This window comes from Pseudomonas sp. P4_D7, from assembly GCF_056401755.1.
Map to the genome: position 1 here is coordinate 115,343 of NZ_JBFUIR010000014.1, position 81,187 is coordinate 196,529.

77 protein-coding genes (1 of these 77 only partly in view) are annotated in these 81,187 nt (G+C 59.9%); 38 read left to right on the top strand and 39 right to left on the bottom strand.

All coding sequences use genetic code 11. The annotated features are described in order from the left end of the window. The 4 genes in view from dnaA to gyrB are tightly spaced (at most 39 nt apart) and all read left to right on the top strand, a layout consistent with a single transcriptional unit that may run on beyond the window. On the top strand, positions 1 to 1,472 hold the 3' portion of the coding sequence (gene dnaA, locus AC1DVF_RS11760; RefSeq protein ID WP_093429550.1) for a chromosomal replication initiator protein DnaA. Its footprint begins 55 nt before the window's first position; the window shows 1,472 of its 1,527 coding nt (coding positions 56–1,527); its start codon lies off the left edge, out of view; it ends in the stop codon at positions 1,470 to 1,472. 39 nt (positions 1,473 to 1,511) lie between these two features. Continuing rightward, positions 1,512 to 2,615, top strand: a complete 1,104-nt coding sequence (gene dnaN / locus AC1DVF_RS11765; RefSeq protein WP_007911887.1) for a DNA polymerase III subunit beta — start codon at positions 1,512 to 1,514, stop codon at positions 2,613 to 2,615. Positions 2,616 to 2,629: 14 nt separating this feature from the next. Then, complete coding sequence (recF, locus tag AC1DVF_RS11770) at positions 2,630 to 3,733, top strand: DNA replication/repair protein RecF (RefSeq protein WP_038359568.1); 1,104 nt, start codon at positions 2,630 to 2,632, stop codon at positions 3,731 to 3,733. 5 nt (positions 3,734 to 3,738) lie between these two features. Further along, positions 3,739 to 6,156 carry a DNA topoisomerase (ATP-hydrolyzing) subunit B gene (gene gyrB / locus AC1DVF_RS11775; protein WP_477782487.1) on the top strand — a complete coding sequence of 806 codons (2,418 nt, stop codon included), beginning with the start codon at positions 3,739 to 3,741 and terminating at the stop codon, positions 6,154 to 6,156. A 101-nt stretch (positions 6,157 to 6,257) separates the two neighbouring features. Here gyrB and AC1DVF_RS11780 read toward each other — a convergent pair whose 3' ends face one another. After that, positions 6,258 to 6,977: a response regulator transcription factor gene (locus AC1DVF_RS11780; protein ID WP_186620320.1), complete on the bottom strand. Its 720-nt coding sequence runs from the start codon at positions 6,975 to 6,977 to the stop codon at positions 6,258 to 6,260. Between the two features lie 169 nt (positions 6,978 to 7,146). Between AC1DVF_RS11780 and AC1DVF_RS11785 the strand changes: the two genes are divergently transcribed. Further along, positions 7,147 to 8,679, top strand: coding sequence for a sensor histidine kinase (locus AC1DVF_RS11785; protein ID WP_460089362.1), 1,533 nt, complete (start codon positions 7,147 to 7,149; stop codon positions 8,677 to 8,679). Positions 8,680 to 8,847: 168 nt separating this feature from the next. Here AC1DVF_RS11785 and AC1DVF_RS11790 read toward each other — a convergent pair whose 3' ends face one another. The 4 genes from AC1DVF_RS11790 to glyQ form a co-directional block, all read right to left on the bottom strand. Then, positions 8,848 to 9,627 carry a lysophospholipid acyltransferase family protein gene (locus AC1DVF_RS11790; protein ID WP_093429546.1) on the bottom strand — a complete coding sequence of 260 codons (780 nt, stop codon included), beginning with the start codon at positions 9,625 to 9,627 and terminating at the stop codon, positions 8,848 to 8,850. A gap of 83 nt (positions 9,628 to 9,710) precedes the next feature. After that, on the bottom strand, positions 9,711 to 10,250 hold the full coding sequence (gene gmhB / locus AC1DVF_RS11795) for a D-glycero-beta-D-manno-heptose 1,7-bisphosphate 7-phosphatase (RefSeq protein ID WP_286079738.1): 540 nt from the start codon (positions 10,248 to 10,250) through the stop codon (positions 9,711 to 9,713). A gap of 4 nt (positions 10,251 to 10,254) precedes the next feature. Beyond that, positions 10,255 to 12,309 carry a glycine--tRNA ligase subunit beta gene (gene glyS / locus AC1DVF_RS11800; protein WP_320336085.1) on the bottom strand — a complete coding sequence of 685 codons (2,055 nt, stop codon included), beginning with the start codon at positions 12,307 to 12,309 and terminating at the stop codon, positions 10,255 to 10,257. Then, the gene (glyQ, locus tag AC1DVF_RS11805) at positions 12,306 to 13,259 is read right to left on the bottom strand and encodes a glycine--tRNA ligase subunit alpha (protein WP_003187265.1); all 954 of its coding nucleotides are present in this window, start codon (positions 13,257 to 13,259) and stop codon (positions 12,306 to 12,308) included. Before glyQ ends, glyS begins: the two co-directional genes overlap by 4 nt. A gap of 81 nt (positions 13,260 to 13,340) precedes the next feature. On the opposite strand from glyQ, the gene AC1DVF_RS11810 reads away from it, so the two are divergent. The 3 genes from AC1DVF_RS11810 (at position 13,341) to AC1DVF_RS11820 (ending at position 15,139) form a co-directional block, all read left to right on the top strand. Further along, positions 13,341 to 13,898 carry a DNA-3-methyladenine glycosylase I gene (locus tag AC1DVF_RS11810; protein ID WP_186620326.1) on the top strand — a complete coding sequence of 186 codons (558 nt, stop codon included), beginning with the start codon at positions 13,341 to 13,343 and terminating at the stop codon, positions 13,896 to 13,898. Positions 13,899 to 13,938: 40 nt separating this feature from the next. Next, positions 13,939 to 14,826 carry a lysophospholipid acyltransferase gene (locus tag AC1DVF_RS11815; protein ID WP_093429542.1) on the top strand — a complete coding sequence of 296 codons (888 nt, stop codon included), beginning with the start codon at positions 13,939 to 13,941 and terminating at the stop codon, positions 14,824 to 14,826. A 73-nt stretch (positions 14,827 to 14,899) separates the two neighbouring features. Next, positions 14,900 to 15,139, top strand: coding sequence for a PilZ domain-containing protein (locus AC1DVF_RS11820; protein WP_093429541.1), 240 nt, complete (start codon positions 14,900 to 14,902; stop codon positions 15,137 to 15,139). 1 nt (position 15,140) lies between these two features. Here the strand turns inward: AC1DVF_RS11820 and AC1DVF_RS11825 are convergent, their stop codons facing one another. The 5 genes from AC1DVF_RS11825 to def form a co-directional block, all read right to left on the bottom strand. Further along, positions 15,141 to 15,455: a tetratricopeptide repeat protein gene (locus AC1DVF_RS11825; protein WP_116254179.1), complete on the bottom strand. Its 315-nt coding sequence runs from the start codon at positions 15,453 to 15,455 to the stop codon at positions 15,141 to 15,143. A gap of 146 nt (positions 15,456 to 15,601) precedes the next feature. Beyond that, positions 15,602 to 16,978 carry a Trk system potassium transporter TrkA gene (gene trkA, locus AC1DVF_RS11830; RefSeq protein WP_093429539.1) on the bottom strand — a complete coding sequence of 459 codons (1,377 nt, stop codon included), beginning with the start codon at positions 16,976 to 16,978 and terminating at the stop codon, positions 15,602 to 15,604. Between the two features lie 22 nt (positions 16,979 to 17,000). Further along, on the bottom strand, positions 17,001 to 18,311 hold the full coding sequence (gene rsmB, locus AC1DVF_RS11835; protein ID WP_099757603.1) for a 16S rRNA (cytosine(967)-C(5))-methyltransferase RsmB: 1,311 nt from the start codon (positions 18,309 to 18,311) through the stop codon (positions 17,001 to 17,003). Further along, the gene (gene fmt / locus AC1DVF_RS11840) at positions 18,308 to 19,267 is read right to left on the bottom strand and encodes a methionyl-tRNA formyltransferase (protein ID WP_477782488.1); all 960 of its coding nucleotides are present in this window, start codon (positions 19,265 to 19,267) and stop codon (positions 18,308 to 18,310) included. The genes rsmB and fmt overlap by 4 nt, the downstream gene beginning before the upstream one ends. 57 nt (positions 19,268 to 19,324) lie before the next feature. Continuing rightward, entirely contained in the window at positions 19,325 to 19,831 is a 507-nt protein-coding gene (gene def, locus AC1DVF_RS11845; RefSeq protein ID WP_477782489.1) for a peptide deformylase, read from the bottom strand. Between the two features lie 160 nt (positions 19,832 to 19,991). On the opposite strand from def, the gene AC1DVF_RS11850 reads away from it, so the two are divergent. From AC1DVF_RS11850 to AC1DVF_RS11865, 4 genes are all read left to right on the top strand, one after another. Beyond that, complete coding sequence (locus tag AC1DVF_RS11850; protein WP_077575172.1) at positions 19,992 to 21,017, top strand: LysM peptidoglycan-binding domain-containing protein; 1,026 nt, start codon at positions 19,992 to 19,994, stop codon at positions 21,015 to 21,017. 80 nt (positions 21,018 to 21,097) lie between these two features. After that, entirely contained in the window at positions 21,098 to 22,198 is a 1,101-nt protein-coding gene (gene dprA / locus AC1DVF_RS11855; protein WP_477782502.1) for a DNA-processing protein DprA, read from the top strand. A gap of 55 nt (positions 22,199 to 22,253) precedes the next feature. Beyond that, a complete protein-coding gene (tsaC, locus tag AC1DVF_RS11860) occupies positions 22,254 to 22,811 on the top strand; it encodes an L-threonylcarbamoyladenylate synthase type 1 TsaC (RefSeq protein ID WP_093429535.1) in 558 nt (185 codons plus the stop codon). A 240-nt stretch (positions 22,812 to 23,051) separates the two neighbouring features. Next, on the top strand, positions 23,052 to 23,726 hold the full coding sequence (locus AC1DVF_RS11865) for a hypothetical protein (protein ID WP_093429534.1): 675 nt from the start codon (positions 23,052 to 23,054) through the stop codon (positions 23,724 to 23,726). 64 nt (positions 23,727 to 23,790) lie between these two features. Here AC1DVF_RS11865 and AC1DVF_RS11870 read toward each other — a convergent pair whose 3' ends face one another. Further along, positions 23,791 to 24,768, bottom strand: a complete 978-nt coding sequence (locus AC1DVF_RS11870; protein WP_477782490.1) for an NADPH:quinone reductase — start codon at positions 24,766 to 24,768, stop codon at positions 23,791 to 23,793. 150 nt (positions 24,769 to 24,918) lie between these two features. Between AC1DVF_RS11870 and hemF the strand changes: the two genes are divergently transcribed. Together hemF and aroE are read left to right on the top strand one after the other, a co-directional pair. After that, positions 24,919 to 25,833 carry an oxygen-dependent coproporphyrinogen oxidase gene (gene hemF / locus AC1DVF_RS11875; protein WP_099757608.1) on the top strand — a complete coding sequence of 305 codons (915 nt, stop codon included), beginning with the start codon at positions 24,919 to 24,921 and terminating at the stop codon, positions 25,831 to 25,833. A 9-nt stretch (positions 25,834 to 25,842) separates the two neighbouring features. Further along, a complete protein-coding gene (gene aroE / locus AC1DVF_RS11880) occupies positions 25,843 to 26,664 on the top strand; it encodes a shikimate dehydrogenase (RefSeq protein ID WP_477782491.1) in 822 nt (273 codons plus the stop codon). A 90-nt stretch (positions 26,665 to 26,754) separates the two neighbouring features. Here aroE and AC1DVF_RS11885 read toward each other — a convergent pair whose 3' ends face one another. The 3 genes from AC1DVF_RS11885 to betC all read right to left on the bottom strand — a co-directional run bounded on the left by AC1DVF_RS11885 (position 26,755) and on the right by betC (position 31,028). Then, a complete protein-coding gene (locus AC1DVF_RS11885) occupies positions 26,755 to 28,323 on the bottom strand; it encodes a SulP family inorganic anion transporter (protein WP_460130461.1) in 1,569 nt (522 codons plus the stop codon). 253 nt (positions 28,324 to 28,576) lie between these two features. Further along, positions 28,577 to 29,497 (bottom strand): choline ABC transporter substrate-binding protein, encoded by a 921-nt coding sequence (choX, locus tag AC1DVF_RS11890; RefSeq protein WP_116254174.1) that lies wholly within the window; start codon positions 29,495 to 29,497, stop codon positions 28,577 to 28,579. Between the two features lie 16 nt (positions 29,498 to 29,513). Then, on the bottom strand, positions 29,514 to 31,028 hold the full coding sequence (gene betC / locus AC1DVF_RS11895; protein WP_460089368.1) for a choline-sulfatase: 1,515 nt from the start codon (positions 31,026 to 31,028) through the stop codon (positions 29,514 to 29,516). A 114-nt stretch (positions 31,029 to 31,142) separates the two neighbouring features. On the opposite strand from betC, the gene AC1DVF_RS11900 reads away from it, so the two are divergent. Next, positions 31,143 to 32,093, top strand: coding sequence for a choline sulfate utilization transcriptional regulator (locus tag AC1DVF_RS11900; RefSeq protein ID WP_460130463.1), 951 nt, complete (start codon positions 31,143 to 31,145; stop codon positions 32,091 to 32,093). A 7-nt stretch (positions 32,094 to 32,100) separates the two neighbouring features. On the opposite strand, the gene AC1DVF_RS11905 is transcribed toward AC1DVF_RS11900, so the two are convergent. Next, positions 32,101 to 32,766 carry an NAD(P)-dependent oxidoreductase gene (locus AC1DVF_RS11905; RefSeq protein ID WP_460130464.1) on the bottom strand — a complete coding sequence of 222 codons (666 nt, stop codon included), beginning with the start codon at positions 32,764 to 32,766 and terminating at the stop codon, positions 32,101 to 32,103. Positions 32,767 to 32,849: 83 nt separating this feature from the next. Here AC1DVF_RS11905 and AC1DVF_RS11910 point away from each other — a divergent pair, with 83 nt between their 5' ends. Then, the gene (locus AC1DVF_RS11910) at positions 32,850 to 33,176 is read left to right on the top strand and encodes a DOPA 4,5-dioxygenase family protein (protein ID WP_257356672.1); all 327 of its coding nucleotides are present in this window, start codon (positions 32,850 to 32,852) and stop codon (positions 33,174 to 33,176) included. On the opposite strand, the gene AC1DVF_RS11915 is transcribed toward AC1DVF_RS11910, so the two are convergent. Continuing rightward, a complete protein-coding gene (locus tag AC1DVF_RS11915; RefSeq protein ID WP_093429524.1) occupies positions 33,177 to 33,578 on the bottom strand; it encodes a GFA family protein in 402 nt (133 codons plus the stop codon). Between the two features lie 321 nt (positions 33,579 to 33,899). On the opposite strand from AC1DVF_RS11915, the gene AC1DVF_RS11920 reads away from it, so the two are divergent. From AC1DVF_RS11920 to AC1DVF_RS11960, 9 genes are all read left to right on the top strand, one after another. Next, complete coding sequence (locus AC1DVF_RS11920) at positions 33,900 to 35,207, top strand: CitMHS family transporter (protein ID WP_007911819.1); 1,308 nt, start codon at positions 33,900 to 33,902, stop codon at positions 35,205 to 35,207. Positions 35,208 to 35,292: 85 nt separating this feature from the next. After that, on the top strand, positions 35,293 to 36,060 hold the full coding sequence (locus AC1DVF_RS11925) for a TerC family protein (protein WP_093429523.1): 768 nt from the start codon (positions 35,293 to 35,295) through the stop codon (positions 36,058 to 36,060). Positions 36,061 to 36,387: 327 nt separating this feature from the next. Beyond that, on the top strand, positions 36,388 to 38,046 hold the full coding sequence (locus tag AC1DVF_RS11930) for a Na/Pi cotransporter family protein (protein WP_477782492.1): 1,659 nt from the start codon (positions 36,388 to 36,390) through the stop codon (positions 38,044 to 38,046). Positions 38,047 to 38,216: 170 nt separating this feature from the next. Then, positions 38,217 to 39,608, top strand: a complete 1,392-nt coding sequence (locus tag AC1DVF_RS11935; RefSeq protein WP_477782493.1) for a M16 family metallopeptidase — start codon at positions 38,217 to 38,219, stop codon at positions 39,606 to 39,608. A gap of 178 nt (positions 39,609 to 39,786) precedes the next feature. Next, positions 39,787 to 40,815 carry a DUF5924 family protein gene (locus AC1DVF_RS11940; RefSeq protein WP_477782494.1) on the top strand — a complete coding sequence of 343 codons (1,029 nt, stop codon included), beginning with the start codon at positions 39,787 to 39,789 and terminating at the stop codon, positions 40,813 to 40,815. A 54-nt stretch (positions 40,816 to 40,869) separates the two neighbouring features. After that, entirely contained in the window at positions 40,870 to 42,018 is a 1,149-nt protein-coding gene (locus AC1DVF_RS11945; protein WP_116254168.1) for an ABC transporter permease, read from the top strand. Then, positions 42,015 to 42,818 carry an ABC transporter ATP-binding protein gene (locus AC1DVF_RS11950; RefSeq protein ID WP_116254167.1) on the top strand — a complete coding sequence of 268 codons (804 nt, stop codon included), beginning with the start codon at positions 42,015 to 42,017 and terminating at the stop codon, positions 42,816 to 42,818. Before AC1DVF_RS11945 ends, AC1DVF_RS11950 begins: the two co-directional genes overlap by 4 nt. A 1-nt stretch (position 42,819) precedes the next feature. Next, positions 42,820 to 43,758, top strand: a complete 939-nt coding sequence (locus tag AC1DVF_RS11955; RefSeq protein WP_093429517.1) for an MlaD family protein — start codon at positions 42,820 to 42,822, stop codon at positions 43,756 to 43,758. Continuing rightward, entirely contained in the window at positions 43,755 to 44,378 is a 624-nt protein-coding gene (locus AC1DVF_RS11960; protein WP_093429516.1) for an ABC-type transport auxiliary lipoprotein family protein, read from the top strand. The genes AC1DVF_RS11955 and AC1DVF_RS11960 overlap by 4 nt, the downstream gene beginning before the upstream one ends. A 58-nt stretch (positions 44,379 to 44,436) precedes the next feature. On the opposite strand, the gene AC1DVF_RS11965 is transcribed toward AC1DVF_RS11960, so the two are convergent. The 5 genes from AC1DVF_RS11965 to AC1DVF_RS11985 form a co-directional block, all read right to left on the bottom strand. Then, positions 44,437 to 45,666 carry a nucleoside recognition domain-containing protein gene (locus AC1DVF_RS11965; RefSeq protein WP_477782495.1) on the bottom strand — a complete coding sequence of 410 codons (1,230 nt, stop codon included), beginning with the start codon at positions 45,664 to 45,666 and terminating at the stop codon, positions 44,437 to 44,439. Positions 45,667 to 45,868: 202 nt separating this feature from the next. After that, positions 45,869 to 47,200, bottom strand: coding sequence for a glutamate/aspartate:proton symporter GltP (gltP, locus tag AC1DVF_RS11970; RefSeq protein WP_093429514.1), 1,332 nt, complete (start codon positions 47,198 to 47,200; stop codon positions 45,869 to 45,871). 702 nt (positions 47,201 to 47,902) lie between these two features. Then, entirely contained in the window at positions 47,903 to 48,367 is a 465-nt protein-coding gene (locus AC1DVF_RS11975; protein ID WP_093429513.1) for an inhibitor of vertebrate lysozyme family protein, read from the bottom strand. 2 nt (positions 48,368 to 48,369) lie between these two features. After that, the gene (locus AC1DVF_RS11980; protein ID WP_003177151.1) at positions 48,370 to 48,534 is read right to left on the bottom strand and encodes a DUF1328 domain-containing protein; all 165 of its coding nucleotides are present in this window, start codon (positions 48,532 to 48,534) and stop codon (positions 48,370 to 48,372) included. Positions 48,535 to 48,606: 72 nt separating this feature from the next. After that, positions 48,607 to 48,891, bottom strand: coding sequence for a hypothetical protein (locus AC1DVF_RS11985; protein ID WP_093429512.1), 285 nt, complete (start codon positions 48,889 to 48,891; stop codon positions 48,607 to 48,609). Between the two features lie 427 nt (positions 48,892 to 49,318). Between AC1DVF_RS11985 and algB the strand changes: the two genes are divergently transcribed. Beyond that, entirely contained in the window at positions 49,319 to 50,665 is a 1,347-nt protein-coding gene (gene algB / locus AC1DVF_RS11990) for a sigma-54-dependent response regulator transcription factor AlgB (protein ID WP_007954049.1), read from the top strand. Positions 50,666 to 50,675: 10 nt separating this feature from the next. After that, positions 50,676 to 52,466 carry a KinB sensor domain-containing domain gene (locus AC1DVF_RS11995; RefSeq protein ID WP_477782496.1) on the top strand — a complete coding sequence of 597 codons (1,791 nt, stop codon included), beginning with the start codon at positions 50,676 to 50,678 and terminating at the stop codon, positions 52,464 to 52,466. On the opposite strand, the gene AC1DVF_RS12000 is transcribed toward AC1DVF_RS11995, so the two are convergent. From AC1DVF_RS12000 to AC1DVF_RS12030, 7 genes are all read right to left on the bottom strand, one after another. After that, a complete protein-coding gene (locus AC1DVF_RS12000; RefSeq protein WP_175559542.1) occupies positions 52,463 to 54,076 on the bottom strand; it encodes an EAL domain-containing protein in 1,614 nt (537 codons plus the stop codon). The genes AC1DVF_RS11995 and AC1DVF_RS12000 overlap by 4 nt on opposite strands. Before the next feature lie 76 nt (positions 54,077 to 54,152). Beyond that, positions 54,153 to 54,935, bottom strand: coding sequence for an N-acetylmuramoyl-L-alanine amidase (locus AC1DVF_RS12005; RefSeq protein WP_477782497.1), 783 nt, complete (start codon positions 54,933 to 54,935; stop codon positions 54,153 to 54,155). A 101-nt stretch (positions 54,936 to 55,036) separates the two neighbouring features. Further along, entirely contained in the window at positions 55,037 to 57,115 is a 2,079-nt protein-coding gene (locus AC1DVF_RS12010; RefSeq protein ID WP_257356678.1) for a GGDEF domain-containing protein, read from the bottom strand. Next, on the bottom strand, positions 57,112 to 57,990 hold the full coding sequence (locus AC1DVF_RS12015) for an endonuclease/exonuclease/phosphatase family protein (RefSeq protein WP_093429507.1): 879 nt from the start codon (positions 57,988 to 57,990) through the stop codon (positions 57,112 to 57,114). The genes AC1DVF_RS12010 and AC1DVF_RS12015 overlap by 4 nt, the downstream gene beginning before the upstream one ends. Before the next feature lie 14 nt (positions 57,991 to 58,004). Then, positions 58,005 to 58,646, bottom strand: coding sequence for a thiol:disulfide interchange protein DsbA/DsbL (locus tag AC1DVF_RS12020; RefSeq protein ID WP_093429506.1), 642 nt, complete (start codon positions 58,644 to 58,646; stop codon positions 58,005 to 58,007). A 187-nt stretch (positions 58,647 to 58,833) separates the two neighbouring features. Next, positions 58,834 to 59,445 (bottom strand): c-type cytochrome, encoded by a 612-nt coding sequence (locus tag AC1DVF_RS12025; RefSeq protein ID WP_460089378.1) that lies wholly within the window; start codon positions 59,443 to 59,445, stop codon positions 58,834 to 58,836. Between the two features lie 43 nt (positions 59,446 to 59,488). Next, the gene (locus tag AC1DVF_RS12030; RefSeq protein ID WP_034152239.1) at positions 59,489 to 59,779 is read right to left on the bottom strand and encodes a c-type cytochrome; all 291 of its coding nucleotides are present in this window, start codon (positions 59,777 to 59,779) and stop codon (positions 59,489 to 59,491) included. A gap of 191 nt (positions 59,780 to 59,970) precedes the next feature. Between AC1DVF_RS12030 and yihA the strand changes: the two genes are divergently transcribed. Further along, positions 59,971 to 60,615, top strand: coding sequence for a ribosome biogenesis GTP-binding protein YihA/YsxC (gene yihA, locus AC1DVF_RS12035; protein ID WP_099757622.1), 645 nt, complete (start codon positions 59,971 to 59,973; stop codon positions 60,613 to 60,615). 412 nt (positions 60,616 to 61,027) lie between these two features. On the opposite strand, the gene polA is transcribed toward yihA, so the two are convergent. After that, positions 61,028 to 63,832, bottom strand: a complete 2,805-nt coding sequence (gene polA, locus AC1DVF_RS12040; RefSeq protein WP_093429505.1) for a DNA polymerase I — start codon at positions 63,830 to 63,832, stop codon at positions 61,028 to 61,030. Positions 63,833 to 63,906: 74 nt separating this feature from the next. Between polA and AC1DVF_RS12045 the strand changes: the two genes are divergently transcribed. Next, positions 63,907 to 64,203, top strand: coding sequence for a DUF2782 domain-containing protein (locus tag AC1DVF_RS12045; RefSeq protein ID WP_093429504.1), 297 nt, complete (start codon positions 63,907 to 63,909; stop codon positions 64,201 to 64,203). A 61-nt stretch (positions 64,204 to 64,264) separates the two neighbouring features. Beyond that, positions 64,265 to 65,218: a homoserine kinase gene (locus AC1DVF_RS12050; RefSeq protein ID WP_099757624.1), complete on the top strand. Its 954-nt coding sequence runs from the start codon at positions 64,265 to 64,267 to the stop codon at positions 65,216 to 65,218. A gap of 90 nt (positions 65,219 to 65,308) precedes the next feature. Here the strand turns inward: AC1DVF_RS12050 and AC1DVF_RS12055 are convergent, their stop codons facing one another. Next, positions 65,309 to 66,229 (bottom strand): zinc ABC transporter substrate-binding protein, encoded by a 921-nt coding sequence (locus AC1DVF_RS12055; protein WP_477782498.1) that lies wholly within the window; start codon positions 66,227 to 66,229, stop codon positions 65,309 to 65,311. A gap of 66 nt (positions 66,230 to 66,295) precedes the next feature. Between AC1DVF_RS12055 and AC1DVF_RS12060 the strand changes: the two genes are divergently transcribed. Genes AC1DVF_RS12060 through AC1DVF_RS12075 form a run of 4 tightly spaced genes read left to right on the top strand, consistent with a single transcriptional unit; the run spans position 66,296 to position 69,095 of the window. Beyond that, complete coding sequence (locus tag AC1DVF_RS12060; RefSeq protein WP_007911760.1) at positions 66,296 to 66,778, top strand: Fur family transcriptional regulator; 483 nt, start codon at positions 66,296 to 66,298, stop codon at positions 66,776 to 66,778. Then, the gene (gene znuC / locus AC1DVF_RS12065) at positions 66,778 to 67,563 is read left to right on the top strand and encodes a zinc ABC transporter ATP-binding protein ZnuC (protein ID WP_007911759.1); all 786 of its coding nucleotides are present in this window, start codon (positions 66,778 to 66,780) and stop codon (positions 67,561 to 67,563) included. Before AC1DVF_RS12060 ends, znuC begins: the two co-directional genes overlap by 1 nt. Continuing rightward, entirely contained in the window at positions 67,556 to 68,344 is a 789-nt protein-coding gene (znuB, locus tag AC1DVF_RS12070) for a zinc ABC transporter permease subunit ZnuB (RefSeq protein WP_007911758.1), read from the top strand. The genes znuC and znuB overlap by 8 nt, the downstream gene beginning before the upstream one ends. Before the next feature lie 37 nt (positions 68,345 to 68,381). Further along, positions 68,382 to 69,095 carry a PA5502 family lipoprotein gene (locus tag AC1DVF_RS12075; protein WP_477782499.1) on the top strand — a complete coding sequence of 238 codons (714 nt, stop codon included), beginning with the start codon at positions 68,382 to 68,384 and terminating at the stop codon, positions 69,093 to 69,095. Positions 69,096 to 69,200: 105 nt separating this feature from the next. Here AC1DVF_RS12075 and katE read toward each other — a convergent pair whose 3' ends face one another. Further along, positions 69,201 to 71,342, bottom strand: coding sequence for a catalase HPII (katE, locus tag AC1DVF_RS12080; RefSeq protein WP_477782503.1), 2,142 nt, complete (start codon positions 71,340 to 71,342; stop codon positions 69,201 to 69,203). A 260-nt stretch (positions 71,343 to 71,602) separates the two neighbouring features. On the opposite strand from katE, the gene AC1DVF_RS12085 reads away from it, so the two are divergent. From AC1DVF_RS12085 to AC1DVF_RS12095, 3 genes are all read left to right on the top strand, one after another. Then, entirely contained in the window at positions 71,603 to 72,610 is a 1,008-nt protein-coding gene (locus AC1DVF_RS12085) for a methionine ABC transporter ATP-binding protein (RefSeq protein WP_099757627.1), read from the top strand. Continuing rightward, complete coding sequence (locus AC1DVF_RS12090; protein ID WP_016986455.1) at positions 72,610 to 73,284, top strand: methionine ABC transporter permease; 675 nt, start codon at positions 72,610 to 72,612, stop codon at positions 73,282 to 73,284. The genes AC1DVF_RS12085 and AC1DVF_RS12090 overlap by 1 nt, the downstream gene beginning before the upstream one ends. Before the next feature lie 76 nt (positions 73,285 to 73,360). Next, complete coding sequence (locus AC1DVF_RS12095) at positions 73,361 to 74,131, top strand: MetQ/NlpA family ABC transporter substrate-binding protein (protein WP_016986456.1); 771 nt, start codon at positions 73,361 to 73,363, stop codon at positions 74,129 to 74,131. Positions 74,132 to 74,397: 266 nt separating this feature from the next. On the opposite strand, the gene AC1DVF_RS12100 is transcribed toward AC1DVF_RS12095, so the two are convergent. Genes AC1DVF_RS12100 through AC1DVF_RS12120 form a run of 5 tightly spaced genes read right to left on the bottom strand, consistent with a single transcriptional unit; the run spans position 74,398 to position 78,306 of the window. Further along, positions 74,398 to 75,033: an SCO family protein gene (locus AC1DVF_RS12100; RefSeq protein ID WP_008081211.1), complete on the bottom strand. Its 636-nt coding sequence runs from the start codon at positions 75,031 to 75,033 to the stop codon at positions 74,398 to 74,400. Then, positions 75,030 to 75,929 (bottom strand): heme o synthase, encoded by a 900-nt coding sequence (gene cyoE / locus AC1DVF_RS12105; RefSeq protein WP_093429498.1) that lies wholly within the window; start codon positions 75,927 to 75,929, stop codon positions 75,030 to 75,032. Before cyoE ends, AC1DVF_RS12100 begins: the two co-directional genes overlap by 4 nt. Then, complete coding sequence (locus AC1DVF_RS12110; protein WP_095113101.1) at positions 75,917 to 76,996, bottom strand: COX15/CtaA family protein; 1,080 nt, start codon at positions 76,994 to 76,996, stop codon at positions 75,917 to 75,919. The genes cyoE and AC1DVF_RS12110 overlap by 13 nt, the downstream gene beginning before the upstream one ends. Positions 76,997 to 77,006: 10 nt before the next feature. Next, positions 77,007 to 77,600, bottom strand: coding sequence for a hypothetical protein (locus AC1DVF_RS12115; protein ID WP_093429961.1), 594 nt, complete (start codon positions 77,598 to 77,600; stop codon positions 77,007 to 77,009). Further along, complete coding sequence (locus tag AC1DVF_RS12120) at positions 77,566 to 78,306, bottom strand: SURF1 family protein (RefSeq protein WP_477782500.1); 741 nt, start codon at positions 78,304 to 78,306, stop codon at positions 77,566 to 77,568. Before AC1DVF_RS12120 ends, AC1DVF_RS12115 begins: the two co-directional genes overlap by 35 nt. Before the next feature lie 71 nt (positions 78,307 to 78,377). On the opposite strand from AC1DVF_RS12120, the gene AC1DVF_RS12125 reads away from it, so the two are divergent. After that, positions 78,378 to 78,581 carry a twin transmembrane helix small protein gene (locus tag AC1DVF_RS12125; RefSeq protein ID WP_007911731.1) on the top strand — a complete coding sequence of 68 codons (204 nt, stop codon included), beginning with the start codon at positions 78,378 to 78,380 and terminating at the stop codon, positions 78,579 to 78,581. Positions 78,582 to 78,590: 9 nt separating this feature from the next. Here the strand turns inward: AC1DVF_RS12125 and AC1DVF_RS12130 are convergent, their stop codons facing one another. The 3 genes from AC1DVF_RS12130 to AC1DVF_RS12140 all read right to left on the bottom strand — a co-directional run. Continuing rightward, complete coding sequence (locus AC1DVF_RS12130; protein ID WP_093429494.1) at positions 78,591 to 79,478, bottom strand: cytochrome c oxidase subunit 3; 888 nt, start codon at positions 79,476 to 79,478, stop codon at positions 78,591 to 78,593. A 25-nt stretch (positions 79,479 to 79,503) separates the two neighbouring features. Next, entirely contained in the window at positions 79,504 to 80,055 is a 552-nt protein-coding gene (locus tag AC1DVF_RS12135; RefSeq protein ID WP_456024753.1) for a cytochrome c oxidase assembly protein, read from the bottom strand. Between the two features lie 116 nt (positions 80,056 to 80,171). Then, on the bottom strand, positions 80,172 to 81,187 hold a 1,016-nt coding region (locus AC1DVF_RS12140; protein ID WP_477782501.1), incomplete at its 5' end, for a cbb3-type cytochrome c oxidase subunit I.

Consider the following 81,187-nt stretch of genomic DNA (forward strand, 5'->3'; position numbering starts at 1 on the left):
CCCAACAATTCAACACCTGGATCCGTCCACTACAGGTCGAAGCCGAAGGCGACGAGTTGCGCGTCTACGCACCGAACCGTTTTGTGCTGGACTGGGTCAACGAAAAGTACCTGGGCCGCGTCCTTGAACTGCTGGATGAGCATGGCAACGGCACGGCGCCGGCGCTCTCCTTATTAATAGGCAGCAAGCGCAGCTCGGCACCGCGTGCCGCACCGAATGCACCGCTGGCCGCCGCTCAGGTTTCCCAGGCTCAGGTCAATGCCGCACCTGCGAACGTGCAGGCACCGACGCAGACGCCCGCACCGACGGCCAAGCGCTCGACGCAGAAAAGCCCTGAAGTCAGCGATGAACCGTCTCGCGACAGTTTCGATCCGATGTCCGGTGCCGCTTCGCAGCAAGCCCCGGTTCGCGCCGAACAGCGCACCGTGCAGGTCGAAGGTGCGCTCAAGCACACCAGCTACCTGAACCGCACCTTCACCTTCGAAAACTTCGTCGAAGGTAAATCCAACCAGCTCGCCCGCGCGGCGGCCTGGCAAGTGGCGGACAACCCCAAGCACGGTTACAACCCGCTGTTCCTTTATGGTGGCGTCGGCCTGGGTAAAACCCACTTGATGCACGCGGTGGGTAACCACCTATTAAAGAAGAACCCGAATGCCAAGGTCGTTTACCTGCATTCCGAGCGTTTCGTGGCCGACATGGTCAAGGCACTGCAACTGAACGCGATCAACGAGTTCAAGCGTTTCTACCGTTCGGTGGATGCCTTGCTGATCGACGACATTCAGTTCTTCGCCCGCAAAGAGCGCTCGCAGGAAGAGTTTTTCCACACTTTCAACGCCCTGCTTGAAGGTGGCCAGCAGGTCATTCTCACCAGTGACCGCTACCCGAAAGAAATCGAAGGCCTTGAAGAACGCCTCAAATCCCGCTTCGGCTGGGGCCTGACGGTTGCCGTCGAGCCGCCGGAACTGGAAACCCGCGTGGCGATCTTGATGAAGAAGGCCGACCAGGCCAAAGTCGAGTTACCGCATGACGCCGCGTTCTTCATCGCCCAGCGCATTCGCTCCAACGTCCGTGAGCTGGAAGGTGCGCTGAAACGCGTGATCGCCCACTCGCACTTCATGGGCCGCGACATCACCATCGAGCTGATTCGCGAATCCCTGAAAGACCTGTTGGCGTTGCAGGACAAACTGGTCTCTGTGGATAACATTCAGCGCACCGTCGCCGAGTACTACAAGATCAAGATCTCGGATCTGCTGTCCAAGCGCCGTTCGCGCTCGGTGGCTCGTCCGCGTCAGGTCGCCATGGCCTTGTCCAAGGAACTGACCAACCACAGCCTGCCGGAAATCGGCGATGTGTTCGGCGGCCGCGACCACACCACGGTGTTGCACGCCTGTCGAAAGATCAACGAACTTAAGGAATCCGACGCGGACATCCGCGAGGACTACAAGAACCTGCTGCGTACACTGACCACTTGATGAACACCAGCGCAGCTTATTAAGGCAAGGGACTAGACCATGCATTTCACCATTCAACGCGAAGCCCTGTTGAAACCCCTGCAACTGGTCGCAGGCGTCGTCGAGCGCCGACAGACCTTGCCGGTACTCTCCAACGTGCTGCTGGTTGTCGAAGGCCAGCAACTGTCGCTGACCGGTACCGACCTCGAGGTCGAGCTGGTTGGTCGTGTGCAACTTGAAGAGCCGGCTGAAACAGGTTCCATCACGGTGCCTGCGCGCAAGCTGATGGATATCTGCAAAAGCCTGCCCAACGACGCGCTGATCGACATCAAGGTCGACGAGCAGAAGCTGGTGGTGAAGGCTGGCCGTAGCCGCTTCACCTTGTCGACTCTGCCGGCCAACGATTTCCCGACCGTTGAAGAAGGTCCGGGCTCGCTGACTTGCAGTCTTGAACAAAGCAAACTGCGTCGCCTGATCGAACGCACAAGCTTCGCCATGGCCCAGCAGGACGTGCGTTATTACCTCAATGGCATGCTGCTGGAAGTGTCCGAAGGCATCATCCGCGCTGTGGCCACCGACGGTCACCGTCTGGCCATGTGCTCGATGAAGGCCGATATCGGCCAGCCAGATCGCCATCAGGTGATCGTGCCGCGCAAAGGTATTCTGGAACTGGCGCGTCTGCTCACCGAGCCGGACGGCAATGTCAGCATCGTGCTGGGTCAACATCACATCCGCGCCACCACCGGCGAATTCACCTTCACCTCGAAACTGGTTGACGGCAAGTTCCCGGACTACGAGCGCGTTCTGCCAAAGGGCGGCGACAAGCTGGTATTGGGCGATCGCCAGGCCTTGCGTGAAGCGTTCAGCCGTACCGCGATTCTGTCCAACGAGAAGTACCGTGGTATCCGTCTGCAACTGGCCAGCGGTCAGTTGAAGATCCAGGCCAACAACCCGGAACAGGAAGAAGCGGAAGAGGAAGTGGGCGTTGAATACAACGGCGGCTCTCTGGAAATCGGCTTCAACGTGAGCTATTTGCTCGACGTGCTGGGCGTGATGACCACCGAGCAGGTTCGTCTGATCCTGTCCGACTCCAACAGCAGTGCATTGGTGCAAGAGTCCGACAACGACGATTCGGCTTACGTTGTCATGCCGATGCGTCTGTAATCAGCTGACCCTGGATGTCCTTAAGTCGTGTTTCGGTCACCGCGGTGCGCAATCTGCACCCGGTGACCTTCTCCCCCTCCCCCCGCATCAACATTCTTTACGGCGCCAACGGCAGCGGCAAAACCAGTGTTCTGGAAGCCATTCATCTGCTGGGGCTTGCCCGTTCGTTTCGTAGCACGCGGCTGTTGCCGGTCATTCAGTACGAGCAACTCGCCTGCACCGTGTTCGGTCAGGTCGAATTGGCTGAGGGTGGGCACAGTGCGTTGGGGATCTCGCGCGATCGTCAGGGCGAGTTCCAGATCCGCATCGACGGCCAGAACGCCCGCAGTGCTGCGCAGCTGGCGGAGATCCTGCCGCTGCAGTTGATCAACCCCGACAGCTTCCGCTTGCTTGAAGGTGCGCCGAAGATTCGTCGACAGTTTCTCGACTGGGGCGTGTTCCACGTCGAGCCGCGCTTTATGGCCACCTGGCAGCGGTTGCAGAAGGCCCTGCGCCAGAGAAACTCTTGGCTGCGACATGGTACACTTGACGCCGTTTCGCAAGCGGTTTGGGACAGGGAACTGTGCCAGGCCAGCGCTGAAATCGATGAATACCGCCGCGCCTACATCAAAGCCTTGAAACCAGTCTTTGAACAAACCTTGAGCGAACTGGTTGAGCTTGAAGGTTTGACGCTCAGCTATTACCGAGGCTGGGACAAAGACCGGGAATTGAGCGCCGTACTGGCTGGATCCGTGCAACGGGATCAGCAAATGGGTCATACCCAGGCCGGACCGCAACGGGCTGATTTGCGTCTTAGATTGGGCGCTCACAACGCCGCGGACATATTGTCCCGGGGTCAGCAGAAGTTAGTGGTCTGTGCACTACGGATTGCCCAAGGGCATTTGGTCAGCCAGGCCCGTCGCGGTCAGTGTATTTATCTGGTGGATGACTTGCCGTCCGAGCTGGACGAGGGACATCGTCGCGCGCTGTGCCGTTTGCTGGAAGACTTACGCTGCCAGGTGTTCATCACCTGTGTAGATCACGAATTATTGAGGGAAGGCTGGCAGACGGAAACGCCAGTCGCTCTGTTCCACGTGGAACAGGGCCGTATCACCCAGACCCACGACCATCGGGAGTGAAGGCATTGAGCGAAGAAAATACGTACGACTCAACGAGCATTAAAGTGCTGAAAGGCCTGGATGCCGTACGCAAACGTCCCGGTATGTACATTGGTGACACCGACGATGGCAGCGGTCTGCACCACATGGTGTTCGAGGTGGTCGACAACTCGATCGACGAAGCCCTCGCCGGCCACTGCGACGACATCAGCATCATTATCCACCCGGATGAGTCCATCACCGTTAAAGACAACGGCCGTGGCATCCCGGTAGACGTACACAAAGAGGAAGGCGTTTCCGCCGCCGAGGTCATCATGACCGTCCTCCACGCTGGCGGTAAGTTCGACGATAACTCCTACAAGGTCTCCGGCGGTCTGCACGGTGTAGGTGTGTCGGTAGTGAACGCACTGTCCGAAGAGCTGGTTCTGACTGTTCGCCGCAGCGGCAAGATCTGGGAACAGACCTACGTCCACGGCGTACCTCAGGCACCGATGGCCATCGTTGGCGACAGCGAAACCACCGGCACCCAGATCCACTTCAAGGCTTCCAGCGAAACCTTCAAGAACATTCACTTCAGCTGGGACATCCTGGCCAAGCGCATTCGTGAACTGTCCTTCCTCAACTCCGGTGTCGGCATCGTCCTCAAGGATGAGCGCAGCGGCAAGGAAGAGCTGTTCAAGTACGAAGGCGGCCTGCGTGCGTTCGTTGAATACCTGAACACCAACAAGACTGCGGTCAACCAGGTGTTCCACTTCAACATCCAGCGTGAAGACGGCATCGGCGTGGAAATCGCCCTGCAGTGGAACGACAGCTTCAACGAGAACCTGTTGTGCTTCACCAACAACATTCCGCAGCGCGACGGCGGTACCCACCTGGTGGGTTTCCGTTCGGCCCTGACGCGTAACCTGAACAACTACATCGAGCAGGAAGGTCTGGCGAAGAAGCACAAAGTCGCCACCACCGGCGACGATGCCCGTGAAGGCCTGACCGCGATCATTTCGGTGAAAGTGCCGGATCCGAAGTTCAGCTCGCAGACCAAAGACAAGCTGGTCTCTTCCGAAGTGAAGACTGCGGTCGAGCAGGAGATGGGCAAGTACTTCTCCGACTTCCTCCTGGAAAACCCGAACGAAGCCAAGCTGGTCGTCGGCAAGATGATCGACGCCGCCCGTGCCCGTGAAGCGGCGCGCAAGGCCCGTGAGATGACCCGCCGCAAAGGCGCGCTGGACATCGCCGGTCTGCCGGGCAAGCTCGCTGACTGCCAGGAAAAAGACCCGGCGCTGTCCGAACTGTACCTCGTGGAAGGTGACTCCGCGGGCGGCTCTGCCAAGCAGGGACGTAACCGCAAGACCCAGGCGATCCTGCCGTTGAAGGGCAAGATCCTCAACGTCGAGAAAGCGCGTTTTGACAAGATGATCTCTTCCCAGGAAGTGGGCACCTTGATCACCGCGCTGGGCTGCGGCATCGGTCGCGACGAATACAACATCGACAAGCTGCGTTATCACAACATCATCATCATGACCGATGCTGACGTCGACGGTTCGCACATCCGTACCCTGCTGCTGACCTTCTTCTTCCGTCAGTTGCCGGAGCTGATCGAGCGCGGCTACATCTACATCGCCCAGCCGCCGCTGTACAAGGTCAAGAAAGGCAAGCAAGAGCAATACATCAAAGACGACGACGCCATGGAAGAGTACATGACGCAGTCGGCTCTGGAAGATGCGAGCCTGCACCTGAACGAAGAAGCCCCGGGCATTTCCGGTGAAGCACTCGAGCGTCTGGTAAACGACTTCCGCATGGTGATGAAGACCCTCAAGCGTCTTTCGCGCCTGTACCCGCAAGAGCTGACCGAGCACTTCATCTACCTGCCGGCCGTGAGCCTGGAAATGCTTGGCGACCACGCCAAGATGCAGGACTGGCTGGCCCAGTACGAAGTCCGTCTGCGCACCGTCGAGAAGTCCGGCCTGGTCTACAAGGCCAGCCTGCGTGAAGACCGTGAGCGTGGCGTGTGGCTGCCGGAGGTCGAACTGATCTCCCACGGCCTGTCGAACTACGTCACTTTCAACCGCGACTTCTTCGGCAGCAACGACTACAAAACCGTCGTCACCCTCGGCGCTCAACTGAGCACCCTGCTCGAGGACGGCGCGTACATCCAGCGTGGCGAGCGCAAGAAGGCAGTCACCGAGTTCAAGGAAGCCCTCGACTGGCTGATGGCTGAAAGCACCAAGCGCCACACCATTCAGCGATACAAAGGTCTGGGCGAAATGAACCCGGATCAGCTGTGGGAAACCACCATGGACCCAAGCGTGCGCCGCATGCTGAAAGTCACCATCGAAGACGCCATTGGCGCAGACCAGATCTTCAACACCCTGATGGGTGATGCGGTCGAACCTCGCCGTGACTTCATCGAGAGCAATGCGTTGGCGGTTTCGAACCTGGATTTCTGATTCCGGCTGGCGCCATCAAAAAAGGCCAACGCAATGCGTTGGCCTTTTTTATTTTTCTGGTTTGCCATTTTCAACCATTCCGAGCATGTGCTCGGAATGGTCTACTCGACCGCAGATGCGACGCTTTCTAGACGATACCCATACCCATAAATCGTCAGCAACTGCCAACCCCGATCCGCCGTCAGCCCCAATTTGTTACGCAGCCGATAGATATGCGTATCCAGCGGTCGCGACGACGCCATCTCCTCGTGCGGCCAAAACCGCTCATACAGGTAGTCCCGCGACAATGGCCGGCCCAGATTGCTGAACAGGCACCGGGCGAGTCGGTACTCGCGTTCGGTCATGACAATCGGTTTGCCCTCGCGGGTAACCGTCAGTTCAGCGTCATCAAATGTCAAATCATTAAAGCTCAGCACCTCACTTGCAGCCGCGCGTTGCTGGCTATGCCGACGCAGCACCGCCGCCACCCGCGCCTTCAACTCATTCGGCCGGAATGGCTTGCTGACGTAATCATCGGCGCCAGCGTTCAAGGCCTGGACGATATCGCTCTCGCCATCGCGACTGGTCAGCATGATCGCCGCTGGTGGCGCTTCCATGTGTTCGCGGGTCCAGCGCAGCAGGGCCAAGCCGGTCAGGTCTGGCAGTTGCCAGTCGAGGATCAGCAGGTCGAAGGTTTCCCGGCGCAACTGGCGCAGCAAGTCTTCGCCACGCTCGAAGCTGTGCAGCGACCATGGCTGATCGCCAGCATCGGCCATTTGCTGCAGGGTTTGCTCGACCCGGCGCAGTTCGGCGGGTTCGTCGTCCAGAATCGCAACGCGCATTCGCGGTTATTCCTTGTTGCTGGGGCAGTTGGCGGACAACCATAGTCGCTCGGCCCAAGCTGTGAAAGTAAGCGGCCCGCCGTTGGTCGACGTCCGCTATGATTCTTCGGGTCTACGTCTCAGACCTGTGGCCCATGAAACCATTCACACTGCCCTGCCCTTTTTCCCCATGAACAATCAGCGTCGGCGTGAAAGCCGTGAACCGAGCCAGGTGCAGCGATTGTTTCGACAGTTGGTGCGCGAATGGTTGTGGATAAGTCTAGTGCTGTTGCCGCTGACTGCGCTGCTGTCTTATCGCGCGCAGATTAACCTGCACGATGCGTCTGCCGCCAAAGGCGCCCTGTTGTCGGTCGCCTTGGTGGCCGGCAGTCTTGGCCTGCTGTTGTGGCGACCGCGCTGGGCGCTCTGGGTCACGTTGATCAGCATGGCGTGCGCGTTGCTGACCAGTGCAGGTTTAGCGGAAACGCGCCGCTGGTGGTCGCCGACACCGGCGGTGCTGGGGATGTTATTCGGCTATTTGATCTGGAACTGGCGACGCCTGAGCGTAGTGCTGACTTATTTCGGCTGGGAGCTGGCACGACTGGACAGCGAGCCGAAGGTATTCCCCGAACGCCGTCGCGCGCAATTCACCGGGGCTGATCGCTTGCAGGGCCAGATCATGGCGCTGGAACAGGCTATGAGTCGCACCCGTGATACCCGGCGCTTTATTGCCGACGGTCTGGAGTACTTGCCCGTCGCCACACTGATCAGCGATCCCAAAGGCCAGATCCTGCTGGGCAATCGCAAGGCTCGCCAGCTATTCGATCACAATCTGGTGGGGGACGACGTCCTCGATCAACTGGCCAGCCTCGGTTACCCGGAGTTGTCCACAGAGTTGCGCCCGTCACTGTCGGCCATTCCGCTGTTGGAGTTTCGCGATCACAAGGAACGCAGCCTGCGCCTGGAGCGTGCCGCCCTGCTGCCGGTGGACGGAGACACGCCGATTGGTTGGCTGCTCAGCCTCACCGATCTCAGCGCCGAACGTGCCGCCGAGGAACAACGCGGGGTATTGCTGCGCTTTCTTTCCCACGACTTGCGTGCCCCGCATTCGGCGATCCTCGCCCTGCTCGATGTTCACCGCCATCAGGCCGGGGCGGACTCGCCGTTATTCGAACAGATTGAGCGGCAGGTGCGTCGCGCGCTGGATCTCACCGATGGTTTCGTCTTGCTGGCGCGGGCCGAGTCCGAAGCCTATCAGTTCCAGCCGAGCCTGTTCGCTATGTTGGTGCTGGACGTGCTGGATCAGGCGTTGCCCATCGCCCAGCAGAAACGCATCGAACTGCTGCACGACATGGATGAGCAATCCCAGGAGCGCCTGATCATGGCTGACCAGGGATTACTGACGCGTGCGCTGTTCAACCTGCTGGAGAATGCGATCAAGTACAGCCCGGCAGATACCACGATTGAACTACGAGTCAGTTGCCAAGGAGAGTGGCTACGGTGCGAACTGACCGATCAAGGCAAAGGCATCGCCGAACAAGAGTTGCCTGATCTGTTCAGTCAGTACCGACGCTTTTCCTCCGCACAAGGCATCGACGGCGTTGGCCTGGGCTTGTCGATGGTCAAAGCGGTGGTTGATCACCACGGAGGCAAAATCTCGTGCCACAGCATGGTCGATCAAGGCACCACATTTCTGTTCGAATTACCACTGATCGCCGAGTGAACAGGCACAAAAAAACCGGCTATATCAGCCGGTCTTTTTACATCCGAAAAAAACTTATGCACGTTTTACGGTGTTTTATGAGCTTGAGAAATATATAAGTAAATCAATTACTTAATTTCAATATTCAGGCTTTTTCAACAAAACCGTACACAGGTTATCCACAAAATCTCAGACAGCGATCTGATCGCTTGCAGCCGGTGCTTGCGGTGCCGGTGGCAGCGAACCCATTTCCCGTTGAGTCTTCTCGTTCCACGCTTGTACGCGGTCGTTCAGATCAGCAATGGCGCGAGGCCCTGTGCCTTCGGCATACATCGGCTCACCGATGACCACGGTGATCACCCCGGACTTCTTGCCCCAGCCGATTTTCGGCCAGAATTTGCCGGCATTGTGTGCAATCGGCAGGACCGGAAGCGCCGCATTTACCGCCAAAGCGCTACCACTGCGGGAGAACTTGCCGACAGTGCCAAACGGCACGCGTGTGCCTTCAGGAAAGATCAGCACCCAAACGTTGTCCTTGAGCAGCTCGTCACCTTTGGCGGCGACTTGTTTCAGTGCAGCTTTCGGGTTGTCACGGTCAATCGCGATTGGCCGCAGCATGGCCATGGCCCAGCCAAAGAACGGTACATAAAGCAGCTCGCGCTTGAGCACCTGGCTCAACGGCGAAAAATAAGCGGAGAGAAAGAACGTCTCCCAAGTGCTCTGGTGGTTCGACTGAATCACGCAGGGCCGGTCAGGTACGTTTTCCGCGCCTTTGATTTCGTAACGGATACCGAGGAACACCTTGGTCAACCACAAGGCACAGCGGCACCAGTACACGTTGATAAAACGATAGCGCGCCTTGAACGGCAAAAACGGCGCGATAAAAAAACTCAAGCTGCACCACAGCAGGGAGGTGGTGCCCAGCAGCAGGTAAAAGAGAAAAATCCTGATGGCCCGCAGTATCGACATAGTGACGTTTACCGTTACGGGGCAATGCCCGAATGTTCAAGCGCACTCCCGATCAATCCCTGGTCAGGAACTTCAGAAGTACTCTAGTTGTGGATAAGTTCTGCGGCAATCGCCGCCAGATCGTCAAAAATCAGAGTGCCAACCGGCAGGGTTTTGCCCTGAGTCTTTGCGCCCTTTCCGGTCTTTACCAAAACTGGCTGTGAATCGACGGCTTTGGCAGCTTCCAGGTCACCAAGGCTGTCGCCGACGAACCAGACATTGGCCAGCGTCACGCTGTAATGCGCCGCGATGGTTTTCAGCATCCCCGGTTTCGGCTTGCGGCAATCGCAGCCTTCGTCCGGCCCATGCGGGCAATACACGATCAGCCCGACTTCACCGCCCTGCTCCGCCACGAGCGTACGCAGTCGCGCGTGCATGGCATCGAGGGTGGCGAGGTCGTAGTAGCCGCGAGCAATGCCCGACTGGTTGGTGGCGACCGCCACCGTCCAGCCGGCCTTGCTCAACTGCGCAATCGCCTCGATCGAGCCGGGCAGCGGAATCCACTCCGCCACTGACTTGATGTAAGCGTCGGAGTCGTAATTGATCACTCCGTCCCGATCGAGAATCAGCAGTTTCAACAGCAATCCCTCAACCCAGCAGCGAAATGTCGGCAACACCGAGGAACAGACCACGCAGACGCGCCAGCAGCGCGTAACGGTTGGCCCGCACATTGGCGTCGTCGGCATTGACCATCACCGCGTCGAAGAACGCATCGACTGGCTCACGCAATGCTGCCAGGCGTGCCAGCGATTCGTTGTACTGACGCGCTGCCGCCATTGGCTGCACCGCTTGATCCGCTTGCTGGATCGCCGAGTACAGCGAGAACTCGTTGGCGTTGTCGAAGTACTTGGCTTGCACCTCGGTCGGTACCGCGCCTTCGAGTTTGCTCAACAGGTTCGACACACGCTTGTTCACCGCCGCCAGCGCTGCCGCTTCCGGCAGTTTGCGGAAGGCTTGCACTGCTTGCACACGCTGGTCGAAGTCCAGCGCCGAACCCGGCTTCAGGGCACGCACCGACAGGTAAGTGGCGACTTCAACGCCTTCGTCTTCGTAACGCGCACGCAGACGGTCGAAGATGAATTCCAGCACGGAATCGTTGAGGCCGGCAGCCTTGACCTTGGCGCCGAACGCAGTCACGGCGAAAGCCACGGCGTCGTTCAGGTCGAGGTCGAGTTTTTTCTCGATCAGGATGCGCAGCACACCGAGGGCCGCACGGCGCAGGGCATACGGATCTTTGCTGCCGGTTGGCAGCATGCCGATACCGAAGATACCGACCAGGGTGTCGAGCTTGTCAGCGATCGCGACGGCCGCACCGGTCAGGGTCGCCGGCAATTCAGCACCGGCACCGCGTGGCATGTACTGCTCGTTGAGCGCCAGCGCGACGTCTTCCGGCTCGCCGTCATTGAGGGCGTAGTAGTAACCGGCGACACCTTGCATCTCCGGGAATTCGCCGACCATTTCGGTGGCCAGGTCACACTTCGACAGCAGACCTGCGCGCGCAGCCCACGAGGCGTTACCACCGATGCGCGCGGCGATGTACGCAGCCAGTTTGGAAACGCGCTCGGCCTTGTCGTAGACGCTGCCGAGTTTTTCCTGGAACACCACGTTCTTCAGGCGATCATTGAAGGCTTCGAGTTTCTGCTTCTTGTCTTGCTTGAAGAAGAACTCGGCGTCGGTCAGACGTGGACGAACCACTTTCTCGTTACCGGCGATGATCTGCTGCGGGTCTTTGCTTTCGATGTTGGCCACAGTGATGAAACGTGGCAGCAACTTGCCGTCGGCATCCAGCAGGCAGAAGTACTTCTGGTTGTCCTGCATGGTGGTGATCAGGGCTTCTTGCGGCACGTCGAGGAAACGCTCCTCGAACGAGCACACCAGCGGCACCGGCCATTCAACCAGCGCGGTCACTTCGTCGAGCAGTGCCGGCGGAACGATTGCCGTGCCTTCCTGACGGGTGGCCAGCTCTTCGGTGCGCTTGCTGATGATCTCGCGACGCTCGTTGGCATCGGCCAATACATAAGCGGCACGCAGGTCGGCGAGGTAGCTCGACGGCGAACCGATGCGCACGCTTTCCGGGTGATGGAAGCGGTGACCACGGGAATCACGGCCAGCCTTCTGCGCGAGGATGGTGCAGTCGATGACCTGGTCACCGAGCAGCATCACCAGCCATTGGGTCGGACGCACGAACTCTTCCTTGCGCGCACCCCAACGCATGCGTTTCGGGATCGGCAGGTCGTTCAGCGAGTCTTCGACGATGGTCGGCAGCAGGCTCGCGGTCGGCTTGCCGGCGATGCTCTGGCTGTAACGCAGTTTCGGGCCGCTCTGATCGATTTCGCTCAGATCGACGCCGCACTTCTTGGCGAAGCCCAGTGCTGCTTGCGTTGGATTGCCGTCAGCGTCGAACGCCGCCTGACGTGGCGGGCCGTCGAGGTTGATGCTGCGATCCGGTTGCTGGGTAGCCAGCGCGGTGATCAGCACAGCCAGACGACGCGGTGCGGCGTAGACAGTTTTAGTCTCGTAGCTCAGGCCAGCGGCTTGCAGGCCCTTGTCGATACCGGCGAGGAACGCTTCAGCCAGGGTGTTCAGGGCTTTCGGTGGCAGTTCTTCGGTGCCCAGTTCAACCAGAAAATCTTGCGCACTCATTGTGCTGCCTCCAGCTTGGCCAGTACTTCGTCACGCAGGTCCGGGGTCGCCATCGGGAAGCCCAGCTTGGCGCGCGCCAGCAGGTAGGCTTGCGCAACGGAACGCGCCAGGGTGCGTACGCGCAGAATGTATTGCTGACGCGCGGTCACCGAGATCGCCCGGCGTGCATCCAGCAGGTTGAAGGTGTGCGACGCCTTCAACACCATTTCGTAGCTCGGCAACGGCAGCGGCTGGTCGAGTTCGATCAGGCGTTTGGCTTCGCTTTCATAGAAGTCGAACAGTTCGAACAGCTTGTCGACGTTGGCGTGTTCGAAGTTGTAAGTGGACTGTTCCACTTCGTTCTGGTGGAACACGTCGCCGTAGGTCACCTTGCCAAACGGACCGTCAGCCCAGACCAGGTCGTAGACCGAATCCACGCCTTGCAGGTACATGGCCAGACGCTCGAGACCGTAAGTGATCTCGCCGGTCACCGGGTAGCACTCGATGCCGCCCGCTTGCTGGAAGTAAGTGAACTGAGTCACTTCCATGCCGTTGAGCCAGACTTCCCAGCCCAGACCCCAGGCGCCGAGGGTCGGCGATTCCCAGTTGTCTTCGACGAAGCGAATGTCGTGGACCAGCGGGTCCAGGCCGACATGCTTGAGCGAGCCCAGGTACAGTTCCTGGAAGTTGTCCGGGTTCGGTTTCAGGACGACCTGGAACTGATAGTAGTGCTGCAGACGGTTCGGGTTTTCGCCGTAACGGCCGTCAGTCGGACGGCGGCTTGGCTGCACGTAGGCGGCGTTCCAGGTTTCCGGGCCGATGGCGCGGAGGAAGGTCGCGGTGTGGAAAGTGCCGGCGCCTACTTCCATATCGTAGGGCTGAAGTACCACGCAACCTTGCTCGGCCCAGTATTGCTGGAGCGCGAGGATCAAGTCTTGGAAGGTACGCACGGCTGGCGTAGGCTGGCTCACGAAATTCACCTGTTTCTTGGGCTGCGATTTAAAGAGCGGGAGTATACCCGATTCAGTCGCACCTCCACCCCCTGGAGCCTTATGCCACGCTGCTTTTGGTGTACCGAAGATCCGCTGTACATGGCTTATCACGATCAGGAGTGGGGCACGCCGCTACGCGATGCGCAGGGTTTGTTCGAGTTGCTTTTGCTCGAAGGGTTCCAGGCCGGGCTGTCCTGGATCACCGTGTTGCGCAAGCGCGAGCGTTATCGCGAGGTGTTGTTCGGCTTCGACGTACAGCGCGTGGCGCAGATGAGCGACGCTGAAATCGACGAATTGATGCTCGATCCTGGGATCATCCGCAACCGCCTGAAACTCAACGCCGCCCGGCGTAATGCCCAGGCCTGGCTGGCGCTGGAGGACCCGGTGGCGTTCCTCTGGTCGTTCGTCGGTGACCAACCGATCATCAATCATTTCAAGGATCGCAGCGAAGTCCCGGCGATCACCCCCGAAGCGCTGGCGATGAGCAAAGCCTTGAAAAAGGCCGGATTCACGTTCGTCGGCCCGACCATTTGCTACGCACTGATGCAGGCCTCGGGCATGGTCATGGACCACACTCAGGACTGCGACCGCTACGCGCAGCTCGTCAACGCCGGTTAGAATGGCCGCCTCGCGCACCGCACAAGATCAGGAGTGACCTGTGGAAAAGTTTAAAGGCGCCTTGCTGGTAGGCGCTCTGCGGCTGTTTGCCCTGCTGCCATGGCGGGCCGTGCAGGCCGTAGGTTCGGCGATTGGCTGGATCATGTGGAAAACCCCCAACCGTTCCCGCGAAGTGGTGCGGATCAACCTTGCGAAATGTTTTCCACAGATGGATGCCGCCGAACGTGAACGTCTGGTCGGCCAAAGCCTGAAAGACATCGGCAAGTCGCTGACCGAAAGCGCCTGCGCGTGGATCTGGCCGGCGCAGCGCTCGATCGATCTGGTGCGCGAAGTCGAAGGTCTCGACATCCTCAAGAATGCCTTGGCCTCGGGCAAAGGCGTGGTCGGCATCACCAGCCATTTAGGCAATTGGGAAGTGCTCAATCACTTCTATTGCAGCCAGTGCAAACCGATCATTTTCTACCGTCCGCCGAAGCTCAAAGCTGTGGACGAATTGCTGCGCAAACAGCGCGTGCAATTGGGCAACAAAGTCGCTGCTTCCACCAAGGAAGGCATCCTCAGTGTGATCAAGGAAGTGCGCAAAGGTGGTGCAGTGGGCATTCCTGCTGACCCGGAACCGGCCGAATCCGCCGGGATCTTCGTGCCGTTCTTCGCCACTCAAGCGCTGACCAGCAAATTCGTGCCGAACATGCTCGCCGGTGGCAAAGCCGTCGGTGTGTTCCTGCATGCGCTGCGCCTGCCCGACGGTTCCGGCTACAAAGTGATCCTCGAAGCTGCGCCAGAAGCCATGTACAGCACCGATACCGCCGAATCCTGCGCCGCGATGAGTAAAGTCGTCGAGCGTTACGTCGCCGCGTACCCGAGCCAGTACATGTGGAGCATGAAGCGCTTCAAGAAGCGTCCGCCGGGCGAAGAGCGCTGGTACTGAGCTGATTGGCATGATCTGTGGATAACCTCACTGGCGAGGTTATCCACAACCGTTCATCAAAGGGCGCAACAAGATGTCCGAACAACGCAAATCCTTCCGCATCAAGATTACCCACGACAGCTTTGGCGAATGCCTCGGGCAGACGCGCAACCTCTCGCCTACCGGGGTGTTTGTGCAGCATCCGGTTTTGGCTACTTTGCCCAAAGGCGCAGTGGTTTACGGCGAGGTGCAGGGTTTACCCACAGGCGCGCCGCGGGTGCGGATGGAAGTGGTGACGGTAGATGCCGACGGGATCGGTCTTCGCTACCTTTGACTTATAGCGCCTGACGATCAAGCTTCTTCAGAAACACCATCATTTCCTTCTCGGCCTGCTTGTCGCCATGGGCGCGGGCCGCTTCCAGACCTTGTTCCCACGCATTACGCGCGGCGGCGTGATCGCCCAGCGCCAGATGCGCTTTGCCCAACAGCTTCCAGGCTGCGGAATATTTCGGATCGAAGCCGACACAACGTTCAAAGTGCTCGGCGGCCTTGGCGTTTTCACCCAGATCCAGATAACCCTTGCCCAGGCCGAAGCGCAGCAGGGAGTTATCCACACCCTTGGCGAGCATTTTTTCCAGGGATTCGAGCATCGGTGGATTCCTTTCTTGGGACTGTCAGGCGTTGATGGGGCTTAGTGAGACCGCCTTCGCGAGCAGGCTCGCTCCCACAGGGGAAACGCATTCCAGATGTGGGAGCGAGCCTGCTCGCGAAGGCGCCAGTGCCGTCAGCGCAAACCTCAAAAGAAGCTCAACCCCACATGAAACAGCTTCTCTACATCGCGAATATGCTTTTTATCCACAAGGAACAGGATCACATGGTCGCCTGCTTCGATCACCGTGTCGTCGTGGGCGATGATCACTTGCTCGTTGCGAATGACCGCGCCAATGGTGGTGCCGGGCGGCAGGCCAATCTTCTCGATGGGCTTGCCGATGACCTTGCTCGACTTCGCATCACCGTGGGCAATCGCCTCGATGGCTTCTGCCGCACCGCGGCGCAGTGAGTGCACGCTGACGATATCGCCACGACGCACGTGCGCCAGCAAGGTGCCGATGGTCGCCAGTTGCGGGCTGATGGCGATGTCGATATCGCCGCCCTGAATCAGATCGACGTAGGCCGGGTTGTTGATGATCGTCATGACCTTCTTCGCCCCCAGCCGTTTGGCCAGCAGCGACGACATGATGTTGGCTTCGTCATCGTTGGTGAGGGCGAGGAAGATATCGGCGTCGGCAATGTTCTCCTCCATCAGTAAATCACGATCTGATGCACTGCCCTGCAGCACCACGGTGCTGTCGAGGGTGTCGGAGAGATAACGGCAACGCGCCGGATTCATCTCGATGATCTTCACCTGATAACGGCTTTCGATGGCCTCGGCCAGACGTTCACCGATCTGCCCGCCACCGGCAATGACGATGCGTTTGTAGGTTTCGTCGAGGCGGCGCATTTCGCTCATCACCGCGCGAATATTCTCACGGGCGGCGATGAAAAAGACTTCGTCATCCGCCTCGATCACCGTATCGCCCTGGGGCAGGATCGGCCGGTCACGGCGGAAAATTGCGGCGACGCGAGTCTCGACATTCGGCATGTGCTCACGCAACTGCCGCAGTTGCTGACCCACCAGCGGCCCGCCGTAATAGGCGCGCACCGCTACCAGTTGCGCTGCACCCTCGGCGAAGTCGATCACCTGCAACGCGCCCGGATGCTGGATCAGGCGCTTGATGTAGTTGGTCACCACCTGCTCGGGGCTGATCAGCACGTCGACCGGAATCGCTTCGTTCTGGAACAGTTGCTCCTCGCGATTGAGGTAGGACGCTTCGCGCACCCGGGCGATTTTGGTCGGGGTGTGGAACAGCGTGTGGGCGACCTGGCAGGCGACCATGTTGGTTTCGTCGCTGTTGGTCACCGCCACCAGCATGTCCGCGTCGTCGGCGCCGGCCTGACGCAGCACCGACGGCAGCGAGCCCCGGCCCTGCACGGTGCGGATGTCGAGGCGGTCGCCGAGGTCGCGCAGGCGCTCACCGTCGGTGTCGACTACCGTAATATCGTTGGCCTCGCTGGCCAGATGTTCTGCCAGCGAACCGCCGACCTGTCCTGCACCGAGGATGATGATTTTCATCCAGTCACTCCGTTAAATCCGTTTAGCTGCGTGCGGCAGCAATCTTGATCAGCTTGGCGTAGTAGAACCCGTCATGCCCACCTTGCTGGGCCAGCAGTTGGCGACCATGGGGCTGTTTGATTCCGGCCGACGTGGCCAGATCCAGTTCACGGGCGCCTGGGGTACGCTCAAGGAACGCAGCGATGACTTCGGTATTCTCGGTCGGCAGCGTCGAGCAGGTGGCGTACAGCAGGATGCCGCCGACTTCGAGGGTTTTCCACATCGCGTCGAGCAGTTCGCCTTGCAGTTGCGCGAGGGCGACGATGTCGTCCGGCTGACGGGTCAGCTTGATGTCCGGATGGCGGCGGATCACGCCGGTCGCCGAGCACGGCGCGTCTAGCAGAATGCGCTGGAACGGTTTGCCGTCCCACCACTTTTCGGTATCGCGACCGTCGGCGGCGATCAGTTCGGCGTTCAGACCAAGGCGTTCAAGGTTCTCCTTGACCCGCACCAGACGCTTGGCTTCCAGATCCACCGCCACTACTCCGGCCAGCGCCGGTTCGGCTTCGAGGATGTGGCAAGTCTTGCCGCCCGGCGCGCAGCAGGCGTCGAGCACGCGTTGCCCCGGCGCCAGATCGAGCAGATCGGCGGCCAGTTGCGCCGCTTCGTCCTGCACGCTGATCCAGCCTTCGGCGAAACCTGGCAGGCTGCGCACGTCGGCAGCGGCTTCGAGAATGATGCCGTCGCAACTGTACACACATGGCGTCGCGGCAATCCCGGCCTCCGTCAGCAAGCCGAGATAGGCGTCGCGGCTGTGGTGACGGCGGTTGACCCGCAGGATCATCGGCGGATGCGCATTGTTCGCCTCGCAAATCGCTTCCCACTGCTCCGGCCAGAAGGCCTTCAGGGATTTTTGCAGCCAGCGCGGGTGAGCGGTACGCACCACTGGGTCACGTTCCAGCTCGGCGAAAATCGTTTCGCTTTCGCGCTGGGCATTGCGCAGCACGGCGTTGAGCAGGCCCTTGGCCCAAGGTTTTTTTAGCTTGTCGGCGCAACCGACGGTTTCGCCGATGGCGGCATGGGCCGGCACGCGGGTGTAGAGCAATTGGTAGAGACCGACCAGCAGCAGCGCTTCGACATCGGCGTCGGCAGCCTTGAACGGTTTCTGCAGCAGCTTCTCGGCCAGTGCCGACAGGCGTGGCTGCCAGCGCGCAGTGCCGAAGGCCAGATCCTGAGTGAAGCCGCGATCACGATCCTCGACCTTGTCCAGTTGCGTCGGCAGGGAGCTGTTCAACGAGGCTTTGCCGCTGAGCACGGCGGCGAGTGCCTTGGCGGCGGCCAGACGCGGGTTCATTGCGCGTCCACCGCTGCGCCGAGCACGGTGCCGACAGCGAATTTCTCTCGACGGCTGTTGAACAGGTCGCTGAAGTTCAGCGCCTTGCCGCCGGGCAGTTGCAGGCGGGTCAGGCACAGCGCCCGCTCGCCGCAAGCGACGACCAAACCGTCCTTGCTGGCGCTGAGGATTTCACCCGGCGCGCCTTTACCTTCGGCGAGTGTCGCCGCCAGTACTTTCAGCGCTTCACCGTTGAGGGTGCTGTGGGTGATCGGCCATGGGTTGAAGGCGCGCACCAGGCGTTCCAGCTCAACGGCCGGACGGCTCCAGTCGATGCGTGCTTCGTCTTTGTTCAGCTTGTGCGCGTAAGTGGCGAGCTCATCGTTCTGCACTTCGCCTTCCAGCGTGCCTGCAGCCAGACCGGCAATCGCCTGGACCACGGCGGGCGGGCCCATTTCGGCGAGGCGGTCGTGCAGCGTGCCGCCGGTGTCTTCGCCGGTGATCGGCGTGACGACCTTGAGCAGCATCGGTCCGGTGTCGAGGCCCGCTTCCATGCGCATCACGGTCACGCCGCTTTCCGCGTCACCGTGTTCGACGGCGCGCTGAATCGGCGCCGCACCACGCCAGCGTGGCAGCAAGGAGGCGTGGCTGTTGATGCAGCCCAGACGCGGGATATCCAGCACCACTTGCGGCAGGATCAAGCCGTAGGCGACCACCACCAGCAAGTCCGGCTTCAGTGCGGCCAGTTCAGCCTGAGCGTCAGCGTTGCGCAAGGTCGGCGGCTGCAACACCTGGATATGGTTTTCCAGGGCGAGCTGTTTGACCGGGCTTGGCATCAGTTTTTGCCCGCGACCGGCCGGACGATCCGGTTGGGTGTAGACCGCAACGATCTCGTAAGGGCTTTTCAGCAGGGCCTTGAGGTGTTCGGCGGCGAATTCCGGGGTGCCGGCAAAAACGATGCGCAGTGGCTCAGTCATGAAGGGAGTCTCATAAAAAGAAAAAGGCTTGCCGCAGCAAGCCTTTGAAGAGGGGCATCAAGCGTTCTGGCGGTGCTGCTTTTCCAGTTTCTTCTTGATCCGGTCGCGTTTGAGCGTGGACAGGTAATCGACGAACAATTTGCCGTTGAGGTGGTCGCATTCGTGCTGGATGCAGACCGCGAGCAGGCCTTCGGCGATCAGCTCATAGGGCTTGCCGTCGCGGTCCAGCGCCTTGATCTTGACCTTTTGCGGGCGGTCGACGTTTTCGTAGAAACCCGGTACTGACAGGCAACCTTCCTGGTATTGGTCCATTTCGTCGGTCAGCGATTCGAACTCGGGGTTGATGAACACCCGCGGTTCGGTGCGGTCTTCGGAAAGGTCCATCACGACGATACGTTTGTGCACGTTGACCTGGGTCGCGGCAAGGCCGATGCCCGGCGCTTCATACATTGTTTCAAACATGTCATCGACCAACTGACGCACGTCGTCGTCCACTACAGCCACAGGCTTGGCGATAGTGCGCAGACGCGGGTCCGGGAATTCGAGGATGTTTAAAATGGCCATAGGCTTTGATTGCTGCACACGTTGAGTAAAGTCGGGCGATGGCCTGGCAGGTCCGAAGATGCAGGCTACCGTTGTGAAGCGTAGCTTGTGCATTTTGCACAAGCGAGCCACGGGGGCTCTGACGGTTCACGCGAATGCACATGATAAAGGGATTCACTGCATGAGGAAAACACTACTCGCCCTGCTGCTGTTGGCTTCGGCCGGCGTGGCGCAAGGGCAAGTGCAACTCAGGGATGGTTTTCCACAGCAATACACGGTGGTTTCGGGGGATACGCTCTGGGACATTTCCGGCAAATACCTGCGCGAGCCCTGGCAGTGGCCACAACTGTGGCGGGCCAATCCGCAAATCGAAAACCCCAACCTGATCTATCCCGGCGACACGCTGACGCTCAGTTATGTCGATGGCCAGCCACGTCTGACCCTTAATCGCGGCGAGTCGCGCGGCACCATCAAGCTCTCGCCACGCATTCGCACCAGCCCGGTGGCCGAGGCTATTCCGAGCATTCCGCTGAAATCCATCAACAGCTTTTTGCTGAGCAACCGCATCGTCGACAAGGTCGAGGACTTCGACAAGGCGCCGTACATCGTTGCCGGCGATGCCGAACGCGTGCTCAGCGGTACCGGTGACCGGATCTTCGCGCGCGGCCATTTCGACCCGGATCAACCGGTCTACGGCATCTTCCGTCAGGGCAAGGTCTACACCGATCCACAGACCAAGGAGTTCCTGGGAATCAACGCCGACGACATCGGCGGCGGCGAAATCGTCGCCACTGAAGGCGACGTCGCCACCCTCGCCCTGCAACGCACCACCCAGGAAGTGCGCCTTGGCGACCGTTTGTTCAGCGGCGAAGAGCGCTCGATCAACTCGACCTTCATGCCCAGCGCGCCAACGACCAGCATCAACGGCGTGATCATCGATGTGCCGCGCGGTGTCACCCAGATCGGCGTGATGGACGTGGTCACCCTGAACAAGGGCAAGCGCGACGGTCTGGCCGAAGGCAACGTGCTGGTGGTAATGAAAACCGGTGAAACCGTGCGCGACCGCATCACTGGCCAGCCGCTGAAAATTCCCGATGAACGCGCCGGGTTGCTGATGGTGTTCCGCACCTACGACAAACTCAGCTACGGCCTCGTCCTCAACGCATCGCGCTCGCTCGCGGTGCTCGACAAGGTGCGCAATCCGTAAGCGTGCTTCACAAGTTACCAACAGAGTTATCCACAGCTTGTTCCGAATGGTTCGGGGCTTATAACGATCAAGGATGATCCATCATGTTGCCTGTCTGTACGCCGGTTTCCCCGGCGGAACTGGAAGCGCGTCTGCGCCTGCACCGCTTGCCGGATGTTGGCCCGAAGCGTTTTGCCAAGTTGCTCGAAGCCTTCGGCTCGGCCTCCAAAGCCATCAGCGCGCCGGCCAGCGCCTGGCGTTCTCTCGGTTTGCCGGCGGCGTGCGCCGAAGCGCGGCGCTGCCCCGAAGTTCGCGACGGCGCCAGCCATGCAATGCGCTGGCTAGAGCGTCCGGATCAGCATTTGCTGATGTGGGACCAACCCGATTACCCCGCATTGCTGGCGCAGATTCCCGACCCGCCGCCAATGTTGTTCGTGGCCGGTGATCCGCAGATTCTGGAAAAACCGCAACTGGCGATGGTTGGCAGTCGCCGGGCATCGCGTCCGGGCATGGACACCGCAGCGGCATTTTCCCGCAGTCTCGCCGGGGCCGGTTTTGTCATCACCAGCGGCCTGGCGCTAGGCATCGATGCCGCTGTGCATCAGGCCGCGCTGGATGTTGGCGGGTTGACGGTCGGTGTCCTCGGCACGGGGCTGGAAAATTTTTATCCACAGCGCAACCGCCGCCTGGCTGACGCGATGATTGCATCCGGCAGCGCAGTGCTTTCCGAGTTTCCGCTGGATGCCGGGCCAACGGCGAGCAACTTCCCGCGACGTAACCGCATCATCAGCGGTTTGTCCCTCGGCGTGCTGGTGGTCGAGGCCAGCGTCGCCAGCGGTTCGCTGATCACCGCACGGCTGGCGGCGGAACAGGGACGCGAGGTTTACGCGATTCCCGGTTCGATCCATCACCCCGGCGCTCGCGGTTGCCATCAGCTGATCCGCGATGGCGCGGTGCTGGTGGAAACCATTGAGCACATCCTCGAAGCCTTGCGTGGTTGGCAGCATCTGCCGCTATCCACTGACACGGCGAAAGCCGATCACCCGTTGCTCATCCTGCTCCATGCTGCCCCGCACACCAGCGAAGGCTTGGCTGACAGCAGCGGCTGGACGTTGCCCAAAGTGCTGGCGGCACTCACCGAACTGGAAATGGATGGCCGTGCAGTGTGCGAAAACGGTCGCTGGTTGGCCAGGACACGCTAGGTTTTACAAGGAAGATCGGTAAACTGCGCGAAACCTGTTTGCGGAGAGTTTTTTCATGGTTAACAGTTGGCGTGTGCAACAAGCCGCACGAGAGATTCGCGCCGGGGCGGTGATTGCCTATCCAACCGAAGCCGTCTGGGGGCTGGGTTGCGACCCATGGAACGAAGAGGCCGTGGATCGGTTGCTGGCGATCAAGAATCGTTCGGTGGTCAAAGGCCTGATTCTGGTTGCCGACAACATTCGCCAGTTCGACTTTCTGTTCGAAGACTTCCCGCAAGAATGGATCGACCGCATGGCCAGCACCTGGCCGGGGCCGAACACCTGGCTGGTGCCGCATCAGGGCTTGCTCCCGGAATGGGTGACCGGCATGCACGACACCGTCGCACTGCGGGTCAGTGATCATCCGCAAGTACGCGATCTGTGCTCGATGGTCGGGCCGTTGATTTCGACCTCAGCCAACCCGCAGGGACGCCCGGCGGCGCGCACGCGATTGCGTGTCGAGCAGTATTTCCGTGGGCAGATCGATCTGATACTGGGCGGGCAACTGGGTGGGCGCAAGAACCCCAGCGTGATTCGTGATCTGGCGACCGGCAAAGTCATTCGTCCCGACTGATTCAGCCTCGAACATTTGTAACGTGGGTACTCCTCGCCTTGATGGCGAGGAGTACTACACGTGCCTGCGAATTATCCTGCAATGATGCTGATTGCTGCGTCGGAAAAATCATCAACTATCTGAATCAACTGAATTTTCCCACCTGATTATCAGACCGCGTTTCGTGGCGGTATCGCCAAAAGCAACCATCCTTTCCCTGCACTCGAAACACTTCGATAAGTTAAGGTCTGCGGAGAAAGAATGGACACTACGGATTTGCAACTCACGGATTACCTGCAGGCGCTCCAGGTGACGTTAAACAGTCATCAGGAGGGTTGCCGTATCGTGATGCTTGAAGCGGGGTCGGATACCCAGGTGTTCGATCGGTTTATCGATCGGCAATTTCGGCTTCGGCTGCAGCATTACATGCTGACGTCCAGGGCGCGGATGCTCGAAACCCGACTGGCGACACGGTCGCGCAGTACCCACTTTCTGCTGTATCGGCACGAGCAACTGCTGGCGGTATTGAGGGCCACTCCGGCGCCGTTCGAGTGGGCATCACTGGCGCAGCAACATGTTTCGCCCACGGTGGCGTTGTCACGCCATGTCGAACTCAGTCGCTTGATCTCGTACGCGCCCAGCCAACAGCCCATTGCCGTCGACAGTCTGCTGGCGGCCGCTGCCGAGTGGGCCATAAAACAGGGCTATCTAGGTGTCACCGCGTTGTGCAGGGCATCGCAGCTGCGCCTGTACCAGCGTTTCGGTCTGATGCCGGTCGCCTCCAATCCCTTGCATATCGAACAGCGCGCACGCGGGGATTACTGGGTGTTGTCAGCCGAGTGGCGGCAAATCCTCGCCGCGTTGCAACAGCCTGATTCCGCGACTGTCGGTCATTGGGCGCCAAGACCGTTGGCGGCTCATCCACCGCAGTACTGAACACGCTCGAAGCGTCCTGTCAGTCATGGTTCTGAAACCCTGACTGGCAGGACGCCGGGAGGTATCAAGGCAGCAGGATGGTGGAACCGGTAGTGCGCCGCGCCGACAGCTCGGTTTGCGCCTTCGCCGCATCAGCCAGTGGATAACGCTGGCTGACGTCCACCTTCAACTTGCCGCTGATGATCATCTCGAACAGCTCATCGGCCATTCGCTGCAGGTTTTCGGCGTTGTTGGCATAAGTCGCCAGCGTCGGCCGGGTCACGTACAGCGAACCCTTGGCGGAGAGAATCCCCAGATTCACGCCGTCCACCGCACCGGAGGCATTGCCGAAGCTCACCACCAGGCCACGCGGCGACACGCTGTCGAGGGACGTCAGCCAGGTGTCCTTGCCAACACCGTCATAGACCACCGGGACTTTCTTGCCATCGGTCAATTCCAGCACGCGCTGGGCAACGTTTTCGTGGCTGTAATCGATAGTCGCCCAGGCGCCATTGGCCTTGGCCAGTTCGGCTTTCTCTTTGGAGCTGACGGTGCCAATCAGCTTCACGCCTAACGCTTTGGCCCATTGGCAGGCCAGTGAACCGACACCGCCGGCCGCCGCGTGGAACAGAATGGTTTCGCCAACCTTGAGTTCATAGGTCTGGCGCAGCAGGTATTGCACGGTCAGGCCTTTGAGCATTACACCGGCAGCCGTTTCGAAACTGATTTCGTCGGGCAGATGCACCAGATTGTCCTGGGGCAGCACATGCAATTCGCTGTAGGCCCCCAACGGGCCGCTGCCATAGGCCACGCGATCACCGACCTTGAACCGGGTGACGTCGCTGCCCACGGCATCGACGATCCCCGCACCTTCAGCACCCAGGCCGGACGGCAAGGCGGGCGGTGCGTACAGACCGCTGCGGAAATAGGTGTCGATGAAGTTCAGGCCGATCGCCTTGTTCGCCACGCGGACTTGATTGGGGCCGGGCGCGGCGGGTTGGTAATCAACATATTCGAGCACTTCGGGGCCGCCGTGGGCGCGGAACTGGATACGCTTTGCCATCTGCCTGCTCTCCTTGGGTCTTTTGTGAGCCCCCTATCCAACTCCCATGCTTGATCTTCGTCAACTGCGGCGGGCTGTTGTGCGGTGGTATGCTACGCGCCCATTTGCGTCGCCCGTCTGCCGGGGCGCCGCCCGATTCAAGGTGAAGCCATGACGACCCGCACCGACGCCGTAAAGGCCTATCTGCTCGACCTGCAAGACCGCATCTGCGCGGCTCTCGAAACCGAAGACGGCGGCACGCGCTTCGTCGAAGACGCCTGGACCCGGCCCGCCGGCGGTGGCGGTCGTACTCGCGTGATCGAGAACGGCACGGTAATCGAAAAGGGCGGTGTCAACTTTTCCCACGTCTTCGGCAGTGGTCTGCCACCGTCGGCCAGCGCCCATCGCCCGGAATTGGCTGGCCGCGGTTTCGAAGCCCTTGGCGTGTCCCTGGTGATCCACCCGCACAACCCGCATGTGCCGACGTCCCACGCCAACGTGCGCTTTTTCATCGCCGAGAAGGAGGGTGAAGAGCCGGTCTGGTGGTTCGGCGGCGGCTTTGACCTGACCCCGTATTACGGCAATGAAGAAGATTGCGTTCACTGGCACCGCGTTGCCGAGCAGGCTTGCGCGCCGTTTGGCCCGGACGTCTACCCGCGCTACAAGGCCTGGTGTGACACCTACTTCCACATCAAGCATCGCCACGAACCGCGCGGCATTGGCGGTTTGTTCTTCGATGACCTGAACGAGTGGGACTTCGATACCAGCTTCGCTTTTATGCGGGCCATCGGCGACGCCTACATCGATGCTTATCTGCCGATCGTGCAGCGCCGCAAAAACGATGCGTTTACCGCTCAGCAGCGTGAATTCCAGGAATTCCGCCGTGGCCGTTACGTCGAGTTCAACCTGGTGTATGACCGTGGCACCTTGTTCGGTCTGCAATCGGGCGGGCGTACCGAGTCGATCCTGATGTCGTTGCCGCCGCAAGTGCGCTGGGGCTATGACTGGAAAGCCGAGCCTGGCAGCGAAGAAGCACGCCTGACCGAGTACTTCCTGCAAGACCGCGACTGGCTGGCCGAGGCCTGAGGACATCTGATGGATCGTTACGTCGTTTTCGGCAACCCGATCGGCCACAGCAAATCGCCGATGATTCACAAGCTGTTCGCCGAGCAGACCGGCCAGCAGCTCGACTACAGCACCTTGCTGGCGCCGCTCGACGATTTCGCCGGCTGCGCCACGGCGTTTTTCCAGGAGGGTCGCGGCGCCAACGTCACTGTGCCGTTCAAGGAAGACGCCTATCGTCTGGCCAATAGCCTGACCGCTCGCGCACAACGGGCTGGCGCGGTGAACACCTTGAGCAAACTGGCCGACGGCTCACTCCTCGGTGATAACACTGACGGCGCCGGACTGGTGCGCGATCTGACGGTGAACGCCGGGTTCAGTCTGACCGGCAAACGCATTCTGCTGCTCGGTGCCGGTGGTGCGGTGCGCGGTGTGCTGGAACCGTTGCTGGCGGAACAACCGGCCTCGGTGATCATCGCCAATCGTACGGTGGACAAGGCTGAGTTGCTGGCGGAATTGTTCTGCGACCTCGGGCCGGTCTCGGCCAGTGGTTTCGACTGGTTGCGCGAGCCGGTGGACGTGATCATCAACGCCACGTCGGCCAGTCTTACTGGTGATGTGCCGCCGATTGCACCGAGCCTGATCGAGCCGGGCAAGACCCTGTGCTACGACATGATGTACGGCAAAGAGCCGACGGCGTTCTGCCGCTGGGCCAGTGAACATGGCGCGGCGGTGGCGATGGATGGCTTGGGGATGTTGGCGGAGCAGGCGGCTGAGGCGTTTTTCCTGTGGCGTGGTGTGCGCCCTGATACCGCACCGGTACTCGCCGAGTTGCGTCGACAATTAACCCTCTAAAAGCTTCGCGAGCAAGCTCGCTCCCACAGTGGAATGCGATCAAATGTGGGAGCGAGCTTGCTCGCGAATGGCCTCACCACCGATTCTGGGTCAGTCTTCAAACCGGATCGGACATTTCTCCGGCCCTTCCAGCTTCCGCAACTCCTCCACCACCTGCGGCCGCGCCCGGCGCAAGGTCAGGCTGCGATTCTGGCCAAGCAAGCGCCGCGCCTCCTGATGCAGCATTTCCACCCCCGAATAGTCGATGAAGTTGATCTGCTGCGCCTCGATCACCACCCGCGTGCCATGCATACGTTGCAGGCGTACTTGCAGGTAATGGCTGGCGCCGAAAAAGATCGATCCGCCGACACGCAACACATCGTCTTCGCCGTCGCGCCAGTGCTGCACGCGCGGTTGCGAAGTGCGCTTGAGGTAGAAGAACAGCGAGGCCAGCACACCGGCATAAATCGCCGTCTGCAATTCCAGTAGCAAAGTCGCGAGGCAGGTCAGCGCCATGACCACAAACTCGGCGCGGCTGACACGCAGCAATGCGCGAATGCCTCGGTGGTCGACCAGCCCCCAGGCAATCAACAGAATGCTCCCGGCCATCGCCGGGATCGGAATGTGCGCGATCAGCCCCGCACCAAAAATTGCGAACAACGCCACCCAGATTGCCGAAAACACTCCGGCCAGCGGCGAGCAAGCGCCTGCCTCGTAACTGAGGCCCGAGCGGGTGAACGACCCGGCCGACAGCGACCCGGAAAAGAACGCCCCGAGAATATTCGACAAGCCCTGTGCACGGACTTCCTGATTGGCATCAAGCAATTGCTGCGACCGCGCCGAAATCGAGCGTGCAATAGACAGACTGGTAACCAGGCCGAGCATGCCCACCGCCACGGCACTGGGCAGCAACCGCAGGATCAAATCCAGATCCAGCGGCAATCCACTGAACGGCGGCAAACGCCCGACAAACGCGCTGACCAGATGCACATGGCCGAACACGCCCGGCCACAACCACACCAGCAAACTGGCCAGCACCAGTGTGATCAACAGCGTCGGCCAGCGCGGCAACAGGTGTTTGAGCAGCAGACCGACGACCACCGTGGCCAAACCCAACACCAGCGAAGGTTTATCCACAGCCCGCAGGTGTTGCAGCAGATCCATCAAACTGGCCAGCGCCGTGGCTTTTGCCGGCAACTCCAGGCCCAGCAGGTTTGGCAATTGCCCGATAGCAATCACCACCGCGGCGCCAAGGGTGAACCCCAGCACCACCGAATGCGAGACGAAATTCACCAGCGCGCCAAAGCGCAGCAAACCGAGCAGCCACTGGAATATCCCCGCAAGCAAGGTCAGCAGCAGGATCAGGGTGATGTAGTCCTGCGAGGCTGGAACCGCTAAAGGGCTGACACTGGCAAACAGCACAATCGAAATCGCTGCCGTCGGACCGCAGATCAAATGCCACGACGAACCCCACAGGCAGGCGATCAGCACCGGAATGATTGCGGCGTAGAGGCCGTACTCGGGTGGCAGACCGGCGATCAACGCGTAGGCAATCGACTGGGGGAGCGCAAGAATCGCCCCGCTGAGGCCGACGATCAGATCCCGTCCGACGCTGGCGCGGGTTTGTCGCGGCAACCAGGTGAGGAAGGGGAAGAGAGAGTGGCGGCTGGGGAAGGCCATGGGTCCTCGCGGTTGGGTTTTGTTCAAGGTTATCAGGGTGCCAGGGGAAAGGCCCCTCACCCTAACCCTCTCCCAAGGGAGAGGGGACTGACCGTGGTGTTTATTCAAGATTCACCGACCTGCGATTTCAGAGTTGAACGCAAGTTTTGAATCCAACAGATATCGGCTCCCTTTCCCCCTCGCCCCTCTGGGGAGAGGGCTGGGGTGAGGGGGCAAAAATCTCGAGCCGAGCACAATTCCAGCCACCCCACGATCAAAGCTTCGCTTTCACCGCCGCCAACGCATCCTTCCCGTCAGACGTCTTGACGCCATCCAGCCACTTATCCAACACCGCCGGATTTGCCTTGATCCAAGCCTTCGCCGCCTCGGCATTGCTGACCTTTTTGTTCACCACCTCAGCCATGATGCTGTTCTCCATCTCCTGCGTGAACGACAGATTGGTCAGCAATTTACCCACATTCGGACACGCCTCGGCGTAGCCCTTGCGCGTTAACGTAAACACGCTGCCGGTGTCGCCAAAGTACTTCTCGCCACCCTTGAGGTAATGCATCTTCAACTGCACGTTCATCGGGTGCGGCGTCCAGCCGAGGAAGGTGACGAATTTCTGTTTCTTCACCGCCCGCGACACTTCAGCCAGCATCGCCTGTTCGCTGGATTCGATCAGCTTCCACTGGCCCATGTCGAAGTCGTTCTTCTTGATGATTTCCTGCAGCGAGATATTCGCCGGCGCACCCGAACCGATGCCGTAGATCTTGCGCTCGAACTTGTCCGCGTATTTGTTCAGGTCGGCAAAGTTATGCACACCCGCGTCCCACACGTAGTCCGGCACGGCGAGGGTGAATTCGGTGCCGTCGAGGTTCTTCGCCAGTTGCGTGACATCGCCGGTGGCGACGAACTTGTCATAGAAACCCTGCTGCGCCGGCATCCAGTTGCCGAGAAACACGTCCACCTGGCCGTCCTTCAAACCACCGAAGGTGATCGGCACCGCGAGGGTGTCGACCTTGGCCTTGTAGCCCATGCCGTCCAGCAGAAACCCGGTGATGGCGTTGGTCGCGGCGATGTCGCTCCAGCCCGGATCGGCCATTTTCACGGTGTCGCAGCTTTGCTCAGCGAAGGCCGAGGCGCTGCTCAGCGCGAGCAGGCCGATCGTCACTACTGTGGATAACTTACGCATGGACTTCCCCTTAACATTATTGGTTTTGGCAGGGTTGTGGATAACGTGCTTTGCGTTCCAGATCGTCGAGGTCGATGTGGTTGCGCATGTATTGCTGACTGGCGTCCACCAGTGGCTGGTGATCCCAGCTCTTCAGCTTGCCGAGGGTCAACGCGTCGGCGACAAATCGGCGGCGGCGCTGGCTCGCGAGGACCTCCCGGTGAATCGACTGAATGTCCCATTTGGCCCGTGCTTCGGCGAGAAAATCGTCGAACAGCGGGCGATGTTGCGGCGATTGGCTGAGTTCTTCCAGTTCATGCGGATCGTTATCTACGTCGAAGAGTAGGCAAGGGTCGCTTTCACTGTAGATAAATTTGTAGGCGCCGCGACGGATCATCATCAGCGGGCTGATGGTGCCTTCGGCCATGTATTCGCCGAACACTTCGTCATGACCGCCCTGCCCTCGCAGGTGCGAAACCAGTGAGCGGCCATCCAGTGGCAGGCCCGGTTCCAGCGTGCCGCCGGCCAATTCGACGAAGGTTGGCAACAGGTCTGCGGTCGATACGGCAGCGCTGACACGCCCGGCATCGAACTGGCCTGGAGCACTTATCAACAGGGGGACGCGGGCCGCCATTTCGTACCAGTGCATTTTGTACCAAAGGCCCTTTTCGCCGAGCATGTCGCCGTGGTCACCGGAGAAGACAATAATTGTGTCTTCGATCAGCCCGGTTTCTTCGAGGGTTTCCAGAAGTTTGCCGACGTTGGCGTCGATATAGCTGCATGCACCGAAATATGCCCGGCGTGCATCGCGAATCTTATCCACAGGCAGTGGCTTGTCCCACAGGTCATAAACCTTGAGCAGCCGCTGTGAGTGCGGATCGAGTTCGTGTTGATCCGGGGTTGTAGGCAACGGGATATCGGCATCGTCGTACAAATCCCAGAACGCCTTGGGAATGGTGTACGGGTCGTGTGGGTGAGTCATCGATACTGTCAGGCAGAACGGCTGATCGCCGTCCTCGCGGATGTGATCGAACAGATATTGCTGTGCCTTGAACACCACCTCTTCATCGAAATCCAGTTGATTGGTGCGCACACATGGCCCGGCCTGCAGCACCGAAGACATGTTGTGGTACCAGCTCGGCCGTACATCCGGCTCATCCCAGTTCACGGCCCAACCGTAATCGGCCGGGTAGATATCACTGGTCAGGCGTTCTTCATAACCGTGCAACTGGTCCGGACCGCAGAAGTGCATCTTGCCGGATAGCGCGGTGCGGTAGCCGAGGCGGCGCAAGTAATGGGCATAAGTCGGCACATCGGCAGGGAAATCGGCGGCGTTGTCGTAGGCGCCGATCTTGCTCGGCAACTGGCCGCTGACCAGGGTGAACCGCGATGGCGCGCACAACGGGCTGTTGCAGTAAGCGGCATCGAACACCACGCCTTGGGCGGCGAGGCGGGAAAGATTCGGCAGTTTGATCGGCGATGGGCCGTAGAACGGCAACATTGGCGCGGCCATCTGATCGGCCATGATGAAAAGAATATTCTTGCGCTTCATGTGATCGCGGCATTCCATAGTAAATATTTATGCGACATTGCTGCGATCGAGCATGGAGTCCATGCTTTATCCGGTAAAGCCCGCGCCAGACAATGACTAGGATAAGCACAGCTTATGTATGAAGCCTTGGGTGATCTGTCCCTCGACCTGTTGCGCGCCTTTGAGGCGGCCGCTCGCCAGCGCAGCTTTACCGCAGCGGCGGTAGAGCTTGGCACCACGCAACCAGCGATCAGTCAGCAGATCAAACGGCTGGAAGAACAACTCGGTACGCGACTATTTGATCGCATTTACCGTGGGATCGAGCTGACCGAAGTCGGCGCGATACTGTTTGAGCAAGTTACTCTCGGTTTACAGAATATCGATGCAGGATTGAGCACGATCAGCGCACAGCAACAACATGAAGTCCTGCAAGTTGCCACCGACTTTGCCTTCGCTGCTTATTGGCTGATGCCGCGCCTGCACCGCTTTCATGAAGCTAACCCGCAGGTCGACGTCAGCCTGGTGACCAGCGAACGCAACCACAACATGCTGCGCACCGATATCGACGTGGCGATCCTGTTCGGTGATGGTCGTTTCAAGCAGGGCGAAAGCCATTGGTTGTTCAGCGAAGAAGTATTCCCGGTGTGCAGCCCGCAATTGCTCAAGGATCGCGCCCTGCCCTTGCCTGCTCACGCACTGCTGGAGTTCCCGTTGCTGCACCTGCGTGGGGAAAACAGCAGCAACTGGTTTGACTGGAGTGGTCTGTTCCGTGAACTCGGTATCAATACGCCGCCGGCGCCGGGGCAATTGCGCTTCGACAATTACACGTTGTTGATTCAAGCGGCGATTGGCGGTCAAGGCGTAGCGATTGGCTGGCGGCACCTTGTGGATAACTTGCTGAGTCAGGGTTTGCTGTGCCGCCCCATCGCCGAAACGACCTTGTCGCGCCTCGGTTATTACGTGGTGCTGCCCCAGCGCAAACGTCGGGGCGCGTTGATTCAACAGTTTGTCGATTGGTTAATGGCGGAACAGGCGAGCAGCGCGCAATCCCTCAACGGTTTGACGTTGCCGTCGATCGCGGTTTGAAGATCTTTTACGAATCTGAAGCCGCAACGAAATTCACATGCTGCCCTATATGCAAATTCAGCCGTAGCTCATCGGCAATCCCCACCGCCACGCGGTTCAGCCGCTCCAATGGCTCGGCCAGACCCGGTTCGAGATTGCCGCCGACCTGGCTGAAATGCTCAATGGTCAGCCCGGCCACGCCGTGTGGCGCATTGACCAGTGTCCAGTGCAGCGGGCTGCTTTGCACGGCTTCGCGAATTTCTTCGGCAACATGGCGTTGCAGGCGATCATCGACGTCCGGCTCATCGAGTACGGCAAAATCCCCCACCAGAAACAGCCGCGAAACGTTGGCGGCTTGCAGTCCATCGACCAATGCATCGACGGCCAGCACCTGCTCGACGGGGCCGAGTACGACAGAGCGCTCAACGTGATCGCTGCTGAATGGCAAACCTGGCGCATCCAATAAGCAGATGACCACCGAACTGCCGGCCACACTTTGATTGACCCTCTCGGAGTCGAACAGATCGCCGCTCTTGGTGCGTAGTCCGGGACGCGGCGCAAGTGCGGTCAGATCGTCGAGAATGGCGATGACTTCATGCTGACGACGCAGCAACTCAGCCATCAACGCGCTGCCCAGGCTACTCATGGCACCATAGAGCACCACTTTTACCGCCGGGGTTTCGGCATTTTTCATGGCTGATCCCTTTTCTTATCCCTTGTATGACGTGTGACATACGGGCAACGCCGAGGGTTCGAACCGATTTCCGAGGGCTTCAGATGCAAGCGATCAAGGGCTACCACGCCCACGTCTATTTCGACGCCAGCACCATTGAACAGGCACGGGCCTTGTGCGAGCAGGCCGCGCAGTTATTTCCAGTGAAAATGGGCCGCGTTCACGAACGTCCGGTCGGTCCGCATCCGGACTGGAGCTGCCAGTTGGCCTTCGGCCCCGAGTTGATCAGCGATGTGCTGCCGTGGCTGGTGTTGAACCGCAAAGGTCTGGTGGTGTTTCTGCACCCGGACACCGGCGATGACCTGCTCGACCACACCGAACACGCAATCTGGATGGGCGCGATGCGGTCGCTGGATCTGTCTGTTTTCTGATCAGATCGTTTCTTCGGCTTCGCCCGGCAGATGCTCGTCCAGGTGCAGCCAGGGCAATTGGCTGTCGGTCCAGATGTGTCGTTCGGCGGGCGCCAGCTCGGGTTGATCGAGGGTGGCGATGGTCACGTCGATACTCTGTGGGCTGAGCAACGTCACCAACGCCAGTTGCGCGCCGCACTGTGGGCAAAAGAACCGCGTACAACTGGCAGACGAGTCGTAACGCGACGGCGTACCGACCAGCCATTGGAAACTGGAGGCTGGCACCGTGATCCACGTCGTGACGATGCCGCCGCTGACCTTGCGGCAAATCGAACAATGGCAATGGGCTATGTCCTGCAACGCCCCGCTGAACTGATAACGAATGTGTCCGCAGTGGCAGCCTCCGCTGTGCGATTGGCTCATCTCGAAAGCTCCCCTTCCCGTGTTTATTGACTCTAGATCGCATCCGACGGCCGGTTGACCGTTCATTCAAAGCTTTCTGCAGCGAAAGGTAGCTGAAAGCTTGCCCGATTAGGATCGCCTCACTTCCGGCAACAGACCGGTTGGCCAATGCGTGTGATACCTCGCACTAAAGGCCCAATTAACAACAACAATGGTGATTCTGATGTCCTCTGTAGCCCGCCTTTACGCTGTCACTCCGCCCGTACGTCTCGTGCTTCCCGTTCTGCGCTGATCGGCCCGATCTGCTCATTTAACTAGCCGCGCTACGCCTGGAGTATTCCCATGCTGACTTTCCTTGGCTTCGCCATGGTCATCACGTTCATGTTCCTGATCATGACCAAGCGCCTGTCCGCGCTGATCGCTCTGATCATCATCCCGATCGTCTTCGCCCTGTTCGGCGGCTTTGCACCGAAGATCGGCCCGATGATGCTCGAAGGCATCACCAAGCTCGCGCCGACTGGCGTGATGCTGATGTTCGCCATTCTCTATTTCGCCCTGATGATCGACTCCGGCCTGTTCGACCCGGCCGTGCGCAAGATCCTCAAACTGGTCAAGGGCGACCCGCTGAAGGTTTCGGTCGGCACCGCCGTACTGGCGCTCGTCGTTTCCCTCGATGGTGACGGCGCGACCACTTACATGATCTGCGTGGCCGCCATGCTGCCGCTGTACAGCCGCATCGGCATGAGCCCGCGGATCATGGCCGGTCTGATCATTCTCGCCGGCGGCGTGATGAACATGACTCCATGGGGTGGCCCGACTGCCCGCGCCGCGAGTGCGCTGCACGTTGACCCGTCGGACATCTTCGTACCGATGATCCCGGCGATGGCCGCGGGTGTGGTCGCGATTCTGGTTATCGCTTATTTCTACGGCAAACGTGAACGTGCGCGTCTGGGTGAGCTGCATCTGGTTGGCGATGATATCGATCACAGCGAAATCAGCGTGTCGCAGTTCCCGGATGCCCGCCGTCCAAAACTGATCTGGTTCAACGGCGCCCTGACCTTCGGCCTGATGTGCACCCTGATCGCTGGCCTGCTGCCGCTGCCGGTTCTATTCATGGTCGCGTTCAGTATTGCCATGATCGTCAACTACCCTTGCCTGCAGATGCAGAAGGATCGCGTTGCGGCTCACGCCGGTAGCGTGCTGGCAGTGGTCGGGCTGATCTTTGCGGCGGGTATCTTCACCGGTATCCTGAGCGGCACCGGCATGGTCGATGCGATGTCGAAGAGCCTGTTGGCGGTGATTCCGGATTTCCTCGGCCCTTACCTGGCCGTGATCACGGCGCTGGTGAGCATGCCGTTCACCTTCTTCATGTCCAACGATGCGTTCTACTATGGCGTGTTGCCGGTGTTGGCCGAAGCCGCCAGCCACTACGGGATCACCGCAGTGGAAATGGCCCGTGCCTCGATCGTCGGTCAGCCCGTCCACTTGCTGAGCCCGTTGGTGCCATCGACCTATCTGTTGGTGGCCCTGGCCGGTATTGATTTTGGTGACCACCAGCGTTTCACCCTGAAATGGGCGATCCTGGTATGTATCTGCATTCTGATTGCTGCACTGCTGTTGGGGACTTTCCCGGTGTTCAGCACTCTATAAGCCCACGACTCACCGTTTCGGGTCCTGGCTTCGCGGTTTGAAGCCCGGGCCTTTTTCGGTTTAACACTCGCTCAAAGGAATACACATGGATTGGCTGACCAACCCCGAAATCTGGGTTGCCTTCTTTACCCTGACCGCCCTGGAAATCGTTCTGGGCATCGATAACATCATCATGATTTCGATCCTGGTCAGCCGCATGCCCAAACACATGCAACAGCGCACCCGGATCTTCGGTCTTGGCCTGGCCATGATCACCCGCATCCTGTTGCTGCTGTCGATCACCTGGGTCATGCGCCTCACCGCCGACCTGTTCGAAGTGTTCGGCCAAGGCATTTCCGGCCGTGACCTGATCCTGTTCTTCGGTGGTCTGTTCCTGCTGTGGAAGAGCTCGCAAGAGATGTACCACGCGCTGGAAGGCGAAGACGAAAGCGACGAAACCCCGGGCGGCAAGGGTGGCAACTTCCTCTACACCATCATCCAGATCGCGATCATCGACATCGTCTTCTCGCTGGATTCGGTGATCACGGCGGTGGGCATGGTGTCCCACGTGCCGGTGATGGTCGCGGCGATCGTCGTGGCGGTGCTGGTGATGATGCTGGCCTCGGGCAAGATCAGCGAGTTCATCGACAAACACCCGTCGCTGAAGATGCTGGCGCTGTCGTTCCTGCTGGTGGTCGGCACCGTGCTGATTGCCGAGTCGTTCGACGTGCATGTGCCGAAGGGCTACGTCTACTTCGCCATGGCGTTCTCGCTGGCCGTGGAAGCGATCAACATCAAGCTGCGCGGCGCAATGGCCAAGAAAAAACAGCAGCAAGACCCGGTGAAACTGCGCAAGGACATCCCGGGCCAGTAACCCGGTAGTCCAGACGCACGCAATACCCCTGTGGGAGCGAGCTTGCTCGCGAAGGCTTCGTGTCAGTCGACAGAAATGTTGGCTAGCCCACCGCTTTCGCGAGCAAGCTCGCTCCCACATTTGTTTTGAGTAACACAGGGGGAACGTGTCGGATTCAGGTGGGTGAATGAACCCGTTTTCATGACACTTTTGTTTCAATCGACACTTTAGCTGTGCAATGCTGGCGCCCAGACCGTTAGCCAACTACAGCTTAAGTATCAAAAACGTAGAAACCGCGCGGTACCGTCAACTTGCCTCTCTGAGGCACTGCTATTACAGGGGGTCTGCATGCTCACCCTGCTCAATCTGCTTTCCGCCGTCGCCCTGTTGATCTGGGGCACGCACATCGTTCGAACCGGCATCCTGCGGGTGTACGGCACCAATCTGCGCCATCTGATCGGCCAGAACATGTCCAAGCGCTGGCTGGCCTTTGTCGCCGGCATCGTCGTTACCGCGATGGTGCAGAGCAGCAATGCCACGGCCATGCTCGTGACCTCTTTCGTCGGCCAGGGCCTGATGGCGCTGACCCCGGCGCTGGCGACCATGCTCGGCGCCGACGTCGGTACCGCGCTGATGGCGCGGGTGCTGACGTTTGACTTGTCGTGGCTGTCGCCGCTGCTGATTTTCCTCGGGGTGATTTTCTTTCTGTCGCGCAAACAGACGCGGCTCGGGCAGATGGGCCGGGTCTGCATCGGTCTGGGGCTGATCATTCTCGCGCTGCAATTGATCGTCGAGGCCGCCGCACCGATCACCCACGCGCAAGGGGTCAAGGTGATCTTCGCCTCGCTGACCGGCGATATCCTTCTCGACGCCTTGGTCGGCGCGTTGTTCGCGATGATTTCCTACTCGAGCCTCGCCGCCGTGTTGCTCACCGCGACACTGGCCGGCGCCAGTGTGATCAGTCTGCCGGTGGCGATCGGCCTGGTGATCGGCGCCAATATTGGCAGCGGCATTCTTGCGTTCATGAGCACCAGCATGCAGAACGCGGCCGGGCGGCAAGTGGCGCTGGGCAGTCTGCTGTACAAACTGATCGGCTTGCTGCTGATCATTCCGGTACTCGATCCGTTGGTGCACTGGATCGACAGCCTCGATTTCAGCCCGCAGGAAATGGTCATCGGCTTTCACCTGCTCTACAACACCGCGCGCTGCCTGATTCTTCTACCAAGCGTCGGGCCGATGGCACGCCTGTGTGCTTGGCTGCTGCCGGAGCGGCCGGAGGTCAACGGCACCGCCAAACCACGCCATCTCGACGCGACCGCGCTGGTCACACCGAGCCTGGCGTTGGCCAACGCCGCGCGGGAAACCCTGCGCATGGGCGATCTGCTCGACAACATGCTCGACGCGACCCTCGATGTGCTGCGCGGCAAGCAGACCGCCGTCACCCAGGAAATGCGCCGATTGACCGACGACGTCGAAGCGCTGTACAGCGCAATCAAACTGTACCTGGCGCAGATGCCCCGCGAAGACCTCGGCGAGCAGGACAGTCGGCGCTGGGCCGAAATCATCGAGCTGGCGATCAATCTGAAACTGGCCGCCGATTTGATCGAACGCATGCTGCGCAAGATCCAGCAGCAGAAAACCTCGCAGCGGCGCTCGTTTTCCGAAGAAGGTCTGGAGGACCTGGCCGGGCTGCAACAGCAACTGATCGCCAATTTGCGTTTGGGCCTGTCGGTGTTTCTCAGCGGCGACCGCGAAAGTGCCCGGCAATTGCTCCGCGAGAAACGCCGCTTTCGCGCGCAGGAACGTCGTCTGGCCCACGCGCATGTCAGCCGTTTGCAACGCAAGATCGTGCAGAGTATTGAAACCAGCTCGCTGCACCTGGAGTTGATTGCCGACATGAAACGCTTGAATTCGCTGTTTTGCGGCAGTGCGTATGTGGTGCTGGAAACGGCGGATACCGGGGCGCTGGCGGCGGATGATATTGCCGACATTACGCATTCGCCTTGAACGACTGGGGCTGGGTTTAGTCAGTTACATTGATTCAGCCTTCAGGCCGCTATCGCGAGCAGGCTCACTCCTACAGGGGGGGACGCATTCCAAATGCAGGAGTGAGCCTGCTCGCGATGGGGCCCTGACTGACGACACGGATCTCCAAATCAGCCGTACGGAAGCCTGTTATGCGTTGCCTGTTGTTCGCCTGTCTGTTGCTCGGTTCCCTGCCCGCCTTCGCCCTGGATCGTTTTCAGGTTGAAGGCTATGCGCTGCCCAACGGTTTGCAGCTAATGCTCAAGCCCGGCACCGAACGGGGGCACGTGGCGATCCGGCTGGTGGTCGGCGTCGGCCTTGATGATTTCGAATGCGGTGACAAGGAGCTGCCGCACCTGCTCGAACACCTGCTGTTCAGTGGCATCGACGCCACCGGCGAAGGTGGTCTGGAGGAGCGCATGCAAGCGCTGGGCGGTGACTGGAATGCCTTCACCAGCAACGCCGACACCACCTTCGTCATCGAAGCTCCGGCGAAAAACCAGCGCAAGGTACTCGACCTGCTGCTCGCTCTGCTCACGCAAACACGTATCGACGACAACGCGATCAACGCCGCCAAACGTGTGGTCGAGCGCGAGGACGGCGGCCATTACACACGCCTGCAACGCTTTCTCGATCGTCAGGACCTCGGCCACACCGCGAGCAATCAGCTCGCTGTTGAACTGGGCCTCAAATGCCCGCAACGCGCCGAGGTCGGCCATCTGACTCAGGAGCAACTGGAGAAGGTGCGCAAGGCCTGGTACGCGCCGAACAACATGACGCTGATTGTCGTCGGCGAACTCGACAAACTGCTGCCGGCCTATCTGGAACGCACTTGGGGCGCGCTCGAAGCGGTCGAGCCAAGCGAACACCGCCCACTGCCGGATATCCGCACCAGCGCCGCCCACGAGCGCATGCTCACCCGTGGCTTTATCGGCGACAGCGCCAAATTGCACTGGCTGGTGCCGGAACCGGTGCTGGACGATCAGTACGACCAGACGTTCGACATTCTCAAGGATTACCTCGACTGGGCGTTGTACCGACAGATCCGTCTCAACCACGGTTTGTCCTACGGGCCGTGGGCTGAGCGTGAGGTGTTTGGCGGTGTGGGCTTCATGAGTCTGAACGCCGATCTGGATCGTGATGACGTTGACGAAGCCATTCAGGTGCTGGAGGACCTCAAGGCTGATCTGCTGAAAAACGGCCTAGACCCGGATACTTTCGCGCGGATCAAGCAGGCCTCGATCGCCCATCAGGCGTGGGCGGTGCAAGGCAACAGTGCGCTGGCGGATTATTACTGGAGTGCCCTCGGTGATTACCAGGACGGTCGTTTTGCCAACCCGGCGCGGGAGCTGCAAGGGGTGACGCTGGAAGCGGCGAACAAGGCCATGCGTGAGTTGCTGTTGCAACCGGGATATCTGCGGATCGAGAAGCCGTTGATCAGTGATGATCAGGTTTTGTGGTTGAGTGCGGGTGGCTTGGGTCTGGTGTTGTTGATCCTGATCGGCTGGCGTTTGCATCACCGCCGCCGGCCGGCCGAACACTAACCCTGTAGGAGTGAGCCTGCTCGCGATAGCGGTCCTTCAGTCATCATTTCTTCGGCTGATACACCGCAATCGCGAGCAGGCTCACTCCTACAAGGAAATGCGTTGGTTTTAAGTGACCATCAGCCTTGCCAGCGCTACTCTGTCGAGGTTTTTTCCCCTCAAGTCGTGAACCGCCCAAATGCCAACAATACAGCTCCTGATCCAGCGCATTCTCGAACTGATGAAGCGTTATCCCGGGGTCATTGCGCTTGGCGGGTTCATCTCCGGGGTCGGCAGTTTCATCATGGTCGATCGTCAGCAGGGCCTGGCGAGCTGGATCACCGTGATCATGCTGCTCAGCTGGATCTGGCTGATGCTGGAAAACACCCTCACCGGCCTCTTCACCCGCGTGTTCAAACGCGAGATTCCCCAGCCGCTGCTGCGTTACGCGACGCAGATGATTCATCAGGAAAGCCTGTTTTTCGTCTTGCCGTTTTTCTTCATCACCACGACCTGGAACAGCGGCCAGTTGTTTTTCACCGGGCTGCTCAGCGTCGCCGCACTGATTTCCATCGTCGATCCGCTTTATTACAAATGGCTGGCGCCACGGCGCTGGGCGTTTCTCGCGCTGCACACGCTGACCCTGTTCGCCGCCCTGCTCACCGCGTTGCCGGTGATCATGCACCTGACCACCGCGCAAAGCTTCAAATGGGCGCTGGGCATTGCCGTGTTGTTGTCGTTCCCGAGCCTGGCGTCGATCTTCCCGATCCGCACGGTGCGCAATGCTTTGGCAATCCTGTGCATCACGGTCGGCATCGGTGGCGTGGGTTGGGCGCTGCGTTCGTGGGTGCCACCGGCGACGCTGTGGATGACCGACGTGGCGATCAGCACGCAAATGCAGGACCGCACCCCCGGCGCCAGCCTCGACACGGTCAGTGCCGAGCAGATTCGTGGCGATGGCCTCTATGCCTACACCGCAATCAACGCGCCGCGCGGGCTCGATGAGCGGATCTATCACGTCTGGCAATTCAACGGCAAAGAGGTCGACCGCATCGCCCTCGACATCCATGGCGGGCGCAAGGAAGGCTACCGGGCGTGGACGCACAAGCAGAACTTCCCCGGCAACCCGGCGGGCAAGTGGCAAGTACGGGTGTTGACCGAAGATGGCCAGGTGATCGGCGTGTTGCGTTTCGAAGTCACGGACAGCACAGCGATCAAAGAAAAGTAATCCGGTTCGTGCTATTACGTTAGTTCGCATAAAGGCCGAACAAGCACGGAGCTTATGACCAGCAGCTCGATCAGCGGTAATGCTCAACTGGACACGTCGATAACCCCTGCCCGCCTGCGGGTCACCGGGGACTGGACGCTTGCCCATTACGCCGAGCTCAAGCAACTGAGCGAAAAGCTCCACGGTCAGTACGATGCCAACACCCCGATCGACCTCAACAGCCTCGGCGCCCTCGACACCGCTGGCGCTTCGTTGCTGGTCGAACTGCTCGGCTCCGAACGCCTGGGCAAATCCGCCGAACACCCCGATTGCACCCTGACCTCCGCCGACCGCGCGCTGCTGCAAACCGTGTACTGCTCGATGACCGATTTCTGCGTGCCAATCAAAGAGCCGGAAATCAGCGTCAGTGTGCAACTGCTGACGCGCATTGGTCGGGCCGTCGACACGGTCTGGCAAGACACCCTGCAACTGCTCGGCTTCGTCGGCCTGATTCTGGAAACCATCGCTCGCAACTTGTTCCGACCCAAGCGCTGGCGCATCACGCCGATGATCGCGCACATCGAGCAGACTGGCCTCGACGCCGCGCCGATTGTGGCGTTGCTGACTTTTCTGGTGGGTGCGGTGGTGGCGTTTCTTGGCGCGACGGTGCTGGCCAGTTTCGGTGCGACAATCTTTACTGTGGACCTGGTGGGCTTCTCGTTCCTGCGCGAATTCGGTGTGCTGCTCACGGCGATCCTCATGGCCGGGCGCACTGCCAGTGCCTTCACTGCGCAGATCGGTTCGATGAAGGCCAACGAGGAAATCGACGCAATCCGCACCCTCGGCCTCGATCCGATGGAGCTGCTGGTGGTGCCGCGGGTATTGGCGATGCTGGTGGCGCTGCCGATGCTGACGTTTCTCGCCATGCTTTGCGGGATCATCGGTGGCGGCGTGGTCTGTGCGGTGTCGCTGGATATTTCGCCGGCGATGTTTCTGTCGTTGCTGCAATCGGACATCGGCATCCAGCATTTTCTGGTGGGCCTGGTCAAAGCCCCGATCTTCGCTTTCCTGATTGCCGCGATTGGTTGTCTGGAAGGTTTCAAGGTCAGTGGCAGCGCCGAGTCGGTTGGCGCGCACACCACGTCTGCCGTGGTGCAATCGATTTTCGTGGTGATCGTGCTCGACGCGGTGGCCGCGCTGTTCTTCATGGAGATGGGCTGGTGAGTCGTCTACCCCGCGCGCCCTCGGAGGCGGTGATCGAAGTCCGTGGCCTGTGCAATCGCTTCGGCAGCCAGAGCGTGCACGAGAACCTCGACCTGGATTTGTACAAAGGCGAGATTCTCGCCGTGGTCGGCGGCTCCGGCAGCGGCAAATCGGTGTTGCTGCGCAGCATCGTCGGCCTGCGCCGCCCCAGCGAAGGTATCGTCAAAGTGTTCGGCAAGAATCTGCCGAGCCTGTCCGAGCATGAGCGCTCGCTGGTCGAACGCCGTTTTGGCGTGCTGTTTCAGAAAGGCGCGCTGTTCTCCTCGCTGACCGTCACCGAAAACGTCGCCCTGCCCCTTATCGAACACGCCGGCCTCAGCCGCAACGACGCCGAACACCTGGCGGCGGTGAAACTGGCGCTGGCCGGGTTGCCATTGTCGGCGGCGGACAAATACCCGGCGTCGTTGTCTGGCGGCATGATCAAGCGTGCCGCGCTGGCCCGGGCTCTGGCGCTGGATCCGGACATCCTGTTTCTCGACGAACCCACCGCTGGCCTTGATCCGATTGGCGCGGCGCAATTCGATCAATTGATCCTGACCTTGCGCGATGCGCTCGGCCTCAGCGTGTTTCTGGTGACCCACGACCTCGACACGCTCTACACCATCACTGACCGCGTGGCGGTGCTGGCGCAAAAGAAGGTGCTGGTGGCAGGTCCCATCGACGTTGTCTCGGAAACCGACGACGCGTGGATTCACGAATACTTCCACGGCCCGCGCGGCCGCTCGGCGCTGGACGCCGCCAAATTGCTCAACGAGGTCTGACATGGAAACCCGAGCGCATCATGTGTTGATCGGCCTGTTCACCGTGATTGTGGTGGCAGGCGCCCTGCTCTTCGGCCTGTGGCTGGCCAAGTCCAGCGTCGACACCGAGTTCAAGGATTACGAAATTGTCTTCAGTGAGGCGGTCAGTGGCTTGTCCAAGGGCAGCCCGGTGCAGTACAGCGGGATCAAGGTCGGCGATGTCATCAACCTGCGCCTTGACCCGAAGGACCCACGGCGCGTGCTGGCGCGGATTCGCCTGGCCGGTGACACGCCAGTCAAGGAAGACACCCAGGCCAAACTGGCGCTGGCCGGGATCACCGGTACGTCGATTATCCAGCTCAGCGGCGGTACGCCCGAGAGCCCGAAGCTGCGTGGACATGACGGCAATCTGCCGACCATCGTCGCTTCGCCCTCGCCTATTTCGCGGCTGCTCAATGACAGCAATGATTTGATGAGCGGCATCACCGCGCTGCTGCAAAACGCCAACCAGATGTTCTCTGCCGACAACGTCGAGCGTGTGAGCAAAACCCTCGCCCATCTGGAGCAGACCACCGGCACCATCAACGATCAGCGCGGTGACATCAAGCAAGCCATGCAGCAACTGGCGAGCGTTGGCAAACAGGCCGGCAGCATGCTCGAACAGACCTCGTTGCTAATGCGCAATGCCAACGGCTTGATCAACGATCAGGGCAAACAGGCATTGGGCAGTGCCGAACAAGCCATGAAGTCGCTGGAGCAAAGTACCGCGACGATCAGCACCCTGCTGAACAAAAACGAAAACTCCCTCGACAACGGCATGCAGGGCCTCAACGGCCTGGCCCCGGCGATCCGCGAACTGCGCGAGACGCTGACCTCGCTGCGCGCCATCTCCCAACGCCTTGAGGCCAACCCCAGCGGCTACCTGCTGGGCCGTGACAAGAACAAGGAATTCACGCCATGAAGCTGACTCGACTTGCCCTTCTCGCCGGTTTCACGCTGATCAGCGCCTGTTCGATTCTGCCCCAGTCGGAGCCGTCGGATGTCTATCGCCTGCCGGCCGCCCAGGCGCCCGCCTCGGCCAGTTCAGCGGCGACTCAGTCTTGGTCGTTGCGGCTGAACAAGTTGCAGGCCAGTGAGGCGTTGAACCGGCCGACGATTGCGGTGATTCCGCAGGGCGACGTGATCAGCAGTTACAAGGGCTCGCGCTGGAGTGATCCGGCGCCGGTGCTGGTGCGTAATCGCTTGCTCGATGGGTTTCAGCGTGATGGTCGGGTGACGTTGCTTAGTACCGATGACAGCAACTTTGCGGCGGATCTGGAATTGGGCGGGAGTTTGCAGGCGTTTCAGACCGAATACCAAGGCTCACAGGCCAGCGTTGTGGTGCGCGTCGATGCGTTGCTGGTGCGCGGTTATGACCAGCGCATTCTCGCCAGTCGCCGCTTTGAAGAGCGCCAGCCGTTGAGCGATGTGCAGGTGCCGGCGGTGGTGGCCGGGTTTGGCCAGGCCAGTGATCGCCTGACCGCGAAAGTCGTCGCTTGGGCTGTCGACCAAGGCCAGAAACTCGCCCCCCCAAAACCTTAAGCCCAACACACAACCCCTGTGGGAGCGAGCTTGCTCGCTCCCACAATGGGATTAGTGGTTAGCCGAAGAACCAGTAGCAGACGGAGATCGCGCCAACCACACCAGCGAACTCCGCCAGCAACGCACACCCCACCGCATGCCGCGCGCGCTGAATGCCCACCGCGCCGAAATACACTGCCAGCACATAGAACGTCGTCTCGGTACTACCTTGCACCGTCGCCGCGACCAGCGCCGGGAAGCTGTCGACGCCCGAGGTCTTCATCGTCTCGATCAGCATGGCCCGCGCTGCGCTGCCGGAGAACGGCTTGACCATCGCCGTCGGCAACGCATCGACAAACCGCGTGTCCCAACCCGCCCACTCGACCAGATGACGAATGCCGTCCAGACCGAAGTCCAGCGCCCCGGACGCACGCAGTACGCCGACCGCGCAGAGCATCGCCACCAGATACGGCAGCAGGTTCTTCGCGACGTCGAAGCCTTCCTTCGCGCCTTCAACGAACGCCTCGTAAACCTTCACTTTCCTCAACGCGCCGATGATCAGAAACAGCATGATCAACCCGAACAGCGTGAGATTGCCGAGGATCGACGACAATCCCGCCAAAGCCGTCGCTGAAAGGGTGCCGAGCAACGCCATGAAACCACCCAACAACAGCGCACCCGGTACCAGATAGGCCAGCACCACCGGATCCCAGATCCGCAGGCGCTGCATGAACGCCACCGAGAGGAAGCCGACGATCGTCGAACAACTGGTCGCCAGCAGGATCGGCAGGAACACCAGCGTCGGATCTGGCGCGCCTTGCTGGGCGCGGTACATGAAGATCGTCACCGGCAGCAGGGTCAGGGAGGAGGCGTTGAGCACCAGGAAGAGGATTTGCGCGTTACTGGCGATGGTGGCGCTGGGATTGAGCTCTTGCAGCGCCTTCATGGCTTTCAGGCCGATGGGCGTCGCGGCATTGTCGAGGCCCAAGCCGTTGGCGGCGAAGTTCAGGGTGATCAGGCCAAGGGCAGGGTGACCGGCCGGGACTTCCGGCATCAGCCGCAGGAACAGGGGGCCGAGTACCTTGGCCAGCCACTCGACGATCCCGGCCTTCTCGGCAATGCGCAGAAAGCCCAGCCACAAGGTGAGGGTGCCGAACAGCAGCACCATGACTTCGACCGAGAGCTTGGCCATGGCGAAAATGCTTTCCACCATCGCCGCGAAGATCCCGGCGTTGCCGCCGATCAGCCACTGCGCCAGCGCCGATACGGCTGCCACGATGAAGAAGCCAAGCCACAGGCCATTAAGCATCAGTCAAATCCCCCGAAGAATGCCGCGAATGATAGCGGGGTCACCAGAAACGACAAACCCCGGATTTCTCCGGGGTTCGTTGGTAAGCCTTGCATCAATCACTGTGGGAGCGAGCTTGCTCGCGAAGGCGGTGTGTCAATCAACAAAGTGGTTGAATGTGCCGGCCTCTTCGCGAGCAAGCTCGCTCCCACAGGGTTTTGCGTTACGGCTTGGAGATTTCGCCCGCTGGCAGTTTTTCCTTGCTGCGCCAGTGTGGCAGGGAGTTCCAGTAGCGCTGGCCCTTGGCATCGTCGTACATGCCTTCCCAGCGTGCGATAACCAGTACCGCCAAGGCATTACCGATCACGTTCAGAGCGGTACGCGCCATGTCCATGATGCGGTCGACACCGGCGATGAACGCCAAGCCTTCCAGCGGAATGCCGACGCTGCCCAGTGTCGCCAGCAGCACCACGAAGGACACGCCCGGTACACCGGCGATGCCTTTGGAGGTGACCATCAGGGTCAGGACCAGCAGCAGCTGCTGGCTGATCGACAGGTCGATGCCATACAGCTGGGCAATAAAGATGGCGGCGATCGACTGGTACAGGGTCGAACCGTCGAGGTTGAACGAATAACCGGTCGGCACCACGAAGCTGCAGATGGCTTTCGGTGCGCCGTAGGCTTCCATCTTCTCGATCACGCGTGGCAGCACGGTTTCCGAAGACGCGGTGGAGTAGGCCAGCACCAGCTCATCCTTGAAGATGCGCATCAGCTTGATCACAGAGAAACCGAACAGCTTGGCGATCAGGCCCAGCACCACGAAGGCAAAGAAGGCGATGGCGACGTAAACCAGGATCACCAGTTTCGCCAGCGGCAGCAGCGAGGCGAAACCGAAGTTGGCCACGGTCACCGCGATCAGTGCGAACACGCCGATCGGGGCGTAGTTCATGATCATGTGGGTGACTTTGAACATGCTTTCCGAGACGCCCTGGAACATCTTCACCAGCGGCTCGCGCAGGTCCGACTGCAGGCTCGACAGACCGAGACCGAACAGCACGGAGAAGAAGATGATCGGCAGCATTTCGCCGCGGGCCATGGCCGCGAAGATGTTCGACGGGATCAGGTTGAGGATGGTCTCGATGAACGCGTGTTCATGCTGCACTTCGGCGGCGGTCGCCTGGTACTTCGAGATGTCGACCGTACCCAGGGTGCTCATGTCGATGCCGGTGCCCGGGTGGAACAGGTTGGCCAGCAGCAGGCCGACAACGATGGCGATGGTGGTGACGATTTCGAAATAGATGATCGTCTTCAGGCCGATCCGCCCGAGTTTCTTGGCGTCGCCCACGCCGGCGATGCCGACGATCAGGGAAGAGATGACGATCGGGATCACGATCATCTTGATCAGACGGATAAAGATATCGCCTGCCGGTTGCAGGACGTTGCTGATCCACCAGGCCTTCTCGGCACTGAAGTGATTGAGCAACGCACCAATTGCAATCCCTAGAACAAGACCGATGAGGATCTGCCAGGCGAGGCTGATTTTTGCCTTCTTCATTATCTTTACCCTTACTTGCGTTTGACTCAGGCACATGCAGGAACTGGAACGCTCTTTAGCGGAAAAGTCTGTGCATCTGCCTCCGTATAAGGTGCCCCGAAGCGCGTAGTTACGGCTCTTCGGCAGGCGAAAAAAGGCGCAACTATTCCGATGCAAGGTTGCGCCGTCTAATGCCGTAAACGCCTACCCTATGCCGAATCGGCATGAGCTTTTTTAAATGAAACTGGCGTCCCAACCGGTTCGATTGTGACATTTCGGCCGGCATAAGTGCCGTGAACCGGTCATCACAGCCTAGGTTGGTTATTTTTTGAACGAGAAAAATCGACGAAATAATTAGGAAAAAGCCTACGCAGGAAGACTAGAAGTCCTACTGTTTAAGCGGTCTCTTTGTCGATATACGGTCGCCATGAAACACCGCGTAATGTTTTCGCGCGCAGTGTCAGCGATAAAAAGGATGAGCTGGACGCTCTGGATCAATGTTTTGCGTGTTGGAAAGCTCAGCGCAAGTCCGTCGAGCCACTACGGGTCGGCGAACCTGCGGCGCAGCTTTTACCCTGACCCGGCCCTTGCGCAGGCACTCCCTGTCCCCGTAGGTCACTCCGACCCTGCAACAGTCAGAACGTCCCGGCCCCTTGGTCATGCGCCTGCCTTCCTCAGGTGGGCGCAATGGAAGGCAGCAGGGCTGCTGCCTTCATGTTCAAATCAGTACCACTTCGGATCTTTCTTCAGGGTTTCCATCAAAAGATCCTGCATGCCTTGATCGGGTTTGCCGAGGAAGCGATAGGTCGCATGTCGCGTCGGCGACTTGTCGGCCGGCAGTCCTTCGGGCACATCAACGAGCATGGCGTAAGCGTCTTTCTTGTCGAAACTGAAGGCGACGATCAAACGGTGGTTGAGGCACTTGTCTGCGGATTCGCAGAGGGGGCCGACCAGATACTTGTCGCCATCTTCAGTCACGGCATTCATCTGCTGGTCAGGCGTGCCGGACAGGTTCATCACCCATTCCGGCAGGCGTTCTTCCTTTTTCACCACGCCTTCCCAGGTTTCGCGATACTGCGGGTCGGAACTCAACAGTTCGTTGACCCGCGTCTGGCCGTCATTGGCCGCCATCGCCATGGCACTACCGCCCAGAAGCAGGGCGGCTGCCAGTGTCTTTAACACAGTCATCGTTAACCTCGGCCGCGACGGCCAAAGAAGAAGGAAGCGATGAACATCACCAGGAACACGACAAAGAGAATCTTGGCGATACCCGTGGCGGTGCCCGCGATACCACCGAAGCCCAGTACTGCAGCGATGATGGCAATGATCAAGAATGTAATTGCCCAGCTCAACATGGTGATTCTCCTTACTTCTCTATTTAGGGGTGTTACGTGTTCTGGCGCTGTGCGCCCGAATTCATGTGTTCTTTAGAAAACCCAACGCTCTTCACGTGGCAGTTGATCCAGCGGCTGCGCCTGATCGACATCCATCATGCGCATCGAGGCGCTCTCGGCCTGGCTGCTGCTGACGGCGCTGAAGTGCGTTTGCGTGTTGTGCTGGATCGAAATCAGCGGCTCAACCTGCTGGCTGTTTTCCCAGCGCAGGTATTGCTGACAGGCGATCAGGGTGATCAACAGCGCCAGTACGCCAAACAGACCTTGCTGAATATGCAGTGGCGAGATACGCACTTGGGCGGCACGTTGGCGAGTCATCCTGGGTTCCTCACTCTTATTCGGTTGGGGCAGTTCATTTCTGCCCGGGCTGAATGAGGTATTGCAGCCTGCATGCCAGTTTTTTAACTGAAAAATATTCAATAAAATCAATTAGTTATGATCTTAGTAAAAAACGTTCGCGACGCATCCTGCACGATGGGTCATCTGGGATCGTGCGCAATGCACGATTTTTTCGTAGGAGATTTCATTCTTATGGAATTGAGAGCAGGGCGCAGATGTCAGAAAAGTACGCAGGGAATGCCCTGCAAATCGGCATTTGTTTAAAAAACCAACAAAATCAACGTATTGGCCGTAAAGGCAGGAGAGAGCTACCCTCCTATGGCTGGCATCGTTCAGAATCAACCATGCAACTTGCCCGATTTTTCCGGGACTAACCCAAGACCAATCACTATGGAGCGTAGGAAAAATGGAATCTGCCACTGAGCATCAAGGCCGCATTCTGCTGGTGGACGACGAATCCGCCATCCTGCGTACTTTCCGTTATTGCCTCGAAGATGAAGGCTATACGGTTGCCACAGCCAACAGCGCGGCTCAGGCCGACGCCTTGCTGCAACGCCAGGTCTTCGACCTGTGCTTCCTTGATTTACGTCTGGGTGAAGACAACGGCCTCGACGTACTGGCGCAGATGCGCATTCAGGCACCATGGATGCGAGTGGTGATTGTCACCGCGCATTCGGCTGTCGATACCGCCGTCGACGCGATCCAGGCCGGCGCCGCCGACTATCTGGTCAAACCGTGCAGCCCGGATCAGCTGCGTCTGGCCACCGCCAAGCAACTGGAAGTGCGCCAACTGTCGGCGCGCCTCGAAGCCCTCGAAGGCGAGATCCGCAAACCGAAGGACGGTCTTGATTCCCACAGCCCGGCAATGAAAGTCGTACTGGAAACTGCACGTCAGGTCGCCGGCACCGACGCCAACATTCTGATCCTCGGCGAGTCCGGCACCGGTAAAGGTGAGCTGGCCCGAGCGATTCACGGCTGGAGCAAGCGCGAGAAAAAATCCTGCGTGACCATCAACTGCCCGTCGTTGACCGCTGAACTGATGGAAAGCGAGCTGTTTGGCCACAGTCGAGGCGCATTTACCGGTGCCAGCGAAAGTACACTGGGCCGAGTCAATCAGGCCGACGGCGGTACGCTGTTTCTCGACGAGATCGGCGATTTTCCGCTGACATTGCAACCAAAATTGCTGCGTTTCATTCAGGACAAGGAATATGAGCGGGTAGGGGATCCGGTGACTCGTCGCGCGGATGTGCGCATCCTCGCCGCAACCAACCTCAATCTGGAAGACATGGTCCGTGACGGCCGATTCCGTGAAGACCTGCTCTATCGCCTCAACGTCATTACTCTGCACCTGCCGCCTCTGCGCGAGCGTGCCGAGGACATCCTGACGTTGGCCGACCGCTTCCTCGCGCGCTTCGTCAAAGAGTATGCGCGTCCGGCACGCGGCTTCAGCGACGAGGCTCGCGAGGCACTGCTCGGCTATCGCTGGCCGGGCAACATTCGTGAGCTGCGCAATGTGGTCGAACGGGCGAGCATCATCTGCCCGCAGGAACGCGTGGAGATCAGCCACCTGGGCATGGCCGAACAACCGGCCAACAACGCGCCACGAGTCGGTGCCGCGTTGAGTCTCGACGAGTTGGAGAAGGCCCACATCGGCGCCGTCCTCGCCACCGCCGGCACCTTGGACCAGGCGGCGAAAACGCTCGGCATCGATGCCTCGACCCTGTATCGCAAGCGCAAGCAGTACAACCTGTGAGCGCCCGACGATGAAATTGGCGATGAAGTTGCGGACCCGTTTGTTCTTGAGCATTTCCGCGCTCATCACCGTGGCCTTGCTCGGGCTGTTGCTCGGGCTGGTCAGCGTGATGCAAATGGCTGGCTCGCAGGAAACGACGCTGCGTAACAACTTCGTCACTCTCGATCTGGGCCTCAAGCTGCGACAAACCCTGGGTGATCAACTGGTCCTCATGCTCGCCGAAGAACCCGATCCGGTCGCGTTCGAGGCGTCCAAGCAGCAGTATCTCAAGTTGCTTGATGACGGTATCGCCCAAGAGCACATTGGCGATGGCCGCCAGTATGGTTTCAGTCAGGCCAAGGCTGATTACCTGAGTTTTCTTCAGGCCTTTGATGTGTCCCGTGATCCGGCGACTGCGTTGAGCAGCAACGCCAACCTCAGAGAGCGCTTCAACACGCTGCGCAACGGTTTGATCACTGAACACAAGCATGCACTGGACAACATCAACGCGGTTCAGCATCAAGCGCGCGACCGGGCATTGTTGATCGCCGGTCTGTTGGGTTTTGTCGGGCTGGCGGTGTTGATCATCGGCTTCATCACGGCCCACGGGATTGCCCGGCGTTTCGGCGCGCCGATCGAGGCGCTGGCGCAGGCGGCGGACAATATCGGCCAAGGCAATTTTGAAGTGACCCTGCCGATTTCCTCGGCGATGGAAATGAACCTGCTGACCAAGCGTTTCGGCCTGATGGCTGAGGCCCTGCGGGAACATCAGGCGACCAATGTCGACGAATTGTTCGCCGGTCAGCAGCGGCTGCAAGCGGTGCTCGACAGTATCGACGACGGCTTGCTGATGATCGACCGCGAGGGGCATCTGGAACACCTCAATCCGGTGGCTCAGCGCCAGTTGGGTTGGGACGATGATCGCCTCGGCCAAGGCTTGGGCACCGCGCTGGAGCGGCCGGAGCTGGATGCGCAGTTGCAACTGGTGTTGCGCGGTGGCTCGCTTGAGCGCGCACCGGAAGACCTGAGCATCGAGGTCGACGGCGAATCTCGTTTGCTGACCTACAGCCTGACGCCGGTCAGCCACACGCAGGGGCATATCCTTGGCGCGGTGATGGTCTTGCATGACGTGACCGAGCAACGCGCCTTCGAGCGGGTGCGCAGCGAATTCGTGTTGCGCGCTTCCCATGAGCTGCGCACGCCGGTCACCGGCATGCACATGGCCTTCGGGCTGTTCCGCGAACGAGCGAAGTACGCCCCGGAATCGCGCGAAGCCGATTTGCTCGACACCGTGAACGAAGAGATGCAGCGCTTGATGCAGTTGATAAACGACTTGCTCAACTTCTCGCGTTATCAGAACGGCCTGCAGAAACTAACGCTGGCACCATGCTCCATCGAGGATTTGCTGGAGCAGGCGCAACTGCGCTTTGCCGATTCGGCGGCGGCCAAGGGCATCGCCCTGCATGTCGAAGTGCAGGGACCGTTGCCACGTTTGCAGGCCGATCAGGCACAGCTCGATCGTGTGCTGGATAACCTGATCGACAACGCCTTGCGCCATACCGCCCGCGACGGTCAGATCCGCTTGCAGGCACGTCGGCATGGCGAGCGGCTGATTATCAGCGTCGAAGACAACGGCGAAGGCATTGCCTACGGCCAGCAGGGGCGGATCTTCGAACCTTTCGTGCAGGTAGGGCGCAAGAAGGGCGGTGCCGGTTTGGGCCTGGCGTTGTGTAAGGAAATCGTCCAGTTGCATGGTGGTCGTATGGGCGTTTACTCACGGCCGGGGCAGGGTACGCAGTTTTATATGGCGCTCGCTGTCTAGGCTTCGTCATCCATGCGTCGACCGGCAAGGCGCCGGCCACGGGTGATCAGTTCGATGAATTGCACCGCGCTCAGCGCATGGGCGAACAACCAGCCCTGACCGAATTTCACCCCTTCACTGCTGAGCAATTGCGCTTGGGATTCGAGCTCGATGCCTTCGGCAATCACCTTCAAATCCAGCGCCTGAGCCATGTGAATGATGTGCGGGGCGACGCCGCTGCTGGCCGCGTCATGGCCCAGTGCATCAATGAATGCTTTGTCGATCTTCAAGCAGTCCACTGGCAAGGTTTGCAAGTAGGCGAGACTGCAATAGCCGGTGCCGAAGTCGTCGATCAACACCTGATGGCCAACGTTGCGCAAGGCTTGCAGGTTTTCCCGCGCCACTACCACATCAATCAAGCCACGTTCGGTGACCTCGAAGGCAATCTGCCGCGCCGCCACGCGATGCAGGGTGAGCAGCCGCGCCATGACCTGGCCGATGCGCGGCACCATCACGTCGCAAGCTGCCAGGTTGACCGAGATGTATAGCTGCGGATTGGCGCGCAGCAACTGGCCCAGTTGCTCCAGCAGGCGCTGCAGGACGAAGTCGGTCATCTGCCGGATCTGCCCGGTGTTTTCTGCCATGGGGATGAACAGGTCGGGGCTGGTCAGCGTACCGTCGGGGCGGCGCCAGCGCAGCAGGGCCTCGGCACCGACGCAGTTGCGGCTGTCGAGGTCGAAGATCGGTTGATAGAGCACCTGCAACTCGCCACGGCGGATCGCACCGTGTAGTTCGGCATCCAGAGACTGACGCTGGCGCACCAGTAAGAACACGAAAAATCCGACAAAGGCGCCGAGCAGCAGACACGCCGGGATGATCCACCACCAGACAGCCGGAATGTGCATGCCGGTTCTGGGTGTGATCAGGACCAACTGATATTCCGGATTATCCGTGGGCATGCGGTAGATCAGCCGGGTTTGCGTAACTTGCAGGGCATCGCGACTTTTCGGTGGCCAGTGTTCCGTGGGTGGCCAGGCTTGCGCCGTGCCAAGCACCGGGATAGCACGGGTGCCATGATCGAGCACCACCAGCAGGCTGCTGCCGGGGGACAAATCGACCATGTCGGTCAGATGCCCGCGCGAGGTGGCCACGCGGAAATTGCCGCGCCCCAGCATCAGCGCTGCGCGATTTTCATCAGGTTCGGTGGTGGTGTTCAGCCAATAGCTGTAGGTCGGGCCTTTGATGTCTGGCGCGCGGACCACTGACAGACCTTCCTGGCGCGGACGGTTGGAGCAGATCCGCGAGGCGTCCATGTAAGCCGCTTCATAGACGAAGCGATAGTTGAAGGTGACTTGCTGCAGGGTGGCGATCATTTCATCGTCACAACTGCGCAAGGGCTGCGCTTCCAGATCATCGAGACTTTCACGCAACTGGCCAAACAATTGTTCGAGGCGGGCCAGAAAACGTTCGCCTTGTGCGTTCATTTGTTGGCTTTCGTTTTGCTCGACCTGACGCATCGCCACGAACATACCGCCGGCGATCAGCAGGCTGGCACTGAGGACAGCCGCGATCATCGCCAAAAACCAGGGGCGATAAAACCAGCTACGCAGCGTCTCTCGGGTAGCAACCATCATGGAATATCCGAAGAATTACCAATGAGTTATAGCTGCTGATTGCAATTTCGCCCTGACCGTCGGGCGGGCGTCATTATTTTGTCTGATTGAGTACCAGCAACAACGCTGCCGTTTGTGCATCCGGCGTGCCGTCGAAGCGCGAAGGGCGGAAGTGCATCTGGAAGGCGGTGAGGACGTGGCGTGTGGCAACGTCCAGCTCACCGGTCTGCGGTGTGTCATAACCCAAGTGCGCCAACTGTGCCTGGAACCAGCTGATGCTCGGCAGTTCGCTGCTGTTGAACAGCATTTGCTGGCGCGCTACTGCCTGTTCGTTCGGCCATACGCCCAAGCCTTCGGCGGCGAGACGTTTCCACGGGAACAACGGGCCCGGATCGAGTTTGCGCAGTGGCGCGATGTCGCTATGGCCAATGATGTGGCGCGGGCTGATGACGTTGCGCTTGCTGATGTCCTTGAGCAGGACGATCAACGATTGAATCTGCGCTTCGCTGTACGGATACCACAGACGGCCGGTCGGGGTGTCCTTGAAGCCCGGATTGACGATTTCGATACCGATCGAGCTTGAGTTAAGCCAGGTACGGCCCTGCCATTGGCTTTCGCCGGCGTGCCAGGCGCGCTGGTTTTCCTCCATCAGCTTGTAGATGGTGCCGCTCTTGTCGTCGCCGATCAGGTAATGGCTGCTGACTTCGCCATGGGTCAGCAGTTGCAGCGAGCGTTCCAGCGACGCCGAGGTGTAGTGGACGATCACGAACTGGATACGGCTGTCGTAATTGGCTGAAGGATGGCTAGTGTCGTAACGCGGGGCGCTGGCACAACCGGCCAGAACGAGCAGCGACGCGAGGAGGGCAAAGAATTTCATGGCAGAGGACAATACACGCAAGACAGTAATGCAACAGTGTAACGTACTGCCTCGCGTCTCGACGGTCAGTGGGCGGATTTAAACAAAATGGAACAATTTGCTCAGCCCAGCTCGACCCTGTTGCGCCCCGCATTTTTCGCCCGGTACAACGCCTGATCGGCTCTTTTCAATACAAGATCGCTGTGTTCTCCGGCACGGAATGTCGCCAGTCCCATGGAAAGGGTGATGGTCACTCGTTCACCCTTGAAGTGGAACGGRCAGGCTTCGATAGCGGCGCGCAGGGTTTCCAGCAGTTTTGCGCCGACCGCTGGCGGCGTCGCCGGCATCAACAGAACGAACTCCTCACCGCCGAAACGGGCGATGAAATCGCCGCCGCGCAGACGTTTGCGCAGTACGGTGGCGATGATTTTCAGCACCTTGTCGCCGGCCAGATGGCCGTAGTTGTCATTGATCCGCTTGAAATGATCGAGGTCGAGCATGGCCAGGCTCAGCGTGTTGCCGTGCTGTTGCCACTGCTTGATTTCATGCTCAAGGCGTTCGCTCCACGCGGCGCGGTTCGGCAGGCCGGTGAGCGGGTCGATCAGTGCTTTCTGCCGTTGTACTTCAAGATGCTCGCGGAAACCCTGGGCTTCCTGCTCCATGTGCGCCACGCGTTCGGACAGGCTTTTCAGCCGCGTGGCGACTTCCTGCTCGCGGGCGTCGCGCTGCTTCTGGTGCTGGTCCATGGTGCCGAGCAGGCCTTCAAGATGGTTTTCCAGCACGTGCTTGAGGTCTTCCAGATCCGCAGCTTCCTGCATGCTGGTCTGCAGGCCGTCGACTTGCTCACGGATCTGCGTGTCCATGGCTTTCGCCGCCGAGCTGTTGTCGGCATGGCCCTCGCTGGCGGCTTGCAGATTGCTCTGAAACGCTTCGAGGCGTTCATTGAGTTGTTGCAGATAGGCTTCGAATTCGTGCTGGCCGCTATCGGTGATCGCCAGCATCAACGTTGCAAGATCGTCGAGAATCGGGATCAGTTCGTACCAGTTCAAACCGTGTTTTAGCCGCTCACGCATGGCTTCGGCTTGCGGGCGGTGGCGTTCCGGCAGAGTCAGGTCGTCGAGCAGCCCGATCAGGGTATCTTCGATGTGCTTGGCCACGGAACTGTAAGAAGGCTCCGGGGTGTCCGGCAGGGCGAACAGGATGTCGTGCTCGGGCTGTTCCGGGTCGATGGCGGCCAGCGCCTGAGCAATCGGTTCTGGCAGGGGCAGGCTGTCGATGATCGGTGGTGATGGATCACCGGGGTGGATCAGTTCATCAGGATTGACCGCCTCAGCGGTGATCGGCGCTTGAGCCGGCGCTGAAGCCGGGGCGAAAACAGGCTCGGGCTCGAAGCGCTCTGCCTCCGGTTCGAGCGGTTCACTGATAACTTCGCTGACGACCGTTGGCGGCACGAAGGCCACTACATTTGCCGGTTCCAACGGGGTTGGAGCGGCTGGCGTGGGTGGTTCGACAACAGGTGCAAGTGCTTCGCTGGCAGGCGCTGCCGGTGCCGGCTCAGCCGCCGCGACAGGCGCGAGCTGTGCGGTTTCCGCTGTGGGTGACGGTGCAGCCAGCGGTTGCTCTGGCGGCGAGGCTGGAACCTGCGCGGGGGATTGTGTCGCTAGCGCTTCTTCGCTGTCACGGCTACCAAACAAACGCTGCAACAATCCTGGGCGCCCCGGTTCGGCTGGCGTTTCCAGCTGACTCAAAGCCTTGCCCTGCAAGCCGCTGAGTTCACTCAGCAACAGGGGCATTTCCCGAGCCGAACCGACGCGGCTATCCAGTTGTTTGGCGAATTTCTTCAGTGGCTGAGCGACTTCACGCGGCAACGGCAAAGCCTGCAACTGAGTGACCAGCGATGTCAGCGCGGTACTGACTTGATCGATGCGGGTTTCGCGGCGCTGTTCGGAATCGAGCACGGCTTTTTCCAGGCGCGGTAGCAGGGCGGCGAGGCCGGCGTCCATATCGTCGGTGCGCACCACGTCGCGCATCTCTTTCATGCACTGATCGACGACTTTGTCGGTGCCTTCAGCCGCTAGCGTGCTGCGCACCAGACCGCGCCGCAGCAAGTCGAGCCTGGCGGCCCAGCGCCGTTCAAGCTTGTCTTGCTGTTCGATGCTTTTGAGGTACTTCTCTTTCCAGCGCTGGGCGTCGTCGCTCATTCAGGGGTTCCGCGAGGGGCAGGACTCAACGCGGGCAATGCATCGGCCGTGAGCGAACCCGGCAGACGAATCTCTACCGCGACCGGCAGGTGATCGGAAATTGGTTGTGCCAGCACTTCGACCTTTTCCAGGGTCAGGGTCGGGCTGAGCAAAATATGATCAAGGCAACGCTGAGGACGCCAGCTGGGGAATGTCGCTTCCACCTGCGGGGCCAGCAGGCCGAGATCGCGTAACGGAGAATGTTGCAGCAGATCGCTGGCATGGGTGTTCATGTCGCCCATCAATACTTGGTGTTTGTAGCCACCGATCAGCTCACGAATATAGGCCAGTTGCAGGCTGCGGGTTCGCGCGCCAAGGGCCAGATGCATCATCACCACCACTAACGCCTCCGGACCTTCGCCGAAGCGCAGCAGAATCGCGCCGCGACCTTTCGGACCGGGCAGCGGGTGATCCTCGATCGCCCACGGTTTCAGGCGACTGAGCACGCCATTGCTGTGCTGGGCCAGTCGACCGAGGTTGCGATTGAGTTGTTGATACCAATAAGGGAAGGCGCCGAGCTGCGCCAGATGTTCGACCTGATTGACGTAGCCCGAACGCAGGCTGCCGCCATCGGCTTCCTGCAGCGCGACCAGATCGAAGTCGCCGAGCAGGTCGCCGATCTTTTGCAGATTGCCTGAGCGGCCGTTGTGCGGCAGCAGGTGCTGCCAGCTACGGGTCAGGTAATGCCGATAACGCTCGGTGCTGATGCCCACCTGGATATTGAAACTGAGCAAACGCAGACGCTGGTCTGCGGGCAGGCCCGTGGACTCCAGGTGATGCTCGTTGACCTGCGGATCATGCAGCCCAACGATGCGTTCAGACTTCCAGCGGCGCATGGCGGTTGCCGCGCTTAGTTGGCAGCAGCCTTGGTTGCCGCTCGCTCTTTGGCAACCAGTTGGTCAGCCAGTTTCAGCGCCTGCTCGGCACCACCGGCAGAGCCGATGTCAAAGCGGTACTTGCCGTTGACGATCATGGTTGGCACGCCAGTGATTTCGTACTTCTTGGCCAGTTCACGGGCCTTGACGATCTGGCCTTTGATGGCGAACGAGTCGAAGGTGGCGAGGAACTTGTCCTTGTCCACGCCTTGAGTGGCGAGGAAGTCAGCCATGTCGTTCTTGTCGGTCAGCTTCTTGTGTTCTTTCTGGATTGCGTTGAACACGGCGTTGTGAACCTTGTGCTCGACACCCATCGCTTCCAGGGTCAGGAACATCTGGCCGTGAGCGTCCCACGGGCCGCCGAACATCGCCGGGATACGCACGAAGTTGACGTCGGATGGCAGTTTTTCAACCCACGGGTTGATCACCGGTTCAAACGCGTAGCAGTGCGGGCAGCCGTACCAGAACAGCTCGACCACTTCGATCTTGCCAGGCTCTGCAACCGGTACCGGGTTGGCCAGTTCCACGTAAGGGGCGGCTGGGGCTTCGGCGGCTTGAGCGGTCACGCCGAACAGGCTGGCAGCGACGAGGGCGGCGCTGATGATCAGATTACGCATGCTTTACTCCTGGACAATTTGGGTCGCCTCGCGCGACCTGTTTTCAGACAGATCCTGGCGGGCATGAGTTCTGTAGTGTAACGGCAGCGGCCACAAAAAAGGGCGGCCAAAGCCACCCTTTTTATACTTGCTGCGACGGATTAATCGAGCGTTAACGTTGCACGAGATCTATCGCTGCCAAATGCTCTTAGTGCAGACCTTGAATGTAGCTGGAGACCGCAGCAATATCTTCGTCGCTCAGGCGCTTGGCGATGGTCTGCATGGTCATGGTGTCGCCGTCGTTGGTGCGGCCACCTTCTTCCTTGCGGAAATCGGTCAGCTGCTTGGCGATGTATTGAGCGTGTTGGCCACCCAGGTGCGGGAACCCGGCGGCGGCGTTGCCAGCGCCATTCGGCGAATGGCAGCCAGTGCAGGCTGGCAGGCCCTTGGCCAGGTTGCCGCCACGGAACAGGTCCTCACCGCGAGCGACGATCTTCGGATCGGCGGCGCCGACGCTGCCTTTCTGGCTGGCGAAGTAGGCGGCGATGTCGGCCAGGTCCTGATCGCTCAGGTTGGTCAGCAAGCCGGTCATTTCCAGAACGGTGCGTTTGCCCGACTTGATGTCGTGCAGTTGCTTGGTCAGGTAGCGTTCACCTTGGCCGGCCAGTTTCGGAAAGTTTGGCGCCATGCTGTTCCCGTCCGGGCCATGACAGGCTCCGCATACGGCGGCTTTCGCCTGGCCTGCTGCGGCATCACCGGCAGCATGGGCGAAGCCTGAGATTCCCACGGTCAACAGCAGACTCACGATCAATTTGTTCATCAGCTAATCCAACTACGGCTAAGGGTTAAGTTATGGACCGGGTTTACTCGCTCATCCACAGAATGATGGCTTGGTAATCCTCGGCACTGCAGTCCATGCACAAACCACGCGGCGGCATCGCCTTGAAACCCTGGGTCACGTGTTGCACCAGCGTCTCCATACCTTTCGCCAACCTCGGCGTCCAAGCTTCCTGATCGCCTCTTTCGGGCGCCATGGGTAGTTGGCCGGAATGACAGGCACCACAAACACGGTTGTACACAGCTTCCGGATCCTGTGTAGCCTGTGCGCTGTAAAGCGGCATCAAGACTCCGGCAGCCAGCAGCCATTTCGTCATAAAACGACCTTTTCAGGGTTGAGAGCGTTCTGCGTTCTAATGCGCAATCAAGGTCTGTCGCTCTCGTGAACTTCATCCTTCGCTGGGACAAAGCACACACAAAATCTGCGGCATTATATACTGGCGTCACTGAAACGGAAGCGACACCGCGTTCCGCGCCCAATCCCGGCGCCGCCCACATCGGAAATCCCATGCAACTCAAGAATCCCATCCTCGGCCTGTGCCAACAGTCCACGTTCATGCTCAGTGCCGCCAAAGTCGATCAATGCCCTGACGACGAAGGCTTCGAAGTAGCGTTCGCCGGTCGTTCCAACGCCGGCAAATCCAGCGCGCTGAACACTTTGACTCACGCCAGCCTGGCGCGTACCTCGAAAACCCCGGGTCGCACACAGCTGTTGAACTTCTTCAAGCTAGACGAAGATCGCCGTCTGGTCGACCTGCCGGGCTACGGTTACGCAAAAGTACCGATCCCGCTGAAGATGCATTGGCAGCGTCACCTTGAGGCTTACCTCGGTGGCCGCGAGAGTTTGAAGGGTTTGATTCTGATGATGGACATCCGTCATCCAATGACCGACTTCGACCTGCTGATGCTCGACTGGGCCGTTGCGGCCGGCATGCCGATGCACATCCTGCTGACCAAGGCCGACAAACTCACCTACGGCGCAGCCAAGAACACCCTGCTCAAAGTGCAGTCGGAAATCCGCAAGGGTTGGGGCGACCTGGTCACCATCCAGCTGTTCTCCGCGCCAAAACGCATGGGCCTGGAAGAGGCCTACACTGTACTGGCCGGCTGGATGGAACTGGCAGACAAAAGCGCCGAGGCGGCAGCCGAGTAAGTCGGGATTGGGAAAAATTGGTTGTAGTGTGGTCAGGCAAGGCAAAGGTGATGCTCAAAAGCGGAGTTTAGGGGATCTAAATGAGCATTTTGAGTAGCGCCTTTAACGCAGCATGGCCGCGCTACAGCCGATTTTTGGGCAAAAAAAGCCCCGGATTTCATTGGGGAGGGAGAAATTCCGGGGTTTAAGTTCCGAACCGCTAGGGCGGGGTTCAGATATCTGCCAACACTTAACACAACATAGGAGCATCGAAGGGCTTCACCAGCCATTCAGTAACTCTGAGTGGTGTCCTTCCAGATTAGTTCAGATTTTTTTCAAAAAGCTTTGGAATAATCCCAAGCGCTTTTCGAAATAAGCAGGTTTTACCGGCTTTGCCGCGACAACAGGTCGCGGCAGACCGAGATCAAATGGCTCAGTGAGCCTCATCCCAATTGTTGCCCACACCCACTTCGACCAGCAGCGGCACATCCAGTTTCGCCGCCTCGCTCATGTGCACGCGAATCTCGGCACTGACTTGTTCGACCAGATCCTCACGAACCTCCAGCACCAGTTCATCGTGCACCTGCAGGATGACTTTGGCGTCCAGCCCGGATGTCGCCAGCCAGTTATCCACCGCCACCATGGCTTTCTTGATGATGTCGGCAGCCGTGCCCTGCATCGGCGCGTTGATCGCTGTGCGCTCGGCAGCGGCGCGTTCCTGCGGCTTGTTCGAGTTGATCTCCGGCAGGTACAGACGACGACCGAAAAACGTCTCGACATAACCCTGATCCGCTGCCTGCGCGCGGGTGCGATCCATGTATTCGCGAACCCCCGGATAACGGGCGAAGTAGGTATCGATGTAAGCCTTGGCGGTCTTGGTATCGACGCCGATGTCCTTGCCGAGTTTTTGTGCGCCCATGCCGTAGATCAGGCCAAAGTTGATCGCCTTGGCGCCACGGCGCTGGTCGGAGGTCACTTCGTTGAGTTCGACCTTGAACACTTCGGCAGCGGTGGCGGTGTGCACGTCCAGATTGTTGCGGAAGGCATTCATCAGGCCTTCGTCCTTGGACAGGTGCGCCATGATCCGCAGCTCGATCTGCGAATAGTCCGCCGCCAACAGTTTGTAGCCCTTCGGCGCGACGAACGCCTGACGGATGCGTCGACCTTCAGCGGTGCGCACCGGGATGTTCTGCAGGTTTGGATCGCTGGAGGACAAGCGACCGGTCGACGCCACAGCCTGATGATACGAGGTGTGGACACGCCCGGTGCGCGGATTGATCTGCTCCGGCAGGCGATCGGTGTAGGTGCTTTTCAGCTTGCTCATCGAGCGGTGCTCCATCAGCACCTTCGGCAAGCGGTGATCGTCTTCAGCGAGTTTCGCCAACACTTCTTCAGCAGTGGACGGCTGACCCTTGGCGGTCTTCTTCAGTACCGGCAGGCCGAGTTTCTCGTAAAGAATCACGCCCAGTTGCTTCGGCGAGCCAAGATTGAATTCTTCCCCGGCGATCTCGAACGCTTCGCGCTCCAGCGCGACCATTTTGTTGCCCAGTTCGATGCTCTGAATGCCGAGCAACTCAGCGTCAACGAACGCGCCTTGGCGCTCGATGCGGGCGAGAACGGGCACCAGCGGAATCTCGATATCGGTCAAAACGCTGGCCAGACTCGGGATCGCGCTGAGTTTTTCGAACAGCGTCTGGTGCAGGCGCAGGGTGATATCAGCGTCTTCGGCGGCGTACGGCCCGGCCTGTTCCAAAGCGATCTGGTCGAAAGTCAGCTGCTTGGCGCCTTTGCCGGCGATGTCCTGGAAGCTCACGGTGGTGTGATCCAGGTACTTCTGCGCGAGGCTGTCCATGTCGTGGCGGGTGGCGGTGGAGTTGAGCACGTAGGACTCAAGCATCGTGTCGAAGGCGATGCCGCGCACGTTGATGCCTTGGCTCTGATCGCCGCCGATGGCACAGTTGGCCAGAATATTCATATCGAACTTGGCGTGCTGGCCGACCTTCAGCTTGCTCGGGTCTTCGAGAATCGGCTTGAGTGCGCGCAGCACGGTGTCGCGATCCAGCTGTTCCGGCACGCCGATGTAGGAGTGGGTCAGCGGAATGTACGCGGCTTCGTTGGCCTGCACGGCGAACGACAGGCCGACCAGTTGCGCCTGCTGCGCGTCGATGCCGGTGGTTTCGGTGTCGAAGGCGAACAGCTTGGCGTTGTTGAGTTTTTCCAGCCAGACGTCGAAGCGCGCCTGATCAAGGATGGTTTCGTAGGCAGCTTCGGCGGGAGCAGCAGGCGCTTCTTCCGCTGGTGCGCTGAACAGATCGCCGGCCAGCGCAGGTTCGCTGGCTGCGCTCAGTTCCAGACGTTTGGCGTCGCGATCGAGATCGTTGATCCAGCTTTTGAATTCCAGCAGCGAGTACAGTTCGTAGAGCTTGGCCGGGTCTTCGGCGCCCATCTGCAGATCATCGAGTTCGACGTCCAGCGGCACGTCGACCTTGATGGTCGCCAGTTGATAGGAGAGGAACGCCATCTCCTTGTGCTCTTCAAGCTTGGCCGGCAGGGTTTTCGCGCCGCGAATCGGCAGGGTCGGGACGATGTCGAGATTGGCGTACAGCTCGGTGAGGCCGCCGTTGACGCCGACCAACAGGCCGGACGCAGTCTTCGGGCCGATGCCGGGAACGCCTGGAATGTTGTCGGACGAATCGCCCATCAGCGCCAGATAATCGATGATCTGCTCCGGAGCGACGCCGAATTTCTCCTTAACGCCCTCCACGTCCATCGAGCTACCGGACATGGTGTTGACCAAAGTAATGTGGCCATCGACCAGTTGCGCCATGTCCTTGTCGCCGGTGGAGATGATCACCGGGCGATCCGCCGCCGCGCTGCTGCGCGCCAGGGTGCCGATCACGTCGTCAGCCTCGACGCCTTCCACGCACAGTAGCGGGAAACCGAGGGCGATCACGCTCTGGTGCAGCGGCTCGATCTGCACGCGCATGTCGTCGGGCATGCTTGGGCGGTTGGCTTTGTATTCGGCGTACATTTCATCGCGAAATGTCCCGCCCTTGGCGTCGAAAACCACGGCGAACGGGCTGTCCGGGTACTGCTTGCGCAGACTCTTGAGCATGTTCAGCACGCCTTTGACCGCACCGGTCGGCAGGCCTTTGGAGGTGGTCAGTGGTGGCAGCGCGTGAAAGGCGCGGTACAGGTAAGACGAACCGTCCACCAGGACGAGGGGGGCTTGGCTCATGAGCAGGATCAACCTTTTCGGCGGGTCCGGCGCTAGAATAGCGGGACCGTTGACGACAAAGGGACAAGGTTATCATGCGTACGTTAAATCGCTTGCTGCTGGTCGGTCTGATTGCTGCCTCACCGTTGGCCGCGATGGCGGCGGATGATGCGCCGTCAAAGGAGCCGGAAGTTACCATTAACACGCACACGGAAGGCGACAAGGTTATCCAGGAATACAGTCGCAGTGGTTTCGTCTATGCGATCAAGGTCACGCCAAAGGGTGGCAAACCGTATTTCCTGGTGCGCGCCGATGGTACGGACGCAAACTACATTCGCTCCGACCAGCCGGATATGCTGATTCCGTCGTGGGAAATCTTTACCTGGAAGTAAGTTTCCCGACTTTTAATCGGCGTCGCCTGACCGCGACGCCTGAACTGAGCAGTTTTTGACCATGTCTGTGTTCACTCCCCTGGCTCGGCCCGAGCTGGAAACCTTTCTCGCCCCTTACGGGCTTGGCCGTCTGCTTGATTTCCAGGGGATCGCCGCCGGCAGCGAAAACACCAATTTCTTTATCAGCCTGGAGCAGGGCGAATTCGTCCTGACTCTGGTCGAGCGTGGCCCGGTGCAGGAGATGCCGTTTTTCATCGACCTGCTCGACGTGCTGCACGAAGCCGACTTGCCGGTGCCGTACGCGCTGCGCACCACTGACGGCGTGGCATTGCGTGAGCTGAAGGGCAAACCGGCGCTGCTGCAACCGCGGCTGTCCGGCAAGCACATCAAAGTCGCCAATGCTCAGCATTGCGCGCAGGTCGGCGAGTTGCAGGCGCATCTGCATCTGGCGACCCAGGGCGAGCGCATGATCAAGCGCAAGACTGATCGTGGCCTCGACTGGATGCTGGAGGAGGGCAACGAGTTGCTCTCGCACCTGAGCGATGAACCGCGCGCGTTGCTGCAAAAGGCGCTGGATGAAATCACCGAGCGCAAAGAGAAGATTCTCGCGCTGCCTCGGGCCAACATTCATGCCGACCTGTTTCGCGATAACGCGATGTTCGAAGGTACGCACCTGACCGGGCTGATCGACTTCTACAACGCCTGCTCGGGGCCGATGCTGTATGACGTGGCGATTGCGTTGAACGACTGGTGTTCGGACGAGGACGGTCTGATCGATGGGCCGCGAGCCCGCGCATTCCTTGGTGCCTATGCGGCGCTGCGACCGTTTACGGCGGCGGAGGCCGAGTTGTGGCCGACCATGCTGCGCGTGGCCTGCGTGCGGTTCTGGCTGTCGCGGTTGATCGCGGCGGAGCAGTTTGCCGGGCAGGATGTGTTGATACACGATCCCAAGGAGTTTGAGCAGCGCTTGGCGCAGCGGCAGCAGGTTCACACACCGTTACCTTTCGCCCTTTGAAAGCATCGCGAGCAGGCTCACTCCTACAGGGGTTAGGTGATCTCTTGTAGGAGTGAGCCTGCTCGCGATTGAGGCGAAGCCGAATCAGCCTTAAAGCGATTCCAGGCAGCCCGCCATATCGTTACCCAACTTCTCCAGCACCTGCTCATACCCCTGAGCCGTCGCCGGGGTGTACCCGCCCAGCGCATCCAGCTCCGCCAGTTTCACTGGCAAACCCGCCACCAGCGTCTCCGCCAGACGCGGCCGCAACGGCGGCTCACTGAACACACACGTCTTGCCGACTTCCTGCAAACGCTTGCGCATCGCCGCGACATGTTGCGCGCCCGGCTGCACTTCGGCGGCCACGCTGAACACACCGGTATGCTTCAGGCCGTAAGCCTCTTCAAAATAATCAAACGCTTCGTGAAAGACGAAATACGGCTTGCCTTCAACGCTGGCCAGACGCTTCTTCAAACGCTGATCCAATGCGTCCAGACGCTCATCAAACGCCTTGGCATTGCTCTGATAACGCTCAGCATTCGCCGGATCAACGGCGCTGAGGTCAGCGGCCATCTTGTCGGCAATCACCCGCGCATTGACCGGCGACAACCACAAATGCGCATCGAGCGTGCCAGGACGGTGATCGTGATCATGCTCGTCAGCCTCTTCGGCGTGGGAGTGGCTGTCCTCAGCGAAACGCCGCAGTTTCATTCCTGGCAGATCCTGCACCGCGACGCTCGGCAGCGTCCGACCGTTCAACACGCGCGGCAGAAAGCCTTCCATGTCCGGGCCGATCCAGTAGAGCAGATCCACCGATTGCACCTTCCGTACGTCGGATGGCCGCAGGGCGTAATTGTGTGGCGAAGCACCCGGCGGCAGCAGCACTTCGGGAATCGCTACGCCGTCCTGCACGGCTGCTGCAATCAACTGCAACGGTTTGATGCTGGTGAGGACTTTGACCTCGGCCTGAGCCGAACCGATCAGCAGAAAACTGGCGACAAAAGCCACAAAAACAGAAAAAAGTCGGGACACGATGACCACTCAAGGAGGCGAGAACGGGTAACATAATAACGTCTCTATCAAAACTCGTCGCCGCCCATGCCTATTACACCGATTGCCAGCCGTCCCCACGACCACTCTCATTGCGTGCACAGCGCTTTGTCCGAGGCCGATACCTTGTGCGCCCAGAAAGGCTTGCGCCTGACCGCGTTGCGCCGCCGGGTGCTGGAATTGGTGTGGCAGAGCCACAAGCCGCTGGGCGCCTACGACATTCTTGCCGTGCTGAGCGAGCAGGACGGCCGCCGCGCCGCGCCGCCGACCGTGTACCGCGCGCTGGATTTCCTTCTGGAAAACGGCCTGGTGCACCGCATCTCCTCGCTCAACGCCTTCGTTGGCTGCGTACACCCGGAACACGCGCATCAGGGCCAATTCCTGATCTGCCGCGATTGCCACGCCGCCATCGAACTTGAGCAAAAAGTGATCAGCGACGCGATCATCAACAGCGCCAAAGACGTTGGTTTCATCGTCGAAGCGCAGACCGTCGAAGTCGTCGGCCTGTGTTCCGGTTGCCAGGGGGCTTGATGAGCAATGCGCTGATCCGTCTGGAGCAGGTCGCCGTCACGTTTGCCGGGCAGGCTGTGCTGGACAACATCGAGCTGAGCGTCGAGCCGGGGCAGATCGTCACCCTGATCGGCCCCAATGGCGCCGGCAAGACCACGCTGGTGCGCGCCGTGCTCGGCTTGCTCAAGCCGGACAGCGGCAGTGTCTGGCGCAAGCCGAAGCTGCGCGTCGGTTACATGCCGCAAAAACTCCACGTCGATCCGACCTTGCCGTTGTCGGTGCTGCGCTTTCTGCGCCTGGTTCCGGGCGTTGACCGCCCGCGTGCGCTGGCTGCGCTGAAAGAAGTCGGCGCCGAACACGTCATCGATAGCCCGGTGCAAAGCGTTTCCGGCGGCGAAATGCAGCGCGTGCTGCTCGCTCGCGCGTTGTTGCGCGAGCCGGAATTGCTGGTGCTCGATGAACCGGTGCAAGGTGTCGACGTCGCCGGCCAAGCGGAGTTGTACAGCCTGATCACCCGTCTGCGCGATCGTCATGGTTGCGGCGTGTTGATGGTGTCCCACGATTTGCATCTGGTGATGAGCACCACCGACCAAGTGGTCTGCCTCAACCGTCATGTCTGCTGTTCCGGGCATCCCGAGCAGGTCAGCGGCGATCCTGCGTTCGTCGAGCTGTTCGGCAAGAACGCGCAGAGCCTGGCGGTTTATCACCACCATCACGACCACGCTCACGACCTGCACGGTTCGGTGGTCAAAGGGCCGGTTATTGGCCAACCTCACGTTCACGGAGACAACTGCAAGCATGGCTGATTTTCTGTTGTATGCCCTGCTTGCAGGTCTGGCGCTGGCGATCGTTGCAGGTCCGCTGGGTTCGTTTGTGGTCTGGCGGCGCATGGCGTATTTCGGCGACACCTTGTCCCACGCCGCGTTGCTGGGTGTGGCGCTGGGCTTTCTGCTGGATGTCAGCCCGACCGTTGCGGTGACCGTAGGCTGTCTGTTGCTGGCGGTGCTGCTGGTCACATTGCAACAGCGTCAACCGCTGGCGTCCGACACGTTGTTGGGAATTCTCGCACCGAGCACGCTCTCTCTCGGCCTGGTGGTACTAAGCTTCATGCATGAAGTGCGGATCGACCTGATGGCCTATCTGTTTGGCGACCTGCTGGCGATCAGCCCGACCGATCTGGCGTGGATCCTCGGTGGCAGCGCGGCGGTGCTGGTGTTGCTGGTGACACTGTGGCGGCCATTGCTGGCGATCACCGTGCACGAAGAGCTGGCCAAGGTTGAAGGTCTGCCGGTGGCGGGCCTGCGCATGGCGCTGATGCTGTTGATCGCGGTGGTGATTGCGGTGGCGATGAAAATCGTCGGAGTGTTGCTGATTACTTCACTGTTGATCATCCCGGCGGCTGCGGCACAGCGTCACGCCCGCTCGCCGGAGCAGATGGCACTGGGCGCAAGCCTGCTGGGCATGCTCGCCGTGTGTGGCGGGCTGGCGCTGTCGTGGTTCAAAGACACCCCGGCGGGGCCGTCTATCGTTGTGACGGCGGCCGCACTGTTTCTGTTGAGTTTTGTTCTGCCCCGTCGTGGGGTGTAGACTTGGCCGCTTTTTGCGCAAATAGAGAGTCGCAGGAATGAAGCCGTTCGCCTCCCGTTATCTGCTCCTTGTCGCATTTTCAGTGCTACTGGGCGCCTGCCAAAGCACGCCGCCGGTGGCCGAAGTCCCCGATGCGCGAGCTGCGGCCATCGCACAGCTGGAGCAAAGCCTGGCCAGCAGCGAGCTGGCCACTGCCGAAGATCAGTTGGCCGCTTTGCAGAAAGAAACCCCCAACGATCAATCCCTTGAGCAATACCAGCGGCAATTGGCCGAAGCGTATCTGCGTCGCAGCCAGATTGTGCTGCAGAAGGGCGATGTGAATGCTGCCGCTACGGCGTTAAGTCGTGCCCGCGCTTTGATGCCGAAAGCGCCGGCGCTGACCGGTGGCGTCAACGGTGCCATTACTGAAGCGCGCAAGGCTGAGCTGGAAAAGGCTGAGGCTGCATTGCTGGCCGCCGAGGCCAAGCCGAAAGCCAAAGTGATTGATCCGACTGCCGAGAGCACCACGGTTGCGCTGAACATCACCGATAGCCGCAAACTTCGTCGTCAACTCGACGCGATCGCCACTGATGTGGTGAATTATGAGTGTGGGGTGACCATTCAGGCGCCGCGTACCGATGACTATCCGTGGCTGGCGACTCTGCTGACCAAGCGGGTGAAGAAGTTGAACCCGGATTTTGATCTGAAGATTGAGAAGCAAACCGTGCGTACCGTGCCTGCACAAATGGTCTTGAGTCCGCGTAAACCCTAAAAAGCTTCGCGAGCAGGCTCGCTCCCACACTGGGTTTGTGAACGACACAAAACCAGTGTGGGAGCGAGCCTGCTCGCGAAAGCGTCCTGCCAGTCAGCAAAATCCTTAAGCCGGAATGGCCTTCGCCTTAGGCTCCCGATCCCAAACCCGATGCTGCCCGATCGCCGCAAAGAACGGCTTGGTCAACGCCGGCACATCCTTGCCCTGCAGCAATCCAGCATCAGCCTCCAGCTTCAGCAAATCCTGCAACTGTTTGGCCTCGCCGTGTAGAGCAATCGCTTTCAGGTGCTTGTACGCTTCCAGCAGGTAATGCAACGCCACGCCATCGCCGCTCAACGCCTTCACCGACGCCGCGCCACCCGGTACGAACACCGCATCGAAAATCACTGACGGCATGCCTTCCATCGAGGCATCCACTGGCAACGTTTTGCCGTCAGCGGTCTTCACCGGCGCTGAAGTCGGGCCGAGCAACTTGGCATGCGCACCCTCAGCCGCCAATGCCTTCCTCATTGCATCAATCGCCGCACCATCGACGCCGTTAGCGGCAAGAATTGCAACTTTTCGCGTCTTGATGTTTTCTGGCAGCAAATTAGCCTGACTCAATGACGGCGAGTGATCGAAAGACACCTTGCGCGCATCCACTGTGCCTTTGGCAGGCGCCGGCAAGCCCAGATTAGCCGCCACACGCTTGGCCAGTTCCAGATCGATGTTGGCGAGAATCTCGTTCACCTCCCGCGCACGGATAAATTCACGCTCAACCTTGCCCAACTCGAAGCTGTAGGCCGCAATGATGTGCTCCTTCTCGTGATCGCTCATGCTGTTGAAGAACAACGTCGCCTGGGAGAAGTGATCGCTGAACGACTCACTGCGCTGGCGGATCTTGTTCGCGTCGATGCGTTCCGGATAGCTCTCGAAGCCACCGTCCTGTGCGGCCGGCGGGGTTTCTTTCGGCCAGCCGCCATCAATCGAGTTCGGCTCATACGAGGCGCGACCCTTGTCGATCACCGTGCGGTGCTGCGCATCACGCTGGCCATTGTGGAACGGTGCCACCGGCCGGTTGATCGGCAACTCATGAAAGTTCGGCCCGCCGAGTCGGCTGATTTGCGTGTCGGTGTAGGAAAACAGCCGACCTTGCAGCAGCGGGTCATTGGAGAAGTCGATGCCGGGCACGATGTGGCCAGGGCAGAACGCGACCTGCTCGGTCTCGGCRAAGAAGTTGTCGGGGTTGCGGTTCAGGGTCATTTTGCCGAGCGGCGTGATCGGCACGATTTCTTCGGGGATCAGCTTGGTCGGGTCGAGGATGTCGAAATCGAAGTCGTGCTCGTTTTCCTCCTCGATGATCTGTACGCCGAGTTCCCATTCCGGGTAATCGCCCATCTCGATCGCTTCCCAGAGGTCGCGACGGTGGTAGTCGGTATCTTTACCGGCAAGCTTCTGCGCCTCGTCCCACACCAGTGAGCAGGTACCCGCAGTAGGGCGCCAGTGGAATTTGACGAAGCGCGATTTGCCCTCGGCGTTGATCAGGCGGAAGGTGTGCACGCCGAAGCCCTGCATGCTGCGCAGGCTTTTCGGGATCGCCCGGTCGGACATCGCCCAGATGACCATGTGCGCCGATTCCGGGACCAGCGAAACGAAGTCCCAGAAGGTGTCATGAGCGGAGCCGCCGGTAGGGATTTCATTGTGCGGTTCGGGTTTCACCGCGTGGACGAAGTCGGGAAACTTGATCGCGTCCTGAATGAAAAACACCGGCATGTTGTTGCCGACCAGGTCGAAGTTGCCTTCATCGGTGAAGAACTTCACCGCGAAACCGCGTACGTCACGCACGGTGTCGCCGGAACCACGCGGGCCCTGCACCGTGGAAAAGCGCACGAATACCGGCGTCTTTTTCCCCGGATCCTGTAGGAAACCGGCCTTGGTCAGCGTCGAATGGTTCTCGTAGGCCTGAAAGAAACCATGCGCCCCGGTGCCGCGTGCGTGGACGATGCGTTCCGGGATCCGCTCATGGTCAAAATGCGTGATCTTTTCCCGCATGATGAAATCTTCAAGCAGCGACGGCCCACGCGGGCCGGCCTTGAGGGTGTTCTGGTTGTCGGCAATCTTCACACCTTGGTTGGTGCGCAGGGCCTGGCCGGTGGCGTCGGAGCGGAATTTCTCCAGGCTGTCGAGTTTGGCGTTGGTGTTGGCACGATCCGGGGTATCGGTTCCGGCCATTTGGCTTTTGTCGGACGTAGGCTTCTTGCTCATCAGTCGTAAACTCCTCGGTTGACCCCGTGGATTGCCGGGGACTCTTGAGTGGTTCCCGGGCACGGCACCCAGGGTTTTCAGGTCGCTTACTTAGTGACTGATGAGGCGTTGGGGGCGTTCCTTTTTTATGACCTTTGATCTTGTTATTGCCAAATCGAAGGTTAATTGCGAAATAAATGCTAAGAACCTCTATACGGACAGGCTAAAATGCGCGCCCGGCTAACCGCTGATCCTTTTCTAACGCGCCCCACAAGGTTCGCTACGTGATCGAGTTTCAAAACGTCCACAAGACTTACCGCGTCGCCGGTAAGGATATTCCCGCGCTGCACCCGACCAGTCTCTCTATCGAGAACGGGCAGGTGTTCGGCCTGATCGGCCATTCCGGCGCGGGCAAAAGTACCCTGCTGCGTCTGATCAATCGCCTGGAAGACTCCAGTGGCGGCAAGATCATCGTCGACGGCGAAGAAGTCACCGCACTGGACGCCAACGGCCTGCGCCGTTTCCGTCAGCAAGTCGGGATGATCTTTCAGCACTTCAACCTGCTTGCCTCCAAGACCGTGGCCGACAACGTTGCGTTGCCGCTGACCCTGGCCGGCGAACTGTCGGGCGGCGAGATTGACAAGCGTGTTGCTGAATTGCTGGCGCGGGTCGGTCTGTCCGACCACGCCAAGAAGTACCCGGCGCAATTGTCCGGCGGCCAGAAACAGCGCGTCGGCATTGCCCGCGCCCTGGCGACCAAGCCGAAGATTCTGCTGTGCGACGAGGCCACCAGTGCCCTCGACCCGCAGACCACCGCGTCGGTCCTGCAATTGCTGGCCGAGATCAACCGCGAACTGAAACTGACCATCGTCCTGATCACCCACGAGATGGATGTGATCCGTCGCGTTTGCGATCAAGTGGCCGTAATGGACGCTGGTGTGATCGTCGAGCAAGGTTCGGTCGCCGATGTGTTCCTGCATCCAAAACACCCGACCACCAAGCGTTTTGTGCAGGAAAGCGAGCAGATCGACGAAAGCGAACAGCGTGATGACTTCGCTCACGTGCCGGGCCGCATTGTGCGTCTGACCTTCCAGGGCGAAGCGACCTACGCGCCGCTGCTCGGTACCGTCGCCCGGGAAACCGGCGTCGACTACAGCATCCTCGCTGGTCGCATCGACCGCATCAAAGACATTCCGTACGGGCAATTGACCCTCGCCGTCACCGGTGGCGACATGGAAGCGGCGTTTGCCCGCTTCACCGCCGCTGACGTTCACATGGAGGTATTGCGCTAATGGAAGACCTGATCAGTTTCTTCACCAATATCGACTGGTACGAAATCTGGCTGGCCACCGGCGACACGATGCTGATGCTCGGTGGTTCGCTGCTGTTCACCGTATTGCTCGGCCTGCCGCTGGGCGTGTTGCTGTTTCTGTGCAGCCCGCGTCAGTTGTTGGAAAACCGTGGCCTCTACGCATTCATGTCGCTGGCGGTGAACATCCTGCGTTCGCTGCCGTTCATCATTCTGTTGATCGTGATGATCCCGTTCACCGTGCTGATCACCGGCACGTCGCTGGGCGTGGCCGGTGCGATTCCGCCATTGGTGGTCGGTGCGACACCGTTCTTTGCGCGTTTGGTGGAAACCGCGCTGCGTGAAGTCGATCGCGGGATCATCGAAGCGACCCAGTCGATGGGCGCGACCACGCGGCAGATCATCATGAACGCTTTGCTGCCGGAAGCCCGCCCGGGCATCTTCGCGGCGATTACGGTGACGGCGATTACACTGGTGTCCTACACGGCGATGGCCGGTGTGGTCGGCGCCGGTGGTCTGGGTGACCTGGCGATCCGTTTCGGTTACCAGCGTTTCCAGACTGACGTGATGATCGTCACCGTGGTGTTGCTGTTGATTCTGGTGCAAGTGCTGCAGATGGTCGGTGATCGACTGGTTGTGCATTTCTCGCGCAAATAACCGGTTTTGTAATCAAGAGATGAGCCGGCCATTCGCTGGCAGGCGCCAGACGGGCGCCTCATAAGGAGTTAGCTGAATGAAAAAACTGATCGCTGCTTTTGCTGCCGTTGCAGCATTCTCGGCCCACGCCGAAACCCTGACCGTTGCCGCCACCCCGGTGCCGCACGCGGAAATCCTTGAGTTCGTGAAGCCGGCGTTGGCCAAAGAAGGTGTGGATCTGAAGGTCAAGGTCTTCACCGACTACATTCAGCCGAACGTACAGGTCGCGGAAAAGCGTCTGGACGCCAACTTCTTCCAGCACCAGCCGTATCTCGATGAGTTCAACAAGGCCAAGGGCACTAGTCTGGTTGCCGTGACCGGTGTGCACCTGGAGCCGCTGGGCGCTTACTCGAGCAAGCTCAAGGATCTGAAGGATCTGCCAAGCGGTGCCAACGTAGTAATCCCGAACGACGCCACCAACGGCGGCCGTGCCCTGTTGCTGCTGGCCAAGGCTGGCGTGATCACTTTGAAGGATCCGACCAACATCCTGTCGACCGTCAAAGACATTGCGACAAACCCGAAAGACCTGAAAATCCGTGAACTGGAAGCCGCGACCATCCCGCGTGTGCTCACCCAGGTCGATCTGGCGCTGATCAACACCAACTACGCGCTGGAAGCCAAGCTCGATCCGTCCAAGGATGCGCTGGTAATCGAAGGCAACGACTCGCCGTACGTGAACATCCTCGTGTCCCGCGCGGACAACAAGGACAGCGATGCGATGCAGAAACTCGCTGCTGCGCTGCACAGCCCGGAAGTGAAGAAATTCATTACAGAGAAGTACAAAGGCGCAGTATTGCCGGCGTTCTGATTGGGTTGTTGCAACGAAAAAGGGGACGCCATGTGCGTCCCCTTTTTTGTCTCTGGTGTTTGGCTTTGGACCTGCTGTGAAGCTGCCCCTCACCCCAGCCCTCTCCCGAGGGAGAGGGGGCCGATCTTCAAGCTTTTCGAGCCTGAGTTCGACTCATAATTGCAGGTCGGCGCAACTCGAACAAACACCTCGGTCAGTTCCCTCTCCCTCTGGGCGGTCCGACGTTTCGGGAGGGCTAGGGTGAGGGGCTTTTCGCTCTTCAGCTTTTATTTGCGGTTAAGCATGACCGGCAGCTGCGCAACCAGTTTGGCATTGTTCAACGGCGCTCGAATAAACCCCCGCTGCGTCCCGTCCGGGCCGATCACCGCCAGATTGCCGCTATGGTCGACGGTGTAATTCGGCTTGCTCGTATCCGCCGGAATAAACGGAATACTCACCGCGTTCGCCACTTTCTGCAGCTCTTCAATCGAAGTCGGTGTCAGGCCAATGAACTGCGGATCAAAATAGCCCAGGTACTGCTTCAACTGCTTCGGGTTATCGCGGTTCGGGTCAACGCTGACCAGCACGATCTGCAACTTATCCACAGCGTCTTTCGGCAGTTCACTCTTGATCTGCCGCAGCTGCGCCAACGTTGTCGGGCAGATGTCCGGGCAGAAGGTGTAGCCGAAGAACAGCAGGCTCCACTTGCCTTTCAACTCGTTGATCGCCACCGGTTTACCGTCCTGATCGGTCATCGTCACGTCCGGCAGATTGCGGCTCTGCGGCAGCAGGATAATGCCGGCGTCGATCAGCGCAGTCGGGTCGCCCTGGCCCTTGCCGCTCAGCACTTTGTTGACGGTAAGTCCCAGGATCAGCGCGATCACGGCGACGAGGATGAAGACGGTTTTCTGGGTTCGAGTCATAGGTTCAACAGTAAGTAGTGGTCTACGAGCAGGGCGATGAACAACAGGAACAAGTACCAAATAGAGTACTTGAAGGTGTTGATCGCCGCGTGCGGCCGAGTGCCACGGTACAGCACCACGGCCCATTGCAGAAACCTCGCGCCCAAGCAGAGCGCGCAAATCAGGTAGAGCATGCCGCTCATGTGAATCACGTAAGGCAGCAGACTCACCGCCAGCAGCGCGAAGGTGTAGAGCAGAATGTGCACCTTGGTGTAGTGCTCGCCGTGGGTGACTGGCAGCATCGGGATGTCGGCCTTGGCGTATTCCTCCTTGCGATGAATCGCCAGCGCCCAGAAGTGCGGTGGGGTCCAGGCGAAGATGATCAGCACCAGCAACAACGGTTCGGCGCTGACGTGGCCGGTGGCTGCGGTCCAGCCCAGTAATGGCGGGGCAGCACCGGCGAGGCCACCGATGACGATGTTCTGCGGCGTCGCGCGTTTGAGGAAGCCGGTGTAAATCACTGCATAACCAAGAAGCGAAGCCAAGGTCAGCCAAGCGGTCAGCGGATTGGTGAAAGTCAGCAACAACGCCTGACCGAGCAACGCCAGCACCAAGGCAAACGTCAGTGCCGCCGCCGGTGAAACCCGGCCCTCGGCTAGCGGCCGTTTATGCGTACGCGCCATCACCGCATCGATGCGCCGATCCACCACATGGTTGACCGCCGCCGCACCACCGGCACACAGGGCAATCCCCAGATTGCCGAACACCAGCACCGTCCACGGCACCCCGGCACGGGTCGCGAGGAACATGCCAACCAGCGAGGTGATCAGCATCAGCACCACGACTTTCGGTTTGGTCAGCTCCAGATAATCACGCCAGATCGCCTGATGCGGGCGCTCGCCAATCAGAATCGCCACGGCGTTTCTCCTTTTATGGTGATGGGCGCGGCCGCGTGTTTGCGCGGGCTCAGGCGCCAGCGCGCGAGCACCGGTTGTTTGACCCGGACCAGGCTGGTGCGCGCGTGGTAATTGACCAGCACCATGGTCAGCAACAGCGCCGCGCCGCCAGCGTTATGCGCGACCGCCACCGGCAGCGGCAGATGGAACAGCACGTTGCTGATGCCGAGGGTGATCTGCGCTGCGAGGGCAATAAGCACCAGCCCGGCCAGCCGCGTCATGCCAACCACTTTCAATTGCCAGGCGAGGCCGAGCAGCACCAGCGTCACCAGCAGCGCGCCGATACGATGAGTCAGGTGAATCGCCGTGCGTGCATCGCTGTCGAGTTGTCCGCCGAGATAATTCGGGCCGATGTGTTGAGTCAGGTGAAAACCGTTGGCGAAATCCGCTGGCGGCAGCCATTGCCCGTGGCAGGTTGGGAAATCGATGCAGGCCACCGCCGCGTAGTTGGAACTGACCCAGCCACCCAGCGCGATCTGGCCAATCACCAACAACAATCCCGCTGTCGCCCAATACTGCAAACGCTTGGGCACGGTCAGTGCCGGCAGCACGCCGGACAGTCGCAAGGTCAGCAAAAACAGCAAACTCAACGTCGCAAAACCGCCGAGCAAATGCCCGGTGACCACTTGCGGCCAGAGTTTGAGCGTCACCGTCCACATGCCGAACGCCGCTTGCGCGAACACCACCGCGAGCAGAAACAGCGGCAGCTTCAACGGCTGCCCCGGATGACGTCGATTGACCCACGCGCGCCCGGCCAGAATCGAAATGAGCAGGCCGAGGGTGCCGGCGAAGTAGCGGTGGATCATCTCGTTCCAGCCCTTGTGCGCCTCCACCGGTGAGTCGGGGTAATGCAGTTCGGCATGGGCCAGTTGCGCTTCGCTTTTCGGCACGCTGATAAACCCGTAGCAACCCGGCCAGTCCGGACAGCCAAGGCCGGCGTGGGTCAGGCGCGTATAGGCGCCGAGCAGCACCACAATCAGCGCCAGCAGGGTGGCAAACAGCGCGAGGCGAAATCCAGGTTTGGCCATGACGATGCCCTTATCCGATGTTCGACAGTTTCAGCAGGTGACGCAGGTCGTTGAGCAGATCCTTGCCTTTCACATTCGGCTCGTAACGCAGTACGAGATTGCCGTGGGGGTCGATGATCCACAGCTGCGGCGTGGCTTTGTCGCCCGTGGTTTTACTGAACGATGTAGCGTCCAGCGGATAGCGTTGCAGCTGTGGATATTCGCGGTTGAGCTTGGCCTCGTAATCGGCGCTCACCGGTTGCGCCATGGCGAGAGCGTGGCTGGCGCGGCCGGCATCGCGACCGAGGCCGATCTGGATCTGCCGCGCCAGATACACCAGTTGCTGGCAATCCACCGCGCAATCCTTCGGCGCGGTGACCAGCATCTGCCAGCGCTCCTCGTCGGCCTGCACGCCGAGGTCGGCGCGGGTCTGGCCGTTGCCGATCAGTTCGCCGTGATAGCTGCGACCCTCCGGCACCCAGAACTGCAATTTGTACATGCCGGTGGCGAGCACCATCGGGCCGATCACGCCAAGCAATATCAGCAGCAACTGAATGCGCCCGCGACGACGGGTGGCGGCAGGTTTCGCCTCAGACATGCTGGGTGGATTCATGGCCGTTCCCATGGTGTTTCTCCTTTGCGTTGTGCAAGCCCAAATAGACGTAGAGGCCGAGCAGGGCGGTGGCCATGGCGAACCACTGCACGGCGTAACCGAGGTGTTTTTCCGGGCCCATGGCGACCACCGGCCAATCGGCCTCGTAGCTGGCCGGGCCGGGTTCGGCGCGTAACTCGTAGGTAAAGCCGTCGCGCTCAAGGGTTTTCCACAGCTTGGCGGGTTCGACGGCAGTGATGGTTTGCGGCCAGGTGTTGCTGACCGGATCGGCATGAAGTTGAAAAGTGGCGCCGGGGGCGACGTAGACCCAGGCATCGACATTCAACGCCTCAGTGGGCGTGGTGAATTGCGGCGGCACGCGGCGGTCCGGCCACGGCAGCCAGCCGCGATTAACCAGCAGCCACAGGCCTGTACGTTGATCCTGAAACGGTTGCACCAGCTCGACGCCGACCTTGCCGTTACGCTGACGGTTATCCAGCAGCAAGCTGTGCGCGGCATCGAACTGGCCGTGCAGATGCACGCGGCGATAAGCCGGATCAGCGCTATTGAGCAGTTCGCTGCTGGCCATCGGTTCGGCCGCGCGGCGTTCGGCGTAGCTGGTGAGCAGAGCGGTTTTCTCGGCACCCCGGCTCAATTGCCAGAAGCCTAGCGAAACCAGCAACGGCAGCAACAACGCCACCACCACGGTCGGTATCACGCCCGGGCGAAAGCGCTTCATGGCTGCGCCACAAAGTCAGTCGTTGCGATCGCTATACTCAACTGCATCGCCTGTCCCCCGGAGTTCTTCCCATGCTCAAAACAGCCATCGTCCTGATGCTGATTGCCACGGTGATCAGCCTGTTCAGCGGCCTGTTTTTCCTGGTCAAGGACGACAGCAGCTCGAATCGCCTGGTCATCGCCTTGAGTGTTCGGGTGGCATTGGCCGCCGCCACCGTCGGCTTGATCGCCTGGGGCTTTTACAGCGGCCAATTGGTGTCGCATGCGCCTTGGTAGTGGTGATCCTCAGAGTACGTAGACGAAGATAAACAGACCGATCCAGACCACGTCGACGAAGTGCCAATACCAGCTCGCCGCTTCGAAGCCGAACTGGTGCTCGTTGTCGAAGTGGCCCTTCATGATGCGCATCAGCATCACAAACAGAATGATCGTGCCGATGGTCACGTGGGCGCCGTGGAAACCGGTGAGCATGAAGAACGTCGCGCCATAAATACCGGAACCGAGGGTCAGGCCCAGTTCGTGGTAGGCGTGCATGTATTCCTCAGCCTGGAAGCCGAGAAACGCGCAGCCCAGCAGCACGGTGATCGCCAGCCAGATTTTCAGTGCGCCGCGATGGCCCTTTTTCAGCGCATGGTGGGCGATGGTGATGGTCACGCTGGAGCTGACCAGCAGAATTGTGTTGATCAGCGGCAGGCCCCACGGGCTGATGACTTCTTTTGGCGGCGGGAACAGTTTCGGATCCGGCGTGTGCAGCAACGGCCAGGTGAACTGGAAGTTCGGCCAGAGCATGTGCGCGATGCCTTTGGTGCCCTCACCGCCGAGCGCCGGTCCGGAGACGTGCCGCACGTAAAACAGCGCACCGAAGAAGGCGACGAAGAACATCACTTCGGAGAAGATGAACCAACTCATGCCCCAGCGGAACGAGCGATCGAGTTGCGGGCTATAAAGCCCCGCGCGGCTTTCCTTGATCACCGCCCCGAACCAGCCGAACAGCATGTACGCCAGCAACAGGCCACCGACGAAAAAGATGTACGGGCCGTGGGATTCCGGGCGCGCTGCCTTCAGATCGTTAAACCAGGTGGCGAGGCCGTACACAGTGATGGCCATGCCGAAGGTCGCAATGATCGGCCATTTGCTTTGCGGCGGAACGTAATAATGCTCATGAGTTGCCATTTATTGTTCTCCTTATCGGGCACGCTCAACCGCCAGTGTTTACAGCCACCGGCGGATGTCGGGCGGTGATATCGAACAGCGTGTAGGACAGCGTCAGGTGCTTCACATCCTTGGGCATGTCGCGGTCAACAATGAAGCGCACCGGCATCTCGATCTGTTGACCGGGCTGCAGCACCTGCTGGGTAAAGCAAAAGCATTCGGTCTTGTGGAAATATGCCGCGGCGCTGCTCGGTGCGATGCTCGGCACGGCTTGCGCACTCATCGGTTTGTCGGTGGGGTTGCGCGCGATGAAGATCATCTCGTTGACCGCGCCGGGGTTGGCGGTGAGTTCGTCATGCTTGGGGTAAAAGTCCCACGGCATGTCGACGTTGTTGGTCGACAGAAACTGCACACGCACCTGGCGCGAAGTGTCGACCACCTGCTCACCCTCGTACTGCCCGGCGGTCTTGCCGTTGATGCCGAAGGCTTTGCACATCACGTCGTAGATCGGCACCAAGGCAAAACCGAAGACAAACATCGCCACCACCACGCCGAGCAGGCGGGTGACGAGTTTTTTCATCGAGATCGAATCAGCCATGGTTCATGCCTCCCCACCAAACCCTGTAGGAGTGAGCCTGCTCGCGATGGGTGCACCGCGGTGTGCCCGACACACCGCCATCGCGAGCAGGCTCACTCCTACAAAAGCCAAGCGTTTCATTTCACTTCCGGCGGTGTGGTGAAGGTGTGATACGGCGCCGGTGACGGCACGCTCCACTCCAGACCTTCCGCACCATCCCACGGTTTGGCCGGTGCTGGCGGGCCGCCGCGAATGGTCTTGATGACGATGAACAGGAAGAAAATCTGCGTCGCACCGAACATGAACGCGCCAATCGACGAGACCATGTTGAAGTCGGCGAATTGCAGGTTGTAGTCCGGAATCCGCCGCGGCATTCCCGCAAGACCGACGAAGTGCATCGGGAAAAAGGTCAGGTTCATGCCGACGAACGACAGCCAGAAATGCAGCTTGCCGAGGGTTTCGTCGTACATGTGGCCGGTCCATTTCGGCAGCCAGTAATAGGTCGAGGCGAAGATCCCGAAGATCGCCCCCGGCACCAGCACGTAATGGAAGTGCGCGACCACAAAGTAGGTGTCCTGATACTGGAAGTCCGCCGGCGCGATGGCCAGCATCAACCCGGAGAAACCGCCGATGGAGAACAGGATCACGAACGCCACGGCAAACAGCATCGGCGTTTCGAAGGTCAGCGAGCCTTGCCACATGGTGCTGGCCCAGTTGAACACCTTCACCCCGGTCGGCACCGCGATCAACAGCGTGGCGTACATGAAGAACAGCTCGCCCACCAATGGAATGCCGACCACGAACATGTGGTGCGCCCAGACGATGAACGACAGGAAGGCGATGCTCGCCGTCGCGTAGACCATCGAGGTGTAGCCGAACAGCGGCTTGCGCGAGAAGGTCGGGATGATCGAGCTGACGGCGCCGAAGGCCGGCAGGATCATGACGGCCACCTCGCGATGGCCGAAGAACCAGTACCCATGCGGGAACAACACCGGGTCACCGCCACCGGCAGCTCTGAAGAAACGGGAGCCGAAGTGGCTGTCCATCAGCATCATCGTCTCGCCCCCGGCCAGCACCGGCATCACCGCGATCCGCAGGAACGCGGTGATCAGCCAGGTCCAGACGAACAGCGGCATTTTCATCAGCCTCATGC

What these genes read in the sequence shown, in the direction of transcription:
- dnaN (WP_007911887.1), top strand. Translation starts at nt 1,512, where the DNA reads ATGCATTTCACCATTCAACGCGAAGCCCTGTTGAAACCCCTGCAACTG.
- recF (WP_038359568.1), top strand. Translation starts at nt 2,630, where the DNA reads ATGTCCTTAAGTCGTGTTTCGGTCACCGCGGTGCGCAATCTGCACCCG.
- AC1DVF_RS11780 (WP_186620320.1), bottom strand. Translation starts at nt 6,977, where the DNA reads ATGCGCGTTGCGATTCTGGACGACGAACCCGCCGAACTGCGCCGGGTC.
- AC1DVF_RS11785 (WP_460089362.1), top strand. Translation starts at nt 7,147, where the DNA reads ATGAACAATCAGCGTCGGCGTGAAAGCCGTGAACCGAGCCAGGTGCAG.
- AC1DVF_RS11790 (WP_093429546.1), bottom strand. Translation starts at nt 9,627, where the DNA reads ATGTCGATACTGCGGGCCATCAGGATTTTTCTCTTTTACCTGCTGCTG.
- glyS (WP_320336085.1), bottom strand. Translation starts at nt 12,309, where the DNA reads ATGAGTGCGCAAGATTTTCTGGTTGAACTGGGCACCGAAGAACTGCCA.
- AC1DVF_RS11810 (WP_186620326.1), top strand. Translation starts at nt 13,341, where the DNA reads ATGCCACGCTGCTTTTGGTGTACCGAAGATCCGCTGTACATGGCTTAT.
- AC1DVF_RS11820 (WP_093429541.1), top strand. Translation starts at nt 14,900, where the DNA reads ATGTCCGAACAACGCAAATCCTTCCGCATCAAGATTACCCACGACAGC.
- AC1DVF_RS11825 (WP_116254179.1), bottom strand. Translation starts at nt 15,455, where the DNA reads ATGCTCGAATCCCTGGAAAAAATGCTCGCCAAGGGTGTGGATAACTCC.
- trkA (WP_093429539.1), bottom strand. Translation starts at nt 16,978, where the DNA reads ATGAAAATCATCATCCTCGGTGCAGGACAGGTCGGCGGTTCGCTGGCA.
- rsmB (WP_099757603.1), bottom strand. Translation starts at nt 18,311, where the DNA reads ATGAACCCGCGTCTGGCCGCCGCCAAGGCACTCGCCGCCGTGCTCAGC.
- fmt (WP_477782488.1), bottom strand. Translation starts at nt 19,267, where the DNA reads ATGACTGAGCCACTGCGCATCGTTTTTGCCGGCACCCCGGAATTCGCC.
- def (WP_477782489.1), bottom strand. Translation starts at nt 19,831, where the DNA reads ATGGCCATTTTAAACATCCTCGAATTCCCGGACCCGCGTCTGCGCACT.
- AC1DVF_RS11850 (WP_077575172.1), top strand. Translation starts at nt 19,992, where the DNA reads ATGAGGAAAACACTACTCGCCCTGCTGCTGTTGGCTTCGGCCGGCGTG.
- tsaC (WP_093429535.1), top strand. Translation starts at nt 22,254, where the DNA reads ATGGTTAACAGTTGGCGTGTGCAACAAGCCGCACGAGAGATTCGCGCC.
- AC1DVF_RS11865 (WP_093429534.1), top strand. Translation starts at nt 23,052, where the DNA reads ATGGACACTACGGATTTGCAACTCACGGATTACCTGCAGGCGCTCCAG.
- AC1DVF_RS11870 (WP_477782490.1), bottom strand. Translation starts at nt 24,768, where the DNA reads ATGGCAAAGCGTATCCAGTTCCGCGCCCACGGCGGCCCCGAAGTGCTC.
- hemF (WP_099757608.1), top strand. Translation starts at nt 24,919, where the DNA reads ATGACGACCCGCACCGACGCCGTAAAGGCCTATCTGCTCGACCTGCAA.
- aroE (WP_477782491.1), top strand. Translation starts at nt 25,843, where the DNA reads ATGGATCGTTACGTCGTTTTCGGCAACCCGATCGGCCACAGCAAATCG.
- AC1DVF_RS11885 (WP_460130461.1), bottom strand. Translation starts at nt 28,323, where the DNA reads ATGGCCTTCCCCAGCCGCCACTCTCTCTTCCCCTTCCTCACCTGGTTG.
- choX (WP_116254174.1), bottom strand. Translation starts at nt 29,497, where the DNA reads ATGCGTAAGTTATCCACAGTAGTGACGATCGGCCTGCTCGCGCTGAGC.
- betC (WP_460089368.1), bottom strand. Translation starts at nt 31,028, where the DNA reads ATGAAGCGCAAGAATATTCTTTTCATCATGGCCGATCAGATGGCCGCG.
- AC1DVF_RS11900 (WP_460130463.1), top strand. Translation starts at nt 31,143, where the DNA reads ATGTATGAAGCCTTGGGTGATCTGTCCCTCGACCTGTTGCGCGCCTTT.
- AC1DVF_RS11905 (WP_460130464.1), bottom strand. Translation starts at nt 32,766, where the DNA reads ATGAAAAATGCCGAAACCCCGGCGGTAAAAGTGGTGCTCTATGGTGCC.
- AC1DVF_RS11910 (WP_257356672.1), top strand. Translation starts at nt 32,850, where the DNA reads ATGCAAGCGATCAAGGGCTACCACGCCCACGTCTATTTCGACGCCAGC.
- AC1DVF_RS11915 (WP_093429524.1), bottom strand. Translation starts at nt 33,578, where the DNA reads ATGAGCCAATCGCACAGCGGAGGCTGCCACTGCGGACACATTCGTTAT.
- AC1DVF_RS11920 (WP_007911819.1), top strand. Translation starts at nt 33,900, where the DNA reads ATGCTGACTTTCCTTGGCTTCGCCATGGTCATCACGTTCATGTTCCTG.
- AC1DVF_RS11925 (WP_093429523.1), top strand. Translation starts at nt 35,293, where the DNA reads ATGGATTGGCTGACCAACCCCGAAATCTGGGTTGCCTTCTTTACCCTG.
- AC1DVF_RS11930 (WP_477782492.1), top strand. Translation starts at nt 36,388, where the DNA reads ATGCTCACCCTGCTCAATCTGCTTTCCGCCGTCGCCCTGTTGATCTGG.
- AC1DVF_RS11935 (WP_477782493.1), top strand. Translation starts at nt 38,217, where the DNA reads ATGCGTTGCCTGTTGTTCGCCTGTCTGTTGCTCGGTTCCCTGCCCGCC.
- AC1DVF_RS11940 (WP_477782494.1), top strand. Translation starts at nt 39,787, where the DNA reads ATGCCAACAATACAGCTCCTGATCCAGCGCATTCTCGAACTGATGAAG.
- AC1DVF_RS11945 (WP_116254168.1), top strand. Translation starts at nt 40,870, where the DNA reads ATGACCAGCAGCTCGATCAGCGGTAATGCTCAACTGGACACGTCGATA.
- AC1DVF_RS11955 (WP_093429517.1), top strand. Translation starts at nt 42,820, where the DNA reads ATGGAAACCCGAGCGCATCATGTGTTGATCGGCCTGTTCACCGTGATT.
- AC1DVF_RS11960 (WP_093429516.1), top strand. Translation starts at nt 43,755, where the DNA reads ATGAAGCTGACTCGACTTGCCCTTCTCGCCGGTTTCACGCTGATCAGC.
- AC1DVF_RS11965 (WP_477782495.1), bottom strand. Translation starts at nt 45,666, where the DNA reads ATGCTTAATGGCCTGTGGCTTGGCTTCTTCATCGTGGCAGCCGTATCG.
- gltP (WP_093429514.1), bottom strand. Translation starts at nt 47,200, where the DNA reads ATGAAGAAGGCAAAAATCAGCCTCGCCTGGCAGATCCTCATCGGTCTT.
- AC1DVF_RS11975 (WP_093429513.1), bottom strand. Translation starts at nt 48,367, where the DNA reads ATGACTGTGTTAAAGACACTGGCAGCCGCCCTGCTTCTGGGCGGTAGT.
- AC1DVF_RS11980 (WP_003177151.1), bottom strand. Translation starts at nt 48,534, where the DNA reads ATGTTGAGCTGGGCAATTACATTCTTGATCATTGCCATCATCGCTGCA.
- AC1DVF_RS11985 (WP_093429512.1), bottom strand. Translation starts at nt 48,891, where the DNA reads ATGACTCGCCAACGTGCCGCCCAAGTGCGTATCTCGCCACTGCATATT.
- algB (WP_007954049.1), top strand. Translation starts at nt 49,319, where the DNA reads ATGGAATCTGCCACTGAGCATCAAGGCCGCATTCTGCTGGTGGACGAC.
- AC1DVF_RS11995 (WP_477782496.1), top strand. Translation starts at nt 50,676, where the DNA reads ATGAAATTGGCGATGAAGTTGCGGACCCGTTTGTTCTTGAGCATTTCC.
- AC1DVF_RS12000 (WP_175559542.1), bottom strand. Translation starts at nt 54,076, where the DNA reads ATGGTTGCTACCCGAGAGACGCTGCGTAGCTGGTTTTATCGCCCCTGG.
- AC1DVF_RS12005 (WP_477782497.1), bottom strand. Translation starts at nt 54,935, where the DNA reads ATGAAATTCTTTGCCCTCCTCGCGTCGCTGCTCGTTCTGGCCGGTTGT.
- AC1DVF_RS12015 (WP_093429507.1), bottom strand. Translation starts at nt 57,990, where the DNA reads ATGCGCCGCTGGAAGTCTGAACGCATCGTTGGGCTGCATGATCCGCAG.
- AC1DVF_RS12020 (WP_093429506.1), bottom strand. Translation starts at nt 58,646, where the DNA reads ATGCGTAATCTGATCATCAGCGCCGCCCTCGTCGCTGCCAGCCTGTTC.
- AC1DVF_RS12025 (WP_460089378.1), bottom strand. Translation starts at nt 59,445, where the DNA reads ATGAACAAATTGATCGTGAGTCTGCTGTTGACCGTGGGAATCTCAGGC.
- AC1DVF_RS12030 (WP_034152239.1), bottom strand. Translation starts at nt 59,779, where the DNA reads ATGACGAAATGGCTGCTGGCTGCCGGAGTCTTGATGCCGCTTTACAGC.
- yihA (WP_099757622.1), top strand. Translation starts at nt 59,971, where the DNA reads ATGCAACTCAAGAATCCCATCCTCGGCCTGTGCCAACAGTCCACGTTC.
- polA (WP_093429505.1), bottom strand. Translation starts at nt 63,832, where the DNA reads ATGAGCCAAGCCCCCCTCGTCCTGGTGGACGGTTCGTCTTACCTGTAC.
- AC1DVF_RS12045 (WP_093429504.1), top strand. Translation starts at nt 63,907, where the DNA reads ATGCGTACGTTAAATCGCTTGCTGCTGGTCGGTCTGATTGCTGCCTCA.
- AC1DVF_RS12050 (WP_099757624.1), top strand. Translation starts at nt 64,265, where the DNA reads ATGTCTGTGTTCACTCCCCTGGCTCGGCCCGAGCTGGAAACCTTTCTC.
- AC1DVF_RS12060 (WP_007911760.1), top strand. Translation starts at nt 66,296, where the DNA reads ATGCCTATTACACCGATTGCCAGCCGTCCCCACGACCACTCTCATTGC.
- znuC (WP_007911759.1), top strand. Translation starts at nt 66,778, where the DNA reads ATGAGCAATGCGCTGATCCGTCTGGAGCAGGTCGCCGTCACGTTTGCC.
- znuB (WP_007911758.1), top strand. Translation starts at nt 67,556, where the DNA reads ATGGCTGATTTTCTGTTGTATGCCCTGCTTGCAGGTCTGGCGCTGGCG.
- AC1DVF_RS12075 (WP_477782499.1), top strand. Translation starts at nt 68,382, where the DNA reads ATGAAGCCGTTCGCCTCCCGTTATCTGCTCCTTGTCGCATTTTCAGTG.
- AC1DVF_RS12090 (WP_016986455.1), top strand. Translation starts at nt 72,610, where the DNA reads ATGGAAGACCTGATCAGTTTCTTCACCAATATCGACTGGTACGAAATC.
- AC1DVF_RS12095 (WP_016986456.1), top strand. Translation starts at nt 73,361, where the DNA reads ATGAAAAAACTGATCGCTGCTTTTGCTGCCGTTGCAGCATTCTCGGCC.
- AC1DVF_RS12100 (WP_008081211.1), bottom strand. Translation starts at nt 75,033, where the DNA reads ATGACTCGAACCCAGAAAACCGTCTTCATCCTCGTCGCCGTGATCGCG.
- AC1DVF_RS12110 (WP_095113101.1), bottom strand. Translation starts at nt 76,996, where the DNA reads ATGGCCAAACCTGGATTTCGCCTCGCGCTGTTTGCCACCCTGCTGGCG.
- AC1DVF_RS12115 (WP_093429961.1), bottom strand. Translation starts at nt 77,600, where the DNA reads ATGGGAACGGCCATGAATCCACCCAGCATGTCTGAGGCGAAACCTGCC.
- AC1DVF_RS12120 (WP_477782500.1), bottom strand. Translation starts at nt 78,306, where the DNA reads ATGAAGCGCTTTCGCCCGGGCGTGATACCGACCGTGGTGGTGGCGTTG.
- AC1DVF_RS12125 (WP_007911731.1), top strand. Translation starts at nt 78,378, where the DNA reads ATGCTCAAAACAGCCATCGTCCTGATGCTGATTGCCACGGTGATCAGC.
- AC1DVF_RS12130 (WP_093429494.1), bottom strand. Translation starts at nt 79,478, where the DNA reads ATGGCAACTCATGAGCATTATTACGTTCCGCCGCAAAGCAAATGGCCG.
- AC1DVF_RS12135 (WP_456024753.1), bottom strand. Translation starts at nt 80,055, where the DNA reads ATGGCTGATTCGATCTCGATGAAAAAACTCGTCACCCGCCTGCTCGGC.